The organism is Octadecabacter sp. SW4 (assembly GCF_008065155.1).
Taxonomy (GTDB): domain Bacteria; phylum Pseudomonadota; class Alphaproteobacteria; order Rhodobacterales; family Rhodobacteraceae; genus SW4.
In genome coordinates this window covers 1-108,352 of record NZ_CP042820.1, presented here as the reverse complement: position 1 = coordinate 108,352, position 108,352 = coordinate 1, and the positions used below count along the sequence as shown (strand labels likewise).

General features: G+C 59.8%; 106 protein-coding genes and 8 pseudogenes. 49 read left to right on the top strand and 65 right to left on the bottom strand.

Annotation, left to right across the window (positions count from 1 at the left end; genetic code table 11):
- Window positions 1–120: 120 nt before the first annotated feature.
- The 7 genes and pseudogenes from FTO60_RS17095 to FTO60_RS17065 all read left to right on the top strand — a co-directional run bounded on the left by FTO60_RS17095 (window position 121) and on the right by FTO60_RS17065 (window position 5,287).
- On the top strand, window positions 121–732 hold the full coding sequence (locus FTO60_RS17095) for a recombinase family protein (protein WP_148057251.1): 612 nt from the start codon (window positions 121–123) through the stop codon (window positions 730–732).
- Between the two features lie 33 nt (window positions 733–765).
- Window positions 766–1,248: pseudogene (locus tag FTO60_RS17090) on the top strand (TrbG/VirB9 family P-type conjugative transfer protein); the annotation flags it as partial.
- Entirely contained in the window at window positions 1,245–2,624 is a 1,380-nt protein-coding gene (locus FTO60_RS17085; RefSeq protein ID WP_148057250.1) for a TrbI/VirB10 family protein, read from the top strand. The pseudogene FTO60_RS17090 and the gene FTO60_RS17085, both read left to right, overlap by 4 nt.
- 4 nt (window positions 2,625–2,628) lie before the next feature.
- Window positions 2,629–3,615: an ATPase, T2SS/T4P/T4SS family gene (locus tag FTO60_RS17080; protein WP_148057249.1), complete on the top strand. Its 987-nt coding sequence runs from the start codon at window positions 2,629–2,631 to the stop codon at window positions 3,613–3,615.
- Window positions 3,612–3,800 carry a hypothetical protein gene (locus FTO60_RS17075; RefSeq protein ID WP_065331948.1) on the top strand — a complete coding sequence of 63 codons (189 nt, stop codon included), beginning with the start codon at window positions 3,612–3,614 and terminating at the stop codon, window positions 3,798–3,800. Before FTO60_RS17080 ends, FTO60_RS17075 begins: the two co-directional genes overlap by 4 nt.
- The gene (locus FTO60_RS17070) at window positions 3,797–4,201 is read left to right on the top strand and encodes a hypothetical protein (RefSeq protein WP_065331949.1); all 405 of its coding nucleotides are present in this window, start codon (window positions 3,797–3,799) and stop codon (window positions 4,199–4,201) included. The genes FTO60_RS17075 and FTO60_RS17070 overlap by 4 nt, the downstream gene beginning before the upstream one ends.
- Window positions 4,202–4,207: 6 nt before the next feature.
- The gene (locus tag FTO60_RS17065; protein WP_148057248.1) at window positions 4,208–5,287 is read left to right on the top strand and encodes a type IV secretion system protein; all 1,080 of its coding nucleotides are present in this window, start codon (window positions 4,208–4,210) and stop codon (window positions 5,285–5,287) included.
- A 63-nt stretch (window positions 5,288–5,350) separates the two neighbouring features.
- Here the strand turns inward: FTO60_RS17065 and FTO60_RS17060 are convergent, their stop codons facing one another.
- Together FTO60_RS17060 and FTO60_RS17055 are read right to left on the bottom strand one after the other, a co-directional pair.
- A complete protein-coding gene (locus tag FTO60_RS17060; protein ID WP_148057247.1) occupies window positions 5,351–5,764 on the bottom strand; it encodes a hypothetical protein in 414 nt (137 codons plus the stop codon).
- A 15-nt stretch (window positions 5,765–5,779) separates the two neighbouring features.
- Window positions 5,780–7,705 carry an AAA family ATPase gene (locus tag FTO60_RS17055; protein WP_172623947.1) on the bottom strand — a complete coding sequence of 642 codons (1,926 nt, stop codon included), beginning with the start codon at window positions 7,703–7,705 and terminating at the stop codon, window positions 5,780–5,782.
- Between the two features lie 222 nt (window positions 7,706–7,927).
- Between FTO60_RS17055 and FTO60_RS17050 the strand changes: the two genes are divergently transcribed.
- Genes FTO60_RS17050 through FTO60_RS17040 form a run of 3 tightly spaced genes read left to right on the top strand, consistent with a single transcriptional unit; the run spans window position 7,928 to window position 10,262 of the window.
- On the top strand, window positions 7,928–8,245 hold the full coding sequence (locus tag FTO60_RS17050; RefSeq protein WP_148057245.1) for a transposase: 318 nt from the start codon (window positions 7,928–7,930) through the stop codon (window positions 8,243–8,245).
- 58 nt (window positions 8,246–8,303) lie between these two features.
- Entirely contained in the window at window positions 8,304–8,657 is a 354-nt protein-coding gene (gene tnpB, locus FTO60_RS17045; protein ID WP_148057244.1) for an IS66 family insertion sequence element accessory protein TnpB, read from the top strand.
- Window positions 8,658–8,711: 54 nt separating this feature from the next.
- Window positions 8,712–10,262, top strand: coding sequence for an IS66 family transposase (locus FTO60_RS17040; RefSeq protein ID WP_148057243.1), 1,551 nt, complete (start codon window positions 8,712–8,714; stop codon window positions 10,260–10,262).
- A 243-nt stretch (window positions 10,263–10,505) separates the two neighbouring features.
- Here FTO60_RS17040 and FTO60_RS17035 read toward each other — a convergent pair.
- The 5 genes and pseudogenes from FTO60_RS17035 to FTO60_RS17010 form a co-directional block, all read right to left on the bottom strand.
- Window positions 10,506–12,504: pseudogene (locus tag FTO60_RS17035) on the bottom strand (type IV secretory system conjugative DNA transfer family protein).
- 8 nt (window positions 12,505–12,512) lie between these two features.
- A pseudogene (locus tag FTO60_RS18065) lies at window positions 12,513–14,845 on the bottom strand (relaxase/mobilization nuclease domain-containing protein).
- A pseudogene (locus tag FTO60_RS17025) lies at window positions 14,832–15,424 on the bottom strand (helix-turn-helix domain-containing protein). Before FTO60_RS17025 ends, FTO60_RS18065 begins: the two co-directional pseudogenes overlap by 14 nt.
- Window positions 15,425–15,985: 561 nt before the next feature.
- A complete protein-coding gene (locus FTO60_RS17020) occupies window positions 15,986–16,192 on the bottom strand; it encodes a hypothetical protein (protein WP_007120662.1) in 207 nt (68 codons plus the stop codon).
- A gap of 538 nt (window positions 16,193–16,730) precedes the next feature.
- On the bottom strand, window positions 16,731–17,660 hold the full coding sequence (locus FTO60_RS17010; protein ID WP_148057241.1) for a DUF2493 domain-containing protein: 930 nt from the start codon (window positions 17,658–17,660) through the stop codon (window positions 16,731–16,733).
- A 628-nt stretch (window positions 17,661–18,288) separates the two neighbouring features.
- On the opposite strand from FTO60_RS17010, the gene FTO60_RS17005 reads away from it, so the two are divergent.
- The 12 genes from FTO60_RS17005 to FTO60_RS16960 all read left to right on the top strand — a co-directional run bounded on the left by FTO60_RS17005 (window position 18,289) and on the right by FTO60_RS16960 (window position 25,110).
- The gene (locus tag FTO60_RS17005; RefSeq protein ID WP_009807941.1) at window positions 18,289–18,564 is read left to right on the top strand and encodes a hypothetical protein; all 276 of its coding nucleotides are present in this window, start codon (window positions 18,289–18,291) and stop codon (window positions 18,562–18,564) included.
- Window positions 18,564–18,896 carry a type II toxin-antitoxin system RelE/ParE family toxin gene (locus tag FTO60_RS17000; protein WP_148057240.1) on the top strand — a complete coding sequence of 111 codons (333 nt, stop codon included), beginning with the start codon at window positions 18,564–18,566 and terminating at the stop codon, window positions 18,894–18,896. The genes FTO60_RS17005 and FTO60_RS17000 overlap by 1 nt, the downstream gene beginning before the upstream one ends.
- Before the next feature lie 453 nt (window positions 18,897–19,349).
- Window positions 19,350–19,571: a hypothetical protein gene (locus FTO60_RS16995; protein ID WP_254696965.1), complete on the top strand. Its 222-nt coding sequence runs from the start codon at window positions 19,350–19,352 to the stop codon at window positions 19,569–19,571.
- Window positions 19,572–19,616: 45 nt separating this feature from the next.
- A complete protein-coding gene (locus FTO60_RS17795; protein WP_172623946.1) occupies window positions 19,617–19,790 on the top strand; it encodes a hypothetical protein in 174 nt (57 codons plus the stop codon).
- Between the two features lie 188 nt (window positions 19,791–19,978).
- On the top strand, window positions 19,979–20,965 hold the full coding sequence (locus tag FTO60_RS16990; protein WP_148057238.1) for a calcium/sodium antiporter: 987 nt from the start codon (window positions 19,979–19,981) through the stop codon (window positions 20,963–20,965).
- A gap of 166 nt (window positions 20,966–21,131) precedes the next feature.
- Window positions 21,132–21,380, top strand: a complete 249-nt coding sequence (locus tag FTO60_RS16985; RefSeq protein ID WP_148057237.1) for a hypothetical protein — start codon at window positions 21,132–21,134, stop codon at window positions 21,378–21,380.
- 23 nt (window positions 21,381–21,403) lie between these two features.
- On the top strand, window positions 21,404–21,766 hold the full coding sequence (locus tag FTO60_RS16980) for a hypothetical protein (protein WP_148057236.1): 363 nt from the start codon (window positions 21,404–21,406) through the stop codon (window positions 21,764–21,766).
- 75 nt (window positions 21,767–21,841) lie between these two features.
- Window positions 21,842–22,276: a CBS domain-containing protein gene (locus tag FTO60_RS16975; protein ID WP_148057235.1), complete on the top strand. Its 435-nt coding sequence runs from the start codon at window positions 21,842–21,844 to the stop codon at window positions 22,274–22,276.
- An 87-nt stretch (window positions 22,277–22,363) separates the two neighbouring features.
- Complete coding sequence (locus FTO60_RS17790; protein ID WP_172623945.1) at window positions 22,364–22,501, top strand: hypothetical protein; 138 nt, start codon at window positions 22,364–22,366, stop codon at window positions 22,499–22,501.
- A gap of 171 nt (window positions 22,502–22,672) precedes the next feature.
- A complete protein-coding gene (gene groES, locus FTO60_RS16970) occupies window positions 22,673–22,957 on the top strand; it encodes a co-chaperone GroES (protein ID WP_148057234.1) in 285 nt (94 codons plus the stop codon).
- Between the two features lie 39 nt (window positions 22,958–22,996).
- Entirely contained in the window at window positions 22,997–24,622 is a 1,626-nt protein-coding gene (groL, locus tag FTO60_RS16965) for a chaperonin GroEL (protein WP_148057233.1), read from the top strand.
- 173 nt (window positions 24,623–24,795) lie between these two features.
- The gene (locus FTO60_RS16960) at window positions 24,796–25,110 is read left to right on the top strand and encodes a hypothetical protein (protein ID WP_148057232.1); all 315 of its coding nucleotides are present in this window, start codon (window positions 24,796–24,798) and stop codon (window positions 25,108–25,110) included.
- A 32-nt stretch (window positions 25,111–25,142) separates the two neighbouring features.
- On the opposite strand, the gene FTO60_RS16955 is transcribed toward FTO60_RS16960, so the two are convergent.
- Window positions 25,143–25,583 (bottom strand): phosphate-starvation-inducible PsiE family protein, encoded by a 441-nt coding sequence (locus tag FTO60_RS16955; RefSeq protein ID WP_148057231.1) that lies wholly within the window; start codon window positions 25,581–25,583, stop codon window positions 25,143–25,145.
- Window positions 25,584–25,639: 56 nt separating this feature from the next.
- Here FTO60_RS16955 and FTO60_RS16950 point away from each other — a divergent pair, with 56 nt between their 5' ends.
- Window positions 25,640–26,596 (top strand): zinc transporter ZntB, encoded by a 957-nt coding sequence (locus FTO60_RS16950; RefSeq protein WP_148057230.1) that lies wholly within the window; start codon window positions 25,640–25,642, stop codon window positions 26,594–26,596.
- Window positions 26,597–26,613: 17 nt separating this feature from the next.
- Window positions 26,614–27,915 carry an MFS transporter gene (locus tag FTO60_RS16945; RefSeq protein ID WP_148057229.1) on the top strand — a complete coding sequence of 434 codons (1,302 nt, stop codon included), beginning with the start codon at window positions 26,614–26,616 and terminating at the stop codon, window positions 27,913–27,915.
- Between the two features lie 566 nt (window positions 27,916–28,481).
- On the opposite strand, the gene FTO60_RS16940 is transcribed toward FTO60_RS16945, so the two are convergent.
- The 5 genes and pseudogenes from FTO60_RS16940 to FTO60_RS16920 all read right to left on the bottom strand — a co-directional run bounded on the left by FTO60_RS16940 (window position 28,482) and on the right by FTO60_RS16920 (window position 34,970).
- On the bottom strand, window positions 28,482–29,210 hold the full coding sequence (locus tag FTO60_RS16940; protein ID WP_148057228.1) for a DUF736 family protein: 729 nt from the start codon (window positions 29,208–29,210) through the stop codon (window positions 28,482–28,484).
- A 125-nt stretch (window positions 29,211–29,335) separates the two neighbouring features.
- Window positions 29,336–29,638 carry a hypothetical protein gene (locus tag FTO60_RS16935; RefSeq protein ID WP_089423635.1) on the bottom strand — a complete coding sequence of 101 codons (303 nt, stop codon included), beginning with the start codon at window positions 29,636–29,638 and terminating at the stop codon, window positions 29,336–29,338.
- A gap of 100 nt (window positions 29,639–29,738) precedes the next feature.
- Window positions 29,739–30,200: a hypothetical protein gene (locus tag FTO60_RS16930; protein ID WP_148057227.1), complete on the bottom strand. Its 462-nt coding sequence runs from the start codon at window positions 30,198–30,200 to the stop codon at window positions 29,739–29,741.
- 1 nt (window position 30,201) lies between these two features.
- Window positions 30,202–30,588: a DUF6878 family protein gene (locus FTO60_RS16925; protein WP_148057226.1), complete on the bottom strand. Its 387-nt coding sequence runs from the start codon at window positions 30,586–30,588 to the stop codon at window positions 30,202–30,204.
- A 120-nt stretch (window positions 30,589–30,708) separates the two neighbouring features.
- A pseudogene (locus FTO60_RS16920) lies at window positions 30,709–34,970 on the bottom strand (strawberry notch-like NTP hydrolase domain-containing protein).
- A gap of 241 nt (window positions 34,971–35,211) precedes the next feature.
- Here FTO60_RS16920 and FTO60_RS16915 point away from each other — a divergent pair.
- Window positions 35,212–36,169: pseudogene (locus FTO60_RS16915) on the top strand (IS630 family transposase).
- Between the two features lie 123 nt (window positions 36,170–36,292).
- On the opposite strand, the gene FTO60_RS17785 reads toward FTO60_RS16915, so the two are convergent.
- The 35 genes from FTO60_RS17785 to FTO60_RS16735 all read right to left on the bottom strand — a co-directional run bounded on the left by FTO60_RS17785 (window position 36,293) and on the right by FTO60_RS16735 (window position 69,578).
- Window positions 36,293–36,439, bottom strand: coding sequence for a hypothetical protein (locus FTO60_RS17785; protein WP_156108153.1), 147 nt, complete (start codon window positions 36,437–36,439; stop codon window positions 36,293–36,295).
- A gap of 730 nt (window positions 36,440–37,169) precedes the next feature.
- A complete protein-coding gene (gene hypB / locus FTO60_RS16905; protein ID WP_254696964.1) occupies window positions 37,170–37,946 on the bottom strand; it encodes a hydrogenase nickel incorporation protein HypB in 777 nt (258 codons plus the stop codon).
- 44 nt (window positions 37,947–37,990) lie between these two features.
- Window positions 37,991–38,233 carry a hydrogenase maturation nickel metallochaperone HypA gene (locus FTO60_RS16900; protein WP_037240029.1) on the bottom strand — a complete coding sequence of 81 codons (243 nt, stop codon included), beginning with the start codon at window positions 38,231–38,233 and terminating at the stop codon, window positions 37,991–37,993.
- Window positions 38,233–38,985 (bottom strand): high frequency lysogenization protein HflD, encoded by a 753-nt coding sequence (locus FTO60_RS16895; RefSeq protein ID WP_148057224.1) that lies wholly within the window; start codon window positions 38,983–38,985, stop codon window positions 38,233–38,235. Before FTO60_RS16895 ends, FTO60_RS16900 begins: the two co-directional genes overlap by 1 nt.
- A complete protein-coding gene (hypE, locus tag FTO60_RS16890; protein ID WP_037240026.1) occupies window positions 38,985–40,031 on the bottom strand; it encodes a hydrogenase expression/formation protein HypE in 1,047 nt (348 codons plus the stop codon). The genes FTO60_RS16895 and hypE overlap by 1 nt, the downstream gene beginning before the upstream one ends.
- Window positions 40,028–41,167 (bottom strand): hydrogenase formation protein HypD, encoded by a 1,140-nt coding sequence (gene hypD, locus FTO60_RS16885; protein WP_037240023.1) that lies wholly within the window; start codon window positions 41,165–41,167, stop codon window positions 40,028–40,030. Before hypD ends, hypE begins: the two co-directional genes overlap by 4 nt.
- Entirely contained in the window at window positions 41,164–41,457 is a 294-nt protein-coding gene (locus FTO60_RS16880) for a HypC/HybG/HupF family hydrogenase formation chaperone (RefSeq protein ID WP_037240021.1), read from the bottom strand. The genes hypD and FTO60_RS16880 overlap by 4 nt, the downstream gene beginning before the upstream one ends.
- Complete coding sequence (hypF, locus tag FTO60_RS16875) at window positions 41,448–43,793, bottom strand: carbamoyltransferase HypF (protein WP_037240020.1); 2,346 nt, start codon at window positions 43,791–43,793, stop codon at window positions 41,448–41,450. The genes FTO60_RS16880 and hypF overlap by 10 nt, the downstream gene beginning before the upstream one ends.
- Complete coding sequence (locus FTO60_RS16870) at window positions 43,790–44,968, bottom strand: NHL repeat containing protein (RefSeq protein WP_037240019.1); 1,179 nt, start codon at window positions 44,966–44,968, stop codon at window positions 43,790–43,792. Before FTO60_RS16870 ends, hypF begins: the two co-directional genes overlap by 4 nt.
- A complete protein-coding gene (locus FTO60_RS16865; protein ID WP_037240018.1) occupies window positions 44,965–45,834 on the bottom strand; it encodes a NifU family protein in 870 nt (289 codons plus the stop codon). The genes FTO60_RS16870 and FTO60_RS16865 overlap by 4 nt, the downstream gene beginning before the upstream one ends.
- A gap of 3 nt (window positions 45,835–45,837) precedes the next feature.
- On the bottom strand, window positions 45,838–46,044 hold the full coding sequence (locus tag FTO60_RS16860; RefSeq protein WP_254696963.1) for a hypothetical protein: 207 nt from the start codon (window positions 46,042–46,044) through the stop codon (window positions 45,838–45,840).
- A 24-nt stretch (window positions 46,045–46,068) separates the two neighbouring features.
- Window positions 46,069–46,263, bottom strand: a complete 195-nt coding sequence (locus FTO60_RS16855) for a hypothetical protein (protein WP_211285984.1) — start codon at window positions 46,261–46,263, stop codon at window positions 46,069–46,071.
- Window positions 46,264–46,279: 16 nt separating this feature from the next.
- On the bottom strand, window positions 46,280–47,281 hold the full coding sequence (locus FTO60_RS16850) for a hypothetical protein (RefSeq protein WP_100053154.1): 1,002 nt from the start codon (window positions 47,279–47,281) through the stop codon (window positions 46,280–46,282).
- A gap of 104 nt (window positions 47,282–47,385) precedes the next feature.
- Entirely contained in the window at window positions 47,386–47,706 is a 321-nt protein-coding gene (locus tag FTO60_RS16845; RefSeq protein WP_037240014.1) for a hypothetical protein, read from the bottom strand.
- Complete coding sequence (locus tag FTO60_RS16840; protein WP_199559127.1) at window positions 47,703–48,203, bottom strand: hydrogenase maturation protease; 501 nt, start codon at window positions 48,201–48,203, stop codon at window positions 47,703–47,705. Before FTO60_RS16840 ends, FTO60_RS16845 begins: the two co-directional genes overlap by 4 nt.
- Window positions 48,176–48,487 (bottom strand): hypothetical protein, encoded by a 312-nt coding sequence (locus FTO60_RS16835; protein ID WP_037240012.1) that lies wholly within the window; start codon window positions 48,485–48,487, stop codon window positions 48,176–48,178. The genes FTO60_RS16840 and FTO60_RS16835 overlap by 28 nt, the downstream gene beginning before the upstream one ends.
- 13 nt (window positions 48,488–48,500) lie before the next feature.
- Entirely contained in the window at window positions 48,501–48,887 is a 387-nt protein-coding gene (locus tag FTO60_RS16830) for a hypothetical protein (RefSeq protein ID WP_197060312.1), read from the bottom strand.
- Between the two features lie 68 nt (window positions 48,888–48,955).
- Window positions 48,956–50,557: a nickel-dependent hydrogenase large subunit gene (locus FTO60_RS16825; protein ID WP_037240008.1), complete on the bottom strand. Its 1,602-nt coding sequence runs from the start codon at window positions 50,555–50,557 to the stop codon at window positions 48,956–48,958.
- Window positions 50,558–50,579: 22 nt separating this feature from the next.
- Window positions 50,580–51,542 carry a hydrogenase gene (locus tag FTO60_RS16820; protein ID WP_037240005.1) on the bottom strand — a complete coding sequence of 321 codons (963 nt, stop codon included), beginning with the start codon at window positions 51,540–51,542 and terminating at the stop codon, window positions 50,580–50,582.
- A 460-nt stretch (window positions 51,543–52,002) separates the two neighbouring features.
- Window positions 52,003–53,181: a sigma-54 dependent transcriptional regulator gene (locus FTO60_RS16815; RefSeq protein ID WP_254696962.1), complete on the bottom strand. Its 1,179-nt coding sequence runs from the start codon at window positions 53,179–53,181 to the stop codon at window positions 52,003–52,005.
- A 953-nt stretch (window positions 53,182–54,134) separates the two neighbouring features.
- The gene (locus FTO60_RS16810; protein ID WP_148057223.1) at window positions 54,135–54,653 is read right to left on the bottom strand and encodes a type II toxin-antitoxin system YhaV family toxin; all 519 of its coding nucleotides are present in this window, start codon (window positions 54,651–54,653) and stop codon (window positions 54,135–54,137) included.
- Window positions 54,650–54,976 (bottom strand): type II toxin-antitoxin system PrlF family antitoxin, encoded by a 327-nt coding sequence (locus FTO60_RS16805; RefSeq protein WP_148057222.1) that lies wholly within the window; start codon window positions 54,974–54,976, stop codon window positions 54,650–54,652. The genes FTO60_RS16810 and FTO60_RS16805 overlap by 4 nt, the downstream gene beginning before the upstream one ends.
- A 124-nt stretch (window positions 54,977–55,100) precedes the next feature.
- Window positions 55,101–55,754 carry a hypothetical protein gene (locus FTO60_RS16800; RefSeq protein WP_037239996.1) on the bottom strand — a complete coding sequence of 218 codons (654 nt, stop codon included), beginning with the start codon at window positions 55,752–55,754 and terminating at the stop codon, window positions 55,101–55,103.
- Between the two features lie 102 nt (window positions 55,755–55,856).
- On the bottom strand, window positions 55,857–56,450 hold the full coding sequence (locus FTO60_RS16795; protein WP_025042408.1) for a hypothetical protein: 594 nt from the start codon (window positions 56,448–56,450) through the stop codon (window positions 55,857–55,859).
- A gap of 72 nt (window positions 56,451–56,522) precedes the next feature.
- A complete protein-coding gene (locus tag FTO60_RS16790; RefSeq protein ID WP_148057221.1) occupies window positions 56,523–58,505 on the bottom strand; it encodes a ParB/RepB/Spo0J family partition protein in 1,983 nt (660 codons plus the stop codon).
- Window positions 58,506–58,661: 156 nt separating this feature from the next.
- Window positions 58,662–59,051, bottom strand: coding sequence for a DUF3768 domain-containing protein (locus FTO60_RS16785; RefSeq protein ID WP_008282920.1), 390 nt, complete (start codon window positions 59,049–59,051; stop codon window positions 58,662–58,664).
- A gap of 87 nt (window positions 59,052–59,138) precedes the next feature.
- Window positions 59,139–59,348 (bottom strand): DUF6330 family protein, encoded by a 210-nt coding sequence (locus tag FTO60_RS16780; RefSeq protein WP_081508710.1) that lies wholly within the window; start codon window positions 59,346–59,348, stop codon window positions 59,139–59,141.
- A gap of 23 nt (window positions 59,349–59,371) precedes the next feature.
- Complete coding sequence (locus FTO60_RS16775; RefSeq protein ID WP_148057220.1) at window positions 59,372–60,310, bottom strand: ArdC family protein; 939 nt, start codon at window positions 60,308–60,310, stop codon at window positions 59,372–59,374.
- A gap of 40 nt (window positions 60,311–60,350) precedes the next feature.
- Entirely contained in the window at window positions 60,351–60,821 is a 471-nt protein-coding gene (locus tag FTO60_RS16770) for a hypothetical protein (protein WP_223866062.1), read from the bottom strand.
- A 474-nt stretch (window positions 60,822–61,295) separates the two neighbouring features.
- Window positions 61,296–62,327, bottom strand: a complete 1,032-nt coding sequence (locus FTO60_RS16765) for an IS110 family transposase (protein WP_148057218.1) — start codon at window positions 62,325–62,327, stop codon at window positions 61,296–61,298.
- Between the two features lie 424 nt (window positions 62,328–62,751).
- On the bottom strand, window positions 62,752–64,032 hold the full coding sequence (repC, locus tag FTO60_RS16760) for a plasmid replication protein RepC (protein WP_114284456.1): 1,281 nt from the start codon (window positions 64,030–64,032) through the stop codon (window positions 62,752–62,754).
- Window positions 64,033–64,259: 227 nt separating this feature from the next.
- The gene (locus FTO60_RS16755) at window positions 64,260–65,282 is read right to left on the bottom strand and encodes a ParB N-terminal domain-containing protein (protein WP_092765122.1); all 1,023 of its coding nucleotides are present in this window, start codon (window positions 65,280–65,282) and stop codon (window positions 64,260–64,262) included.
- Window positions 65,279–66,634 (bottom strand): ParA family protein, encoded by a 1,356-nt coding sequence (locus FTO60_RS16750; protein ID WP_012187063.1) that lies wholly within the window; start codon window positions 66,632–66,634, stop codon window positions 65,279–65,281. The genes FTO60_RS16755 and FTO60_RS16750 overlap by 4 nt, the downstream gene beginning before the upstream one ends.
- Before the next feature lie 779 nt (window positions 66,635–67,413).
- On the bottom strand, window positions 67,414–68,577 hold the full coding sequence (locus tag FTO60_RS16740) for an ATP-binding protein (RefSeq protein WP_148057217.1): 1,164 nt from the start codon (window positions 68,575–68,577) through the stop codon (window positions 67,414–67,416).
- 119 nt (window positions 68,578–68,696) lie between these two features.
- Complete coding sequence (locus FTO60_RS16735; RefSeq protein WP_012187060.1) at window positions 68,697–69,578, bottom strand: recombinase family protein; 882 nt, start codon at window positions 69,576–69,578, stop codon at window positions 68,697–68,699.
- 226 nt (window positions 69,579–69,804) lie between these two features.
- Between FTO60_RS16735 and FTO60_RS16730 the strand changes: the two genes are divergently transcribed.
- Window positions 69,805–70,872 carry a hypothetical protein gene (locus FTO60_RS16730; protein ID WP_148057216.1) on the top strand — a complete coding sequence of 356 codons (1,068 nt, stop codon included), beginning with the start codon at window positions 69,805–69,807 and terminating at the stop codon, window positions 70,870–70,872.
- Between the two features lie 201 nt (window positions 70,873–71,073).
- On the opposite strand, the gene FTO60_RS17780 is transcribed toward FTO60_RS16730, so the two are convergent.
- Window positions 71,074–71,244: a hypothetical protein gene (locus tag FTO60_RS17780; RefSeq protein WP_172623944.1), complete on the bottom strand. Its 171-nt coding sequence runs from the start codon at window positions 71,242–71,244 to the stop codon at window positions 71,074–71,076.
- A gap of 357 nt (window positions 71,245–71,601) precedes the next feature.
- On the opposite strand from FTO60_RS17780, the gene FTO60_RS16725 reads away from it, so the two are divergent.
- The 3 genes from FTO60_RS16725 (at window position 71,602) to FTO60_RS16715 (ending at window position 75,296) form a co-directional block, all read left to right on the top strand.
- On the top strand, window positions 71,602–73,788 hold the full coding sequence (locus FTO60_RS16725; RefSeq protein ID WP_148057256.1) for a cation-translocating P-type ATPase: 2,187 nt from the start codon (window positions 71,602–71,604) through the stop codon (window positions 73,786–73,788).
- A 34-nt stretch (window positions 73,789–73,822) separates the two neighbouring features.
- Window positions 73,823–74,137 (top strand): zf-TFIIB domain-containing protein, encoded by a 315-nt coding sequence (locus FTO60_RS16720; protein ID WP_148057255.1) that lies wholly within the window; start codon window positions 73,823–73,825, stop codon window positions 74,135–74,137.
- 238 nt (window positions 74,138–74,375) lie between these two features.
- Window positions 74,376–75,296, top strand: coding sequence for a cation diffusion facilitator family transporter (locus FTO60_RS16715; RefSeq protein WP_148057215.1), 921 nt, complete (start codon window positions 74,376–74,378; stop codon window positions 75,294–75,296).
- 6 nt (window positions 75,297–75,302) lie between these two features.
- On the opposite strand, the gene lspA is transcribed toward FTO60_RS16715, so the two are convergent.
- Both lspA and FTO60_RS16705 read right to left on the bottom strand, forming a co-directional pair.
- On the bottom strand, window positions 75,303–75,782 hold the full coding sequence (gene lspA / locus FTO60_RS16710) for a signal peptidase II (RefSeq protein ID WP_204157086.1): 480 nt from the start codon (window positions 75,780–75,782) through the stop codon (window positions 75,303–75,305).
- A 79-nt stretch (window positions 75,783–75,861) separates the two neighbouring features.
- The gene (locus FTO60_RS16705; protein ID WP_172623943.1) at window positions 75,862–76,134 is read right to left on the bottom strand and encodes a copper chaperone PCu(A)C; all 273 of its coding nucleotides are present in this window, start codon (window positions 76,132–76,134) and stop codon (window positions 75,862–75,864) included.
- Window positions 76,135–76,253: 119 nt separating this feature from the next.
- On the opposite strand from FTO60_RS16705, the gene FTO60_RS16700 reads away from it, so the two are divergent.
- The 5 genes and pseudogenes from FTO60_RS16700 to FTO60_RS16680 form a co-directional block, all read left to right on the top strand.
- Window positions 76,254–79,142, top strand: coding sequence for a Tn3 family transposase (locus tag FTO60_RS16700; RefSeq protein ID WP_148057213.1), 2,889 nt, complete (start codon window positions 76,254–76,256; stop codon window positions 79,140–79,142).
- Between the two features lie 8 nt (window positions 79,143–79,150).
- Window positions 79,151–79,768 (top strand): plasmid pRiA4b ORF-3 family protein, encoded by a 618-nt coding sequence (locus tag FTO60_RS16695; protein WP_148057212.1) that lies wholly within the window; start codon window positions 79,151–79,153, stop codon window positions 79,766–79,768.
- 121 nt (window positions 79,769–79,889) lie between these two features.
- Entirely contained in the window at window positions 79,890–80,483 is a 594-nt protein-coding gene (locus FTO60_RS16690; protein WP_148057211.1) for a recombinase family protein, read from the top strand.
- Window positions 80,480–80,959, top strand: a complete 480-nt coding sequence (locus FTO60_RS16685; protein ID WP_232237270.1) for a hypothetical protein — start codon at window positions 80,480–80,482, stop codon at window positions 80,957–80,959. Before FTO60_RS16690 ends, FTO60_RS16685 begins: the two co-directional genes overlap by 4 nt.
- Before the next feature lie 156 nt (window positions 80,960–81,115).
- Window positions 81,116–81,306: pseudogene (locus tag FTO60_RS16680) on the top strand (IS66 family transposase); the annotation flags it as partial.
- A 26-nt stretch (window positions 81,307–81,332) separates the two neighbouring features.
- Here FTO60_RS16680 and FTO60_RS16675 read toward each other — a convergent pair.
- From FTO60_RS16675 to FTO60_RS16655, 6 genes are read right to left on the bottom strand one after another with little or no spacing between them, the layout of a single operon-like run.
- A complete protein-coding gene (locus FTO60_RS16675; protein WP_108693633.1) occupies window positions 81,333–82,436 on the bottom strand; it encodes an ABC transporter permease in 1,104 nt (367 codons plus the stop codon).
- Window positions 82,436–83,134, bottom strand: a complete 699-nt coding sequence (locus tag FTO60_RS16670; RefSeq protein WP_368074274.1) for an ABC transporter permease — start codon at window positions 83,132–83,134, stop codon at window positions 82,436–82,438. Before FTO60_RS16670 ends, FTO60_RS16675 begins: the two co-directional genes overlap by 1 nt.
- Window positions 83,029–83,529, bottom strand: a complete 501-nt coding sequence (locus FTO60_RS18060; protein WP_368074273.1) for an ABC transporter permease — start codon at window positions 83,527–83,529, stop codon at window positions 83,029–83,031. The genes FTO60_RS16670 and FTO60_RS18060 overlap by 106 nt, the downstream gene beginning before the upstream one ends.
- Window positions 83,526–83,738 (bottom strand): hypothetical protein, encoded by a 213-nt coding sequence (locus FTO60_RS16665; protein ID WP_148057210.1) that lies wholly within the window; start codon window positions 83,736–83,738, stop codon window positions 83,526–83,528. Before FTO60_RS16665 ends, FTO60_RS18060 begins: the two co-directional genes overlap by 4 nt.
- The gene (locus FTO60_RS16660; protein WP_172623942.1) at window positions 83,735–85,270 is read right to left on the bottom strand and encodes an ATP-binding cassette domain-containing protein; all 1,536 of its coding nucleotides are present in this window, start codon (window positions 85,268–85,270) and stop codon (window positions 83,735–83,737) included. Before FTO60_RS16660 ends, FTO60_RS16665 begins: the two co-directional genes overlap by 4 nt.
- Window positions 85,271–85,283: 13 nt before the next feature.
- On the bottom strand, window positions 85,284–86,243 hold the full coding sequence (locus FTO60_RS16655) for an HlyD family secretion protein (RefSeq protein ID WP_148057208.1): 960 nt from the start codon (window positions 86,241–86,243) through the stop codon (window positions 85,284–85,286).
- Window positions 86,244–86,562: 319 nt separating this feature from the next.
- Between FTO60_RS16655 and FTO60_RS16650 the strand changes: the two genes are divergently transcribed.
- The 5 genes from FTO60_RS16650 (at window position 86,563) to FTO60_RS16630 (ending at window position 88,689) form a co-directional block, all read left to right on the top strand.
- Entirely contained in the window at window positions 86,563–87,102 is a 540-nt protein-coding gene (locus FTO60_RS16650) for a recombinase family protein (protein ID WP_148057207.1), read from the top strand.
- Between the two features lie 56 nt (window positions 87,103–87,158).
- The gene (locus FTO60_RS16645; RefSeq protein WP_148057206.1) at window positions 87,159–87,407 is read left to right on the top strand and encodes a BrnT family toxin; all 249 of its coding nucleotides are present in this window, start codon (window positions 87,159–87,161) and stop codon (window positions 87,405–87,407) included.
- Window positions 87,404–87,712 carry a BrnA antitoxin family protein gene (locus FTO60_RS16640; RefSeq protein ID WP_148057205.1) on the top strand — a complete coding sequence of 103 codons (309 nt, stop codon included), beginning with the start codon at window positions 87,404–87,406 and terminating at the stop codon, window positions 87,710–87,712. The genes FTO60_RS16645 and FTO60_RS16640 overlap by 4 nt, the downstream gene beginning before the upstream one ends.
- A 126-nt stretch (window positions 87,713–87,838) precedes the next feature.
- Window positions 87,839–88,480: a ParA family partition ATPase gene (gene parA / locus FTO60_RS16635; RefSeq protein WP_148057204.1), complete on the top strand. Its 642-nt coding sequence runs from the start codon at window positions 87,839–87,841 to the stop codon at window positions 88,478–88,480.
- Window positions 88,480–88,689 carry a hypothetical protein gene (locus tag FTO60_RS16630; protein WP_148057203.1) on the top strand — a complete coding sequence of 70 codons (210 nt, stop codon included), beginning with the start codon at window positions 88,480–88,482 and terminating at the stop codon, window positions 88,687–88,689. The genes parA and FTO60_RS16630 overlap by 1 nt, the downstream gene beginning before the upstream one ends.
- A gap of 261 nt (window positions 88,690–88,950) precedes the next feature.
- Here FTO60_RS16630 and FTO60_RS16620 read toward each other — a convergent pair whose 3' ends face one another.
- The 4 genes and pseudogenes from FTO60_RS16620 to FTO60_RS16605 all read right to left on the bottom strand — a co-directional run bounded on the left by FTO60_RS16620 (window position 88,951) and on the right by FTO60_RS16605 (window position 92,860).
- Window positions 88,951–90,384: an ISKra4 family transposase gene (locus FTO60_RS16620; RefSeq protein ID WP_148057202.1), complete on the bottom strand. Its 1,434-nt coding sequence runs from the start codon at window positions 90,382–90,384 to the stop codon at window positions 88,951–88,953.
- Window positions 90,385–90,614: 230 nt separating this feature from the next.
- Window positions 90,615–91,103: a luciferase family protein gene (locus FTO60_RS16615; RefSeq protein ID WP_065334266.1), complete on the bottom strand. Its 489-nt coding sequence runs from the start codon at window positions 91,101–91,103 to the stop codon at window positions 90,615–90,617.
- A 23-nt stretch (window positions 91,104–91,126) separates the two neighbouring features.
- A complete protein-coding gene (locus tag FTO60_RS16610; protein WP_065334271.1) occupies window positions 91,127–92,020 on the bottom strand; it encodes an NAD(P)H-binding protein in 894 nt (297 codons plus the stop codon).
- A 28-nt stretch (window positions 92,021–92,048) separates the two neighbouring features.
- Window positions 92,049–92,860 (bottom strand): annotated as a pseudogene (locus FTO60_RS16605) (class III extradiol ring-cleavage dioxygenase).
- 155 nt (window positions 92,861–93,015) lie between these two features.
- Here FTO60_RS16605 and FTO60_RS16600 point away from each other — a divergent pair.
- The 5 genes from FTO60_RS16600 to FTO60_RS16580 all read left to right on the top strand — a co-directional run bounded on the left by FTO60_RS16600 (window position 93,016) and on the right by FTO60_RS16580 (window position 99,078).
- Window positions 93,016–93,339: a helix-turn-helix domain-containing protein gene (locus tag FTO60_RS16600; RefSeq protein ID WP_008282859.1), complete on the top strand. Its 324-nt coding sequence runs from the start codon at window positions 93,016–93,018 to the stop codon at window positions 93,337–93,339.
- Window positions 93,340–93,532: 193 nt separating this feature from the next.
- Window positions 93,533–94,129 (top strand): TetR/AcrR family transcriptional regulator, encoded by a 597-nt coding sequence (locus FTO60_RS16595; protein ID WP_227513888.1) that lies wholly within the window; start codon window positions 93,533–93,535, stop codon window positions 94,127–94,129.
- Window positions 94,130–94,284: 155 nt separating this feature from the next.
- Window positions 94,285–94,827, top strand: a complete 543-nt coding sequence (locus tag FTO60_RS16590; protein WP_064790333.1) for a TetR/AcrR family transcriptional regulator — start codon at window positions 94,285–94,287, stop codon at window positions 94,825–94,827.
- The gene (locus tag FTO60_RS16585) at window positions 94,814–95,962 is read left to right on the top strand and encodes an efflux RND transporter periplasmic adaptor subunit (protein ID WP_254696970.1); all 1,149 of its coding nucleotides are present in this window, start codon (window positions 94,814–94,816) and stop codon (window positions 95,960–95,962) included. Before FTO60_RS16590 ends, FTO60_RS16585 begins: the two co-directional genes overlap by 14 nt.
- A 32-nt stretch (window positions 95,963–95,994) precedes the next feature.
- Entirely contained in the window at window positions 95,995–99,078 is a 3,084-nt protein-coding gene (locus FTO60_RS16580; RefSeq protein WP_148057201.1) for an efflux RND transporter permease subunit, read from the top strand.
- A gap of 51 nt (window positions 99,079–99,129) precedes the next feature.
- Here FTO60_RS16580 and FTO60_RS16575 read toward each other — a convergent pair.
- The 3 genes from FTO60_RS16575 to FTO60_RS16570 form a co-directional block, all read right to left on the bottom strand.
- Window positions 99,130–100,289 (bottom strand): IS3 family transposase gene (locus FTO60_RS16575; protein WP_148057200.1). Its coding sequence is split into 2 segments (ribosomal slippage): window positions 99,130–100,040 and window positions 100,040–100,289, totalling 1,161 coding nucleotides; the frame shifts between segments, so codons are not numbered across the junction.
- A 65-nt stretch (window positions 100,290–100,354) separates the two neighbouring features.
- A complete protein-coding gene (locus tag FTO60_RS17930) occupies window positions 100,355–100,468 on the bottom strand; it encodes a helix-turn-helix domain-containing protein (RefSeq protein ID WP_254696969.1) in 114 nt (37 codons plus the stop codon).
- Window positions 100,469–100,858: 390 nt separating this feature from the next.
- On the bottom strand, window positions 100,859–101,182 hold the full coding sequence (locus FTO60_RS16570) for a helix-turn-helix domain-containing protein (protein ID WP_148057252.1): 324 nt from the start codon (window positions 101,180–101,182) through the stop codon (window positions 100,859–100,861).
- Window positions 101,183–101,365: 183 nt separating this feature from the next.
- Between FTO60_RS16570 and FTO60_RS16565 the strand changes: the two genes are divergently transcribed.
- The 5 genes from FTO60_RS16565 (at window position 101,366) to FTO60_RS16545 (ending at window position 105,349) form a co-directional block, all read left to right on the top strand.
- Window positions 101,366–101,770 (top strand): DoxX family protein, encoded by a 405-nt coding sequence (locus FTO60_RS16565; RefSeq protein ID WP_148057199.1) that lies wholly within the window; start codon window positions 101,366–101,368, stop codon window positions 101,768–101,770.
- A 73-nt stretch (window positions 101,771–101,843) separates the two neighbouring features.
- Window positions 101,844–102,656 (top strand): class III extradiol ring-cleavage dioxygenase, encoded by an 813-nt coding sequence (locus tag FTO60_RS16560; RefSeq protein ID WP_148057198.1) that lies wholly within the window; start codon window positions 101,844–101,846, stop codon window positions 102,654–102,656.
- A gap of 55 nt (window positions 102,657–102,711) precedes the next feature.
- Window positions 102,712–103,611, top strand: coding sequence for an NAD(P)H-binding protein (locus tag FTO60_RS16555; protein WP_148057197.1), 900 nt, complete (start codon window positions 102,712–102,714; stop codon window positions 103,609–103,611).
- A 7-nt stretch (window positions 103,612–103,618) separates the two neighbouring features.
- The gene (locus tag FTO60_RS16550) at window positions 103,619–104,257 is read left to right on the top strand and encodes a glutathione S-transferase family protein (protein WP_148057196.1); all 639 of its coding nucleotides are present in this window, start codon (window positions 103,619–103,621) and stop codon (window positions 104,255–104,257) included.
- Window positions 104,258–104,317: 60 nt separating this feature from the next.
- Window positions 104,318–105,349, top strand: a complete 1,032-nt coding sequence (locus FTO60_RS16545) for an Atu2307/SP_0267 family LLM class monooxygenase (protein WP_138925280.1) — start codon at window positions 104,318–104,320, stop codon at window positions 105,347–105,349.
- A 114-nt stretch (window positions 105,350–105,463) separates the two neighbouring features.
- On the opposite strand, the gene FTO60_RS16540 is transcribed toward FTO60_RS16545, so the two are convergent.
- A complete protein-coding gene (locus FTO60_RS16540) occupies window positions 105,464–108,352 on the bottom strand; it encodes a Tn3 family transposase (RefSeq protein ID WP_148057195.1) in 2,889 nt (962 codons plus the stop codon).

Genomic DNA, 108,352 nt, shown 5'->3' with positions numbered 1-108,352 from the left:
GTTTCTTTTGCTTTCTCTTTGGGGATTGCTTATCGATGATTGTGTAATGGATTAAGGAATAAATGCCATGCCCGAAAGCTGGGGTTTCCTCCGCACATCTCAAACGTTCGTTTGTGAAACATGCTGATCGGATATGCACGCGTCTCCAAGGCCGATGGCAGCCAGTCCCTTGATTTGCAAAGGGACGCTTTGATCGCTGCGGGTGTAGATGAAGAGCAGATCTATTCCGATCAGGCCTCAGGCAAGAAAAACGACCGCCCGGGTCTCGAAGCGTGCCTGAAGGCTCTACGCGAAGGCGATGTCCTGGTGATCTGGAAACTGGACAGAATGGGCCGCAGTCTGAATCATCTGGTGAAAACGACGACCTTACTGTCAGAGCGGGGTGTCGGCCTGAAGGTGCTCACAGGCCAAGGAGCACAGATCGACACAACCACCGCAGCCGGTCGGCTGTCATTTGGAATCTTTGCCGCGCTCGCCGAATTTGAAAGCGAGTTGATCCGGGAACGCACCATGGCAGGGTTGCAGGCTGCCCGCGCGCGTGGTCGCAAAGGTGGTCGAAAGTTCGCACTCACCAAAGCCCAGGTCCGGATGGCGCAGGCAGCTATGGCGAATAGGGACACGTCCGTTTCTGAGCTGTGCCGTGAGCTGGGCGTGAAGCCTGTAACTCTGTACCGATACGTCGATCCCAAAGGCAACCTGCGCGACTACGGGAAACGCGTGCTGGGCGCTTAGGGTGTCATTCTGCACTCAGCCGGAGCAGACCCCACCGAGGGCTTCGAGATCGATGGCGTGCCGGGCGGTCAGGCATTTGCCATCAAGCCCGTCGCGCGCGGGGTGCATACCAATGTGACAGTTTATACGAACCGCCGGAGCTACTACTTCAACGTCGAGGAGGTCCGCAGCCCGACCTTCTACGTGGTGCAGTTCCGCTATCCGGACGACGCTGCGCGCCCGACCCGGGCCATCGCCGCCCAAGCGCCAAACTACAATTACGGTGCCAGCGCGCGGACCGAGTTTACGCCAACCCGCATCTGGGATGACGGGACGTTCACGTATTTCGAATTCCCTCGGAACGCACCGGTGCCGGCGATCTTCCGTTACGCCAATGGGCGTGAACGGACGGTCAACACCCAAGCCACCGAAGAAGGCGTAATCCGGGTCTCGGGTGTGAACCGACAATGGGTTCTGCGGATCGATGACGAGGTGGTCTGCATTGAAGCAACAGCGCCTGCGGGGGTGGGCTCATGAGCGACACCGGAAACGCAGACCTCGAGAAACGCCTCGCCGCTCTCGAACAAGGCAAGGGCGCAAGTTCGCCCCCTGCCCCACGGCGCTCACCGCTGCTCGCTTTGGTTGTCGTCCTCGTGATCGGCGCGGGCGGTGCATTGCTCTATCTCATGTCTCAGCCCGAGGAAGAACAAGCCCTGCCCACGGCCACGCCGGACGTGTTCCAGAACGAAGGCGACGGCTTTGGCGCCATCGAAACCCTGCCGCCGCCTGAGCCCGAAGTGGTTTTGGTCGCACCCGAGCCGGTGGAACCCAACGCCGAGCTTCTCGCACAACTCGCAGCCCTTCAGGCCCAGATCGAAGAATTGCGCAACGCGCCCGAACCCGTCGTCGAGGAAGACACGGCTGCCGCCGAAGCCATCGATGCGCTGACTGCGCAAATCGCGGCGCTGCAAGCGGCCTCAGAATCCGCGCAACAGCAGTTTCGCGATGAACTCACGGCGCGCGATCGCGAGCTGGAACAACTCCGCATGGACCTCGAACTTGCACAGCTCGAGGCCAACCGCCCCCTCCCCGCACCAATTGGTCCCTCGGAGGACGAGTTGCGCGCGCGGGAAGAAGAACGGCTGCGCCGCGAGGAAGAAGCACGACGGCTCGCGGAACTTGAACGCCGCGCTGCTGAGGAACGTGCGTTTCAGGAGCGCCGCATCACCTCGCCCACCATCGCTTTTGGTGGCACCTCTGGTGCGAATGAAACGGCTCTCACCGAACGCACCTTTGGCGAGGTGACAGATTTCGTGCTGAACGGTGCGCTGCCCTCGACGGTGACGCAAGCCGAGGTGATCGCCAATCCCTCCAACACCATCATCCAGGGCACTATGATCCAGGCCGTCATGGAAACCGCCCTCGACAGCTCGCTGCCCGGCCAGACCCGTGCCGTGGTCTCCGAGGATGTCTACAGCGTCGATGGCGCGCGCCTCTTGATCCCCCGCGGATCCCGTCTCGTCGGGCGCTACCGCGCTGGCGTCGATATCGCGCAGCGCCGCGTCACGATCGCCTGGGACCGGATCATCCTGCCCGCGGGCCAGACCGTCCAGATCAGCTCTTTCGGGGGCGATGAACTGGGCCGTTCTGGCGTCACGGGGCTCATAGACACGCGTTTTGCCGAGCGTTTCGGGTCGGCCGCCCTGATCTCGCTGATTTCCGCCGCACCAAGTGCCGCCGCATCCGAGGTCCAGGATGAGACTGCCGCCGAAGTTCTCGAAGACGTGGGCGATGATCTGGCAGATGCGACGGACAGCGTCATCGGCGACTATCTCTCCATCGGTCCTGTCATCTATGTCGACCAGGGTGCCCGCGTCACCGTGATGGTCGATCGCGATCTGGAGATATTCTGAGCCCATGTCGCTGAGCTATCTCCAGACCTCGCTTGATCGGATCGACGCCGCCGCCCGCGACGATATCATCGAGATCTGCATCAATCCCGACGGGACCTGCTGGGGAGAATTCCAGGGCGATCACTTCATGCGAAAGCTGGACCAAGAGCTGACGGCAACCGAAGTGAAGGACCTCGGCAACCAAATCGCCTCTTCCGCCAACACCACAATGAGCAAGGACCGCCCGATCGTCTCGGTCTCGATCACCTACAAGGGCCGCCCGATCCGGGCTCAGGTCATCACGCCACCCGCCGTGCTCTCTGCCATGTCGATCAGCCTGCGGTTTTTCTCAAGCCTGCCGCTCGACGGGATCGCGCTTGATTTCCTCTATGGCAAGGAACGCAAGCTCGAAGAACTCCGCCTGGAGAAAACCCGCGAACTGCGCGAGGTCGTGGCTGCGGGCGTGATCGACGATGCGCTTGCCTTCTGCGTCGAGAACAAGCTTAACATGATCGTCTCGGGTGGCACTTCCACCGGCAAGACCGTCGCCGCGCGCAAGATCCTCTCTCATGTGCCTGCCAATGAACGAATTGTCACCATCGAGGAAGCGGCCGAGCTTCTGCCGACCCAGCCGAATGCCGTGACCCTCATCGCCAATCGCGATGCGGAGTTTCAGACCGCCGATGTGCTTCTGACCGCAACGCTGCGCATGCGCCCTGACCGGATCATCCTTGGCGAGGTGCGCGGCAAGGAGGCCATGACCTTCCTCGAGGCGATCAACACTGGCCATGGCGGGTCCATGACCACGCTACACGCCGAAACACCGCAGCTCGCCGTGCAGCGCCTGACTATCGCGGCGCTCAAGACCGAGATCCCGATGACCTATGCCGACATGATCCAGTACATCGAAAGTTCCATCGACGTGATCATCCAGGCCGGTCGCCACGACGGCAAACGCGGCATCACTGAATTCTACCTCCCCGGCGCAACCGAGATCGGAGCTTTCCAATGAAGACCTTTGAATATGACATCCTGTTTTTCCAGGTGAAGAAGCAAAAGGACTACGACGCGATGCGAAGCGCCTTGAATGAGCGCGGCGCGGAGGGGTGGGAAGTCATTACAGCTGAAGCCGGTGACTACGGCTATATCACGTTCTTGAAGCGTGAATCTTTGGCGACGAACGTGGCTTCAGAATGATGCGGGTCATTGCGACGGCAGGCCTGCTGGTTGTTCTTGGCGCAACCGCTGGCGTCGCTGAACGGAACCTGATCCCAACGCTCGATAACCAGCCAGATGTCTGTCCCGACCAGCCTCCAGAGCCACAGTGGATGCAAGACATCGATGTACGCGAGTCCCACAAACGGCTGCTGATTCAGCAAATCTATCGTGCGCAGAGCCTGCAACGCATCGTTGAAGCCCAAAGCTGTGAATGTCCGACGCGGTATCCGTCTTGGGACTCAGCTGAAGGCATCTTCGTCAAGCATTTCGCCGCATCTGAATACTGGGACATCGTGGAAGCGACCTCAGAATACCGACGGCAGGCAAATGAGCTTCGGCGCGAAGCCATGCCAATCTGCGAAGCTGCTGGAAACTGGTAGGGTTCCATGAGCGTCGTCACCTACTTCGTGGAAACAGCTGAGGGCTATCTCAATACCGCTGCCGAGACGCAATTTGGCGCGGTCGCCGCAACAGTCGGAACGATGCTCGTACTCGGCACCACACTGGTTGTCATTCTGGTTTTCATCAACGCGATCTACCAATACCGCGCCATGGACGGGCGCACGGCCTTTTGGCTCGCCGTGAAGATCGGACTGATAGGCGCATTTGCAACCAACTGGGTGCAGTTCAACATCCTTGCTGCGGCGATCCTGAATGGGATCGACAGCATTGCCGGATCGCTCGTGGCCTCAGTCGGCGGCGGATCACCCGGCCCATCCGGCACCTTTGCAGAGGAGTTCGATGACCTGATCGCGGCGCTCGGAGAGTATTTGAATGCTGCGGGCTCTGAACTGAATTGGATGGCCGGAGCCCTGTTGGACACCCTTGGGGTTTTGTTACTCTCGATCCTCGGCGGCTTAGCCGCGTTCATCGTGGTCGCGTCGCGGCTCATGATCGCTCTTCTGATCGGGATTGCGCCGGTCATGATCTTCCTGACACTGTTTGAAGTGACCAAGGATTATTTCGCGCGCTGGCTTTCGGCGCTGATTTCCTTTGCGATGTACCCGATTGTCGTTGCCGGTGTGTTCGCAACGATCACGGGTGTCTCGCGCGCCCTACTTGCCGAGCTGGGCGACCCGGAAGGCGCCTCCAACATCGGCGCGCTCATCCCGTTCTTCATGATGGTGCTGATGGCAAAGGGGTTCATCATAGCAACGCCCTTCCTGGTTCGAGCAATTTCTGGAAACATCATGATGCCGGCACTCTCGGCCGGCTTCGGCGGTAGCTATGCCTTTGCCCGAGGGCTCGCAGGCAGCCAACAAGTCTACAACCGGTACGCCATCGGAGGTGCGACTGGCGCGGAGTATGCAGCTCTGCGCGCGCGACAATTCTTTGGTGTGCAAGCGTTGCCAAGCCGACCCAATACTGCGGGAGGGCCTACGGCAGCTCCTCCCGGCGACGGGACCGGGACTGGCGCTCGGATGCTTGCGCAGCTTTCAAGGTTGGGTCGTCTAGGAAGACGGTGACGGCCCTTTGCGGGCCTGCACCGCCCAGCCTGATGCTGCAATGCAGCAGCTCGAAAACGGACATCAAACCTGCTTTGAGTTGCTACAGCTTTCGACCCAAGCAGTAATTGCGTCATGGAGCATCCATGGGGACGGGGCGCTGCAGGTGATTTCCGAAGCATCATTTGCAGTGAAGTGACACCACTCTTCGTCATCTGACACCCATTCGCCAATGATTTCGCCATCGACCAGCAACACGTCTCCTTTGAATGCATTATTGTGGTAACCGAGCATTACGATGCCATGACGCACCATGCCTCCACTGTCGATCAAGTCGCATATTGCTGCAAACTGAGCACGCAAATCGTCTCGCGAGCGCCCTGCAATTCGTCCAACGTCGAAGGCGCGGTATTTTAATTTCCCAGCGAGTTGCGCGCAGCTATTGTCTTGTTCAACCTCACAAGACAAGTCGCCATGGCTCAACGTCTCTATGTGCATAATTCCGACGCCCGTCTATGCCAACGTTTCGTTGATACGCTTGAACAGCGCCTCGAACGCATTCAACGTCTCGTCCGACAATGTGGCAACCCGCTTGGCGCGTTCACGCAGCAAAACCTCCGCTGGGGCATTGTGGTCGTATCGGTCCACGCCTTCATTGCGGGCGATCTGCCGCACAATGGGGTCAGTACCTTTGAGGTCCACTGCCTTCATCTTTTTGCCGAACGCAGCGTTGTAGAGCGCTACATAGTCGTCTTTGGCGAACAGGTCTTCAATGTCGGCCATCTTCCGGTCGGCAACCTCACCGATGGTGATGATCCGCTTCTCCCCGAGGAAACCAGCCTTGGCGAGGGCTGTCAGCTTCTGGTGGCCCTCTTTTCGTGAATCCACCACGACCGTAACATCAAGGTGGTTGCCCAAGAGCGCGACAAAGGCAGGGATCACGTCAGCGCCTCCCAGAGGCATGATCGACCAGCGCTTGTCGAGCCCCTCGCGCCCGTCCTCAATCAGCCGCTCCGAAATGGTCTGCATGAACAGGAAGTCTGACGGCCCCTCAACCACGAGGTTATCCTTGGCGATGAAGAGGTGTTGGGCTATGTCGTATCCGAGCGCGGCCTGTAGCGGGAACAGTGTGTCGCTGTCGGTGGTCAACACGTCTGAGGTAGTCACAGAGCCACGGTCACGTCCCTTATCCTCAACAAGCCGCGCCCGCTCAAGGTGGTCTGGCTGGATCATGAAGGGCGAGTGCGTCGTGTAGATCACCTGACAGCGTTTCGACAACCGCTCCTCTATGAAGCGCAGGAAGTCGCGTTGAGCGGTTGCATGGAGCCCCAAGCCGGGTTCATCAAGGAGGATAATGATGGGGGTATCATCAAACTCATAACGAGAGAAGGCAGTCAGGAAGGAAAAGAACCAGCGAAACCCGGAGGAGCGTTCATCAAAGCGCAGGGAAAGTTTGTGTTGATCGTCCCACATTCTGATGTGCAGTTCATCAATGACAGTTGTTTGCCCGTTGTTTGCGGGCTGCTTCGTCAGCGTAAGGTCCATCTCCACGCGGAGGTGTTGATTGGTCGTCCAATAGTCTAGGACCTGTTCGCCCAACTCATTCGCTACATTCTGAAGTTCCCTTTTCCGGGTCTCATAGTCGGCATCAAGAAGGTGGTCCTTCTCAAACTCGGCCAATTGGAGCAAGGCAAGCGCCGTTTGCTCATCGTCCTCAAGTTTGTCTTCATCGGCTTCCAGCAGTTCGCGGATTGGAACGGTGCTCGGGAGGCTACTGTATTCCGAGAAGTAGAAGAATTGGGGCACCCGAGCGAACAACACACGCCAAACTGACTGCCAAAGTGTCGTGTCATCCGGCAGCAATTCGTTGATGGCCTTCGTGACCTCCGTCAATGCGAGGGTGGTTGCGCTCTCCTCGCTACCATCTGGCGAGAGGCTTGAGACTTTGGCGCGGAGGGTACTAAATTTCTCACACGAATTGAGTGGTTCTAGGACCGTGGGAAGTTCAATATCTGCGAGCAGATTGGCAACGGCTTTGGTCTCATCGACCTCAAACACACCTGCGTATTGATTGGTGTATTTCCGACTGATCGTAAACGTATCTGACAGCAATACATCTTCGCCAAACCGAGCTTCGACTGCCGCAACGTCCTCCGGCTCTATGGTGAAGGTCGCATTGATGGGGGACTTTTCGTCAAGGTCGCGTCCCTTCGCCTTCGCCTCCCGGCGATGCCTCTTCTCTAGCCAGGCGGGGTAATGTGTCGGTGAGGAAAAACTTGCCGCGCCGTGAGCAGGCTTGAGCCGTCGTAGCGCTTCTAGAAAGGCGCTCTTGCCACTTTCGTTCTTGCCGACAAGGCAGGTGATGTCCGGCTGGATGGCAACCTCAGTCGAATCCAGTACGTGCTTGAAATGATCTATCCGAACTGTCTTGAGCTTCATGCCACTATCCCTCGAACCTATTGCGCCCATCAATACGACATCTTGTGCCTGCCTATCTTTAGGTTCAAGCTAAAATGGTGAAAATAGCGTGGCGCATACAACTGAAGCGGTCGGTGTAGTTCTGCTTAATTGTTGTTTACTGTAAGCGGTGCTTTGCCCCCACCTTCCTGACGGCTGCCTGATCTGCGAGTCCGTTCCTCATGGATTTGAGGGAGTTTCTCCATGGATGGTACGATTGAGTTTCTCACGGATAAGGGCAAAGGTGGTCGTAGATGTCCTCGTTGGCCGGAGGATGTGAAGGCGCGGATAGTGGCCGAGACGCTGGTTGAAGGCTCAACTGTGAACTCCGTTGCGCGACGCTATGGGATGCGACCCAATCACTTATCGGAATGGCGTCGCATGGCGCGGGAAGGCAAGTTGGTTCTGCCGAACCTGGAAGGTGTTACGTTTGTCCCTGTTGCCATTGATGAGCCCGCTGCCACTTTGCCGGACATGCCGGAGACGGAGACAGGCGTGATCGATGTGTTGAAGGGGATGTGACGATCCGTTTGGCAGCGAACACTTCCGCCGCGCGGGTCGCCGAGATCGCGGCTGCGCTGTGATCCACCCGTCGTACGGGGTTCAGATCTTTGTGGCGACCAAGCCCGTGGACTTCCGCAAGGGCCACGACGGCCTGGCGGCATTGGTGCAGAGCCATTTGCAAAAGAAGCCCTTTGACGGGGCGGTCTATGTGTTCCGTGCCAAACGCGCTGACCGGCTCAAAATGATCTGGTGGGACGGGACCGGTCTGGTGATGGCTTACAAGCGGCTTGAGCAGAATGCGTTCAAATGGCCTGCGATCAGGGACGGCGTTTTGCGGCTGGACGCTGCGCAGTTTGAAGCGCTGTTTGCGGGTCTCGACTGGCGTCGTGTGACATCTCTGGAAACCCGCCCACCCGCTGCGGCAGAGTGACTCGGATGATGTTTTGCACGGGCGAACCACCCCTGATCTTGATAGATCACAGGCATGACTCCTGCCGCTGATCTTCCTGACGATATCGATGCGCTCAAGGCCATTATCCTGGCCTCGCAGGCGAAGATATCGGAGCAAGACGGGATCATCGAGCGCAAGGAAGACCGGATCGTCCGGCTTGAGAAGCTGCTGGTTGACTTCAGACGTGCCCTTTATGGCGCGAAGTCCGAGAAGAGCCATCCTGACCAATATCACCTCGCGCTGGAAGACATTGAGACGGCCATGGCCATTGTCCATGCAGAGGATGAAGCCGTCGACCCACCGAAGACAACTGGCACACCAACGCCTCGCGCGGGCCGCGGCGTCTTGCCCAAACATCTGCCGCGTATCGAAGAGGTGATCGCCCCTGACGATGTAACCTGTGGGTGCGGTTCCGCGCGACACATCATCGGTGAAGATGTCAGCGAACGGCTGGATATCGTGCCTGCCCAGTTCCGGGTCATCGTCACACGTCGCCCTAAGTATGCCTGTCGATCATGTGAGGCCGGGGTGCTGCAAGCACCCACCAAACCACGGCTGATCGAAGGCGGCATGCCGACAGAAGCGACCGTAGCCAGCGTGATCGTTTCCAAATATGCCGACCACATTCCGCTTTATCGCCAGGCTCAAATCTATGCGCGGCAGGGCGTTGATATTGACCGCTCCACCTTGGCGTTTTGGGTGGGTAAAGCCGCCCATGAACTGAAGCCTGTTCATGACGCGCTGCTCGGTCACCTCAAACGATCATCAAAGCTGTTCATGGACGAGACGCCCGCACCAGTCCTTGATCCAGGGCGTGGGAAGGCAAAGAAGGGTTACTTCTGGGCGCTCGCCCGCGATGACCGCAGTTGGAACGGACCAGAGCCACCGGGTGTGGCCTTCACCTACGCGCCGGGGCGATCTGGCAAACATGCGGTCGAGATATTGCAGGGATTTGAAGGCATCCTGCAGGTGGACGGCTATGCCGGATACAACCGCGCGCTTGACCTGCGCGACAATCAACCGATCCAACTGGCCTATTGTTGGGCGCACGCGCGTCGCAAGCTTTATGAGCTGACCCACAACAATGCGGCCCCTATCGCAGAGGAAGGGCTTAAGCAGATCGCAGCTCTCTACCGGATCGAGACGCAGGCACGTGGAGCATCAGCCGACGAACGCATGGCCATCCGTCAGCAGAAATCCGAACCGAAGATCAAGGCGTTCAGAACCTGGCTGGATCAAGCCAGATCACAGGTATCCACCAAATCCCCAACAGGCGAAGCCCTCAAATACATCGCCAAATATTGGGACGGGTTGATCTTGTTCCTCGGCGATGGCCGCATCGAGATGGACAGCAATCCCGTCGAGCGCACAATCCGTCCCATCGCCCTGCAAAGAAAAAACGCGCTCTTCGCAGGTCACGAGGCTGGCGCGCAAAACTGGGCAATGCTCGCGTCCCTCATTGAAACCTGCAAATTGAACAAGATCGAGCCAAACGGCTATCTGACCGGCGCCCTCACGGCCATCGTCAACGGCCATAAACAGAAAGACATCGACCAGCTGCTACCCTGGAACTTTGTCAGGTAGGTGGGGCCAAAGCACCGCTTACTGTTTACTTGCGTGCCGCTCAGGTGATTCACGGCTCATTGTACAAACGTTTAGCTCGTGCACTCGCAGCGAACGACACCGTCCTTGAAGATCTGTCTCAAAACAAGATTAACCAGAACTCTCGGTATCGAAGGTCCGTTTTCTCGGTTTCTTCACGTCCTCGCTGCGGCGCGGCGAATTCACACTTCCCGCCCGCTCGACCGACATACCACCCTCGCCACCCTAACGAGCAACCAGCTTTTGACCATCATCCTCCCGCAACATCGCTTCCATGTCGTCCAAGCCATCGACGGCGGAGCGTAGCTGCACCTCATCGCCTTCGCCCACTGTCTCGGCATCCGCAACCTGGCCCCCAAAATCCATCACAACCTGACGCTGTTCCTCGGCGATAGCGGCTTGAACGACGGGCGCAGTCTTCTTTGGGCCGACATCGGTTTGCTCTGACGATTGGCCATCAGCAGCCTGGCGTGCGGCCACCACATCGGCTTCGGATCCGCCTGACCCGTCCGGCGGCGGTGTCATCGGCATGGCGCGCATACTCAACGGGAGGTTTCCTTGCGCCCCCCTCCCCCGGCTCCGGAAACGGCAATTCGCCTGATTGCGCCGCGTGGATCGCCTTGAACAGCCGGTCGTCAAAATATTGGATCCGCTTCGCCCGGACCGGCATCTGGGCATCGATCACCATGACAATTTCATCGAGCGGCAGGCGGCGCGCTTCATCTTCTGGCAACAAAGAGCTTTCTTCGGTCCGTGTGGATTGGCTGCGGCCCTCGAAGGGGTTCTTGCCGATGGACTGAGAGCGCGTGATGACGGTCTTCGTGGTCTTGCCAACCGCCTTGCTCAGCTCTTCGACGGTTTTTTCATCCGAGGGCGTGAGATAGAGTTTCACGCCCGCATTGCCCTGCAGCGCACGGCGGGTGTTCTCGCCGTAGATTTCATCGAGGGCGGGGATAGTTTGGGTGACCACGGCCAGGTGACCGCGATAGGTCCGCAGGGTCTCGATGCTCTCGACCACGATGGGCATCTTGCCCAAGCGATTGAACTCGTCGAGCATGATCATCACGGGCCAGGGCTCATCCGGCCCTGGGTCCTTTTCCTGCATGGCGGAGAGGAGATCGGAGAAGAAGAGCCGGATCAGCGGTGCCAGCGGCTTCACCATCAGCGGCTGGACGACAAGATAGACCGAAAAGGGCTTCTTGCGGATCGTCCGGAAATCAAAATCCGAGACCGCAGTCGCCTCATCAATCGCCGGGTTCTGCCACTGGTCCAGCCCCGAGGTCATCAGGAGCGAGACGTATGAGGTCAGCGTATCGTTGTTGGTCGAAGCGAGCCTTGTGAAAATCAGCTTGGCCGCCCTGTTGTCGACCTCATGGCCCCGCGCGAAATACTCCTTCTGCTTGTTTCCGCCCGAGGCGGCGATGCGATAGATCTCGCCCAAGGTCGGGCGCTTGCGCTGGAAGGCCAACAGGCCTGCCGCCACGAAGAGATCGATCCCGCCTTTGAGCAGGCCCTGCACCCGGTCGTTGTCACTCTGCAGGAAGAGCGTCGCCAGGAGCTGCAATTCCATCTGCTGGCGCGCGGGGTCTTTCAGTTCGAAGATACGCAGGAGCGGGTTGTAGCGATGCGTGCGCTTGCCCTCCCAATCGGTGGGGGCAAAGCGATAGACCTTGTCGCCTTGGGCTGCGCGGTGCCGGGCCGTGGCCTCGAAACACTCGCCCTTCACATCGAGCGTCACGGCGGAGCCTTGCCAGGTCAGCAGGTTCGGAATGACAAAGCCCGTGGTCTTGCCGCGGCCCGTGGGGGCCACGATCAGCGCGTGTGGGAAGACCTTCGAGCAGATGTATTTCGCGCGGGACTTTGGAGAGCCAAGTTTGCCGAGGATGAACCCGGTGCCCGGCGCCCCGAAGAAGCCATTGGCCTTCATCTCGCGCGCGGTCTGCCAATGGGTCTGGCCAAACCGTGTCAGGGCGGACCCCGAGAGGGCGAGGCTCAGCATCAGCCCGGCGGCGGCGAAGCTGCCGATGATCAAGTGAATAAGTTGCGCATCCTCCGGGCGGCGGTCCAGGATCGCCAGATAGTTCTGCGCGATATAGGCAAAGTCGATCTCGGCCCCGAAGCCGAGATCCTGGTAGGTCAGCACCGCCGAGGCGATGGTATAGCCCATGGCCCCGGTCACCAGCGTCACAAGCAGGACGCCCGTTGCGATCCGCGCTTTTCCCATGGAGGCGCTCAATGGACCTGACCCCGCTCGGTCTCGCCATCCACGTCTGTGGTGCGGTGTTTTTCGTATTCGGTGTCGGCAAGATCATCGACCACCTGGCGCAAGGCCTCCGTGTTGGCCGTTGCTGCATCCGATTGCAGGTAGACCTTGGCGACATAAAGCCGGTCGAGGCGGTCCTCGAGTACCTTGTCCAGCGCATCGGCATCGCCGGATGTGAGGCGGCCCAATTGGCGGTCATCCAGCACCCGCGCGATCTCCTCGCGGAAGGCGTCCCGCTCCGCCTCGGTCTCGAAGGGCGCGGACAACTCTCCCGCCCGCTCATGGTCCAGGACGCGCGCAATCTCGCCTGCGAGGCGGTCGGACCGGTCAAACTGCGGTGCAGTTTCATCCCCTGTCGCGAGGGTCTCCTCGCGCGTGCCAACCCCAATCCCGTCGCGCATCTCGTTTTCGCGGCGGACCTGATTGATGGCCTCCGTGTCGCGTATCTCCACAACGGCCGCATAGGTCGCGCCGAGCCCGCGGGCGAGGTGGGACGGCATGTCCGGATAGCGCTCCGAGACGTCATCCGCGACCGCATCTGCAACAGGCGTGCGGAGGTCGCGTGCCTCCATGATCCGGTCGACCTCGCGGGTGATCTCGCTGGCGCGGGCCGCGTCGGTGATGGTCTCCCTGTAGGGCTCGGACCGGTCGATCACATCGCCAGGACGTGCGAGCAGCTCCGGATGTACCTCGAGATACGCGCGCTGCTCTGTTTCGATCCGGCGCTCCGCCTTTGAGGCCACCTCCCAGTCCCGGTCCTCGATCTCCTGCGTTGTCAAACCCTCGGCGCGCATCTCATGACGGATTGTCCCTTCCATCTCCCGCACCGCGTCCTCGTGATAGTGGAACCGCTCGCTGACCGCGTCCTCCTCCACGACACCGTCCCGGCGCAGCACGTTATCCCGTTCCAGCAGCGTGCCAAGCTCGACATGGACATCGTTGAGAATGTCGCGCGCCTGTTCCAGATCAGCGCGACGCTCGAGGTTCAGGTCCCGCGCCTCGGCCACCTTGGAGAGATCATCGGCGATCCATTGATGTTCAAGCGCGGCATTCGAGGCCCCGGTCTCGATCCGGGCGACCACTTCCGCTGTGCTGATCCCGGTGCCGCGCAGGGCAGTGTCTATGCGCGACCGCAAGTCCGTCTCGGCCAGACGGTCCAGCTGACTGGTGTCGATGTTCGCCTCGGAATAGATCCCACCCTCCGAGGGGCGTCTGACAGCGTGGATGATCGCAATCCGAGAGGCTGCATGTGCTGGACCCGCGTCTGGATCTCGATGAGGCGTTTTTCCAGCAGGGGGCGTTCCGCGTCCGCCTTCTCGGCGATCATGCCCTGCACCCGCGCGAGCTTTTCCGCATAGAGGCTTCTCAGTTCCTCGAAACTTTGATCCTCGGCCATATACACATCTCCTGTTCGATCCACCTGCCCGCCCCGCGCCAGCACCTCGCCCGCGCGGAAGAGGGCTGCGGCAATATCCTCGCGGGCCTCGCGCGAAGCTTCCGCGGCAAGCGAGTGGTAGACAGTTCTGGTGTTGGCGATCTCCGCCAGCGTCCGCGTCAGGTCCTGCCCAACACGTTCGCGCTCGCGGGGCGCGCGACCCTCTTCTTTCGCGGCATAGACCTCGCTGGTGCGGGCTGGGTAATGCACAACCCCGCGATCCACCCGGCGCGTGGCCTCCAGGCGCACACCGTACTTCTCCGCCTCCTCGACCATGGCGAGGCGGAAATCGTCATAGTTGAAGCGATGGTTGCGCCCGAGGAAAAAGAACTCGCCTTCCTGCGAGCGGCGGTTCAGCACCAAATGCGCATGGGGGTGATCGCGGTCCTCATGCACCGCGATGATGTAGTCGAAATGCCCCTCATCAGTCTGGAAGAACCGCTCGGCCACATCCGTCGCAATGTCGCGCACATCCTCTCCCCGCGTGCCGATGGGGAAGGACATGAGCATATGGGTCGTCTGGCCCAGCTTCGGCTTGAAGCCCGCATCCCACCGCTTGGCAAAGCGTTCGGTCAGATCCTTGATGTCGCCCGCCTCAAGTTTCGCCTTGCCATCCAGAAACCCGCTCGAGTCGACGATATGGGTCGACTTCGTGGTGAGGTAATCGAGCTGGTTTGCGAGTTGCGATTTGGTATGCGTGCCCCCGCCCCGGATCGCCTTGAAGACCGCTGGCCGATGCCCCGCAGCCGCGCGCACAAGCTGGCTCTGCTTGGCCACGTGCAGCCCCTGCATCGAGCCCCGGACGCGGCTCCAGCCATCCCGAAAGACCTCGCCCGTGACGGCATGGACAGCATCATTCAGCCGCATGGGCAAACTCCCTTAGCGCGGCCGTGGCCTGCAGCTGCATCGCGTCTCGACGGCGGCGCAGAAGCAGATCGATCTCGTCAGCGGAATCCAGAATGAACCGCGCCAGCCCGCGCATCTGCGCGAGGCGCAATTCGGTGAACTCGGCACGCGTGCCCCCGCGGCCCCCTGCCCCATCCGGTTGGCCCGCGTCATCTGCTTGGCGATCTGCGCGACCCCATTGCCGACCTCGTGCAGTGAAGCGCGGTAGCGCGCCATCTCTGCCGCCATCTGCGCGTCCGGAACGAACACCCCGCCTGCCGCCTGAATGAGCCGCCGCAGCCCCTCGGCCCGGCTCTCGATCCCGGCCTCGGCCAGCACCGCGTCGAGCGCCGCAAGCTCCGCAGCCGTGACCTTCACACTGATCGCTGAGACCGGAATTGCGGCATCCGTCTGGCGCTCGGCATCAGCTTTGAGCGTGTACTGGATCGCCCGCACCGACACGCCAAACCGTTCCGCCAGCACTGAAGTGGAAACGCCTTCCGCAGCTTCGCGAACGATCTCCATGCGGTTTGCATCGGTGAGACGTTTTGAGCGAGACATGCGAAGAAAGACCCCCTATTTCCTGCCACCTTCCACCAAGGCTGCCCCTACCTTACGATAATATACCTATCTGTCAATTATATACTTACGTCGCATTCAGGCTCAGGCAGCCTTGGTGTCCGCTTCACGCCGCGGCCCGCAGGGACGCGGCTCTGCCGCCCTCACCACCGGGCGACACTTGTCCTAGGGGTCCCGTCCACCAGCCCCGCCCGAGGCTCTGGCCGAACACCCATGTGTTCGGACGGAACCGCGGGCGGGCGCAAACCCCACCGACAGGGCGGACAGGCAGGGTCAAGGAGGGCCAGATTTGGGCCCCCAAATCTCTGCCGCAAAAACCGGGAGGCCCTGGCCGATAGGTTTTTGTGGATGGCCCCCTTGAGGCTGACTGGCCGGTCTGTCGCGGCCTGATCATTCCGGGCGGCGATCGTCCTTTGAGCGCGAGGATACCGACACCAAGAGGAAGTCGCTGTGGGCGTTCACACGCGCCGGTGACGGCATCCCTGGAACAGGGATCGGGCCACCCCAAGATCGTCCTGGGGCGGCCCATCCTCTTGAGAGGATTCAGTCCTGGGGATCCTTCGCGCTCGGCGGGAACATCACCAGCTCCGAGACCGCGACCGGGAAGTCGAGCTTGAGGCTGAAGAACTCCGAGCCATCCCCATTGCGGGTGTTGCGGAACATCGCACCCACGCGCTGAAAACGGGTGCGCTCCTGGCCATCGGTGTCGGTGAACTTGACGGGGACGGTGGCGACGTAGTGGTTGGTCATTTGGGTTACTCCTTGTTGCGATGGGGATCACCCGGCACGGGGGCAAAAGGCCCGGTCGCAAGCGCAAATGCGGAGGGTCCGCGGCTCCGCCGTGGAAGCCGTATTTGTGCTTGCCGAAGCTTAAGCTGAGGGCACGAACGGGCCGACCCTGTGCGATCCACATGCATAGCAAAAAGGAGAGACCCGGATGACCCTTGCCATCACGCAGCCGCCACCATCCGCGTCCGCGTCCCGCCGAGCCTGGCCGGGGTGCTGACGGAGCCCGCCCGCGTGGATGCGATGTTCCGCAACACCACCCGAGGGACGCGCAAGTCTTCAGCCTCAAGTGCGACGTCTCGACCCCTCGCGTCTTGCCCCGCTGACGATGTGCGTGAGGTGCGCACCATCCCGAGCCCATAGCGATGCGGATGGGCCGCACTCTGACGGACCGGGTAGAGGGATAACGGAGCTGGACGCCGCAGCCTGTCGATCTCGCGTGACCGACCGCACGCGCCATGAGACATGACGAAAGGGCCGCGCCAAGCGCGACCCCCTCTCTTCAATCCTGCGCAGTCTTCTTAGCCGGGTCCGCAACCCGCATGACCGTCAGGCCTTTCGCTTCCGCCTTCTGCCCGAGGTTCAGCGCGACCCCATTGCCGCCGAAGAGAACAACCCCCGTCGCCGCGAACTTGTCGTCCAGCATTTCGTCGTTGCACTTGAACGGTGCCGCCCTTCCGTGTGCGGACCAGCGCGGATCGAAGCGCGCCTGCGCGACCCCGCGGGCGCGCGCCCACCGGGCCGCGATCATCTCCGCCCCGTGCTTGCCACCCTTGTGGCAGAGGAAGATCTCCTGGTTGCGGTTCTGCTTGATCCGTTCGCGAACCTTGTCGAGCGTGTTGAAGATCACATCGACATCGGTCCAGTCGGTGGCTCCTGAGACGATCAGGGGCACCCCCTCGACTTTCGACTTCTCGGCGGTTTCACGGTCGTGCTGCTCCAGCAGTTGCCGCGCCTCGAAAACCGCGCCGGTCTCTTGCGCCCGGACGCTTGCGCGCGACCCGGCTGCCGGGATGAAGGCGTGGCCCGTCTCGATCTCGTAGCATTCCGCCGCCGCCTCGCTCATCACCTCGATGGCGGCGACAATCTCGCGCAGCTGCAGAAAGCGCGCCTGCGCCTCTTCGAGCGCGGTCTCGGCGATTTCCGATCCGTCGTGGGATTTTGCCAGCGCGCCGATCTTGTCGGCGGTGCGGTCGACCTCCTTGCCAAGTGCCACCTTGCGGCGCTGCAGGATCGTCGCGAGCCCATGGGCCAGCGGTTCGATTTCTGCTTCAAGCCCGGTCCCGCGCAGTTGGCCGAGCAAAGCCTCGAAGCTCTCGCGGATGATGTGGTCGGTCAGAACGTGATCCTCCGGGATCGGCAGCTGCGTGTCCTTTTCGGTCAGTCCGAAAAGCTCGATGGTCTCGTAGGTGTTTGCGGTGTCGTAAGCCATGTCTGGTCTCCAGTGTTCAGTTCCAAGGCCACCACGTGAGTGTGGGGGCATGGCCGAATGCCTGGTTTCCGAATCTGCCCGGGTCAGGGACGGCGCAGCCGCCGGCTTGCCGGGCGCAAAAGTTTTCCGGGCGCAACACCCGGCACATGCGCGCGCTCACGCACGGGGCCGCCCCCCGCCACAGGCCCCGCCCTCGCCGAAAAGTTTTGCGATCCTTGACGCGGGCTGATTTGGGGGCCATCCGGAGGATATGCTTCCGCGCTCATGTGTGTGTGTTTTGCTGGTAGGTTTGCCCGACCCGAGCAGGCAAACGGCCCGACCGGACGCGGGAGACGGATGGAGCGGCGGGATCGTTTTGCGCTCAAGCAAAACAGACCAGAGCGCAATCCGGCGGAGCGGCCGGGGAGGGACGTGCTCGCGAGGCGGGCAAACCGGGGGCCTGGGTGCGACGCCGCGGTGAGGCCGCATGGCCGAATGCGCGACGGACCGAAGGGCCGTTCTCACCTGCGACTTGGCGTACCGAGCTGGGGAGGCCGACAGGCTGTTGACGCATTTCGCTCGGTCGGCCTGACCTGCTTGCCAGAAGCGGCAAAATTCGGTAGTCTATTGGAGCACCAAGGAGTCCGCAATGAGCGTTCAAAAGCAATCCGTCAGTTTCACCGACACGGCCTACACATTTGCCAAGGAACTGGTCGAAGCTGGCGAGTACCCAAATATGAGCGCGGCGGTCTCGGGTGAGTTGGCGAAGGCCAAGGCAGAGCGGGATCGTGAACGGTCTTTGTTTGAGGCTGAATTGGAACGCCGCCTGTCTCTGCCACTCGACCAATGGGAACCCGTCGGCGAAGCGTCCGACGTCACGGCCAGCGCACGGGCCCATCTTGCCGCGATGGCCAAAAAGACCTGATGCGATTTATCAGGCATCCGTTCTTCGAACGGGACCTTATCGGTATCGTTGATCATATTGTTGAGGTGACCGATAGTGACGTTGCAGCCGCGAGCCGTCGCCTGGATGAAGTAGACGCGCTCTTAGAAGCGATTGCCTCAAATCCAAATTCAGGCGTCCGGCTGAACGGAAAACTGGATGGATGGCTCGTGCGCCATGGCGGCGCCGGTCAGCGACTGACCATCGTATTCAAACCGGATGCAGACGCCGGGCAGATTTATCTCGCTCTTGTCGCGTTCGGCGGCCGGGATTCGATGCGACTGGCGTCAGCGAGACAGGTGTTCGCTGGCTAGCCTTAGAGCCATGGAGTGGCGGAGAAGTTGTAGACCGGACCTTCGCTGCGCCGTGCGCGAACTGGTAGGATGCGGGACTTTCCCGCCTTTTGCGCCCGCGGCTGTTGCTGACGCAGCATGTCATTTCTTCAGCGGCATCCCTATCGCTGCCGTGCGGCAGATTTCTCAATACCGGACATTCCGATGGACTTGTGAACATGTCCGCCAAACTGCACCTAAAATGCAAGTCCGGCTTGAAAGCACATGTTGATCATCCCTGCGACAAACCCCTGCAAAACAATGGTTGAGCGGACTTTAGCCTAACGATCGCGCCAAGGGCGGGATAATTCACCAGCCGCCCCGTGGCGGACTTGAATACTGATCCGGGAGTGCTGATTTCAAGTGTATTCGAGGGAACTGGTCCTTCGAAGTTTTCTGGAGAAAACGAACATGCGTCGTGCAGCAGTTGGTACTATGATGGCCGCTCTGATCGCGGCTCCGGCCTTCGCCCTCACGGTTTCGGACGTCGATACCGATGGCGACAGCCTGATTTCCTTCACCGAAATGGCGGTGATGTATCCCGAGCTGACCGAAGAAGCCTTCGGCGCAGTCGACACCAGCGGTGACACTTTGGTGGACGAAGCGGAACTCGCGGCCGCACTCGAATCCGGGATGATCGAGGAGCCGGCCGAGTAACCCTTCTCGGTCAGGTTTTTCGCACTCAATCAAAGGATTGAAGAGATGGCTGTGAACATGCATGCGCCCAAGATGACCAACTGGTGGGTCTGGGGCGGAGCCGCAGTGGCCGCGATCGTCGTGATTGCCGCTCTGGGCTACGGGTATGATTGGTTCGGCGGCGGGGCCACCGATGAGGTGATCCCTGCGATCGAACAGACCGCGCCCGTGACTGAATAAGCTTCAAAAGCTTAAAAACAATACCCCGGCGGACGAAATTCGCCGGGGGTATTTGTCTCAGTTGTGTCGCTATTTTGGAGCCTATCGTTTCAATGGCCCGTGACCCCGGGACCTACTAGAGTAATCAAATGAACGCGGAATAGTAGCCCGCGTCAGGCATTCGAAATTCATCAAGACAAGGAAACTAAGTGTTCGATATATGGTTGCCGCTGGTCGGTGGTTTTGTCCTTTTGGTCGTGGGTGGCGATCTGCTCGTGCGCGGCGCTGTCCAGGTTGCCAGCCGGTTTGGCGTCTCTCCCCTTGTTATCGGGCTCACACTCGTTGGGTTCGGCACTTCAACCCCGGAACTCGTGACCTCGGTTCAAGCTGCGCTCATCGGCGCGCCCGGAATTGCCTATGGCAACATTGTCGGCTCGAACATCGCCAATATTCTGTTGATCCTCGGCGTTTCTGCAATCCTGTACCCGATGGCCATAGCCTCCACCGCCTTGCGACGGGACGGAGCGGTGATGGTTGCGGTTGCGGTGCTGTTTGCGACAGTTGCAGCCACGATGCCCATGGAACGCTGGTTGGGTGTGGTTTTCGTTCTTGCGCTTGTCACATATGTCTACATCGCCTTTCGGCAGGAAAGTCTGGCAAACACCAAGCTCGACCACGGGGCAATCTACGAAAAGAGCGTGGCACTTCAGTCGGTGGATCCCGGTACCGTACCGCCGATGGAACCATCCGGCTCGATCATGACACCGCTACTGATAACCGTGGGTGGTCTTGCGCTTGTCGTTTTGGGCGGAACCTTCCTTGTCGACGGGGCAGTCGCCCTGGCGCGGTCATACGGGATATCGGAGACCGTGACCGGCTTGACCATCGTCGCTGTCGGTACATCCTTGCCAGAACTCATAACATCCGTTTTCGCAGCAATTCGTAAGCAAGCCGATGTAGCGTTCGGCAACGTCGTGGGCTCGAACATCTACAACATCTTGTTCATCGGCGGCGCAACGGCGGTGATCGCGCCAGGCGAAGTTCCCGCTGAAATTGCAAGTTTCGACAACCTTGTCATGGTCGGCGTCTCTGTCGTGATCGTAATCTTCGCATGGACCGGTCTGAGGATCGCGCGATGGGAGGGCGCGGCGCTTTTCTCGGGATATTTGGGGTATCTTTATGTGCTCTGGCCGTGAATGGGCATCGCATCGGCGGACACGGTCCTCCAAATATTTTTCGCTTCAGTGATCTGAATTCACTACTTTCTATATTTCCTACTCGCTCTTGTTTTTGGCATTGAACGTGTCCATTTCTGCTATAGGCGAAACACTTTGGATCGCCACATCTCTGATGGAGAGAAAAATGAGTAGAGTCGCCATTGGTGCTCTTCTCGCGACCTTCGTAGCCTTCTCGGCTCATGCCATGAGTGCGCAGATCGATACTGACGGGGACGGAAAAGCATCCCTCGTTGAGCTTCAAACGGTCTTTCCCGATCTCACCGAAGATCTGTTTCTCGAAATCGACGCCAATGCCGATGGCCTGGTGGACGATGAAGAAATGATGATCGCGGTCGAAACCGAGCTGATCCCGGATATCGAAACGGACGTGTAATGCCTGGCCTTGGAGGTTGTGCAATGCACAAGCATGACAAGTTCAGATGGGTCTACGCATCTCTGGGCCTCTGGCTGGTCGTCTCTCCCTTCCTGCTGCTCGGCGGTCAAGCATCGCTGATGGACGCGCGGATTGGTGAGACAGCGGTTCTGATGCTTGGCGGTCTGGCCGCACTTTGGGTGGCGTGTTTGAACCACCCGCGGCAAGACCTGATGCAAGCGGTCGCCGGTCTGACATTGGGTTCGTCGTTGATCGCAGCGCCGCTGGCGCTTGGTCTCAACGAAAGCTCCGTGACTGTTTGGAACGCTCAAGTAATTGGTTCTGTGTTCGTGCTGAGCGCTCTTTTCGAGTTCTACGACCACTGGGCAGGCCACAACGTTCAGTGAACTATTTGGAGTGGGGCGATTGTCGCCCCACCCGCTTCCAACTCGGGGCCTATTGCGCCTCGTCAGGATCACACCTTGACAATCAAGAAGCTCCTAAAGGACCCAAAGGTCAGCCTGCGGACAATTGCGCCAACCGCACCGATCGCGCAGGCCATCACCATGCTGGCCGCCGACGACACCTCGGCCCTCCTGGTGACACATGACAACCAGACGATCGATGGCATTCTGTCGAGCAGCGATATCGTCAAGTACCTCGACGATCACAAGCAGGTCTCCGACGAAATTCTCGTGCTGGACGTGATGACAAAGGAGGTCATCGCCTGCGACGTGAAGGATCCCGTCCAGCGCCTTGAGCTGCTGATGACCCAGAACAATGTGCGCCACATTCCGATCACGGATGCCGGGTCGCCTGTTGCCCTGATCAGCATCATCGATGTGACCCGCCACCGGCTTTCAATGGCCGAAGGCGAGATGTCTCAGATGCGCGATTTTGTTAGCGGCGCCAGCTAGTGCCTTCGGCCCTCATGGCCAAGGTTCTCGAAATTTAACGTGTCGATTGTTTCGGCATGAAACCAACCAACTCTGAAAGGAACGACAATGACCAAGGGTAAAGGCGGCAAACGCGGCAACAAGGAAGCCAAGAAACCGAAGCAGGAGAAGCCAAAGGTCTCCGCCACAGCCAATTCTCTCGCAGGCAAGCCTGCACTGGAGATTGGCGGAAAGAAGCTGAAGTAAATCCGGCTTGCCGCTGCGGTGATCAACCTACCGCAACGAGGTTCGTCGCAAGACTGAATGGAGCACGCGCAAGTTTCGCGTGCTCCGGCAATGGCACTGAACCGTGGCAAGCGCCATTGCACCCGAATTTTGGCCATACCCATCGGAACACTCCAGAAGGAGCAATTCCAAATGTTTACGCCTCTACACGACCGCGTTCTGGTCCGTCGCATCGAAGGCGACGAAAAGACGAAAGGTGGCCTGATCATCCCCGATAGCGCCAAGGAAAAGCCCGCAGAGGGCGAAATCGTGGCCGTGGGCGCAGGCGCGCGGGACGACGACGGTGATCGGATCGCCATGGACGTTAAAACCGGAGACAGGATCCTGTTCGGCAAATGGTCCGGCAGTGAGATCAAGATCGACGGCGAAGACCTCATGATCATGAAGGAGAGCGACATCCTCGGCATCATCGCTTGACACCCTCTGTCCTCCCCTCATTTTTTTAGGAATACCGACATGTCTGCAAAAGACGTCAAATTTGGCACGGACTCCCGTGACCGCATGCTTAAGGGCATCAATACACTCGCCAACGCCGTCAAGGTCACGCTGGGCCCCAAGGGCCGCAACGTTGTCCTAGACAAATCCTGGGGCGCGCCGCGCATCACCAAGGACGGTGTGACCGTCGCCAAGGAGATCGAACTCTCCGACGCGTTCGAGAACATGGGCGCACAGATGGTCAAGGATGTCGCATCGCGCACCAACGACGAAGCCGGTGACGGCACCACGACCGCTACGGTACTCGCTCAGGCCATCATCAGGGAAGGCATGAAGTCGGTCGCGGCAGGCATGAACCCGATGGACCTCAAACGCGGCATCGACAAGGCCGTGGATGCCGTTGTGGCCGAAGTCAAGGCGATGTCGCGCCCGGTGGGCGACACCGATGAAATCGCCAAGGTCGGCACGATATCGGCCAATGGCGAGACCGCGATTGGCCAGCAGATCGCCGATGCGATGGCCAAGGTCGGCAACGAGGGCGTCATCACCGTCGAGGAAAACAAAGGGCTCGAGACCGAAACCGAAGTCGTCGAGGGCATGCAGTTCGACCGTGGCTATCTCAGCCCGTATTTCGTGACCGAGGCCGAAAAAATGACCGCGAGTCTCGAAGACTGTGTGATCCTGCTTCACGAGAAAAAGCTAACCTCGCTGGCACCGATGGTGCCTCTGCTCGAAGCGGTTATGCAAGCGGACAAGCAGCTCTTAGTTGTCGCCGAAGATATCGATGGCGAAGCGCTCGCCATGCTCGTGGTGAACAAGCTCCGCGGCGGCTTGAAGGTCGCGGGCGTCAAGGCACCTGGCTTCGGGGATCGTCGTAAGGCGATGCTGGAAGACCTCGCCATCCTGACGGGCGGTCAGGTGATTTCTGAAGAACTCGGTATCAAGCTCGAGAACGTCACTCTGGAGATGCTGGGTGTCGCCAAGAAGATCACCATCACGAAGGACGCAACGACCGTGATCGACGGGGCGGGCGACAAAGCGGCCATCGCCGCGCGCGTGTCTCAAATCCGCGCGCAGATCGAAGATACCACGTCGGATTACGACAAGGAAAAGCTGCAGGAACGTCTTGCGAAACTCTCAGGCGGAGTGGCAGTGATTAAGGTCGGCGGGGCGACCGAAATCGAAGTGAAAGAGCGCAAGGATCGCGTCGATGACTCCCTGAACGCAACCCGTGCGGCTGTCCAGGAAGGTGTTGTACCCGGAGGCGGCGTCGCGCTGGTCCACGCTGGAAAGGTTCTTGCGGGTCTCACGGGCGACAATGCAGACCAGACGGCGGGCATCGCGATCATTCGCAAGGCCCTCCAGGCACCGCTGCGGCAAATCGCCGAGAATGCCGGTGTCGATGGATCGGTCGTTGCCGGAAAGATCGCCGAGAACGCCAGCAAGACGTTCGGCTACGACGCGCAATTGGACCAATATGGCGACATGCTGAAGGCGGGCGTCATTGATCCCACGAAGGTCGTGCGCATTGCCCTTCAATACGCAGCCTCTGTGGCTGGCTTGCTTGTCACAACCGAGGCAATGGTTGCCGACCGGCCAACGAAGTTGGCAAGGACCGAAATGGCTGACATGGAAAGCATGATGTAGATGGTAACCCCGGACAGAAGGCGCTTCATTTGGCGGAGAAAGCTTAAATGTGACGGCACTCGGGGAGTGTTTTCACATCATGGCGAATTGCACCCACCTGAGACGGCCTGAATTCCGGGGGCCACATCCAACGGCTGTGGACGGCGGCTTTGCCGATACAGAGGAGCACCCACATGAATACACGATCAACCAAAACGAGTGTGACGTTTGCGAACCCGTTTTCCTTGCCCGGATATGTGGGTGAGTTGCCCGCAGGTGAGTACGAAGTCCTTGTCGAAGAGGAGCTTCTTCAAGGACTTAGCTTCGAGGCATGGCGGCGCACCTCGACCTTGTTGACGGTGCGCGGCAGTGGCAACCGTGCAGGGCGCACGGAACTGCGGGCTATCTCAGACAGTGACTTGAAAGCTGCGCTCAACCGAGATGCGGTGGTGGCGGACATCAGGCATCAGGGCGGCGCGGCGGTTACACCGCAAGAAAGAGATCAGTAAAACACGAACTTGGCGCGCGTGTTTCTTTCCTCTTAGTCGTCGCGCATCACCCAATAGGCGCCTGCAAGGGATAGCGCAATCACACCAAGCGCGGCGATCAGCCAGGGTGACGTCGTTGAGAGGTCAATGATCATGACTTTGCGGACCACGGCCATCATACCAATCAGAATGACTTCGCGCGCCTGAATGATTGTCGAATGCTCTCTTATATGCCGCAGGATCGAATTGCCGAACTCCAACGCAATTAGCACGGTCATGACCATGCCAAACAGCACCTGAACGGCGTGCAAGTTCTTCACATCCCAACTGACAAACACCGTGTCATAGATGCCGACGAACAATCGCGCCATGGCCAACAGCGTGATCAGGCCAACCGTCAAGACCAAGACGAGAATGACATAATACTCAAACGCATGGGCGGCTTTCAGAAGGGGATCCGAAGCATGCTCGTCGTGTTTCGTCTCATCCGCCATGCGTCCACGTCCATAACTATTTGGATAATATTAGATTTTTACCGTAGGCTAACGGAATGGAAACAATCAAGCCACTTGCAGCCTTCGACATCAACGAGGGGATCGCAGAACCAGTTGGACCCGCGCTAAGTGTTTTGGGCCCAGCCAGCGGGTATCGATGGCTACATTTTGACTTGCAAGACCAAGCCCTGCGCGCTTGGGTCGCAGAGCATCTTCCCGAGATCGCAGGGCGCGCGCTCCTGCAGAGTGAGACCCGACCACGTTGTGAGCGCTTCGAAGATGGGTTGATCCTGAACCTGCGTGGCGTGAACCTGAATCCGGAATCCGATCCCGAGGACATGGTGTCCTTGCGCATGTGGATCACGGGTACGGTAATCGTGTCTGCCCGGAAGCGCAAAGTCTGGGCCATGGATGCCATCCGCCAAGCCGCAGAAGCCGGAGCGGCACCTGCATCCGTAGGGCGTTTCCTCGCAGAGCTGACATATGGATTGACCAGCCGGATCGAAACCGTCTCTCTCGGGCTCGAAGAACAGACCGATGAATTGGAAGAAGCCATCTCGGAAGGTCGGTCTTTGCCTCCGGGAAAACTCGCGCGCATTCGGCAGGCGGTCATCAAAATGCGGCGATTCATCAATCCCCAACGAGAAGCCATTGCCGCGCTCTCAACACTCGACAACTGGATCATCGCACCAGAGGAATTGGCTCTGCTGCGTGAAACCGCCAACCGCACCCGTCGGATCGTCGAAGAACTCGACGCTACCCGGGACCGATTATCAGCCCTGCAAGACCACATCGACGCAGAGCGCGCCCATGCGCTCAGTCGCAACAGCTATGTGTTGTCCCTGGTTGCAGCGATCTTCCTGCCATTGGGGTTTCTCACGGGACTTTTCGGTGTGAATATCGCTGGGATGCCTGGAACGGAAGCACCTTTGGCGTTTTGGCTCCTGACAGCGGTGTCACTCGTGGGAGGCATCGCACTGTTCTTGATCTTCAAATTTTCGAAATGGCTCTAAGGGAGTAGACCGGACATATGGTGAAAAGTCTGCTGCCCCTCGCGGCCCTTTTGTTGGGGTCCGCCTTTTTGCTGTTCGCAGGCGGCGTGAACAGTCTGATTTTGCCCATTCGTGGGGAGACTGAAGGGTTCACAGCCGCCTCGCTTGGCTTGCTCGGGACTGGCTGGGCCATCGGATATGTCGCAGGTTGCCTGCGCACACCTGCGCTGGTGGCGCGTGTGGGCCATATTCGCGCTTTTGGGGCCATGTGTGCCATTGCAGCGATCGCGGTGCTTTTCTCTCTGGTGCTGATCACGCCCTGGGTTTGGATCCCGGTGCGCGCCCTGTCCGGGTTTTGCTTTGCCGGCGCGGCGATGATCGTTGAGAGCTGGTTGAACGAGCGGGCGGACGCATCCTCTCGCGGTCGTATTTTCGGCATCTATACGATGGTCAATCTCGCCGCGACTACGGCCGGTCAAATGGTCCTGACTTTGGGAGACGCCAACGGGTATTTTTTCTTTGTTTTGGCGGCCATGGTTTACTGTCTGGCCCTGCTCCCGACGGCAATTAGCGCGACGACGACGCCGCGCCCCTTGACCCAAGTCTCACTCAACTTGCGGGGTCTCTGGAAAAACTCGCCAATAGCCTTCTTTGCGGTTTTGATGGTGGGCATTTCCAACGCGTCCTTCGGGACCCTGGCCGCTGTCTACGCGGCACGCATCGGATTGAGCCTCAACCAGATCGCGCTATTCGCCAGCATTCCCATTCTGGCCGGTGCCGCCCTGCAAATTCCTGTCGGCATCGCGTCTGACACACTTGATCGCCGCAAAGTCCTCATCGGCATCACGCTTTTCGCGTTGCTGGCAGATGCGCTGTTCATTTTCCTGGCAGGCGCCAACCCCCAATTGGTGCTTGCTTTTTCCGCCCTCTTTGGTGCGACGGTGTTCGCGATGTACCCGGTGATTGTGGCCCACGCCAACGATCACGCCGAGCCTGGCTCCTACATCCAAGTCAGTGGCGGCTTGCTCCTGGTTTTTGGGATCGGCTCCATCGTCGGGCCTACGGTCGCAGGTTTTGCAATGACGAGTTTTGGGGCCTGGAGCCTCTTTGCGGTCACGGGGGCGGCACATGTGCTTCTGATCGCTTTTGCCCTCTATCGTTTGCGGACGGCGGCAGCTGTTACATCGGACAACAAAGTGACCTTTCAGATCAATCCCATGGCTCGTGCCTCGACGCCGGAAACCGCCGCCTTGGCCGCCAACCAATCTGAACTTGATGCAGACCAGCCTGACATGGCGATGCCGCAGACAGACGATGAAAACTTTAGAGGCAAGGAATGAAACGACCGTCCCGCGCTGAGTTGGGGGTTTCTGCCAAAACGAGCTAGTCGTTGGCCAAAGCTAACCAACCATGGCGCAACACAACCCCAACTCAGAATTCAACTGACGGATTCATGGCAAAACACGACACAACGGCTTGTACCGACAAAAGCTTTTGGTCCATGAGCTCCAACTCACACAAAAAACTGGGTACAAGCAAATGCGTTTGTCCGAATCTGAATGCCGAATGAGGCAAAACCGGCGGTTGGAGCGACCGCTACCAAATTCGAGTTCGTCCGCGATCTGTCAATTCGCCGCTAATTTCATGCTGTAGGCTGCACCAATGACCGTTTCTCTCGCCGCGCGATGGCATGACGGTTTTCGCTGACGCCGCATTTTTTACGCTGCGAGCGCACGCAGTATAAAAACACAATGGCCGGGTCGGGCTCTTCGGTTGCATTAGCTGCGGGCGACACGAACGTCAGCAATGTACGCCGGGTTCATTCAACCACACCAGCACAGCAAAAGGGGAGCCGTGGTCCCACGGCTCCCCTTTGGGTTCAGATTATCTCCCCCTCGCGCGCCGATTAGGCGACCAACGACAGCCCCGTGCCTGCATCCTGCGGCTGCTCACCGCTGTCGATGAACGGGATGATCGAGAAGGTCTGGCCACCGCGCTGTTCTTCGTTCTGGACGGCGTTGACACGCAGGTCGCCATCAGGCGTGTTGATCAGCAGCGACAGGTAGTCATTGCCCGTGCGGCTGCTCTTGGCCATCCAGGCCGAGCCGACGCGGATCGGCGTGCCCCGGGGCGAGCTGACTTCGATGCGGTAATCGGGGTGGGTCTCCTCGGTCTTGTAGCTGTTCTCGATCAGCATGAACTCCAGATCGAACATCATGTTGGCGATGTAGCCGGTGAAGGCGTTGTCGGCGTCCATGGCGGTGAGCTCGCCCGAGATCGAGCCGGATTTCATCAGGCCGTTCGAGACCAGCGGGATGATCTCGAATTCGCCGCTCTGGGCCGCGCGCGCCTCTTTCGTCTGCACCGCGTTGACCCGGAAGGGGCCCAAGCCGACATCGATCTGCATCGAGATGTAGGGGTTGCCGCTGGTGTTGCCGGTCTCGTTCCAGGCCGTGCCGATGCGCACCTTGCGGCCCGACCTGTTGATTGCCGTCACGTCAAAATCCGGGCTGCGTTCGGACATCTTGGCCCGTGCCTCCAACTGGATGGCGATGTCAAAGCGCGTCGAATGGATCATGCCGGTGTATTCGGCGGCTGCGGTTTCGGTGTTGCGGGTCAGGGTTCCTGCGAACATGGGATAGTTCCTTCTTGGATTGGCCGGTGCCTGACGTTCTTGCCAGCGCATCCGGGATTGCTTTCTCGACCCCTTGAGGGATCACAAACCAGAAAGCTCGCTTTCCTTTCAGCCCCGCCCACGGGTCAAAGCTGCCGTCCGAGTGGGAATGCCCCCGCGCCTCCGGGTGCTACGCCCCTCCCCTGCCCGTCTGGTCTTGATTGGTTGCCCGGATTTTCTGCGGCGTCCTTCGATTGCGCGACGAAGAACTCCGTTTCTTTTCCGTTCAACCGGTGCCCGCCCCGGTCGGTCAGACCGATGCAGCTACCATTCGGCACATAGGTGATGAGGTACTGACCGAGCCGGTCCTTGTGGACAACGTAGCCGGTATTGGCCCAATGCACGGTCTGGCCGGCATCAACGGCCGCCTTGATGTCTTCGAGTGTCATGCGAACCTCCTTACGAAGAATGGTGGGGAAACGACGCAAGAAGTCCGATCTTCCGACCGGGCTTCCATGCAAGATTTGTTTGGCAAACGGCCGAGAGCTGTCAGGCGCTTTGCGTGGCTTGCGTCGCGCGCGCCGCCATCCAATCCTTCAGGCCAAGAACCGTTCTTCCGGCGGCGACCTCGGAGGCCCAGGCAACCCTTGGGTCGCCGCAGGGCTCGGAGCCGGAATGCCGGTCGATTTGGCCATTGGCCATCCATGGCTCAGGCTGTATCCGTCGCAGCCAGTCCGCCATGCTCGGGATGCGGCCCTGGCAGTCTTCACGGATATGCTGCTCGCCGATCCAGCGCACGGGGATGTCGCGGCCTGCACTATTGGTCAGGGTCAGACCGAAGACACGTTCGGCCTCGAACATGCCTTGGGCGTGATGGCGCAAAGCTCTGTGCGTGAAGAGCGCGAGGTGCTCTTTCGAGGCGTCAAACCAATCGTGCACAGACTGATAGTCAGACGGCACCCCGCCGAATTTCCGGGCAGAGCTTTCAGCATGATGAAGCGGATGGGCCATCTCAAAGCCCCTCGTCATAGCTGTGCGAGCATTCGACATAGCGGTCCGCGTGATCGAGGATGATGCTGTCTAGTGCTATGTCCCAGGTCAGCGTGCCGTAGCCGCCCTCGTTGTTTTCGAACCCCGGGTGATGGTGATAGGCGAGCGACCAGGCGAAGTCGCCAACATCTGTGGCAAGCGCCTCCGGCAGTTGGACCTCTGCAGGCTGCACCGTCACATCCTCGACATTGCCGGAGTCGCCATAGCCTTCGTATTCGGCAGTGACCTCGCTGATGCCAAGCGCACGTAGTTGCGCGAGCAGCTCCGTTCGGGATGCCTTCAATGTGGTTTCGCGCTCTGCACGCCACTGAGCCGCCATTGCGGCATAATCGATCTGGGGATTGGTCATGGGTCTGTCCTCTCGTCTGAACTTGGGGAGTGGGCCTGGCATTGGTCTGCCCGCGCCCGGAAAGCGCAGCCCGGGCAAACCCCGATCCGCGACGCCCGACCGAAAGCCCGCTTTGACTTTTCAGGCGGCTTGTTCTGACGTCATGGCGGCTTCCTGCCCCACGATCCGGGCCAGAATGCTTCCCGTGTCGATCCCGTCCCCATGCGGCAGGAACACCCGTAGCTGGAAGGCGATGATCTCGGTGAAGCAGCCGAGGGCCTTGAGGCCATCAATCATGCCCCTGTCAACGCCGCACAACTCAAGGCGCATCTCGCCTGCGACACGGCGACGGGTCAGGGTGAGACCCCGGCCCAGATCGACCGGCGCCGTGGTGCCGAGCGCAGCGGTCAACATCTCCTGCGGTGTTTGCGGGTTGGACACGAGGAAGCGGGCGCGCAGCGCGGCCGCCCCTTCTTCGCTCAGCGTGCGCCCGATCATGGCGGTCGCCCCATCGGGCGTGACCCGGTAGATGCGCTCATTGGTGGTCGGAATATCCTTCCAGATCGGCAACAAGAGCCCGGTCAGCAGGTAGAGCTTGGTTGTGGTGGTTTTTGGCAGGGACGCTGCCTCGGCATCCCAAAGCTTTGCAAACTCGGGCCTTTCGATGTCTTCCCAGGCCGAAGACGTGAACCGCGCCTCCTCCAGGTAGCTCGACCCGTTTGGCCGCACAACCTTGCGCATCAGCGTGACGATGTCTTCGTCATACATCTGCATGGACCGCGCCGAGATGAGCGCCGCGCGACCGGAGGCGCGATTGACCATGGGCAGCTTGTCCGGATTGCGCGATATGGCCTCTTCGGCGTCAAGGACATGGACCAGGTCGGTCACCTTGAGCCCGATGATCCGCGTCACCGCGCCGGATTTCGGGCAGGTCCAGAGATCCTCTGTGGAGACCTGCTCGATCTTTTCGCCGCGCAGGGTTTCCACGCCGAGATCGAGCGCGCCCGCCGCGCGCGCCCGTTCCGTCTGATCGGCAATCCGGCGCATGAACTCGGCAAAGAGTGCGTTCTGCATGTGGATGGGAAGGGCAAGCACCCGGTTGAGAAACCGCTGGATCGGGGGAAGCTCCTCAAGGAGCACCCCGTCCTTGTCGATCAGCCGCAGGGCTGTCCAGTCGGTGAAGCTCTCGTAGCTCATCGCCTCAGCGCGCCCGGCGGCAAGATCGGCGAAATACCCACGCAGAGCCGCCCGTGCGATCGGGCTTTCGAGATTGTCCTCCTCGCGGAACATGCCCTGCGAGCCGGTCTCGCGCTGACCCTTGGTCAAGGCCCCCAGCTGGTCGAGGCGCTTGGCTATCGTCGAGGTGAAACGCTTTTCGCCATGCACATCTGAGGTGCAGACCCGGAAGAAGGGCGCGCTTACCTGGGCCGAGCGATGCGTACGGCCCAGCCCCTGGATGGCCGCATCGGCGCGCCAGCCGGGCTCCAGCAGGTAGTGCCGCCGCCGTTTCTGGTTCTTCGCCGTTTGCGCCGCGTGATAGGACCGGCCCGTACCGCCCGCGTCGGAGAAGATCAGGATATCCTTTTCGCCGTCCATGAAGGCTTGGGTCTCGGACGAATTGCTGCTGGCGGCGCGCTTCTCGATGAAGAGGTGGCCATCGTCCGCCTTCAGAGGTCGAATCGACCTTCCGGTCACTTCGGCTACGGCCTCGTCGCCAAAAGCCCAGAGGATCTGATCGAGCGCCGAGGGGATCGGGGCCAGCGTCATCAACTCCATCATGGCCGCATCGCGCAGAGCGAGCGCCTCGCGCGAGACGACCAGCGCGCCAGTTTCATCGCGGAGCGGCTCGGCCACCATATTGCCATCGATCTCCACGAGCTTTTGAGCATGGATTGGGAAGGCCTGTTCGAGGTAGCCGAGAACATAGTCGCGCGGCGTCAAGGCACCCTCGACGAGTTCATCCTCGGGATCCATCGTCTCAAGTCGACGTTTCAGCAGGCTCTCACCCGTCGAGACCACCTGGATGACGCAAGCCTTGCCCGCCGCCAGATCGTCCTCGATGGCGCGGATAATGCTTGGAGCCTTCATGCCCATCAGGAGATGGTTGAAGAAGCGCTGTTTCGTGCTTTCGAAGCGGGACTTGGCCGAGGCGCGTGCGGCCGACGCATTGGTCTCGCCCGAGGCGTCGTTGACGCCGGTCGCCGTCAGCGCGGCTTCGAGATTGTGGTGGATGGTGCGAAACGCTCCAGCGTAGGCGTCATAGACCTCGATCTGGGCCGGGGTGAGCGCGTGCTCGAGCACGTCATACTCCACGCCATCAAAGCTGAGGGCGCGGGCCATGTAGAGGCCGAGCGTCTTGAGATCGCGGGCAACCACCTCCATGGCGGCGACACCGCCGGCTTCCATCGCAGAAACGAAGCTCTCGCGGCTTGGGAAGGGGTATTCGGGGCCCTGCCCCAGAGCCCCAGCCGCGCGGCATAGGCGAGATTGTGCACGCTCGTGGCACCCGTGGCCGAGATGTAGAAGACGCGGGCGCGGGGTGCTGCCAGTTGCAGCCGCAGGCCCGCAAGGCCCTGCTGCGAGGGTTTGACCCCCCTGCCCTGCTCGGACCCGGCCGCGTTTTGCATGGCATGGGCCTCATCAAAAGCGAGGACGCCTTCGAAGTCTTCACCCATCCAGTCGAGAACCTGGCTCAGTCGCGTGGTACCGCATTTGCCCGCGGACCGCAGCGTGGCGTAGGTGACAAAGAGGATACCGTCGCCCATCGGGATCGGCTGGTCCGGTTTCCATTTGGAGAGCGGCTGAATGTCGGCAGGCGAGCCGCCGAGATCGGTCCAGTCGCGGATCGCGTCCTCGATAAGCGTGGCGGATTTGGAGACCCAGATCGCCTTCCTGCGCCCGGAAAGCCAGTTCACGAGAATGAGCCCCGCGCATTCGCGGCCCTTGCCGCAACCGGTGCCGTCGCCGAGGAAATAGCCAAGGCGATAGGCACGTGCATCCGGGTCATCATCGGCGCGCGTCAGCTTGGTCTGGTCGTCATCGATGGTAAACCGACCGGGCAGATCACGCCCATGGGCATCATGCGCCATGATGATGGTCTCGAGCTGCGCCTCGGAGAGATCTCCCTCCTCGATCAACCGTGTGGGCAGGCGCAAGTCATCACTGCCCGTGTTTGAGGGCATGGGCGGGGCAACCGAGGCCATGGCGATGCTTTCGACGAGCGGGGTGGGATGTTCCTGCGCACCCGCGATCTCGATCCGCTGCGGACGGTAGCGCGCATAGATGTCCGAGATGGGCATGTTGTTGCGCGGGGTCTGAAGGCTCGTGAAGCTGAGCGGACGGACGGCATTGGCCCTGGCTGTGGGGGCGGTGATAACACCGGCAGCGGTCTTGCGCGGGACAGATGATCGAACGGTCGGCCGAGCATGAGGGATCGCTTCAACCCGTTGGGCCGGGCTCATCTCGGTCCGTGTTGCGGCCACGGCATCGACAAACGGAAGGGCTTCATCCAGATCGCACAAAGTGGCGCGGATCATCTCGCCGCCCTCCTGCACCTTGTCGAAGACCATCAGCTGGGTTTCGACAGAGGTGCCGAGCTTGCGGTAGACCTGCCTCGGCATCGTCAGCGCCAATCGTGGCGTCAGGAGACCGCAGGCGCGTGACCAATGCGCGGCATCGCATTCGGGCGCGAATCCCGGCGGCATGATCGCCACCAGGCGCCCACCTGGTGCCAGACGCTTTGCAGCCGCGACGAGATGTTTGGCGGCGATGTGCTTGTCTCGGGAGCGATCGACCGAGGAGGCGAAGGGCGGGTTCATCACCACGACGTCGGGTAGAACCGGCGACTGCAGCAGATCGTCGATATGCTCGCCGTCATGGCCCGTCACCTCGCCGCCGAAAACCGCGCGCAGGAGGTGCTGGCGAAAGGGGTCGATCTCATTGAGCACAACCGTGGCACCGGTTTGGGCAGCGAAAGCAGCCAGGGCACCGGTGCCAGCCGAGGGCTCCAGAACGGTCTCGCCCTTGCGGATCGCCGCAGCCCGCAAGACCAGCGCCGCAAATGGCAGCGGCGTGGAAAACTGCTGCAGCCGGATCTGCTGCTCTGACCGGCGGGTTTCCGTCAGGAGCCGCGAGGCAAGCAGCCTTGCAGCGGCGATGTCACCTGCCGCGCCGTCCCCACGCAGCAGCACCTGAACAGCCGCGGCCTGCATCAGGTCATATGCCATGCGCCAGTCCCAGGCACCGCCGGCATCGCTGCCATGAAACGTCTCGCGCATGATGCGCGCAAGCGCTGAGCTACGCAGAGGTATATGGTCAATCTCCGCGCCGATCTGCGCGATGGCATGTGCGAGATCAGTGTCGGAGATTGGGAATGCCGGGTTTGCCGGATTAGGCTTGGTCATGGGGATTTTCCTTTGGATCAGGGTCTGAGTTCCAAAGGACAAAAAGCCCGCTCTACACTTTTTGGGGTTTCCGCCGAAAGCTATGACGGAGGTTGGGCAACGAGAGTGAGTGCAGAATTTCAGATTACGAGCGCGACCCGCCCTTGTCCGAATCAAAGGCTAAAGCGTCCCGCCAAAAACCTGAATCGGGGGATTCCCTTGAGGTTTGATCTGTGATTCATCTTGTTTGGGAGGATGTATCATGTCAGCACCTTTGCCGGATGCGCTTCGTGCGCGGTTTCAGAGATTGATTGAGGAAGGGTCAAGCGGGCGAGCGGCGGCGTTGCGCTTGAAGCTTTCGCCTGCCACCGGGGCGCGGTGGGGCTTGCGATCCGCCGCACCGGACAGGCCCGCGCGGCCCCTCAAGGTCGCCCCAGGGGTAAGGGAAAGCTCGATCCGCATCGCAGCTTCTTCGCAGAAGTCATTGCGCAGGATGGCGACATCACGATGCCGGAACTGGCCTCTGCCCTACATGACGCGACCGGTGTGCGTGCGCACCCGAACGCGATTGGCAAGTTCCTTCGCAAGCTCGGCTATACACACAAAAAAAGTCTCTGGTGGCCGCCGAACGCCGTCGAACCAAGGTAAGGCGGCAGCGCGACGACTGGTTCAAGCATCGCCTTCCAGCCGTGTCAGCCCAACCCGAACGCGTTGTCTTCATTGACGAAACCTCTGTGAAAACCAACCTGACCCGGTTGAGGGGATGGGCACCGCGCGGGAATCGCCTGGTCATGGACGCCCCGTTCGGGTCATGGGGTACGCAGACGTTCATCGCGGGCCTCACCGCCGATGCCATGATCGCGCCCTGGGTGATCAAGGGCGCGATGGACGGCCCGGCATTCGCGGCTTATGTCGCGAGGGTGCTGGTTCCGGAACTGGCCCCCGGCACCGTCGTCATTCTCGACAATCTCGCCACCCACAAGAACGCCTCGGCGGCCAAGGCGATGCGGGATGCCGGGTGCTGGTTCCTCTTCCTCCCGCCTTACAGTCCGGACCTCAATCCCATTGAAATGGCTTTCTCCAAACTCAAGGCCCACCTCAGGCGGATCGGCGCGAGGACATTCACCGACATGTTTGAGGCCATCGCCGAAGTCTGCAATCTCTACTCGCCTCAAGAGTGCTGGAACTACTTTAAGGCTGCCGGATATGTCTCAGGTTAAAGGCGGAATGCTTTAAGTCACGCAGCCGATCGGCAAACACTTTTTTTGACAGAAGAAGCGGCGGCAACCCACCAAAACACCCCGAAACGCACGAAGGTACCAGGTAAGACCAGAACGCACTGTTCAAGACTGTTGGCGGCGCTTCTCATCAATCACCGCCTGCACAAGATTCATTACGTTGGAATGAGGTGTCGCGGCCTGCTGGTCATTCAGCGCCTCCTCCACCTTGGACCGAAACCAGGCATAATGAGATTTCATGTCAGCGGTCACGGAAATGGTCCTCAAGGCCCCTATCCAGCAGCTCGCCTAGGTCTCTAGGCATATCGGCAACACTCAGAGCGACCCGAGATCGGCTGTCGGAGGAATGGACCTTGGACAGATCGACTTTGTCGCAGGCCTGTTTACGATCTGAAGGTTGTTTCAACTCAGAGTCCCCGTTCACGCGACGATCGAACGTTACAGCAAAACTTCCCGGACGATAAGACTCTTGAGATCTCTACATTATGGGGATGACCAAAACATCTGCGCACAGACGCCCTTTCACGCCATTGCCGACGTTAAGGCGGGATGCCGCGAAGGTCTCAAACGAGCCCATTGCAGAAGTCTTTAGTTTTCGCTGCGCGCGCTCGCAGCGTGAAAAATGTTGCACGAGCAAAAATGCTTGTGCCGCAGTGCAGCGGGAGAACCGGTCACTCATTCTGGTCGCTGCAAGAAGCCGGGGGCGAATTCATGGCTCGCCGTACCAAAGACCGTTCAGACCGCTGCAAAATTGGAGCAGCTAAATGCTTTCAACAGCGCGCAGGTACACACCCTAAATTGGCGCTCTAGGCACGCAAATAATCCGGCAGGTGGAGGGGTCGCAATTCGATAGTCCATCTGCGGCTGGGTGGTGATCTTTTTTTTACACGGATTGGTGCGCTGCACTCACGATATGGATGAGGGTCTCACAGCAGTGACTTGACAGGAGAGGTAACTCACCAATCCGTTCAATTTCAGGCTTTCAATTCGGCCAGGCTCGAACACCATGCATCCATGCCATCCCCGTTCGGGCCGACAGGCAGAAGATTTTCACTCCCGGATTGACCTCCAATATGTTTTGCCGACAGGCTTCTTCATCGAAATCCACATGCGGAGCCAGATCCATTTTGTTGATGACGACCCATTCCACGGCGCGGAACATATGTGGGTATTTGGTCGGCTTGTCTTCGCCTTCCGTCGTTGAAATCACAGCGATTTTCATCTTTTCGCCCAGATCGAACATGGCCGGACACACCAGATTTCCCACATTCTCGATCATCAGGATTGACCCGGTTTGGGGATCCAAAGATTGTACGGCGAAGGCAATCATATCCGCTTCGAGATGGCACCCGGCACCGGTGTTGATCTGGACGGCACGGGCGCCTGCATCGCGGATACGATCGGCGTCATTCGACGTCATCTGATCACCTTCGATGACCGCGATATCGGCTTTGTCCTTCATGCGCTTGATCGTCTCTTCAAGCAGCGTAGTCTTACCGGATCCGGGCGAGGAGACGATATTCAGGGCGATGACGCCGCGCCCTTCGAACCAGCCGCGGTTGCGGGTCGCGATTTCGTTGTTTTTGCCGAGAATTGCAGTTTCCAGGGAAATGATCTCGCCGCCCGGGCCATGGACATGCGGCTCATCATGACCGTGGTGATGGTCGTCATGAGAATGCGCGTGATCATGATCATGTCCGTGGTCATGCGCATGATCGTCCCGCAACAGGACTTTGACGCCGGTTTGAGAATCGGTCATCGAAACCTCGTTTGCAGGGTCGGCGCAGCCGCATACTCCACACATTATGCTTCCTCCATAAATTCTATTTCGCGTACGACGAATGTGTCGTTGTCCGCATCGATAAATCCCAAGGACACCCCGGAAATAGCGGTACTTTCGGTCACCAGATCCCAGCAAAAGGTCAGTGCGCCGCGTTCCACACAGGCCTGTGGGCCGATCGCCACGCGGACTTCCTTGAGCCTTCGCCCTTTGGCGTTTTCTTCTGCGATACCCGCAATGCTGCGGGCCAGTCCAAGCTCGTGCATCAACCAGTCCCCCAGGCCACTGGTCCGGTTTCCCACATGATTGACAGGCCGATGGCGACAACGACCGCAGCAATGGACATCTGCACGGCGGTATGAAGGCCTTTTGCGATTTTCGGCGCCTGGAGCACCGGCCAACCGACAACAACGGACATGGCCGCCATGCCAAGAACGGACCCAAGGCCGACCAGACCGACATATCCGACAGCCAGCCAGGGGTCGCCAGTTTTGGAGACCGCCAGCACGATGAGCCCGGACGATCCGGCCGCGCCGTGCAGCAGACCAATGAAAAAGGCTTTCAGGGGAAATCGCTCGGCGTGTACGTGGGCATGCGAGCTTTTGGAATGGTCGGCCACATCGGACGCGTGACTGTGCACGTGCATGTGATACCCCTGTCCCTCATGTTGATGGACGTGATAGTGCAGCCTGTCCTTGCGAAACCTGTGCACGACCTGTGCTCCGAGAAAAACCAGCATGACGCCAACAGCAAATTCGAACGTTGCCGCGCGCTGCTCATTGAGAACGAGGCTGAACACAATCACGCCAATGGACATGATCAGCAACGTCGCCGTGTGACCCAGGCCCCAGAAGGCGCCTCGCAGCAGGAGCTTGTTTTTTCCGCCCCTGCTAAGCGTAATGATCGCAGCCAAATGATCTGCTTCGAGGGCGTGAACCATGCCAAACAGAAGACCCAAAACCAGGAACCCAGACGATGACGACGCATCAAGAAATGTAAGATTTTCCAGTAAGGCCATTAGCAAATCCTCGGAAGTTGTTCACCGACCAGCATGTCGACAATGCGCAGACCGCCAAAGACAGTTTTCATCACCACCGTTCGGGGATGCTGGGTGGTGGCCTTGCCGATGATCACGGCCTCGCGGCCCGCATCGGTGGCGTGCATCGCGGACAACGCCGCGTCGGCCTGATCCTCGGGAACGAAGATCACCAATGTACCTTCATTGGCCAGATAGAGTGGATCCAGCCCCAAAATCTCGCAAACGCCTTTGACTTCGGTGCGCAAAGGCAGAACGTCTTCGCCGATTTCAACGCCGACACCGGCAGCATCGGCGATTTCATTCAGGGCCGAGGCCAGCCCGCCGCGTGTCGCATCTCTTGCAACCCGCGTGCCGGGGGCAGCAGACAATATTGCCTCCATCAGATGATTGAGCGGTTGGCAGTCCGACGGGATTTCGGTGCTCAGCGCCATATCGCCGCGCGCGGCAAGGATGGCCGCACCGTGATCACCAAGCACGCCGTTGACGATGGCAACATCACCGGGCTGCACGGTTTCGGCCAACAGGTCGCGGCCCGGCGCGATCACGCCGATGCCGGATGTGGTGATAAAAACTCCATCGCCTGATCCTTTGCCGACGACCTTTGTGTCACCCGTCACAATGGCAACGCCCGCATCATCGGCGGCATTTTGCATCGACGCCGCGATCCGGCGCAGCGTCGAAATCTCGACACCTTCTTCGATGACAAAGGCCGCTGACAGCCACAGCGGTTTCGCCCCGCCAACAGCCAGATCGTTCACAGTGCCGCAGACAGCGATCTTACCGATATCGCCACCGGGAAATTCCATCGGGGACACCACGAACCCGTCCGTCGTAAAGGCCAGCCGCGCTCCGGGTACGGTGAGCGCATCATCCATCAGCCGCGCTTGATCTTCCATGCCGGGCGGACAGAAGACCGATGTGAACACATCCTCGATCAGGTCGCGCATCGCCTTGCCGCCCCCGCCATGGGCCATCGTCACCTTGTCGGCAACGACGCGTCTGGGCTGGCGGTCCATCGCGTTCATTCTACCGGCTCCAGATCAAGGCCGCCATATTGGTAATAGGCCGCGCAGGCCCCTTCCGAGCTGACCATCAGGGCCCCCAGCGGCATCTCGGGCGTGCAGCCCTTGCCGAATTGCGGACACGCGTGGGGCTTGATCCGCCCGGTCATGACGTCGCCGCAGGCGCAACCTTCCTGTTCTTCTGTGAACGATGTGTTGCGGCCGTAGCCGATGTTGAATTTCACCTCGGCATCGTATGCCTTGTACCGGTCGCGAATGCGCAATCCGCTTTCATCAATCTCACCCAGACCGCGCCATTCAAAGGTTGGGCGCGGCTCATAGACCTGCTCGCAGGCGGCGATGGATACCGGGTTGCCCTCGTTGGGCACGATCCGCGCATATTGGTTTTCCACCTCGGCACGGCCATCGCGGATTTGTTCCAGCACCATCAGCACCGATTGCAACAGATCAAGCGGTTCAAACCCCGCCACCACGATGGGTTTGCCATAGTCGCGCGCGATGAACTGGTAAGGTTCGGTGCCGATCACCATCGACACATGGCCCGGGCCCACGAAACCATCCAAGACCATATAAGGGTCATCCAGCAACGCCTTGATCGGCGGCGGCACGGTGATGTGGTTGCAGAAGATAGTGAAATTCGTCAGCCCATCGGTATCGGCCTGAAGGATCGACAGGGCCGTCGAAGGCGTGGTCGTCTCGAACCCAAGGCCAAAGAACACCACCTCGCGGTCGGGGTTGCGGCGCGCCAGTTCCAACGCGTCCAGCGGCGAATAGACCATGCGGATATCGGCGCCGTCGGCTTTGGCCTGCATGAGGGATTTCTTGGTGCCCGGCACGCGCATCGCATCGCCAAAGGTTGTAAAGATCACATTCGGATCTTCGGCGATCTGTACGCATTCATCCACGCGGCTCATCGGAAGGACGCAAACCGGGCAGCCGGGGCCGTGAATGAACTCCAGCCCCGGCGGGGTCAGCTTGTCCAGACCATAGCGAAAGATCGCGTGCGTATGCCCGCCGCAAATCTCCATGATATGAACCGGCTTTTCCTTGGTCGCTCCGATCTCGTTGGTCACGCGTTCGATGGCAGCCAGCACGCCTTTGGCGGCCACCGGATCGCGGAATTCATCAGCGTATTTCATGACGCTTCCGACAGCATGGCCGCACTGGCCCGCATCGCCTCTATCTCTTCCTGCGCTTCGCCAAGTTCGCGCAGGACCTCCAGTGTCAGGGCCGCTTCCTTTTCGTTGATCTTGCTCATGGCAAAACCGACATGGATCAAGGTCCACGTGCCAATCAAGTCCTCCAACGGGTCATCACCCGCGATGCAGGCCACGTTGACCTCACGTTTCACGCCCGAGATGTCGACCATGGCGAGCTTGCGGGTCGCATCCGAGATCTCGGTAATTTGTCCTGGAATTCCTAGGCACATTTTGCGTCCTCCCCTTGTGTGTTTGCCAGGGCAATCACGGCTTGCCCCAGTGAAATACCGCCGTCATTCGCCGGATAGTCGGAATGGCTCAGAACCGTCAGCTCTGCTCCTTCCAAGCCTTGATGAACCAGCGCGAACAGCGTCGCGTTTTGAAAACAGCCACCCGACAGGGCGACGGTGTCGATGGCCGTGTCTTTGGTCAGCCGCACCGCCATTTCGACAATGGCGCGGGCCAATCCCCGGTGAAACCTTGCCGAAATCGTGCCAATGGGTGTCTGCAGAACCAGATCGCCCAGCATGGCGCGCCAGACGGCCAGCGGCTCGATATAGGGCATGCCCTTGCCGCCCATCAGCGGTATTGAAAACGGATAGGCCAGATCATCTGGCTCGTTCAGCGCGTCAGGATCAAGGGCGGCCTCGAACAGGATCGCGGCTTCGCCCTCGTAATTCTGCCGGTCCCAAGCGATGCCTGCAATCGCGGCAGCGGCATCGAACAGCCGGCCACAGGACGACGCCAAGGGCGAATTCGTTCCAGACTTGATCATCGCATCCAAAGTGTCGCGAGGCAGGTCCCGCATACGGCTGAAGACCTCCAGATCGGGAAAGTTGATTGCAAACTCGCCCCAGCCCATCTCGGCCATCAGATGCGCATAGGCATTGCGCCATGGCTCACGCACGGCGGCCACACCGCCGGGCAGTGCAACTGGTTTCAGACAGCCGACCCGGCGATACCCGTGGTAGTCGCAGATCAGGAATTCACCGCCCCAGATCGTGCCGTCATCCCCCAGGCCTGTGCCGTCCAGCGCGATGCCTAGCACGTGTTCTGCGCTCAGGGGCCGGTTGTTCTCGACCAGGCACGCGGCGATATGCGCGTGGTGATGCTGTACCTGGATCACAGGCCGGTCGCCTGCCATCTGGAACCCGCGCTGCGTGGACAGGTATTGCGGATGCTGATCGACAGCGATTATATCTGGAGCATGATCAAAGAGGTTTTCGTATAGACCCAGATTGCGCGTCACATCCGCGTTTGTGGCCACATCCTCCAGATCGCCCATGTGCTGGGACATGATGGCGCGGGCGTCCTTGACGAGGCAGAATGTGTTCTTCTGTTCCGCACCGAGCGCCAGAACCTCAAGCGCGTCGGAAAACCCGGCTGGCAGTTCAAGCCCCTGCGGCGCATATCCACGCGCCCGGCGCAGCACGCGCGGACGGCCCAGATCGACGCGCACAACACTGTCATCGATCCGGTTGGCGATGTCGCGGTTATGAAGACAGGCGAAATCTGCGATATCGGCAAGACGGTCGCGGGTTTCCTGATTGTCGATGCATTGCGGCTGACCCGAAGGATTGCCGCTGGTCATGATCACCGGGCGCCCGATGCGCCGCAGGATCATGTGATAGAACGGCGTATAGGGCAGCATTACGCCAAGACGATCCAGACCCGGCGCGATCTCGCTTGGCAGACCGTTGGGCTTGGCCTTCAGCAGAACGATAGGTGCTTGCGGGCTCGACAGAAGATCGGCCTCGATCTTCGACACCTCGCAATACGCGCGCACCACATCCAGATCGCGGGCCATCAGGGCAAAGGCCTTGCCCGTGCGCGATTTGCGCCTGCGCAATTCGGCCACGGCCGCGGCGTTGGTGGCGTCACAAGCTAGATGCACACCGCCCAGACCCCGGATTGCGACGATGTGACCATTCATGATCATCCCGCCGGTGGCATCCACGTCATCCAGCATTGAAAACGCTTCGAGATTCACCGCGCCCTTGCCAAGTTTCTCGATCCAGATGTTCGGTCCGCACCGGCCACAGGCCACCGGCTGCGCGTGAAAGCGGCGGTCGACCGGGTTGGAATATTCCGCCTCGCAAGGTGGACAGAAATCAAACGGCGCCATGGTTGTTTTAGCGCGGTCATAGGGAGCGGCCTGCACAATCGAAAAGCGCGGCCCGCAATTGGTGCAATTGGCAAACGGATAGCGATAGCGCCGCTCAAACGGATTGCGGATTTCCTCCAGGCAATCGGCGCAGGTTGCGGCATCTGGCGTCACATTGCCTCGCATCTCGCCCTCTTGCGATGCGGTGATTTCAAATCCGCAAGGGGCTGGGTCGGTCAGGGGTGTGACATCGAGCCGTTCGATGCGCGCCAGCGGCGGCAGTGCGCTGTGCAGCCTGTCTGGAAAGGTTGCGACATGGTCCCCCCAAAGCTGGATCACTACGCCTTCGCCGGTGTTTTTCACATCGCCCGTCAGGCCCATTTCATGCGCCAGCCGCCAGACCGTCGGGCGAAAGCCTACGCCCTGAACCTGACCAGAAACGGTGAAGCGGGCACCGGTCATGTCGCCGCGTCCCAGATCAGAATGCGGTTGTTGCCGCTGTCGGCCACCGCCACCGTCGAGCCCAGAGCAGACAGCCCATAGGGCCAGCACACCGTATCGCGCTCGGCAATGCCCCAGCGGTTGTCGCCTTTGGCCGCAAAATCCGGCTGCGCCGTCAGCCGGTCGGCGTGGGCCGCCATACCGGTATCCTCAAATCCCAGAAGTCGTGAATTGGCCGTGTCAGCCACCACCAGCGTCGACCCAAGTGTTGCCAGCGCATAGGGCATATTCATCGCTTGTGACGTGGGATAATACGACGCCATATTGTGGTCGCAGGCGGTCATATCCGCCTGTCCCAGCACCGTGTCGCATTGGGTGCCGTTCTGGCCGGGAAACGCATCCCATATCATCACCCGGTTGTTGCCGGCATCTGCCACCGCCAGACCGCCTTGCCAGACGATGGCCATGTGCGGCCAGCGCATCGATACGTCCGAAACCGCCCCGCCCGCATTTTCATCCCGGCAGGTGAAATCGTGCTGTCCCAGAACCAGATCCGCCGGTTGACCCGTGGTTTGCGGATCGTCCCAGATCAGCACACGGCGGTTTCCGGTGTCGCATACGATCAACCGATTGCCATCCGCCGAGACCCCGTAAGGCCAGTGCATCGTATCAGCGCGCGCATGCGACAGACCCAAATTTGCCAGTGCGCTGTGGGCGTCAGGCTGACCAAGAATGATATCAGCCTCGTGGTCGGGACCGGTGGGCGTTTCGCGCCAGATCAGCACGCGGTGGTTCCACGGGTCGGCCACGGCCAGCCCACCCCGAAATGCAACGATCCCGGTCGGCACATTCACGGTGTTCGCAGCCACCGGGCCCTTGGCGTTTCGGCCCTCGCGGCCAAAGTCGGGCTGACCCAAAAGAATATCGGCAGGTGTGTCGTCATTTGTCGGGACGGTTTTCCATCCCAGCACCCGGTGATGCCCCGTGTCTGACACCCAAAGCGAGCCGTCCGGATGCAGGCACACGCCGCGCGGCCCGAACATCAGGTGCGGCGCGGGCGTGATCGCCTGTACAAGTGAACCGCCGTCGCTGCCCAAAATGACGCGGGCGCCCTGCCCACCCAACAACGGCGCACCGGGGGTTATGGTGCCGGGCGCCTTTTGCGGGCTGAACGAGCGGGACAGCGAGACTTTCACGCGATAATCCTCACTTCGATATTGGGGCCTTTGACCCGCACCGCGTGCGGCTGCAATTGCACCTCGGGAGCAGTCAAACACTCGCCACTCTCAAGCGCATATCGAAACCCGTGATGCGGGCAGGACAGGATCGTCTCGATGATATCGCCTTGGGTCATCTCAAGGCCCATATGGGCGCATGCATTCTTGAAGCAGCTTACCTTGTCGGCAAAGCGGGTGATGATCACTGAATGAGTGTCGATGTCGATAAAGCGCGTTTCGCCATCGGCCAGATCATCCAGCGGCAGCGCCGTTGTCCACTCGTTGTCGCCGTAATTTGCAAAGGGCGACGTGAACTGAACGCCGTCCGACCCGCCACCGCCCAGACCCTTGGCCTGTTTCACTTCGGTGATCTCGGGAACCTGATCCTGAATGGCCTTTTTGACACCCGCATAGAACGTCAGTTGTGACGCCGGGCACCCATCACAGGCACCCAGAAACCGAATTTCTGCGCGCTTGCCTTCGACCGCAGCGACCTCGGCATCGCCGCCATGGCTGACCAGGCTCGGGCGCACCGTTTCCAGCGCCGCCTCGACCCGTTCGTAGAGCGATGGCCGCAATATCCCGTGGCGGCGCAACACGGCGTAGACCACTTCATCCCGGGCCGCCTCTTTCAGGGCGTTGCCAAACTCTGGGTTGTCCTTAAGCGCTCCGATCAACCGTCGGAACGCCTCCTTGTTCAATGCATCTACGGCTTCAGCCCTTGCATGGGCTCCGTTGCGGGCCGCCTCATCCCAGCCGTCTGCCAGCATTTCAAGCGCCTTCAGATCGCCGATCAGGCGATCCAGAGTCGGCTCTTCGCCTTCAAGAGATGCGGCATCCGGCATTGCTTATGCGTATTTCAGATCTTTGAACAACACAGGCTGCACAGCGCCGCTTACAGCGCCTGCGGCGATGGCTGCCACCCAGATCGGTGCAAACAACCCGATGACGATACCGGCGATCACGCCGGCGCCAGCCCCCATCATCAACTGTCGGACCACGGTTTTGTTGTCTTTGAAAAGCTTGCCTGCAAAAAACAGTTTTGCAGAATTCATGGCCATTCCCAGCATGGCGACCTCCTAGATCAGCAAAAGAACAAGCGTGGTCACGACAACTGCGCCGCCACCTGCAAGCCCGCCGTAAAGCGCGCCCATATAGGCGGCCAGCTCTGCGCCCAGTGCATCTTTACCGATGCGCAGACCCGACAAGGCCCCTGCACCCAAGGCGGCGGCCAGGCCGGCGACCAGGGCCAAAATTACGACTATAGCGCTCAACTGTATTCTCCATTCATCATTGTAATCCGCTCCGTTCCAGAATTGTTGATGGGCCAAGGGCCGCGTTCAGTTCGGCAATGGCTTCGCTTACTGCTTGTGCCTTTTCGCCGGCCCCGCGCTTGGCGAATACGCCGCGCGCTTCTTCCAGCAGACGCACCGCTTCGGTCAGGTTGCCAAAGTTGCCGCCGTCGGGATTTTGCGGATCGTCCGGCAGGTTCGACAGGCAATTGGCTTTGTTCGCGATGGTGTTGGCATATTCTTCGGGCATGTCGCGGATGGTGCGCACCTTGAGCGCCTCATCATAAGCCTCTAGAGCGCGATATCCGTTTTCCACCCGGTGAGACGAGGACACGTACTGCAGCGCGTTGCCAAGGTTGTTTTGCAGCATCGCGTATTCGTTGGGATGGTCTATCAGGTTGACGACCGTCAACGCCTCTTCAAAGGCCTGCACTGCCAGCGCCTCGCGCATCTTCCCGGACTGGTCGGTGAACGGCATGGACAGGAACGCCGTGGCCAGGTTGCTTTGCAGGACCGCGAATTCCTTGGGGTAGTTGGTCTTGTCGAAGGTCCTGAGCGACCGCTGATAGGCGCTGATGGCAGGTTGGATCGGCAAGAGATGCATGCCCGCAAGTGTCTGGCAGATCAGACCAAGGTTCATTTCGGCTTCGGCCACTTCGGCGTCCGACCCTTCCGCAGTCAGGGTTGCAAGCGCGATCTCTATTTCGGATTTCGCTTCCTTTAGCTGCGTCGCATCTTCGGCGGGCACGGCCATCAGCGCTGTGGCCATACGCGCACGAATGCGGGCGACCCCCAGAACTTCGCCTTCCGGCGCAAGATCCATGGCAAGTTTGTAGAGATCCACGGCAGCAAAGATGTCTTCGGCACGTTCGGGTTTCTGCTGAAGCCCCATCGCGATTTCCATCAGCATCTCGGCCTTTTCGGCCTGCGTCGCCGCAGCCGTTTCGACCGCGGTCATGGCCGCCTGCACCTGCTGCTGAGCACGACTGATATTCGTCAAACCGGTTTCTCCCTCGAATCGAATCTGGTTCGATTTCTGTGTTCGACCGAGAAAAGCACTCAAAGCGGGCGCTGTCAACTTACTTGGTTTATAGAAAACTTAGTTTACACATCCTCGCCGCGCTGATCCGGCTTCAATTCTGCACAAAGCGCCCCTTTGCTGGCCTGCCACGCGACGGTCAGGCTGTCGGTTGCAAAGTCCAGAAGGTCTTGATCCTGGAAAACATCACGGGCCTGAACCACCCGATCACCTGCAGCATTCCGGACCTTCAAAAGGCACCCTCCGGCGGTTGCCTGATGCACGGGCATCACCAATAATTCATCCTGTTGGATCAGTACGATGACCGCATCAATGCCGCGGAAATAGGTGTCCACCACGGCGCAAGGCAGATAGATCGCACCATCCCTGATCGCGATCGTGCTCATGCCTCCGACCACGTATCGATCAGGTCCCGAATGCGGCACTCAACCGTCCGCGCCGCGCGAGAAACCTCGTCGCTCAGGCCTAACCCAAGCTCCAGCGTCGCGGCCTCGATCAACAGCACCGATGTCGTCTTGGGAAACGCATCACCATAGATACGGCGTCCTGCGTAAAGCGCATGATCCCACCTGAAATCATGCAGGTTCAGGCTGTTGTTGGGCGGTGCTTCCAGAACCTCTCCAGGAACCTCATAAATGGTGCCCGGCGACCCTTCGGGGACCCGGGCATCGACAATGATCAGATGCGTGGCGCCGCGTGCGCTGTACATGACCGACATCCCGTCGGTTCCGCCGTCGAATATGCGAGTGTGCTCCGGCACGCCGTTTTCGCGCATTTGAGCGATGAGATGCGGACCGACGCCGTCGTCGCTTCGGTTTGGGTTGCCGCATCCGATGACGACAACATCAAGCGGCATCAGATCCGCCACAGGCGGCAGGACCATTCCGGTTCGACCGGCACCATCAGTTCCGGCAATTCGCAGAATTTCGCATGGACCTTGTAGTACATGCAGGTCTCGCAGGGTTGCTCAATCTCGTCAGCCTCGATCGTGTGATCGGTGAAACCGGCGATGACGAGTTTCTTTTCCAGATCCTGACCTGCCTCGACCTGCAGGCGCGCCACGATTTCATTGACCTCTTCGCTGGTTCCGGCCCGTGGCCAGACCTCGGTTTCCAGACCCGAAGCCAGCATCTCGGCGATTGTTGCGCGAGTCTCGTCATCATCCATGTCAGCGCTCCTTTCAGATCCGCCACAGACGGCACCACCATTCCGGCTTTGCCGGGAGATCAAGTTCTGGCAGGTCGCACCAGCGCTTGTGCACCAGGTAGTACATACATTCCTGGCACCGCATCTCGTCTTCGCCGTAGGGCTGCAAAAGCCAGCCTGAGATCACCAGTTTTTCGCGCAGCTGATCCGCGCTCAGAGGCCGCAATTCGTCAAGCAGCGCACCGAATTCACGATCCGTTTCCGGAAAAGGCTCGACCTTGGTTTCCAGTCCTTCCGCGAAATGGTCCTCTATCATCTGGAGGAGCATTTCATGCCCCGCTTCGGCGGGTGTCAGGCCATATCTGTCCAAGTAGGCCTGGCGCTGCGCTTGGGTTATTGATGCTTCCGGATTTTCTGACATTCAGCTTCCTCCCTAATTGCCGGATGTCGTTTGGCCGGCAGATTTGATCCGCCGGCCAAACATAAACATCAGGCTGTTCGGAAGCGTGCCAGTTCATCACCGGATTTGGCATCATGCGCATGAACAGTACACACAAGGCAACTGTCATAGGATCGACAAACGTGACCGACCTCGACCGGATCCGCGCTGTTCTTGATCGGCGTGCCGATCAACGCTTCTTCGATTGGCCCCCGGGCGCCGTCAGATGTACGCGGCCCAACATTCCATGTCGTCGGCGCGATGATCTGGTAATTGGCGATCTTGCCGTCGCGTACATCGATCCAATGGCACAGCGCACCGCGAATCGCCTCGGTCGCACCCCAGCCCTGTCCGTCTTTTTCAGTTGGCTTTATATACCATTCGTCGTTCAACTGGAACTCGCGCAAATTGCGTTCGGCTTCGCGATAGAGAATGCAAAGCTCGTGCATCCGCGCAAAGTGGCGCAGCATCGTCGAAGCACCGCCCATCTTGCGGTACATATCCAGCACCAACCCGTCGCTGTGCTGGAAGTCATGGCCCGTGTCATTGCCCGCCACCAGACGCCGCGCCAGCGGGCCGGCCTCGAGGCGACCGCTTTCGGCATGCGACACGGCCGTCGACCAGGAATACTTGCCCTCCGGGTCGATGGGGTTCTTGCTCACTGGGTTCGTGGTGCGGTCGAACGGGTGGACCGCACCCGCCGCCTCGTCGTACCAGGCGTGCTGCGTGTCTTCGCGGACAAAGGACTGGTCCATCGGGCTGAATGTGTCGGATGCACCGTCGTAGATGCCCGATTTCATGATCACCGCATCTGAGCGACCATCAATCGTGGGGTTCTGATACTTGTCCTCGTGGGGCAGATACCCCCATGTGGTGAACCGGCCGTGGCCTTTACCGTACTGGTCAAGGCCAATGTCCTTGGACATGCGCCAGAACAGGCCCAGATCAGAATTGGCGTGCTCGGGCTTTTCGTCCAGCCATGCCTCGAATTGCTCCAAGGTCTGGATTTCTTCGTAACGCTCCATTGAGCAGCCGAGCCACAGTGGCTCGATCCAGTTCTGACGGAAATGCTCCAGAATAGACCAGGCGCGGGTGATATCCGTAAGTGTCGGAGAACACATGACGCCGCCAGGCACCATGAAGGACGAATGCGGCCACTGACCGCCCAACAGCGCGTAAATCTCGACCGGACGGCCGGAGATTGTCACGCCTGCTTCATAGGATGTGCCGGTAAACGGGGAATAGCGTTTGACGGCTTCCTCGTAAAACGGGCTCATCGCGTAGTTTTCGTTGGTATAGTCGATCATCCACAACCCATAATGGTGGCGCGGCAGGGACTGCAGAGATTCCACGATCTGGCCGAGGTTGCGCGCCAGAATGGCGTTGCGCGGCACGGTGGTGCCCCAGGCAGTATCGAGTGCCCAGGCTGCGCAGGTCAGGTGTGACGCACCGCAGATCCCGCAGGCGCGCGGCGTGACGACCAGACCGGCTTGGGGGTCCTTGTCTTTCAGGATGACTTCGAACCCGCGAAACATCTCCGCGTGGGTCCAGGCGTTGGTGACAACGCCGTTTTCAATATCGACCCGGACATCCAGATCGCCTTCGACGCGGCCAACCGGCGAAATGTCGAGTGTTTCTACTGCTGCAGACATAATTCTCTCTCCCAATTCGCAGTTAGACTACGAAGATATCTTCCTCTGCCCACGCAGGTGCCGCGCCTTTGGCGGCGGAGGTGAGCTTGATGTAACCCTTCTTGTCCACGCCCTCGGGCATGTCCTTGGGTACACCCATGACGGTTTGTGTCTTGAAGACCGTTCCCGGCGCCAGATCAAAGAACGGGAACTCCGGTTCGGTACAGCCCAGGCAGGGCATACCCGCACGGGTTTTTGACGAATGGCGGTTCCACAGGATGCGATTGCAGGGGCTGTGAGTCATAGGACCACGACACCCCAGATCGTAGAACAGGCACCCCTTGCGCTGGCCGAACGCCGTGGTCGACACCTTGTAGGCAAAATGCATGTTGCGCGTGCACCCGGTCTGCGTGAAAGAGGAAAAGAACGTTTTGGGGCGATGGAATTCATCCAGCGTCAGATCACCGGCCCGACCCGTGGCAACCGCCACCAGAATCTGCGTTACCCAGTCAGGGTGTGCCGGACAACCCGGAATATTGATGACAGGCAATCCGGATTTAGCGGCAAAACCTTCACCCAGTGCGCCGCCCTTGTCGCGCTTGAGAAACTGCAGGCCGACGCTGTCGGACGGGTTCGGCGCCGTCGCCGGAATGCCGCCATAGGTCGCGCAATCGCCGATCGCCACGACAAAATCAGCAACCGCTGACAGCTCTTTCACCCACTCCTTCATCGGGCGCCCGCAGAACCGGTTCCATTCGCCGGTGCCGTCCGGCGCATTGATGACGGTGCCTTCGAAGACAAAGATGTCCAGCTTGATCTCGCCAGAAATACACTTCTCGACGATCGCTTTGACCTGATCGCCCAGTTCAAGCCCGAGGGAGGGTTGCCAAAGGACGTTGATCCCAAAGTCAGTGACCAGATCACATGCGCTTGGTTCCTCTGCATTCAGGAAAGACATCGTGTTGCCGGAACACGCGCCCCCCTGAAGCCACAACAGGTTTGCCATTTTTCTTCCTCCCAAAGACTATCATTCCTGCCGCGACATCCTCGCCTCAGAGCCAGGCTTGTTGCTTGTCGACCCTGCGAAAGTCGCGGCATTTATGGTGGAAGTGTGTACCGTTGCGCACAGTCGAGCAAATCAACACTAGCGGTCAGCGCGGCGATTTCTGGTAACAAAGTGTAAACTGAAAACTAAGTTGCCATGGGGGAATGTAAACTTGGCTGACAGCTGACAGGGCTTAGCCCCGTCGCCCGCAAGCCGGGCATTCGGCCTCTCCGAAGTAGCTGTACCAGATCCCCTTGCAGCTCTTGCACCAATGGCCCCTGGCGCCCGTGCCCGAAGGAGCAACGGCCTTTGACATGGCGGTCAGGCCCAGATTGCGCGGCTTGGACCGGGTCTTGGCCAGTCCGGATCGGGCATAGGGGAAACCAATGACTTTCGTGGCAGGCGCGTCATCGTCCATGTCTTACCCTTTGCGCAGACCGTATCTCTTGATCTTGTTTGCCAGCCCGACTCGTGACAAGCCCAATTCTTCCGCGACCTTACTTTGATTCCAATGAAACGCCTCCAGCGCCTTGGTCAAAACGACCTGCTCCAAATGTTCGACCTTGTCTTTAAGCGTTACACCGGATGGCACGAAAGCTGCGTCCTCGCCGTTTTCGATTGGCGTGCGCGCGATCTTTTCCGATAAATGTCGTAGAGCAACATATCCACCTTGTTCCGCAACCGCGACCATGCGCTGAACTTCGCTTTCCAGCTCGCGGACATTGCCCGGAAATGGGTAATACTCCAACCGCTTCAGAACGTCAGATGTGACACCCAATACCCGGCGACCAACCACACCGGCATATTTCTCAACAAAGAACTGTGTCAGCACCGGGATGTCGTCGGTCCGGTCGCGAAGCGGTGGCAATTCCAGTTGAAACCCGCGTAAACGATAATACAGATCGCGGCGGAAACTGCCTTTTTCCACCATCTCCTCAATTGAACGGTTGGATGCCGCGATGATCCGCACGTTGCTGTACAGTGTCTTGTCTGAACCAAGTGGTTTGACTTCGCCCTCTTGCAGGAAGCGTAAAAGGGCCACCTGAAAATGCGGTGATACTTCTGACACCTCGTCCAGAAACACCGTGCCCCCATCAGCCGCCCGAAAAAGGCCCAGCCGATCCGCAATCGCCCCCGGAAAGGCGCCACGCATGTGGCCAAACAGCTCGGAATACAAGGCATCGTCAGACACACCGCCGCAATTCTGGCTGTGCATGGGTGAATTCACGCGATCCGAGTTAAAGTGAATGGCGCGCGCCAAAAGCTCCTTGCCGGTGCCCGTCTCGCCTCGGATCAGGACCGGCATGCCCGTGGAGGCCGCGACTTTCGCCTCGGCGACAACTTCGGCCATCTTGGGGCTTGCATAGACCAGTCTTTCAAAGCGTGAAACGCCACCCTGAACCGATCCGCCTTCCTCGTCGTTGAAAATCTCGTCATCCAGCGACAGCTTGAGCTCTCTGCTCAGTATCCGGTGCCGGCGCGACAGCTCGGCGTGTTCCAGGGCGCGCTTGACGACGATGCGGATCTGCTGCTCTTGCACCGGTTTGGCAAGATACAAATAGGACGCCGTATCTTCGCAGAGTTGCGCGCCGCAGCTCATTTCATTTTTTTCGCAAATAACAATGCGCCAACACGCGGTATGAGACAAGCGAGACCGCGCCAACGCGTTGTCCGGTCCAAAATCATCCTCATCGACGTCATAGAGAATGAGGTCCACGTTCACTTCGTCAAGGCGGCTCTTTGCGGAGTTATCATCCTCGCAAAAGATCAGCCGATACCCATCCAATTCGCTCAGAGCGCTGGAAGCGGACAGGGTCAAAGCCTTGTCCTTGGACTTGATAAGAACCGTAGATATATTCGACAAGGTGCTTGGACCTCCGTTGCCACTGATGATTGCCGGATCAGTATCAGCAAACATTCTTTGCATAAAGAGAACTATTTATGCAAGTTCTGCTTGCAATCTAGCTTCAGAGTGCAAATCCAGCGCCACTTCGCCTGTTGTGAACATCCAGTGCTACGTCCTGTCACTTCATTCCAATTCAATCGCCCCTCCGGCTCATACCCCGCTGTCATAGCGGCCACGGAGCGAAGGGTTACATCCGACCAAGAAATCCACGAAGCTATTGGTCAACCGCGACGAGGACTTTATCGGACCAGCAAGACCAGGCCGACCGCTCCCCTCAGGTTCCCGCTTGGTGTAGCGAATGCTCGGTTCGGATGATGACCGTATGGGCCAAGCTCAATGACGGGTTTGGCGACATGATCAACAACGCGACGAAGCATGTTCGGCAATTGCGAACGGATGCTGCGTCAGCAAAAGCCGCATCTGCGTAAGTCCGAAATGTCCGCATCTTACCAGTTCGTACACGATGCAGCGAACGGCTGGTGTACGGATAGGGAGGGACTTCTGAGAATTTCATCGTACCAGCCATATGACACACCAATGTCGCTTATTTCACTCGGCTCAAGGGTGACGGGAGATTGTAGGGCAGAACGACCTCTTTACGGACAGCCTCAGCGTAGGATTCTGCCCCTTCCAGCATTCGACCCCACTTACCGATCGGGCACCGCTTCAAGGGAAGTTTCGAACCGCTTGCCCGCCGCTGCAGCTTCTTTCAAGAGCGCGTCGAAATTGTCAGGTGGATTGCCATCTTCCAACATCCCTTTGAACGTCGCATAGGCATCCGTCTTGCTGCCATAGGCGCGCAGGGTCTTGTCGTCGTTCACCCAGGCCAACACGATGACCTTCGCATCGCTGTTGAAGCGATAGAACAACCGATACTGCTGGAAGAATTTCGCCCGGAACCAGTGCTTGCGGTGATCGCCGAGTGTGCCGCCTTGCCGGAAGGCGGCGGCACCCGGATCTGCCGGTATGGCCTCGGTGACCAGCTTGAAGATGGCGGCCAGCCGTTTCGTGGAATTTTTCTTGCGCCAGGTCTTAGGATCGCGTGCCTTACGCGCCTCGACCTCTTCAATCAGCCCTTCGAGCTGATCCAGAAAGAGCGGATGCGCATAAATCGACCATCCGTTTACGACAAGGGGCGCTTGGGCGGGCACGCTATCGCCGCTCATTCATCCTCGAGCGATAGCGGCGCATCGAGATCGACGTCAACGGCTCCGACCAGTGCTGCAAGACGGTCATGCAAAGCCCCATCGAACGCCCGAATGCGGTCCGGATGCGCCTTGATATCGGCCTCGACAAAATCGAGAAAGGCTCCGAGCACGGGATCTTCCTCGTCGCTGCGCACGGGCTCGATATAGACCCTGCCACTCGGCTCGGTGCAGTAACGAATCTGGTCGCCCTTGCCCAGCTTGAGCTGTTTGCGCACACCCGCCGGCACGGTCGTCTGATACCGATCCGTGAGTTTCGAGACATCTTGTGCGAGGGCTGTCATGGCAGTCTCCTGAAGAAAAGGGTCTTTGCTGCCCGCGATAGGTAATGCATTTGCATTGCCTTGTCAAGACAAGCCGCAGCATCTGCTGTCGCCGGGCAGGTCGATGAACCGTCCGGCGCAGGACCTAATTTCGCCCCGCCAGGAACTCCGCCAGCACCGGGCTAGCCGCACCTTTCGCGGAGCTGAGCAGCTCCGAACCCGCAAGCGAGGCCTTCGACAGGCGTACGAGCCCACCAGTTTCCTCGATGCGGTAGCAGCGGCGCTTTTGCCGCCCGCGCCTGTAGTGGGTCGCGGTGACAATCTGGCAGGTACTGCCATCGGTGAGCGTCACAGGTGCTGCGAGCCTGATCTTGTCGCCTTCCTCGTAGTCCGGGATCGCAGCCCAGTCCTGGCAGCGCTGGCGCCAGGCATGGGCATAGCTGTCCGGGTCTTTCAGGTCGGAGAGGAGCTCGATCAGCCCAAGGGGAGCACGAGACTCGTTCGGGCCAGCACTTTCCTCCATGTCCTTGTAGCCCCAGCAGCCGTCATCGTATCGGGTGAGGAAGACAGCACCGAACGTGATGGAGCCATCCGCATCGGTCACATAGGTCGTGTCCTCGACCGGCGAGCCATCGATACTTGTGACCTTTGCCGCCGCGTACCAAGTCGAACCCACCTTGCAGGCTTTGACCAGTTCCGTCTTGCGCCTGTCGCTCTCGAAGGTGCAGAGCCGGGCAATCTCCGCTTTCTCATCCGCGTAGGTCTGGACGCGGCGATCGGTATAGAAGAGCCATCCCATCTCAGAGTCCTTTCTCTCATTGGGGAAATTGTTGTCGTCAATGTCCCGAGAGGGCCGCAGGCCTGGCAGGGTATTGGCGATGCTTGTTTGAGAAAGGGCGCGTTACGCCGCCCTCCGGTCATCGATTTCCATCAGCGCATCGAGCGGCACGCGGTAGGGCTGCATGGCGTCGAAATCCTCGCAATTGCCGCAGTTCTGCACGATCGCGAAGGTATCGCAGGCATCCTTGAGGATGACCCGGAAGGTGCCGCCGAGGCCCGAGGGCACCTCGTAGGTCCCGCCGATGAGATAATCCGAGGCCCGGCGTACGAAGACGCGGATGCTGTGGCCATCGGTGGCGAGCCGGATCGCCCCCCGCCCCCGGTCGATGAGCACCTGCACGTCATCCAGGATGTCGGTGTAGAACTGGCCGGTCAGATCGCGAAACGCCATGCGGCGCTGCGCCATCCAGTCGGTATCCCGAAACGGGTTCATGCCGTCGGCGAAGGCGAAGGAGGGATCTGCCTGTTCGGTGGTGACGATACGGGTGGTCGTGCCATCGATGCCGTTTGAGCGCAGATGCACACCATTGCCGACGATCAGGATCAGGGCGGGCCTGTCCACGGGCCCGTTCCAGTTGGGCAGGAAGGTCTTGCAGGCGCGCGCATGGGCGATCTGTGCCGCAACAGCGGACGCAGAGAACTTGAGAATAGCCATGGGGATGTCTTTCGGTTGGGTGTGGGAGGGTCGACCCGCGCGGGAAATGCCTCGCGCGGGTCGCGTGAGGACTCAGGCCGCTTGCGCGACCTCGCTGTCAGGCTCGGGAGATTCCGAGGCGGGCTCCGCCTCATCACAGACGACACCGGCGGTCTGCATCATCGGCGGGCACCAGGCGGCTACGGCAGCGCGCTGCGCGTCCGTGAGTGTGGCGAACGGCTCTGCAAAGAGCTTGTCGCAGAAGGCCACGATCTCCTTCTTGCTCGACGAGGCCAGCGTCACCGCCTCCTGGGCCAGACCCAGATCCTCGCCGAGGATCTTCAGGAGCCATGCCTTTTTGAAGCGATTGAAGAGCGCCGCGTTCGGCGTCCAATGCGCGCGGATATCGGGCATGATCTCGATCTCGAACGCATGCATCAGGCTGTCGCGCTGGCGGTCCCGCGCGAAGCAGGACTGCGTGGTGCTGGCCGTGGCATAGGCCACGAGCTTGGCCTTCTCGCCGGCCTCCAGCGCGCGAAACGCCGCGAACTGATCGGCGGGCGGGCGGGTATCATCGAGCCACGAGAGGTCCAGCACATCATGCGCCGCGGCCACCTGCGCGAGGGAGGTCTCGTCAATCTCGTCCATCTTGGCGTGGTTGCGGTATTCCTTGCGGGCATCGATCTTGATCGCCTGCGTGACACTCATGCCGCTGGCCAGAACGTCGCTCACCAGCTTGAAGAGCGTCAGATCGAGCGTGGCTTCCGGATGCAGCGCCATCGCGGCGCCAAGGGCCATGGCCCGCTCGGTCTTGAGGTCCTCGGCCAGTGAGGCTGGATAGGTGATTTCGCCGGCGTCCGGGGCCTCTTCCCCGGTCGGGCTAGCCGAAGAGCCGCGCGCGCCCTCCTCTTTCACGGTGTCTTCCGGGCGGACGAGACCAACATGGAGCGTGATCTGCCCACCCTGCCACGACGCGATCACCCCGGACCGCGCGAGGTCCTCGGTGCTGTAAGCCTCCTGCAGATCGCGGGCTTCCTCTTCCAGAGCGTCCACGCGCTCGTAAAGGGCATTGTAGGCACCGTCCTCGAGCCCCTCATCCTCCATCTGGAGCTGCAGTTTATCAAGCTCGGCAGTGATCTCATCGATGCGCTTCTGGGCGGATGCATCCGGCACGATCGGGCCGGGATAGACGCGGCCATAGTCGGCCATGGTCGCGTAATCATAGCGCACCATCGCATCGGCCCAGGCGAAGCCCAGCCTCATACGGGCCTCTTCGGCAGCGGCACCGAGCTTCTCGAGCAAGATGGTCTCGACCAGTGCTGCATCCTCGAGCACGGAATGCTCTTCCAGAAGGTCAGCCGCGACAGCACCGCCGAGGGCCTCGTAGTCCGCGCGCACGAAGGCTCCGATATCGTCGCTGACCTGCACGCCGCGGGATTTGAGCGCTTGCCGGACGGTATAGGCCTGCAGATAGCTGTCTTCCTTGGTGAGCGCCTCGTAGACCTCGCGCTGCACCTCCTGGCTCGGGTGCTCGGCGAAGGCCTTCATCGTGTCGAGCGTGATCACCTTGGAACGGGCCGCGGCGCGGATATCGGGGTGGATCAGCCCGTAGCGCAACCGGCCCTTCACGGCGGTCACGGTGGTGCCGAAGGTTTTGGCGATCGTCTCAGGCGTCTGGCCGTCGACCTCCATCATCCGGGCGAAGGCCTCGAACTCGTCGATTGCGTTCATCGGCGCCTGGGTGATGTTCTCGGCGAGCGACAGTGCCGTGGTGACGTCGCAGTCTTCCGGCACGAGGCGGCAGTCCACCTTGGTCTTCGCCGTGAACCCCTTGGCGACCTTGTCGGCGACCAGCTCCTTCAGCGCGGCACGACGTCGGCCACCGGCCAGGACGGCGTATTTGCCGTCGATCTTCTGGACGAGGAGCGGCTGGAGCAGGCCCAGCACAGCGATGCTGGCCTTTAGATGGGCGATGTTCTCAGGATCATAGGTTTCCGGGGATTTGCTGCGCACATTGGCGGGATGCGGGACCAGATCGCCAATCACGACGGTGAGGGGGGCAAAGCTTGTGGTCATGGGATATCCTTCTCGGTGGGTAAGATGCGGCCCGCGCAGGTGCGCGTGACCAATCCCCGGCTTCGGGGATCACCACGACAAAAGGCCCACTCTCCCTTTAAAGGGCCAGCGGGCCTTCATTTGTTGGGGTGTTAGGGGGAGGAGTCCCCTGCCCTTCTACCAGTCGCGCGCCAGCATGATGGTCAGCACGCGCATGGTGGTGGCGGGATTGTCCGGGGTCTCAGCCCCGTAGCGGAAATCCGAGTCTGCTTCATAGAGGTCGATTTTCCAGAACACGGTCTCGCCCCGGATCTCGACCGCCCCGAAATCATGCCATCCCTCGGGATCATTCTCAGGCTCGAATGTGGCAAACTCACCGGTCGCCTTCACCGCCTCGGCCATGAAGCCGTCACCAGCCTCCATAAGCGCGCGAGTGACATGCATTCGGCCCTGGATGGGCTGCGCGGGCGGCACTCCAAGGCACGCGAGCTTGCGAAACGCGTCGTTCTGCGCCGCGATCACGGTCGAGTCGGGACGATCTGGCTGGGGTTGAACGGTCATGGCCATGGGGATCTCCTTTGAGAAGTTGAAACACCCTTCCCAAAGCCTGCTTTCACTTTTCCGCCTGGCGGATGAATTGAGGCCGAAGGCGCCTTATCCGAACAGCCCTCTGACTCTGTAGTTCGGGTTAGGGATGGTTTCGATCCAGCCGCCTTGTTCTTTGATGCTCTCGAGCGCTGCCGAGAACGGATAAGCGCCATCAGACTGGCTCCACCAATAGGCACCGCGCTTGAAGGTGATTATCTTGCGGCGGCCGTCTTCGAAGCAGGCCACCCGCAGCGTCTTGGGTTCCTTGCGTGACATGCGAGTCTTCGTTCTCTGTGTGGTCAGGCGGCCTCGGCGCTGTCCCCTGCCCTGCCCGCCTCCGATCTGGCGATCAGGTAGTCGCAGGCGCGCTGCGCATCAGCCGCGTGCCGGAAGATCGCGCCCTTGTCCGACCGAAGGACGCGCAACCAGTTATGGAGGTAGGCGGCATTCATCTCGAGCGTATGCGCCGTGAAGCCGAGCGTTTGTCCCAGGAACACCGAGGTCAACTCCGCGACGATCTCCTCGCGCGCGTAAGAGGTGTTGCCAAACTTCGAGAGACCGAAATCACGGTTCAGTCGATGGGGGGCTTTTGTCGCATGGGCCAGCTCATGGGCCCAGACCCCGTAAAAATTGCGCGGGTCCTGGAACCGCGTGATGGACGGCATGTAAACCTTGTCCACGGGCGGCAGGTAGTACGCTTCCGTTCCTGTGAAGACAGTCGTGATGTCGATAGCATCGAAAAACGCCTGCATGTGCGGGATGGGCTCGGACGGCGGATGCTCGGGCACGGGCTCCGGGTCAGGGTAGAAACTGTCGGGCAAGCCCTCGATCTGGCAGGCATTGAACACCCGGTAGGATTTCTGGAAGCGGAAGATGCGGGCTTCCTCGGAGTGATCATCCCCGCTGCTACGGTCGTCCTCGCCGCCCGCGTCTCTCCGGCTTTGACCGTAATAAACGACGACAGAGGACTTTTCGCCCTTGCGGACCTTTGCGTCCAACGCATTGGCTTGCGGCAGCGTCATCCAGAAAGGTGAGCTGTGGCCCGCCATCACGGTCCGCATCGTCAGCAGGAAGTTGTTCACTCCCTGGTAGGGTTCACCGCCCACGCGCAGGGGGCGAGAGCTGCCGCCTGCGGTCCAGGGCTTTCGCCACGGCAGCACGCCGCGCTCGATGATGCGGATGATTTCGTTTGTGATGACCTCAGAGGCATCGAATTTGGGCGTGCGGGATCGGGCCATGGCTGGCGTCCTTTCGTGTGTTGGTGAGAGGGAATGGTGATCAGATTGACTGACGGGGCCGCGGATCGTTGATGATCCTGGCACCGAGCTTTTCGACCATATCGATGTAGTCGGTCAGCGACACGGACCTGCCGGGCCCCCAGGGTTCAGAGTCGTCCGATCCGTCCCGCGTCACCCGCGGCAAGTTCGCGAAGGCGATGACATCGGTGACGGGTCGGATATCGATGAACGGGGTCCCTCGTGCGACCGCAAGAGTGGCCAAGGGAAAGCGCTCGATCGGTGCGAAACTCGACACGGTGGTCCAACCAAGATAGATGAATGTCCCGCCCTCTCCGCAGATCACATGCGCGTTTGGCAATGACGCCGCCTGCTTCAGATAGCCGAGATCACGCAGGACAGTCTCGCGCTCGAGCTGCTGTGCCTGGCCCGTCTGGCCGGTTCGGCGTAGTTCCTTGTGTCGCCACCACGAGGCAGCGGTCGCGCGCAACACGCGCAAGACACCTGTTTGCATCGGAATGCCCCTCATCAGGAACGGCAGACCGGAATCCGGCCCGGACCCATCTGAGGGACCCCAAAGGCCCTCATCCGTCAGTCACAAAACCCGAAGGACACTTCCGTAATGGGGCGGATCATTGTCAAGGGTTTCCGGCAAGCCAAGAATTCCGGCGAACATTTCTTTCTTCACCGGGTTTAAAACACAAAATCAAAAGCTTACTTTTTCTTTTTCACTGCAACGGCACTTCAGGACCGAGGGCTCCCCCTGCCCGGGCTTCGCTCTTCCGTCCGTAGTCAGCCTCAAAGCTGCCACTCTATGCCTGGTTCAAATCTGGTCCTGGGTGCCCATCTTTCACGCGCATTCAACAGGTGTTGATAGCCAGTGTCCTTACGGCATCTCCAGGAACCTCGTCCCGAAAAGGGACCTCTGCGTACCTGTTGTCAGTTGCAGTTCATGCCTCCGTTACGAAAAATCCTTGATGCGTGTCGCTTAGGCCGTCGGGCCCGGGTTCAGCGTGAAGCGAAACGGCGAACCGTCCATCCACATGCGATGCAAAATGACGCCAATTCGGCGCGCGAGCGCAATCAGGGCCCGTTTCGATCCACGCCTGTGCGCCACTCTGAGTGCCCAGGCCTGCAACCAGTTCGGTGCTGCGCGGTGCATCAAGATCGTCGCGGCCTGATACAACGCCGATCGCAATCCTCGATCACCCGCTCGTGTAATCTGCCCGACAATGTCCATCTCTCCGGATTGAGTGCGCCTCGGCGTCAGCCCGACCCAAGGACCGATATCCCTTGATTTCGCGAAGCGGGCCGGGTCATCAATCGCGGATCTTACGGTCAAAGCAACAATTGGGCCAACACCGGGCATTGTCATCATGAGACGGCAAACATCGTCATGTTCCGCCAACCCCACGACCTTTTCATCCAGGCTGGCCAGCTCTGTCCTCAGCTGCCCCCGAGCCCGCAGAAGGGCCAACGCCGAGGCGGACAAGATGTCATTGTCGGCAACCAGCTCCCTCACCCGGGCCTCGTACCTTACCCGGGTGACATGCCCAAGCTTCAGGCCGAAGTTCCTGAGCACTCCCCTCATCGAGAGTTCGATGTTGATGATCGCCTGCTGAATAGACTTGCGCGCCGACAGCAACGCGCGAATTTCCTGGGAGGACACGGATTTGCGGTGCACGGGCCTGTACCAACCCATTTGCAACAATCGAGCAATTCCCTGGGCATCGCGCCTATCGGTCTTGATAGGCATGGCTTTCAAGGCGGCCTTCACCAATCGCGTTTCCATCAAGACCACGTCAAATCCGGCCTCTTCGATGCCCTTGCTCAGCCATTGGGACAGTGGTCCGGCTTCGAGCCCGATCGCGTCGACCGCGTACGGCAATGACGCCATCGCACGCACCAGCGCTTCAGGCTCGCTGGCTGCCTCCAACTCCTCAACAACCTTCCCCTGCGGCCCCAGCACACAAATCGCCGTGCTTGCCAGAGATACATCCAATCCGATAAATACATTCATGTCGTTGCCCTTCTATTCTTAGGAATTGAGGCGCATGGAAACATACGACCTCGTAGACGCGCTGCAGGCGCATCAAGGGCAACGGCACTTCAGATCATGCTGACAAACAAGCGAAACGTGCTCGATTCGCCGAAAGCCCCATTACGGCATCTTTCACTTTTTTCGGGCATTGACCCTGTCCTGGCCAATTTCAGCGGATCCTCACCACACCGCGCCATGTCTGCGTTTTTGTCGAAGCCATTGATTTGGAACAGCAGAGGCATCTGGGGACGCAAAATCGGCAACGGGGATCGGCAAAATTTTGCACAAGTTGCTAAATTATCGTTACTTGGCAGATAGTTAGCAGATTCAGCAGATCGGCAAGATATTTTTCTACAGCCCTGCCTACATCTGCGGATGCGTAACATCTTTTAATCTTACCCTCTTACGCCGCTTGCCCGCTGAGCCTGCCATAAAAGCTACGCTCAAGATGCAGCTCCCCTGCCCCGGCTTTCTCGACCATGCCGCGCAGATATCCGCCTGGTGAAGCAACCTCGCCCGCGCTGTGCTTCTCGAACACAAGTGCAAACGCAGCCGTGGCCACCTGAGTGCCCATTCGGTCCTGAGCCACGTTCCAAGCATGCTCCGAAATCCCGATCATCGGCCTGAGTTGCCCGGCAACCCGATGCAGATCGCCCCAATCCTTCAGGAATCCGCCCATATTACGCGCCCAGGACGCGAACTCTGGACAGGCCTGCATGATTGTTGGCAGGTCAAGCGCGGTTCGCTTCTTGCGCACCTCTGCAACCCAGTCTTCCAGTTCCCCATCAACCCGCTCCTCGGGTCGTGCATTGGGCACGACATCCGCCGCTTCCTCTTTTTCAGAGGAATTACTTATTACAGGAATAAGTTGATTTGTAATTAGTATATGGGGTTCAGAAATGACCTCCCTGGGGTTCATTTCTTGGGTCTTCTTCATAACTTGGGCGTCATTTTTGTCGGTGTTTTCCACAGGGTTTATCGCACCAGTCGCCTTGAGATAGGCCGCCTCGACTCGTTCCTGAAGTTCCTTGAACCACGCCAGTAGTCGCTCCAGTTGTTCAGAGGCTTGATGGCGGCGCGGAAGTCGGTCCAGAAGCTCCTCGAAGAGACCCGTGAATTGCGTCCAGGGCCCGCGCAACGCGCCGCTTACCGCCGCCTCGATCCGCGCGCGGATTATCCGGCGCGCAACCGTGATCTGACGCTTCAAGCGCTGGCAGAGCTCGCGCTCGGCCTGCAACTCGGCCTGCAGCTCTTCAAACTCCTCGACTCGAGCCGAAAGCGGCGACAGATCGAAGCCGTAGGCCTCGACGATACGCCCCTCAGCGTCTCTGCGGCCCCACCGTTTGCCATTCGGGCTATCCTGGAAAGAGATCACACCGTTCTCTGCCAGACGCCGCGCATGACGCTTCAGTGCCGACAGAGAGAAGCCGGTCTGTTCCATCAGATAGGCGTTAGAGGCCCAGACGATCGGGCGCTGCCCCTCCTCCCAGTCCTGGGCCTGCGTGAAGGCCCCCAGTGTATCGAGGAGCATCATGTCGCCGGCCTTCAGACCGATATGCGCTCCAACGCGCTTGAGCGCGACAAATGCCCGCGTCTTGGGTACTGCTACCCGTTCACCGGCTTGGGCAAGCTGCTCAGCAATCCCAAGACCCGGTGTCGGCTTGCGCCAACCTGTATGTTTCATGCCTGTATCTCACCTCCGGTTGTGTGGAGGCAAAAGAAAGCCGTTCGCTCAGAAGCGTTCGTCGTTGACAGTGAATCCTGTGAGACTTATCTTGAAGGTGACCAAACCATTAAGATCAGCTCTCAGGCCACACCGCTTGGGGGCTTTTCTTTTGCCGTTAATTCACTTGTCGTTCCTTTTTTGCTCCTTGCCTCATCGTTCCGAAGAACATCTCACCAACGCTGTCTTCAGTCGGTATCCTTCTCCGCGTCTTCGACGTTCAAATAGCTTGCGACTAAGTCTCCAAGCTTTTCGAGACGCTCTTGGTCAATCGGCACTCCTGCAACCTTGATTGATAGGTTTCCATCGACGGAAGTGACCGAAAGATTTCGGTTGCCCACCTTGCGCTTTACGGTGAGTTTTTGGGGCTTTGTCTTTGGTTTTGGCTTGGCTTTGTTCGTTCTCTCCAAGCTCGCTAAGGCACCCTGTAAATCGCGAAAGCTCATGTCGTAGACGTTCTTGAACGTGTTCAAGATTTGATCCTGCGCAGCGAAAACGGACCGTGCTCGCGAGACTAGGCTCTCATGCACACCAATTTTCTTGGCGAAGGCCACAGCTGTCAGTTTCTCTTCGCCAGAAGCCAGCGTCTCATACATTTCACCAATCGAAACCAATCGCTCAAAAGGGCTGAGATTCTCGCGCTCCTCATTCTCGCGAAACCGCAGAAACAACATTTCAAACTTGCTGTTCTCAGCGTTTCGCGCGTCAGGCGGAGCAAGTATTGCACGAAGGGGTACACCGAGCTCTGACGCGGCAGCCAGTCGGCGGCGTCCTGTCAGCATCACGAATGGAACCCCCGCGATATTCGACGGGTCCAACGGATCCGGCTGCCAATCCGGATCCTCCGGCCACACTAGAATGGGCGTGTCCTGCCCGTTCGAAGCGATGCTGTTTACCAAAGACCTGAAGGCTTCCTGGGACATCCAGTCTTGTCGGCGGTCGGTTCCCATTGGATCGGAGATTTGATCTGGCGACAGGCTTATCTCATGGCGACCGTTGAGGATATCCAAACAAAGCTCGGCTCTGCTTCGCTCTACTGCAGCTTGCGACTGCGCAAGCGCTCCTGATTTCCAGGCACTGCCGGCCCCCTTGAAAGGAGTCGAAACAGCATCACTCGATTCTGTCCTGCCTTCGGAGCCGCTCGCACGTTCCTTGTTTGTATCGAGATTGGTAGCCTTGCTGACCAGCGACCTTGGAATACTGCGTTTCATGCTTCACCCTCGCCGTCATCTTCATAGAATTCGTCCATCCAAGTATTGGCGTAGCCACGTTCGAGTCCTGGCCAGAGTCGCGATATTATGGCGTCGTTCACGGCGTCGGCATTCGTGATGAACCGGTTGATCCCCTTGCGCTTTCCCGGCGTGTCTGGCTCGTATTCGTATACGGACTGATAGACGTCCGAAGCGTTCGAGATCGCGTCGGAACGCAAATAAAACACGGGCAGAATCTCCGTGGGGCAATGTTCTAGCAGGTTTCCGATGTGGTTAAGATCCTGCGCATTGGACCGTTGAACGATCGTTGGCAACAGCATGTTCGCACCGGTTCCGATCTCGATCCTTTCATGGGCCAGGATGTGCTGAAGCATCCCAAGCAGGCCAGTCACAAAGGTCGACAACGTCGCAATGTCGAACCCCTTCATGGTTTGCGGTATGACCAGCGAAGTAGACGCAATCACGTTATTCAACTGGAACAGTGTGAGCGCGGGTTGATAGTCGATGATGATGACATCCAGCGTCTCCGCTAGTGCGGTGTCGAGCCGCTCCTGGTCGACCTTGCCGTCGACTACCAATTCGTTGGGTAGCGTTTTCGGTGGGTGGCCCGCTTTCCAGCGGTCGATGGCATCGCGTAGGTAGCGGTAAAAGCTCTTTCCGGCGGGGGCTTCGCGGACAAGCCGCGCAATCTGGATCTCACCCTCGGATGTTTCGCCGTGAGCTGGAAGCAGACGCAGGCCTGGCCAGGAGGTCTTGAGAAGGAAGCTATCGAGCGTTTGCGCATCGTGGTCGGTATATGGCGCGTCTTCCGACTGAAAGAGTCCAGCAAAGTCCACCATGGAGGCGGTGTTTTCGTCGGGCATTTGGGGAAGGCCCTCTCCCCCGACGAAGTAGAGCGTTATTGTACTTTGCGGGTCAGCATCCATAACACCGACACGCATGCCGTAGTGCAAGCTGAGATACTGGGCAAAATGCGCGGCGCTCAGACTTTTGGCGGTCCCGCCTTTCTGGCTTGCAAACGAGATGACGGGCAAAGGTGCGTCAGGCTTCCGCCAGGCCAGGTAGTCGTACGGCCGCTTTGCCGAGGCTGCCAGAAGGGCCCGCATGTGCATCAATTCTGAAAGCGTGAAAACACGCTCTCTTCCAACATATTCTCCTGCGGGAAAGTCATCGCTCGAATTGGCGAACTTGGTCAGATACTGAATACTCACATTGAGAAACCTAGCGCACTGGCGCATGGACCAGGTTCGCTTGATGCGCTGACGCAAGGTGAGTTCCTTGTTCACTGCCACCATCGTGCGCTCAAGCCCACGTGACAGATCCGTCAAAAACTGTTCTAAACTACCGCTCATTTATAAGCCCTGACTTCGGTTGGGTCCGAGTTCGACTCGATTCTGCTTCAATGGTAGCACGGTTCTGAGTAAAAGATAAAGATACCACGCGCCTATAGGTTTCAGGCGCTTATTTTGAGGCTCAGTGGCTCCAGAAACTCCAATCTTGAACGCGTTCAAGATTGGAGTTTAAGTCGGCTGGCCAGAGCGAAGCCGATCAACCATGCATGTTTCACGCCGCGTCTTTCGGACCCCAGGAGATGACCGTCCTAGTTGGTGGCTTTGCCCATGTTTGCGTTGAAGCCGTGATCACAGATGCTCACCGTGAAGTAGCCAGCGCCGGTCTCCCCTTTCTGAATCTTCTAGATGCCGCCGCACTCGGTCAGCTTGCCTCACGGGGAGCGTCCGGCGACGCGTTGCGCGAAGGCCGTGCTGTTCGACCTCGCGACGGGTTCGATGGTAATTTCCAGGTCGGAGGTCAAGATGGAGATTGAGCCGAAGCTTTTGGCGGTTTCATTGTCGGCGCTTGTGAAACTGATGCAGCCCGAAGGGTAGCCGCGCGGTTGACCAAGGCCTGACCACGCTGGATGCGAAGCGCCGCATAGAAGGGTAGGGGAGGAAGATGGGCCACAGCCGTTGTAGACGGGGCGGCCGCTGCGATGTGCATTCCATGCAACCGGTACGCACCGGGAGACCTGCGGGGACCGGAAAAAATGCCACAGGGAAATGCGCGGCGTACTTAAAACTGAACAAAACAAGTAGACCCCTTACTCTCGTGCACGCGCGCAACAAGCGTTGCGCTATAGTGCTCTCAACAGCCCGATCCCTTGCTCAAGAGGCATTGCACGAACGCCTTCGGCCACGGGGACGTCATGCTCTCCGGCGTAGATCAACAGCTTCCGGCTGGCCTTGATGTCTTCCGCGCCCACATAGAACCCGCGCGAGACCTTTGGCGCAGTCGTGCGCTTGATCTCAACGGCCCAGATGTCGCCCCCAGGCAGGCGAAGGACCAAGTCAAGTTCAGCTCCGGCAGAAGTGCGATAGAAGAAGGGTTCGGTGCCGGTTGGTGCAGCGGCAAGAAGGGCCTCGATACAGAACCCCTCCCAACTGCCGCCAACGACAGGGTGCCCGAGCAAGCCCTCGATTGTCCCAATGCCTAACAGGGCATGCACGACCCCGCTGTCGCGGACATAAACCTTTGGCGATTTCACCAAACGCTTGCCGACATTCTCATGCCAGGGCTGCAGTCGCCGCACCAGCATGAGATCAACGAGCAGATCGAGGTAGCGTCCAATCGTTTGGCCGGAGACGCCCAGCCCCTCGGCGAGGGCTGCAGCGTTCAATAGACCACCTTGCACATGCGCAAGCATTGTCCAGAAGCGCCGCAAGGTTGCGGCTGGAATACGCGGTCCGAGGGCAGGGATGTCACGTTCCAAATATGTACGCAGAAAATCCAGACGCCAATCCATGCTGGCTTGATCGCTTGAAGCCATGAAGCTGTCAGGAAAGCCACCACGCAGCCAGAGCGCATTCAACTGATCAGCCCCCACCTCGGTAAGCTGTAGAGGGGGCATTTCGATATACCTGACACGTCCAGCAAGGGATTCTGCCGACTGTTGGAGTAGGACGTTGGAGGCTGATCCCAAGAGCAGAAACTGGCCCGCTCGAAAACCGGCCCGCCTGCGCTGGTCGATCTGACCACGCAGGCTCTTGAACAGGCCAGGCATCTGCTGCACCTCATCGAGGATGACGAGTTTTCCCGCCTGTTCATCCAGATATAGATCCGGTTCGGTCAGGATCTGCCTGTCCGCATCTCGTTCTAGATCAAGGTATACCGATGGTTGCTCCGAAGCGATGTCTAGAGCGAGCGTGGTTTTCCCAACCTGCCGGGGGCCGAGGAGGACAACAGCAGCTTGGCTCTCGAGCGCGGATTGCACAAAGTGATGAGTTTGGCGCTTATACATACCTTGCAATTACTCCACTCGATGGAAGATTTGCAAGGATAAACTGCTTAGCGGATAAAGTTGCCACTCAATTGGAGATGTCGCCTGATGTGACGAACAGGCTTAGCGTCAAAACTCACTCATAGTATCCCAAGCCGCTTCGCCCGCTCCAGCAACATCTTCACTGATGATGGCTGCCAGCTTGTCCGGCCGCGGGGTGTGCGCTCACGCATGTTCTCCAAGCGGGCGCAGATGGCCTGAAGCGTAATGTCGGGATCGGCGCCCTTGATACCCGCGACGATGGCGGGCAGGCGATCATCTCGCGCACGCGGGCCCGCGCGATCAAGCACGGTCGCGGGGAGGAACCCATCGCGGACGTAGGCGTTCACAGCGCGCAGCAGACGGCTTTGCGTCCAGCGCCGGGCCTCGGGTAGGGGGCCGTTGATGATGCGCACCACATCTTCCCAAGCCAGATCGGGGCGCAGCCGACGCACATGGGGCACCCAGTCCTGCGCAGTTTCATTCAGGCGTTCCATATATCCGTCCTGTCGCGCCAGTCGGACCTTGCGTAGCGCAGCCGGATCCCGGGCGCGCAGGCCAGGGTTTCCGCCGACCCGCCCCTTTGTTCGTGCGCTGGCAAGCCCAGCCTTGGTCCGTTCACGGATCAGGGCGCGCTCGAACTCGGCTGCTGCACCCAGAACCTGCAGCGTGAACTTGCCCTGCGGGGATCCGGTGTCGATCGGGTCCTGAATCGAGCGGAAGAAGGCGCCCTTTGCTTCCAGCCGTTCGATCACCTCCAGCAAATGCGACAGCGACCGCGCCAGCCGGTCGATGCGCACCACCACCAGCGTATCGCCCTTGCCGATCCGTTCCAGCACCCGCGCCAGCACAGGCCGCGCACGATCACCGCCAGAAGCCTGTTCCTCATGGATTTCGACACAGCCCGCTGATTTCAGCGCCTGCGACTGGGGCAGGGGGGTCTGATCCTCGGTCGATACTCGCGCATAGCCTATCAACGGCATCAAATCCTGCCTTTTGCAGTTAAGGATACGGCTAATAAACGACCGTTTGTAAACGAACGCAAGCAAGTGTTTTCTCGTCGTGCTGGTGCACAATCCCTTGGTTTACTTGCGCTGAGCGCGATCTGAGAGGTTCCGCCGGCGGTCGCGCGCGCATACTATATAAAGAGCATGGGCAATGGCCACAAAATCGCTTGGGTAATGTGCATAATACTAATATTATGCACATATGAAGCCGCAAGCATCTACTTTTCTTGATGATTTCGACGACCCCCTCATCACTACCGAGGGGGATGAGGAGGCTCACGAAGACGATCTCTGGTTCCTGCCGGGGCCGCTCGAAGAAGGACCGGATGATTTGCCTCCCGGGCCACGGGCGGAACCGCCTGATACCTCGGTCATCGACGATTGGACAAAGGCAGAGGGGACTCACGCTGCGCGGCTGGCAAAGGTGGCTGGACGCTTGGGTGCGCTGGATGACCGGTTGCTGCGTGGCCCGAATGGCTGGCGACACAGACTGGCACTGATCGAGACGGCAGACCTCAGCTGGCTTGCAGGGGATCGGGTGAGTTCTGACCGCCTCGCTCTTTGGATATCAATGCGATTGTCTGGCGCGCAGGATGATCCGGAAGCGCTGGCCCGAATTGGGTGGGCTGTTCGTCGCCTGACAGGTGGTCCCGGCCCGAAGGTCGATCTTGCAGCGTTTCTTGACCGCCGCGATCCCGAGAACATCGAGGACAGCGCCGAGCGTTTCGAAGATCGCGCGGGCGGATGGCAAGCTGTGATGACGGCAGCTTCCGATCTGCACCCAATTACACGCGCCTGTATGGGATATCACCTTTGGAGCATGGCGGGTCTCGGGCAACACGGCGACCAGATCGAAGCGGCCGTCACAGCTGCCAGGATCGCGGCCAGCGACGGAAGCGGTGCCGTCTTCGCACCGCTGGCCATGGGTGGGGCAGGGGGGCTGCGTGCCTCCGGCTTGCCGTTAGAGCGGTTGGACCGCTGGCTGGATGGCATGGACAGCGCCATTTTGACTGCGATGCGTCATCTGGATGGCATTGAAGAATGGGGCGTTCGCGCGAAGAGTGCGATGGCGCAACTGTCGGGTCGTACACCTGTAGCGTTGCGCAAAGTCCTCACGGAATGGCCTTTGACCTCGGCTCCTATGGCCGAGGCCTTGACCGGTGCGAGCCGTGCTGCTGTGCAACGCAATCTGATCAGGCTGGAAGAAAGGGGCTTGATCCGTGAGATGACAGGGCAGGGGCGCTTTAGGATGTGGCGGATCGACATCTAGGTGCTTTGACAAACCCTGCGCCAACCCGGCCTTGCGGGAATGCAGCCATTCGTTCTGCGCGCAGAGAACGACGGCAGAGAGTCTGACCCGGTCCTTACAATTTCGTGCTGCGCGCACAGCGTGGAAAATGCGGCAAGAGCGAAAAAACCGATGCCGCCACGCAGCGGAAGAAACAGCCCTTCATGCGGCTCGCAGCGTGGATCAAACGTAGAATTTACAGGTCGCGGGACCCTGCTGCCGTTTGAGCCGGATGGCTGGACGGCCGGTGTCGGCGCTTCGCGACGTGATTTTGAAAAATGTTGAGCAATCCTCGAGATTGCGAATGGCATCGTTGATCAGCCGCGACTGCTCCGGGCGAATGCCGTGCCACATGACACTGACCACCCGACGCAGGCGTCGTCTGCAAATTGGTGTTGGCGCTCTGGATCGAGGAGCAGAGCGAAAAAAGTTCCCGAGACCTCCCTCCGGCTCTTGAAGCTCTAGTAGCTGTAGCTCCTATCTTGCGGATCAAGGGATGATTCGCTCCGGGAGAGACCGATGCCGCATGACGGGCACAAACACGACCAGGCCAATGGCCACGATCACAAGCACGAGGGCGAGGGCGAGGGCGAGGGCGGTGCCTGCTGCGGCTCGGGCGAGGGTGCAATGTGCGGCGACATCGGCCCGGTCGGCGATGTTGACGCCAAGGGCCGCAGCTTTCGGGTGAACGGGCTCGATTGCGCCGAGGAGGTGGCGATCCTGAACCGGGTGCTGGGGCCTGAGGTCGGCGGCGAAGAGCATCTGGCCTTTGATGTGATCAACGGCCGTATGACGGTGCTTGATACCGGCAAGGCGATGAGCGACGAAAAGGTTATCAAGCTGATCGGTTCCACCGGCATGAGCGCCAGCCTCTGGGATGCCGAGAGCGCCGCGGCCAGCCAGGTCGCGCATCTGAAACGGCAACAGCTTTTCACCGCGTTGTCCGGCGGGTTCTGGGCGGTGGGTTTCGGCTATCACATCGTCGAAACCGGATTTCAGGGCGCAATCGGGATTTTTGCCGGGCATGGCGAAGCGGCGATGCCGCTGGTCGAGAGCCTGCTGTTTCTGGCCGCGATCATCTTCGGGGCCTGGCTGGTGGCGCCCAAGGCGTGGTCGTCGGCGCGCAGGCTGTCGCCGGACATGAACCTGCTGATGGTCGTCGCGGTGACCGGCGCCATCTTCCTTGGCGAATATTTCGAGGCCGCGACGGTGGCGTTTTTCTTCTCGCTGTCGCTCTATCTGGAAAGCTGGAGCGTCGGGCGCGCGCGCAATGCGGTGGCCGCCCTGCTCGATCTCGCGCCGCCCACGGCGCGGGTGATCCGCGAGGACGGCACCGAAGAGGACGTGCTGGCCGCGCAGGTGGCCGTGGGCGACCGGTTCGTGGTGCGCGGTGGCGACCGCATTCCGCTCGATGGCGAGGTGCTGGACGGGATCAGCGGCGTCAATCAGGCGCCGATCACCGGCGAAAGCGCGGACGTGACGAAAGAGCCGGGCGACGAGATCTATGCCGGCACCATCAACGGCGTGGGCACGCTGACGGTGCGCGCCACCAAACCGGCCTCGGACACGGTACTGTCGCGGATCATCCGCATGGTGGGCGAGGCGCATTCGCGGCGCGCCAATGTCGAACAATGGGTGGCCAAATTCGCCCGCGTCTACACGCCGATCGTGATGGTTCTGGCGATCGCCATTGCATTGCTGCCGCCGCTTCTGGCTGGCGGCGCCTGGGACTACTGGTTCTACAACGCGCTGGTGCTGCTGGTGATCGCCTGCCCCTGCGCGCTGGTCATCTCGACCCCGGTGTCCATTGTCGCGGCGCTGGCGTCATCGGCGCGCAACGGCGTGCTGATCAAGGGCGGCGCCTATGTCGAGGCACCGGGACGGACAACTGCGCTGGCGCTGGACAAGACCGGCACCATTACCGAGGGCGAGCCCGAGGTCGCCTCGGTGCATCCTCTGGGCGGCACCTCGAAGGGCGAGTTGCTGAAGGTGGCTGCGGCGCTGGAGGCACGGTCCTCGCACCCGCTGGCACGCGCCATACTGGCGCAGGCTCAGGTCGCCGGAGTTAATAGCGATGCGGCCGAGGACACTAGCACGGTGCCGGGCCGCGGGGTCGAGGGAAGCTTTGGCGGCCGCAAGGTCTGGCTCGGCTCTGACCGGTTCGCCGCCGAGAAAGGCGTCGGCAGCACACTGCCCGACGAATTGCGCGAGCGGATCGAGGGCGCGGGCAGCACATTGGTGGCCGTTGGTGACGGCGAGACACTTCTGGGCGTGCTGGAATTGCGCGACCGGATCCGCGAAGACGCCAAAGGTATCGTGGCGCGCCTGCACGCACAGGGTGTGAAGACCATTGTCATGCTCACGGGCGACAATGAGCGCACGGCGCGCGCCGTGGCCGCAGAGGTCGGCATCGACGAAGTGCGCGCCGAGCTACTGCCCGAACAGAAGGTGGACGCCATCGAGGAACTGGTCGCAACCCACGACATGGTGGCGATGATCGGCGACGGGGTGAACGACGCGCCGGCCATGGCGCGGGCGCATTTCGGCATCGCCATGGGGGCCATCGGCTCGGATGCGGCGGTCGAGACCGCCGACATCGCGCTGATGACCGACGACATCGGCAAGGTGCCGTGGCTGATCGGCCATTCGCGCCGGACGATGTGGATCATCCGCCAGAATATCGGGATGTCGCTGGCGACCAAGGCGGTGTTCGTGGGGCTGACGGCCTTTGGCATGGCCTCGATGTGGGGCGCGATTGCGGCCGATGTCGGCGTGTCGCTGCTGGTGGTGATGAACGCGCTGCGGCTCCTGAACGGCAAGGCCGACAGCGGCGCGCCGAAAGGCGGTGAGCGAGTTGGCGAAACCGCGGCAAAGGGGGCGCTGGCGCATGGTCATTGAACTGAAGGAAACGGGAAAGGAGCCCGATAAAAACATGAATGCAAAAGGCAGGATGATGTGCCCGGTCTGCGAGGTGCCCTTGAGCATGGCGGACCGGCAGGGGGTGGAAATTGATTTCTGCCCTGAGTGCCGCGGGGTCTGGCTGGACCGGGGCGAGCTGGACAAGATTATCGAGCGCAGCGCGACCGAAATGGCACCGCCGCCGCGCGAACGGGAACGCGACCGGCGCGGCTATGACAATGATCCGGGCGACTATGGAGGCCGTGGTCACGGCAAGCATGGCAAACACGGCGGATACGGCAAGCATGGATCCCGCCGAAAGTCCTGGCTGATGGAAATCTTCGACTAGATACGGCTATTAAAGCGTTTCGGGATTAAGTTGGATCACAACTTGATTTCGAAACGCTCGCGACATCAACATGTTATGCGCGTTTTGCGTTAAACCTGTGATTCAACTTTAACGCAAAACGCTTTAGATGCGGCTATACGTGTGCAACAAAGCGACGGGCGGGCTCCGGAAACCGGTGTCCGCCCTCAACAATGGTAAGGGCCGGAGATGGGCGCAGGACGCAGCGAAGAGATAACCGATGCCGCATGATCACGGCTCTGGCCACACCCATATAGACCCGGCATCCGGTGACCGGCGCGTTGCAATCGCGATCTGGGCGAACGGTATTCTGACCGTGGCGCAGATCGTTGGCGGGATTTTCGCAGGCTCGCTGGCGCTGATCGCCGATGCGATCCACAATTTCTCGGATATGGCCGCGTTGGTCATCGCCTTCGGTGCCCGAAAAATCTCGCGCCGCCCCGCCGACGACAAGATGACCTTCGGCTACCAGCGGATCGAGATCGTCGCCGCACTGATCAACTATACCACGCTGATCGTGATCGGTCTCTATCTGGTCTACGAGGGCGTGATGCGGATGGTCGACCCGCCCGAGGTTCTGGGCTGGTGGGTGGTGATCCTGGGCGGCGTGGCGCTGGTCGTCGATACGCTCACGGCCATGCTGACATATTCGATGCAGAAGGGCAGCGTGAACATCCGCGCCCTGTTTCTGCACAATCTCTCGGACGCGCTGTCCTCGGTCGCGGTCATCATCGGTGGCACGCTGATCCTGCTCTATGACATGCGCTGGATCGATCCGGCGATCACCATCGGTATCGCCGTCTACATCCTCTATCTTGCCTTCACCGAGATCGGCGGCACCATCCGCCTGCTGATGCTGGCCAGCCCGCCCCAGATCGACAACGAGGCGCTGATTGCCGCGGTTCTTGGCGTTCAGGGCGTTCAGGACATGCACCGGGTGCATTTCTGGCAAGTCGACGAACAACGAATTTCCGTGGACGCGCATATTGTCGTCGCCCGCGACCACTGGGACCGGCTGGAAGCGATCAAGAGCGATATCAAGGCAATGCTGGCAAGTGAGTTCGGCATTCGCCACTCCACGCTGGAGTTCGAGCACCCCGATCACCCGCATCCGGGCGCGGCAATCTATGGCCACGACTGACCGCGGTCAGCCTTCGCGCCGGTGCGGTCTTCTTGATGCGCGATATTCGGACACAAGCAGCAGAGCGACCCCGCTGACCACCGCGACGTCCGAGAGATTAAATGCAGGCCAGTGCCAGCCGCCTGCGTAGAAATCCAGAAAATCCGTCACTGCACCGAAACGCAGGCGATCGGCCACATTCCCAAGTGCGCCACCGATGATCAGCCCACAGGAAACCGCTTCCAGCCGGCTTTGCGCCCGCATAAGCAGGACTGTTAGCCAGACAACAATGCCGAGGGCAAGCGCCGAAAGCGCCCACCACGGTACGCCGCCCAGCAGGCCGAAGGTGACGCCGTCGTTGCGCAGATAGACCAGGTTGAAGCCGGGAAACACCGGAATTCCGTCCGCCAGGATGCTTCTGTTGGCGACGACGATTGCCTTGCTGATCTGATCGGCGGCAAGGGCTGCAATTACGCCGGACAGCCCCAGGGTGCGGGGTGACATCATCCGCATCGTGGGTCAAAGCCCGCATGATGGGTTCGCGGAGGAGCGGGGCTTGCCGATGTGAGTGTCAACGAACCTGCCATCATTCTTGCGGCCCTCTGGCGTCGGCGGCAAGGATCGGAACATCGACGATAATGTCGTCGCCGTCGTAGAATTTCAGCCGCAGCGGCAGTGTTTCGCCCTCGACCAGCGGTGATTCGACATCAATCAGCATCACATGCATGCCGCCGGGCTCAAGTTTAAAAGTCTCGCCCGGGGCGACTCTCAGCTCTGGTGCGGCGCTCATCCGGGCCGTGCCCGTCGTGTCGAATTCGGTCTTGTGCAACACTTCGATCGACGCGCGGTCGGCGCGCACACCGATCGGCCCAAGGGGCCCGAAGCTGCATATTTGGGCTTTTTAAGGACCATTTGGAGAACAAAAGGCTGATTGACGGCCTGACCTGATGCTGGATGATGCTTGCGTCTGGAGGGGTCATGACAGAGCAAGCATTTGCCTCGGTGTGGGGGCTTTCGTATTCAGATTTTGGGTTTCTTAACCGGTTTGGGGCGAAGTCGCGGGTCGCGATTGCATGCCAACTCCTCTTTTTTCGCCAGCATGGCCGGTTTCCTGCCGACCGCGACGATCTTGATCCTGATGTGATCGCTTACGTTGCGGACCAGATTGGGGTGGCTGACGATCTTTCCTACTCGTATTCCAGTGATACCGCGCGGCGGCAACGTGCGGGTATTCTCGATTTTCTTGGGTTTCGCCGGGCATCTGATCGTGATCGCGGCAAACTCCAGGAATGGATGATTGAACAGCTTGGTGGGCGAGACCTGAACTTAGCAGACTGGATCGAACGCGGTTTCGGTCAGGCGCGACAAATGGGCGTGTTTGTTCCTTCAGAGAAGATCATGGAGCGCCTTGCCCGCGCTGCCCGCCGGGATTTTCGCGAGAACTTCTTGACGTTGGTGGCATCCCAGCTGTCGATCGAGACGGCGGAGCAATTGGAGCGGGCACTCGCTGAGCCGTTAGAGGATACGGGTTTTCAACGGCTGAAGGATGATGTCGGAGCCGCGACACTCGACAGCGTGCTACTGGCCGCGCAAAAAGCGTCCTTTGTCGAGGAGCTTGGGCTTCCGTTGGAATTTCTGACCAGTGTTGAGCGCGGTTGGGTAACGCGCCTTGCGCGTCAGGTGGAAGGTGAAACCGCCTCGGAAATGCGCCGCCACGCCCCAGAGCGGCGGCTCGGGCTGTTGGCTGTCTACCTGATGTACCGTCGATCGCAGCTGATCGATGGGCTCATTGACCAGCTCCTGGAGGTGGTCCATCGTCTGGGAACACGGTCTCGTCGCAAGGTTATTCAAGGCATTGCGGCAGATATAGGTGCGGTTCACGGCAAGGAGCGTTTGCTTGTTGATATAGCTACAGTGGCATTGGAGCATCCTGAGGGTCGGATCGAAGATGTCATCTTCCCTATCGCCGGAGCGGCCAAACTCCGGGCAGTCATCGACGAACATCGCGCCAAGGGCACCTTGGATGCGCGCATCCAACAGACCATGCGCAACTCGTATGCCAGCCACTACCGCCGTATGCTGCCACCCCTGCTCAAGGCATTGCGGTTTTGCTCGAACAACGCGGTGTGGCACCCGATACTGACAGCCTTGGACCAGATTGCCAGGTTTGCAGCTTCTGGTCGCCGTGTTGTTACAGAAGATGACATCCCGTCTGGGATCATCCCGGGAAAGTGGCGTCAAGCCGTCATAGATGAGCATGGCCGGGTTAACGTCGTGTCCTTCGAGCTCTGTGTGCTGACGCAGCTGCGAGACCGTGTCCGCGCGAAGGAAATCTGGATTGAGGGCGCTGACCGCTACCGCAATCCGGATGATGATCTGCCGGGAGATTTTTCTGAACGGCGTGACGCCTACTACGCCGATCTGGGGCTGTCACGTGACGCGCAGAGCTTTGTGGCTGGCGTGAAGGCTGAGTTGGAACAGGAGCTTCACCTTCTGAGTGCGACTTTGCCGGACAATGACAAGGTGCGTTTGAGGTGGGGTGGGGAGAACCGGATTTCCATTACGCCCTTTGCACCGGTTCCGGAGCCGCCTGGTCTGGCGGCTCTGAAAGCCGAGGTTGCCCGGGCGTGGCCAATGACAGGCTTGCTTGATGTCCTCAAAGAAACTGCCCTCGACACCGGGTTTTTGAACAGCTTTCAGACCTCGGCCAGCCGGGAGGCTCTGCCACCTCCCGTGCGGGATCAGCGCTTGTTGCTCTGCCTTTACGGCTTGGGAACCAACGCGGGCCTGAAACGCGTGGCCGCCGGTTCGCCCGATGTTAGCTATGACGAGCTCAAGCATGTTCGGAGGCGTTATATCGATCCGGCTTCCTTGAAGGCCGCTTGCGCGCAGGTTGCCAATGCTACGCTTGCAATCCGCGAGACGGAAGTCTGGGGCACGCCCGGTACGACCTGTGCCGGCGATTCCACCAAGTTCGGGGCTTGGGATCGTAACCTTATGACGGAATGGCATGCACGCTATGGCGGGCGTGGCGTCATGATCTATTGGCATGTCGAGCGGCAGGCGACGTGCATCTATTCGCAACTGAAGCGGTGCTCGTCTTCCGAAGTAGCGGCCATGATCGAGGGCGTCTTGCGGCACTGTACGGACATGGAAATCCAAAGACAGTATGTCGATAGCCACGGTCAGAGCGCGGTTGGCTTTGCCTTTTGCCATCTTCTGGGCTTTGAGCTTGCACCCCGCCTCAAGGCCATCGCACGCCAGAAACTTGCCCTCCCAAACGCAGGCATGCGCGGTCAACTACCCAACCTTTTGCCGATCCTGTCGGGTGTTGTCGACTGGGGTGAAATCGAGCGCCAATACGATGAGATGGTCAAATATGCAGCGGCTATGCGCCACGGAACAGCCGACCCAGAAGCCATCCTGCGCCGGTTTGCCCGGTCCGATGTAATGCATCCGACCTACAAAGCGCTGGCGGAGCTGGGACGTGCCATCAAAACAATTTTCCTATGCCGCTATCTGCGTTCGGAGACCTTCCGGCGGGAAATCCACGAAGGGTTGAACGTCGTGGAAAACTGGAACAGCGCCAACAGCTTCGTATTCTTCGGCAAGGGCGGCGAAATCGCAACCAACCGTGTGCGGGACCAGGAAACCGCAGCGCATGCGCTGCACCTGTTACAGTCGTCATTGGTCTACGTGAACACGCGAATGGTGCAATCCGTCCTGCGTAACCCCAATGTGGTCGCACGCTTGTCCCCTGAGGACTATCGCGGCCTGTCACCGCTCATCTATCTACACATCAACCCTTATGGCCGCTTCGAGGTCGATCTGGATAAGCGGATCGATTTCGGGCCCTTGGCCGCATAGAGGCGCTCATGGCGAAGAAAGAACCCCAGGTCCTACGACTGAAAATCACCCTTGAAGATGTCGATCCCGCACCGTGGCGGGAGATCGAGATCAGGTCGGACAAGACCCTCCCACACTTGCACGATGCCATTCAGGCGGCTTTCCTGTGGTACGATATGCACCTGTGGGATGTCGAGATTGGTGACCGGAAATACCAGATGAAAAGCGAGGACTTCTGGAGCGAGCCGATGTTCGGCCCGCCGGTGATGGAGGTCACCACGAAGAAGCTGGAGCTCTTTTTGAACAAGAAGGTCCCGCCCGTGATCTACACCTACGATTTCGGGGATGACTGGGCGCATCGCGTTGAACTGGTCTCAAAGCGTCCAGTCGTGCCGAATGAACCTTTGCCGCGTTTTGTGGGCGGTCAGTGGGCAACCCCGCCGGAAGATATCGGAGGCCCGCCCATGTACGAAGTCTTCAAGGAAGCGCGTGGGGATGCGAAGCACCCAGAACACGATTGGGCGAAGGAAGCTGGATACGTTGACTGGGCTCATGATGAAATCCACGCCGATGCTGTCAGTGAGCAGTTCGCGAAACTGCAGAGGCAAAAGACACGGCGGACATCACGTTGGGTTATGGAGGGCTAGAAGCGTCACTTAGAGTATACCCATAATGACGGCGCGCATAAACACCGGAACATGCGATTTGCGTGTTCACTTTGGGTCTGTTTCGAGGTAGTGAACACATCATGTCAGAGGCACACCCAAAATGAACAGATCGAGCCCCAAAATCGGCTATGCCCGAACATCGACCGTCGATCAGAACCTCGATGCCCAAATTGAGGCGCTGACAGCCGCAGGATGTGGGATGGTGCGCCAAGAACAGCGCAGTGGCGCGACGCTTGAAGGCCGCCCTGAATTGAAAACCATCCTCGACTTTATTCACCCAGGCGAAACCCTGGTGGTGACGCGGATCGACCGGCTTGCCCGCTCAATGCAGGATCTTCAGACCATCGTTGCGCGGCTGAAAGAAAAGGGCGCGCATCTGGCGGCCACCGAACAGCCCGTGGATACCTCTACGGCGACGGGCAAAGCGTTCTTCGACATGCTTGGCGTCTTTGCGGAGTTTGAAACCAATCTCCGCCGCGAGCGGCAGGCTGAAGGGATCAAGGCCGCGAAACGCAAAGGGGTCTATCGCGGTCGCCCACCCAAGATCGACATGGCCACCATTCAGGCCAAGCTTGGTGCAGGCCTCTCTCCAACGGAAATTGCCCGCGAAATGGGGATCTCGCGCGGTACTGTCTATAAAGCAAAGGCTGAAATGCTGACGGGCAACGATATCGTAGAGGGGCGGACTGCATGAAAAAGCCCCCACGCAAGCGACAGCCTTCAGCGCCCAAGGTGCCTGTGCAAACAGGGGCCAAGGTCCCACCACCACGCAACCTGACCCCTGAGCTTTGCGACCGGCTGCGCCGGGACATGATGAAGGCCTGCCTCGCCGTGGCAGAAACCCACGGGCTGACGGTCGAAGGCGGGGATCTCTCGGATATCGATCTGCGCCATAGCTTCGAGATCAGCTTCCGCGTCGGCATCCCGCAAGAGAGCGGCGAGATCTACTCACCAGAGAAGGCCCTGTTCGAGGTGCTCGCGCCTCATTTTGGCCTGGAGCCCGAGGATCACGGCCGCACCTTCCGATCGAAGGATGAACTCTTCCGCATCGTCGCCATCAATCCAAACAGGCCAAAATATCCGATCAGCGCAGAGCGCGTCTCCGATGGCCGAAGCTTCAAGTTCCCCGCCGAAAACGTCGTCATGTACCTGCAGCGCTCAGGCGCATAGCTTGTACGCCTTTTGTCCCATCAAACGATCAAATATGCACGCTCGGGCCTGTTACGCCAATTCCGTCAGAAGCGCTGCCAGGCTGTAGGCTTTCGCAATGGTCTGTGTTGTTGCGCGGACGTAGCGCGTGGCTTTCGCGCACCCGACGGCATCAGTTCAGTCTGGCTGTCAGATAGGTATTCCGCGCAACAGGGCCATGGGCACCGTCATCAGACCTGCCTTGCACATATCTGGCCCGCGATGTGGCCTATGCGCTGGAGACGAGTGATGACATGCTCCCCTTCCGCCTCAAGCTGTGGCTCGGCAAAGTGTTCGCTCTTTCAGAGGGGATTCGTGACGTCGTTGCCTGCATCCTGATGCCGCGCCGCAACTCTCAGGTTCCTCGCTGCCGGAAGATGCGGAAGGCGACGAGGAAAAGCGGCGCGCCGATGGCGATCAGTGACAGCGCGCTCGGCCAGAGCTCGCGGATCCCTACGCCTTTGAGGAAAATCCCCAGAGTCACGTCCATGTAGTGGCGCAATGGGCTTGCCAGGGAGGCGATCTGAAGCACTTTCGACATGCTTTCGATCGGCGCCAGCGTGCCAGACAGGAACATCAACGGAAAGAGCCCGAAGAACGCCAGCAGCAGCGCCTGCTGAAGCGACCGGCTGACGCTGGCGATCAGAACACCGATGGCGATGGCGCTGAGCAGGAACACTGCGGTGAGGCCGAGGAAAAGAAGCAGACTGCCGCGCAGCGGGATGCCGAACCACCAGACGATCAACAGGCTGGGAAAAACCGACAGAAGTCCCATCACCAGCGTCGGCAGGGTCTTGGCGACGAACAACTCAAACGTCCGGATCGGCGTGACGCGCAATTGCTCGATCGTTCCCGCTTCCTTCTCGCGCACAATGGACGCGGCGGGATGGATCACGCCGACCATCAGCGCGGCCAGCGCCACCATCGACAGCACGATAAAGGCGGTAAAGGTCTGGTCGGGGTTATACCAGACCCGCACCATCGGCACCGGTCCGACCGCAACCCCACCGCTGTTGCCGCCATTGATTGAGAAGCGCCCGACGATCTCGAGGGCGTAGCCCCGCGCCTGGGCCGCCATGTTGGAGTTCGCCCCGTCCAGCAGCAGTTGCAGTTCAGGCGTCCGATCATTCTGAAGTTCGCGCTGGAACCCCGGCGGCACCACCAACGCCACCCGGGCACGTCCGTCCTGCAGCCAGGCACCGGCCTCGGTCGCGCTGGCGGGCCGGCCAGCATCGGCGAAGACGTCCGTTGCGAGAAACTCCTGCACCAGGGTGCGGCTTTGCGGGCTGCGGTCCAGATCGACGACTGCCAGCGGCATGTTCTCGACCTCGAAGGACAGCGCATAGGCGCAGATCACGACCTCGATCGTGTAAAGCCAGAGGATCAGGATCAGGATCAGCGGATCGCGCAGGAGCTGGATCAGCTCCTTCACCAGCAGACCTGCGAGACGTGCGCCCATCACGCCACCTTCTTTTTAAAACGCCAGACCGCGAGCGCAAAGATCACCAGCGTATAGGTCAGCAGCAGCAGCACCGACGGCCACAGCTCGGCCAGGCCCGCCCCTTTCAGAACCACACCGCGCGAGAAATCCACGAAATATTGCGCAGGGAAGAGCCGCGTGTAGAGTTGCAGCACGTAGGGCATGGTGAAGATCGGAAACAGGAAGCCGGAAAACAGGAAAGACGGCATCAGCGAGAGGATCAGTGTCAGCAGCATGGCGACAAGCAGACTGCTGGTGATCGTCGAGACGAGAAGGCCAATCCCGACCGTGGTGAAGACATAGATCATGCCGACCCCGAACAGCAGACCGAGACTGCCCTTCAGCGGAACCGCGAACCAGAGGAAACCCACCGCGATCACCATGACGATCTGCAGGAACGCGATCAGCCCGTAAGGGATCAGCTTGCCGGACAGGAACTCCACCGGCGTCACCGGCGAGGCGAATATCTGCTGGATCGAACCGGTCTCCTTTTCGCGGGTGATCGCGAGAGCGGTCAGAAGCGGCGGGAAGGCCATGAGGATAACGCCGAACAGGCCGGGCACAACAAAGTTCACACTACGCAGCGCGGGATTGTACCAGACGCGCGCCGCCACTTCGATCGGCGGTGCCGTCTGGACACCGAAACCGGTGATGATCGCGTTGGCATAGGCCGCCACCAGATTGGCGGTTGCCGAGAATGTCCCATCCACCAGCGCCTGAACCGGAGCGGGTTCCCCCCCGCGAGTTGGTCCGCGAAACCTGGCGGAATGATCAGCGCAAGCGTGACGGCACCGCGCTGCAACGCGGTCTCGGCCTCGATTGCGCTTTGGTAACTCTCGGCCATGGCGAAATACCCGCTGGCCAGAAAGCGATCGACAAGCGCCCGGCTTTCCGCCGACCGGTCATGGTCGAGCACTCCCATCGCGACGTTGTCCACATCGAACGAGATCGCGTACCCGAACAGGAACAACATCACCAGCGGTATGAGCAACGCCACCGCGACGGTAACTGGATCCCGGACGATCTCCTTCGTTTCATTCTCGACGATGGCGAAGATCCGCGACAGCTTCATGAGGCGGCTCTCTCCGACTGCGGCCTGGCCCGCTCGCGTTCCATGAAGGCCAGAAAGACATCCTCCGCCGTTGCCAACTCCCGCCCGGGAAAATGCGCGCGCAGTGCCGACAGGTCACCGATGGCGATCATGCGACCCATGTCCATCAGGCCAAGACGGTGACAATAGGCCGCTTCCTCCAGATTATGGGTGGTCACGAGAACCGTCATTCCCCTTCGGCGAGGATCCGGATCAGGCGCCAGAACCGGAACCGCGCCAGCGGATCGACGCCCGAGGTCGGCTCATCGAGGAACAGCGCCGCCGGGCGGTGCAGGATGCTGCAGCCAAGCGCCACGCGCTGGCGCACCGCACCGGAAAGACGTGCCACCATCTCACCATGCTGGCCACCGAGTCCGGTCATCTCCACCGCCCAGCCGATCGCCTCGCGCGCATCGCGCCGCGACAGTCCGTATGCGCTGGCGAAGAATGACAGGTTTTCGCCAACGGTCAGATCGGGATAGAGCGAAAACCGTTGCGACATGTAGCCGATGCGCTGCCGCAGTTGACCTTGGTCCGACGTGACCTCCACGCCCGCCACCGTCGCGCTGCCTGACGAGGGCGGTAACAGCCCGCAAAGCATGCGGATCAGCGTCGTCTTGCCCGCGCCGTTCGCTCCGAGCAGACCGAAAATCTCGCCCGGTGCGATGGTGAGGGTGACATCTCCCACCGCGACGAAATCGCCGAAGCGGCGGGTCAGCCCCTTGGTTGCGATCTCTCCGGTCTTGCCTGTTGCGGCACGGGCGGCGGGCCGGGTCGCCACAGCGGTCTCGGCTTCTCCCGGTACGGACTCATCCCCGCGCAGGATCGTGAACACGTCCTCCATCCCCGGCTCCGCCAATGCGAGCTGTCCAAGGGCGTCCATACGCGCCTTCTCATCCTGCGAAATATCTGCGCCCGGCTTCATCACGAAACGCACGCTGTCGGCGCGCCACTGGATGCCCAAGACCCCGGCCATTCCGTGCAGTGCCGCCTCGGCTTCCGCTGGCCGGTCCGAGACGATGGAATGGACCAGCCCCTTCGCCTGCGCGCGCAGTTCGTCGGGTCGCCCGAGCGCCATCAGCCGGCCGCGGTCCAGAAACGCCACGCGGTCGCAGCGGTCGGCCTCGTCCATGTAGGATGTCGAAAGCACGATCGTCGCTCCCTCGCTGCGGAAGTCGTCGAGGATTTGCCAAAGCTCCCGGCGCGAGAGCGGATCGACCCCGAGCCCGGGCTCGTCGAGAAGCAGTAGCGGCGGCTCGTGGATCAGGTTGGCGCAGAGTGCGAGCTTCTTGCGCATCCCCCCCGACAGCGCCCCCTCGCGCCGGTCGAGAAAGGGCGTCAGCCCAGTCATGTCGAGCAGTCGGCGGCGTCGGGCCATGTAGTCCCCGCCCGGCACACCGCGGATCTTGGCGGCGAAGGACAGGTTCTCGGCCACGGTCAGCCGGTCGTAGAGTGTGAAACCCTGGGCCATGTAGCCGATCTTCGACGTGATCTGCGCAGCCTCGTTCACCGTGTCGTGACCCAAGACCTGGCACCGACCTTCGCTGGGATCGAGGATCGCCGCGAAAAGTTGCAGGAGCGTCGTCTTTCCGGCACCGTCCGGCCCGACCAGGCCGACGATCTCGCCAACACCGATCTCGATGTCGATGTCGCTCAACGCCAGGACTGACCGATACCGGCGCCCGAGCCCCTCTGCTTCAATGACCATGTCGTTCGTTGCCATGGCGGACCCTTTGCTATGTCGGCACGAACAGCCGGTCGGGCCATCCGGCATCGGGTTGCCACAGGATCCAGACATCGGCCGGCATCCCCGGTTTCAGCACGCCGTCGGGATTGTCGATCACGAGCACCACGCCGAAGACCAGACGCACCCTTTCGTCCGGCATGTGGATGTCACGCGGCGTGAATTGCGCGGTCTGATCGACCCTCGCGACCCGTGCCTCGAACAGCCGGTCGGGGAAGGCATCCACGCGCAGGCGCGCGGGCGCGCCGAGCTCCACCTGTCCGATCCGGCTTTCGGGAATGAACACACGGACCTCCGCGCTGGTAAGATCGAGCATCGTGACCAAGGGCTGTCCCGGTTGAACGAATTCGCCCGGTTCGACCGCCCGGATCAGCACGGTGGCGGTCAGCGGCGCGGTGATGCGGGTCTTGGACATCTGATTGTCGAGAAGGTCGATCTCGCGCCGCACGGCGATGATGCGCTTGCCCATCGCGGTTGTTCCAGCCTCAAGCGCTGTCACATTACCTTGCGCGGCGTGAAACGCATTCTGGGCGATGTCCAACGTCTGGGCCGGGACCGTACCGCGTTCCTCGAGTTTCCGCACCCGGTCCAGCTCGATCTCGGCTGTTCCGAGATGATGCTGGGCTACTTCCAGTTCGCTTTCCGCGCGCCTGAGTTCCGCCGCAAGCGCTTCAATCTCCGCTTCCGCGCGGGCTTTGTTCAGCCTGGCATCGGTGTCGTCGAGCCTCACCAGCAAGTCGCCCTCGGCAACCAACGCGCCTTCGACGAGATTGTTTTCCACGACGCGGCCGGCCACTTCGGCGGAAACCCGGATTTCCGTGCCCTCCACGACGCCATTTGCGTAAAGAACCTGCTCGGGAAGCGGTGCGGGTCGGAGAAAGGCATAAATGCCGTAGGAGCCCCCGGCGATCACGAGAAGTACGAGCGCGGTCCAAATCCAAGTATTGCGCATCGGGAACTCCTTTCAGAATAAAGACACCGGATTCCGAAGACGGCGCAAGGCGGCACCAACGGCACCTCGATCATTGAGATCGATACGTCATAAAGGCACTCGGGACAAGTTACGGGAGTATATCCGAGTAGTTAGCACGGTCAACCATCCCGCGTTGTGCAGTGTGCCATCAAACACAACATGTAGTGTGTCGAGTTTTTCACCAATATCGGCCGTTTTGGCCGCCCTGCCCTGCCCCACGCAGGATCAACCGCTTAGACGTGACAAAATCCCCCGGCAAAACCTTTGCAGTTTTGGCAGGTTTTTGTCACAGTGAACCATGATTATCGGATATGCCCGCGTCAGCACGGACGACCAAAACCTTGATACCCAGACCGATGCGCTGACAGCAGCCGGAGCTGGCAAACTTTTCGCAGACAAGATCAGCGGATCGAAGCGCCAGCGGCCAGAGCTGGACAGGATGCTGGACCAACTCCGCGACGGCGATGTTGTGACCGTCACCAAATATGACCGCCTGGCTCGGTCCCTCAAAGACCTTCTGGAGATCGTGGAGACCATCGGCGAGCGCGGTGTCGGCTTCCGGTCCCTGGCCGAGGACATCGACACGACGACACCGGCCGGCCGTCTTGTGTTCCACGTCTTTGCATCCATCGCGCAGTTCGAGCGAGAACGGATTTCCGAGCGGACGAAAGAGGGTTTGGCGTCAGCTCGCAAGCGCGGACGGATCGGTGGCAGACCCCCTGCCCTGTCAGCCGCCCAAAAAGTCGAAGTGCGGCGTATGAGGGACCAGGACCACCGCGCTGTTCCTGAAATCGCGCGGCTGTTTAAGGTCAGTGAACGGACGGTGCGGCGGGCTTGAGCGGTTGCCGAAGCAGTGCCTTGACGTTTCGTTTGGTTTTCGTATATACAAAAACTATGATAATGATTGTCTGGGATGAGCCGAAACGGCAGGCCAACCTTGCACGGCATGGGTTGGATTTTGCTGACCTTGATGAATGGTTTTTCCTCGACGCCGTGACGGTCCCTGCAAAGGAAAACCGTTACATGGCTATAGGGCGCATGAACGATGGCACCATCGCCGTGGTCTTTGCTGTTCTGGGAACGGAAGGCGTGTCGGTTATCTCCATGCGCCCTGCAAGCCGCAAGGAAAGGAGCCTGCTATGAATGCCAAGAAGCACACACCTATCTCTGACGCGGAGGAAGCCCGCATTCAGAAGATGATTGCCAGCGATCCTGACGCAGCTGAGGTGACAGACGACCAAATCGCCAAGGCAAAGCCATTCACGGAGGCTTTCCCGGCCCTAGCCGAGAACATGCGCAAAAATGTCGGCGGACGTCCACGGTCCAAGAATCCCAAAGTGCCGGTGTCGATCCGGCTGGATCAGGATGTGGTCGCAAAGTTCAAAGCGACAGGTCCAGGCTGGCAAAGCCGGATCAACGATGTGCTGCGTAAGTCGGCGGTTCAGTAAGCCAAGCACTGGCGCGGTCAGATTTGTTTTGCTGGACGCCAAGCCTCTATAGATTACACCACTGTGTCGTGATAGGATGAGTATATACTCATTTGAGTAAAAACTCATTTACACAAGGTGGCTGACTTGCCGATTATCTCGATACTGAATCCCAAGGGTGGCAGCGGTAAAACGACTATCACCACGAACCTTGCCCGTTCGCTGCACGAGCGCGGCCACAAGGTTCTGATAGTCGATTCCGATCCGCAGGGCAGCGCCCGAGACTGGCACGCGGCCAACGAAGAGAACCCCCTGCCCCTTGTCGCGCTGGACCGGGCAAACAACGTCAAAAGTCTGCCGAATGTCGCCGCCGCCTACGATTTTGTCATGGTGGATGGCGCGGCCAAGCTGGAGGACATGATCGCCGCGAGCATCAAGATCACCGATTTCGTGTTTATCCCGGTGACACCCAGCCCCTACGACCTGTGGGCCGCATCGGACCTGGTGGAGTTCATCAAGGCCCGTCAGGAAGTGACGGACGGCAAGCCTGCGGCGCGCTTCATCATCAGCCGTGCAATCGCCGGAACACGTCTTGGCGACGAGATCGTCACGGCACTCGCGGAACAGGGGCTGGGTGTGTTCACCACACATATCACGCAGCGGCAGGTCTATCCCCAGACCGCGAGCGAAGGAGGCACGGTATTTGACAGCAAGAACGCCGATGCCTTGGCGGAGGTAAACGCCCTGACAGACGAAATTCTCGCCTTCATAGACGGGGAGGGTGCGTGATGGCACTTTCGAGCAAACGACCGAGCCAGCGCGACGAGATCAAGTCGAAGCTACTGAGCGACGTGACCGAAACGAACGAGAAGAAGCGTCGTCTGAACGCGGAGATCGAGGACTCGCTCTATCGCCGCATCAAGGGGCGGGCAGCGGAAGAAGGCCGGACTATATCCAGCATCACCCGCGATCTATGGGTTGAGTATTTGAGTAAATGATCTTTTGAGTAATTACTCTACCAGCCATTACGGCCTCTCTTTTTATACCAACTCTTGCAGAACCCAAGAAACGCGGCATCCGGGTTCTTCGGAGGCTCTTTCTGTCTTGCAGCGTAGGTTCGCCATTCCCCGACAAGGACATTGATGTCCCATGTCGGCGCAAGCTCCCGCGCCCGTTCGAGTGTATCCGGTGATAGAGGCAGAATGTAGCCGCCGGTCAGCCGATCCTGTTGGGGCTTGGGACCGTTCAAAATGTTGGGGTCATGCCGCTTTAAGGAGTGGCGGTTTTGGGTTCAGCAGGCTTGCCACATAGGGCGATCCTTCGGTTTCAGGCGGGACGTATCGGGTTCGATCCGGGAGATCACCGTTCAGCATTGCAGCGCGCACTTTCAGCAGATAATGTGCGCCGGTTCGTGACCATCGCATCTGCTGTTTCTTGACGAACCGTTTGGCTACGAGCGCGTTCACGCTTGCTTCTGCCGGTGATGTTGCAATGCGTCGTCCTGCGCGATGGCGTTCAGCGTAGTTGATAACTGATTGACTGTTTCGGCTAATATAGGTGCTAAGTTTCTCCAGGAGCTTGTCTGCGCGTTGGGCCCAGAAACAGTGACCTGTCTCTGAGGAAAGCGCCTTTCTGACGAGAGCTATCAGATCCAGAGCACGCTTTGGTTGGCCGTTCCAAAGTCTCCATTTGATACGGTCGATGTCTTGCTCGAACAGACCATAGCCCTCGGGTACAGTCAGTGCTATCTGGGCCAGCGGCTGAAGTTTCATTGAAATATGAAACCAGTCGAGAATGTGAGTGGCCGGCTGCGGCAACATGCCAGTCAGGCGCTTGAGGCATTCTTCGCCGTCCGAGATCACAGTAATCTCCCCTCGACCAATATATCCCTGGTCGTTCAAAGCCAGTGAGGCGGTCGCATCCAACTCAGCCAACTGTGTCCCCTCGAACACAAAGAGCGGTCCAGGGCTGTCGCCTCGACCGCCACGTCCGCAATGACCGACAACCGCCTCAAATGTGCGCCCGCCCCAATTCTTCACCAAGGGGATATGCGCGGTGTCGACGGTGAAGATGAATTCGCGCGCGGGATCGTCCTCCATCTGCAACTCCAGTTGGGTGCGGTCTTCTTTAGCCAAGAATTCGTTCCAGCGCCGACTGCGTTCAGCGTCTTCGATGCGCTTTCCAACCGAAAGCGTGCGATGGCGAAGGGTGGTAAACTTGCGCGACATTTGATCGGGGAGGAATGTCGACAGTATGTCCGATGCCTCGCGGTAGGGCAGCTTGGCACCAAGCCTCGCCGACAGCTCCATCAGTTCGGGCGTGGCGCGATCAGGACAAAGATCCGCGGCTGGAGAGAACGTGAAACAGGCCCATGGGGTGCATCTTTGGCAGATCATCAGGCGAGGAGAGGTCAACGGAACTGCGCCAAAAACCGTCAGTATCTTCCGTGTCCGGTAGTCTTTGATTGGCAGCTGACCACCACAGCACTGACAGATGCGCCGGTAGCGTACCCAGAGATCAAGCTCGCGCTGCACGACAGCCTTCTGGATTTCACGCATGATCTCTTTGCCGTCCTCGATCGAACAGCCGATGCGACCGTCAGTCAAGCCATCAAGATCCTTCTCAAACAGGAACTCCTGCCGATACTCCTCACCGGTCAGATCGACCGCTTCTACCGTGATGCGCCAATGCATGATTCCCTCCGCCTTGAGTAAAAAATGGAAGCTTTCCACGGCCGGTCAGAAATTGCACCCCAGACAATTGAACGGTCTCGATGACGATCGCGGCCATGATAACGGGTCTGTTTTTTGCCACTGGATACTCGCTTGTTGTGATGATTCGGGCGTGTTTTTTATTCTTGCGACGCGCCTGAACCCTAAATCATCCGCATGCGGTTTCACAACCGGATTGAACGGCGCATCCGTTACAGAACGATGTTGTCCACCCGTCCGAGCCGACCCCGGGCAAAGTCATAGGAAAGGCCCAGCAGGCCCAGAACTGAATCGATTTCGGGCTCATTTCTGGGCGCATAGACCATGACAGCCGTGGGCGGGATCATGCCCGCCGCAGCCATCGGATGTGGCTCTGCCCAGCCAAGATCGACGATCTTCGGCACCGCATCCTCTGGCAGCATCATGTGCAGGCTACCGTCCTGCGGCGGATGGACATGGGCGAACTCGGTGCCGATCATGAACGCCTCGCGGCAGCCGCAGCCGCGCCCGTGTTCGAGGCAAAGTGCCTCGGCCCCCGGCACCGAGATCATCGAGGGCTGGCGGATGACAAAGGGGAAATCGAAGGCCCTGTCCCTGAATGCCTGAGCTGTCGCGGCATCTGGGTTCTGACTGATCTGGGTATGCGGGGCACAAGGCGTGGTGACGGGCCTTGGCCCCTCGCGCGGCGGGATATTCAGCATGACGGGGCCTCCTTGGGTGTCGTTTACGCCTGCCCGCTCAGTGCGGGCGTGTTGGCCAGCAGGAAATCGCGGACCGATTGTGGCTTTTGCCCGGTCAGCTTTTTCACGTCATCCGAGGCCACGTCGAGATTCCCCTTGGCAACGGCGACATCGAAGGAGGAGAAGACATTCGCCATGAACTCCGGCAGGCCGTGTTCCTTCATCGCCTCAACCAAGGCGTCGCGCGTGATCGGGACGTAGGGGATCTCCTTGCCGGCAACTTGGGACAGTATCGCGGCGATCTCGGCATGGCCGACGGCCTCGGGTCCGGTGATGTCGCGCAGGGTCGATCCGATCTCGGACAACAGGGCCGCTGCGGCGGCGCGGGCGCAATCGGCGCGCGTGACATAGCCCGCCTTGCCGTCACCCGCCGCCGCGTAAAGCGCCCCCGCGCCAATCGCCTGCGCCCCGCTCATCAGCAAGAGATCGGCGTAAAGACAGTTGCGCAGGATCGTGTGCGGGAGGCCGGTCTGCTTGATCAGCGCCTCGCTCTCGCGGTGATCGGCGGCAAAGGTGATCGGGCTGCTTTCATCTGGATTGGTGAGCGACGTATAGACGATATGCGTTACACCGGCCTCCTGCGCGGCGGCGATTGCATTGCGATGCGCGGCAAGCCGCTTGCCCGGCTCAAGGTCGTCCGTCGAGATGATCAGCAGCCGCCCGCCACCGGCAAAGGCCGCGCCAAGCGTGGCCGGATCATTGAAATCGCCCGCCCTGACCTCAACCCCGCGCGCGCGCAAATCGGCGAGCTTGTCGGGCGTGCGGGTGATGGCGACAACGGGATTCGCGCCCTTCGCAAGCAGGTTCTCGACGACCTGACGGCCAAGCTGACCGGAGGCGCCGGTGACGATGAAGGGGCCTTGGATGCTATCGGACATCTTGTGGTTCTCCTTTTGCGTTTTCTGTTCAACCGAAGCGGAAGGCGCTTTCGACAGCGCCAAGAACGTGATCCTCCAGCGTCTTGCGACCGATATCGTTGCCCGCCGCGCCCACCACGATATGCAGTGGGATCAGATGCTCTTCGCGCGGATGGGCATCGCGACCGCCCGGTGCGTCTGACCAGTGCACGAGCCTGCGGTTGCGTTCCTCGGGATCGGGACAGGTCATCACCTCGGTCAGCCAGGCGTCGAACGCGCCGCCAACGACGGGGCCGCGCGGCCCGCCACGCAGGCTTTGCATCAGCACGCCCATGTTGTGATAGGTGTTGCCGCTGCCGAGGATCAGCACGCCATCATCGCGCAGGGGGCCAGGGCCTGACCGAGCGCAATGTGGCGCGCGGGGTCCAGATCGCTGGCAACCGACAGCTGGACGCAGGGAATGTCAGCCTCTGGAAAGGCGACCTTGAGTGGCACAAAGACGCCGTGGTCAAAACCCCGTGCGGCATCCTTCGCGGCGGCAAGACCGGCGGCGCGGATCAGGTCATGCACGCGATCGGCCAGCGCCGGATCGCCGGGGGCGGGCCAGGTCAACTCGTAGGTATGCGGCGGAAAACCGCCATAGTCGAACAGAAGCGGCGGGGTGGGACTTGTCTGCACGGTAAACGCGGGTTCCTCCCAGTGACCCGAGATCACCAGAAGCGCCCTGGGGCGCTCAGGCAGTGTGCCCGGAAGATTCTCCAGAAACTGCCGGTGTCGGTCCCATTCATCGGGCGGAGTCCAGTCCATGAAGAAGCAGGGGCCGCCCCCGTGGGGAATGAAGAGCGTGGGCTGGCGGGCCATGTCCGATTGTCCCTCCCGGTTGCCAAGGTAACCCTCGAGTGCCTGTATCAGGAGGTGTAATAGTTGAGTTATGGAAAAAATTAAAGTAGGGACGATAAAGTAACCATCTGGGAAGGAAGCGCACAGCGATGTCCAAAACGCCGCCACAGTGCCCGATGGATGCGATCCTGCGGCTGCTCATGGGGCCGTGGACCACCTACATCATCTGGGTCCTGAACGATCAGGGGCCGCAAAGGTTCGGGGTGCTGAAGCGCTCTGTGCCGGGGATATCGACCCGAATGCTGACCGAGCGTCTGCGGATGCTGCAAGGTGCCGGGGTCATCTGGCGCGAACAGGCCGAGACGATCCCGCCTGCGGTCACCTATGGCTTGACGCCACGCGGGAACGACCTGCGAAGCGTTCTGGACGCACTGGGAACTATCGCGGAACGCTGGAAAGCTGAGGGGGTGTTTCAGGACGATGACTTGGGCGCTGTTTGACTGCGCCAGCCCGAAAAACGCGTGCGTTTACCAGCTTTGGGCGGTGCCGATTCATGACGGTTGTGTTTGTGAGCTACGCAGCGCCGCTCGGCTTTTGCGAATGACAGTTGATGGACCTGTTGGACGCCTTTGAGCGCGGCCAGTCATGTTGCACTGTGCGTTCGTTATCACGTTTTGGAACCAGGTGATCGCCATGAGAGAAAGTAAAGTTGCCGATGTGCTTAGAGGGGCGAGGGAGGTCTTCTTGAAGTGCGGCTTCGAAGGCGCCAGTGTCGATGCCATTGCCGAACAAGCCAAGGTTTCGAAGGCGACCCTTTATGCGCATTTCCCAAGCAAAGACAGGCTTTTCTTAAGCGTTTTACAAGCTGAATGCGACAAACTTTCAGAAGAAATCTGTCGTCCGCTTTCAAGCTTGGGCGATGCACGAGGTGCCCTTGAAGAACTCTCGCGGCGCATGATCGGGCTGGTCATGGATGAGGGTTACATTCGTCTCCTTCGCGTTTGCATCGGCGCGGTTCCGGTTCTGCCGGAGGCAGGCGAAATATACATGGATGCAGGCCCGACGCGCGCCATCACACACGTCGCGCAAATACTCAAAGACTTGCACGAAACGAAATCACTGAACGTTGAAAACGTTCAAAACGCCGCCAGTCAGTTCATTCACCTGTCCATCTCCGGCGTCATCATGCCGCGATTGCTGGCCGTCGACCAGCCCGTCGATGCATCTGAGCATTCAAAGAGGGCGGTTGACGCTTTTCTGGGGGTATATGGCCGACGCAATGACTTATAGCGTGGGAGGCCCAACAGCTTGCCTTCTGGTGCTTCGACAGGTGCCATGCCGCGCCTCAAGGTGACGGATCCGGTTGAACACTTGACCCGGATGGTGCCGGACACTAGCTACCCACGCAGATGCACCGACCGGACGGTACAGTTTTGAGTGAACACATGACCCCAGCAGAAACCAGAAGCGCGTCTCGCAGGATACTGTCTGCTGCGCGCGTGATCGCCGCGCGTGCAGGTGCGGGAAAGATAACGATCGACGCGGTTGCAAAGGAGGCGGGCCTCAGCAAGGGGGGCGTGCTTTACAATTACCCGACAAAGAAGGCCCTGCTCTCGGGGCTGCTCGATGCGATGTTGGCCGAACACCGGGAGCTGCTGGAGAGCGTGCCGGAGCGGCACCCCGCGCGAACCCTGCGTGGTCATCTCGAAACGGTTCTGCAATCGCAAGAGGTGGATGATGACCTGTCGATGGCGATCCTCGCGACAGCGGCGTCAGATCCGCAACTGCTCGATCCGCTGCGGGGAGAATTGAGCGACGACATCGGGCGTATCCTGTCCGACACACAAGACCCGCAGGGTGCCATGGTGGTTTTTTGGGCGATTCAGGGGGTGCGCTTCCAGAAACTTCTCAAGCTGCCAGACGGCGGGGCGGATCTCCGTGGTCGCGTCATCGAAAGATTAAGGACCCTGATCGATGAACTCGAATAGAATGAAGCAGAGCTGGAAACGGATCGCATCGGTTACCGTGATCGCGGCTGCGGCGCTGCTGGTTTTGTCGGTGTTTCCGGCGCTCCGGACCGATGTCCGGGCCCAGACAACGACTGACGCGACAAAGCCTGCGGCCGAAACCAGCGAGGGGGCTGAACACGACCGGAAGGTCACAGTAGAAGTGACCCGAGCAACAAGTCGCACCGTCACGCGTGGCCGCACCGTTGCCGGGCGGGTCGCGCCAGCCCGCACCGTAGACATCGCTTTCCAGGTTTCTGGACAGGTCCTGCGCCTCGAGGTGGATCCGGGCGACAAGATCAGCGAAGGCGATCTGATCGCGGAACTCGATCCGGTCGATTTCGAACTTGCGGTGGATCGGGCGCGGGCCGCCTTTGACCTGGCGAAATCCGAGCTCGAGCGCGCGAAAAGCCTTGCCGAACGGGGGGTTGCGGCCGAAGCGCGCTTCGAAACGGCCAGCGCCGAATACGCGCAGGCCGAAGTTGCGCTGCGCGAGGCCGAGCGGCGCCTCTCACAGACGCAGATCATCGCGCCTTTCGATGCAATCGTGGCGCGCACCTTCATCGAGGAATATGTCAACGTCACCTCCGCGGCGCCGGTTGCGCGTCTTCAGGATGTCAGCGAGATGCGGATCATGATCTCTCTGCCGGAAGAATTGGCGGCGGTCGCACGCAGCGCACCCGAGGCCTTCGATCTCGTGGCAAGTTTTCCAGCCGTGCCCGGCTACACGGCTCCGCTCATGCTTCGGTCTTTTGCAACCGATGCCGACCGCACGGCGCAGACCTACGATGTGGAATTTGCCATCCGGGGTGATGTCGACTCGCGTCTTCTGCCGGGGATGACGGCCAGGGTGCGTCTTTCAAATGCGGCGGCCGAAGCCAGTGCACAATCCGCCATGGTCCCCGTGTCGGCGATCGATACCTCTAGCCGAACCGAGCCTTCGGTCTGGATTTACGACGAAGAGTCGGGGCAGGTCACGCGCCGGACCGTGCGTCTGGGCCTTCCCGTCGATAACGAGATCGTGGTTCTGGAAGGTCTCCAAGGCGATGAACTGGTCGTCTCCGGCGGGTGGTGGCGGCTTCGCGACAATCAGACCGTGACGGTTGCGGGGCTCTGATCCCGCCCCCTTGACAGGACACGAACAGATCCATGGCATTCAGCATTTCCGGCGCAAGCATCCAGAGGCCCGTGGCGGTCTGGCTCCTCATCCTTTTTTGCCTTCTTGGCGGGTATTGGGGGCTGAACACCGTGGGCCGCCTTGAAGACCCGAGTTTCACGCTCAAGACCGCGCTAGTCTTCGTGCCGTATCCCGGCGCGACAGCAGTCGAGGTCGAGGAAGAGGTCTCTGACGTCATCGAAAACGCGCTGCAGCAGATGAAGCAGCTTGACCGGGTCGAATCCAAGTCGATGCCGGGCATGGCGCAAATCACCGTGGAGATCGAGGGCACATATGGCCCGGATGAGATTCCGCAGGTCTGGGACGAGATGCGCCTGCGCATCCGCGACGTGGAGGGTGACCTTCCGAAAGGCGCACGCGCGCCCATCGTCAACGATGATTTCGGCGATGTTTACGGCATGTTCTACGCGGTGAAAACCGAAGGTCTGACCCCGCGCGAAGAGCGGGATCTGGCTACGCGATTGCGGCTGGGGCTGGTGACCGTCGACGGTGTCGCCAAGGTCGAGGTTCAGGGCCTCACCGAAGAGGTGATCACGATCTCGATTCCATCCGCGCGCCTGACAGAGCTGGGCCTTCCGCCCAACCAGGTTCTGGGCGTGCTGAACGATGAAAACCTCGTTTTCAACAATGGCGAGATCACCGAGGGCCCCGCCCGCATCGGCCTGTCCGTTCCGCCGGGTTACGTGACCCCCGAGGGGATCGAACAATTACGGCTTGGCGCGGCCGGAGAGGTCGGACAGGTTGCGATCCGTGACATCGCCCGCGTCTCCCGCGACGAGGCGGAACAGCCGAGCCAGGTGATCCGCCACAATGGCACGGCAGCCTTCACCCTCGGGGTTTCGGCGTTGACGAACCGCAACGTGGTCGAAGTTGGTTCGGCGGTCGCGGCCCGGCTTGAGACGTTGAAGGCCGACTTGCCGGACAGCGTCGAGATCACGCCGATCTACGAACAGCACGTCGTCGTTGACGAGGCCGTCTCCAGCTTTCTCCTGAGCCTTGCGATGTCGGTCGCCATCGTTGTCGGGGCGCTGATGATCACAATGGGCTGGCGCGCCGGCCTGGTGGTCGGCGCGACGCTCGGGCTCACTGTGTTCGTCACGCTGTTCTTCATGTCGGTCTTCGGGATCGCGATGGAACGGATCAGCCTTGGTGCCCTGATCATCGCGATGGGGATGCTGGTCGACAACGCCATCGTGATCACCGAAGGAATGGTGATTGGCATGGCGCGCGGAAAGAGCGCGATAAAAGCTGCGGCCGAGACCGAAAGTTCCACGTCCATTCCGCTGCTTGGAGCCACCGTGATCGGGATCATGGCCTTTTCCGGGATCGGACTTTCGCCGGACTCGACCGGCGAGTTTCTGTTCTCGCTCTTCGCGGTGATCACCATCTCGCTGCTGATGAGCTGGATTCTGGCTGTTACGGTCACGCCCTATCTCGGCAAGTTGCTGCTCAAGACCCCAAAAAATACCTCGGACGATCCCTACAAGGGCGCGTTCTACGGGATCTATCGCGGGTTGCTCTGGCTCGTGCTGCGCGCGCGTGTGCTGGTTGTGCTAACAATCGTGGGAATCACGGTCTTGTCGGTGATGGCCTTCGGGCAGGTCAAGCAGGCCTTTTTCCCGGCGTCAAATACCCCGCTTTTCTATGTCGAATTCCAGATGCCGCAGGGAACCGACATCAACGTCACCGACCGTGAAATGAAACGGCTCGAGCAGTTGATCCTGTCTGAAGACAAGGTGACGGACGTGACGACCTTGGTAGGGCGCGGCGCGAGCCGATTCATGTTGACATACAACCCGGAGCAGGCAGATGCCAGCTATGGCCAGCTTATCGTTCGTGTGGCCGACGCCGAGGCGATCCCGGCTATGGCCAATCGATTGAATCGTGATCTGCCGGCCGAATTTCCCAACGCGCTCGTCCGGGTCGAAGAGCTCGTCTTTGGCCCACCCTCAGGTGCCGATGTGGCGGTCCGGTTCTCTGGTCCCGATCCGGTCGTTCTGCGCCAACTCGCCGACGATGCATTACGGATATACGAGGCCGCAGGCACAATTACCAACCCGCGCACCAATTGGCGCCAGCGCGAAATCCTTGTTGAGCCGATCGTCGATGAGTCGCGCATGCGGCTGGCCGGGGCCACGCGCAGCGCGATTGCCGATACCGTCCGCTACGGAACGTCGGGCTTGCGGGTCGGTGAATTGCGCGAAGGCGACGAGGTCATCCCGATCCACCTGCGGCTGCCCGCGACCGAACGGGACGGGGTTGACCGCGTTCGGGATCTGTCGGCCTGGTCCGATGGTGCTGGCACCTACGTTCCCATGGCCAACCTTGTGGAACGGTTCGAGCCGCGCCTCGTCGAGGCGCTGATTCACCGGCGCAACCGCGAACGCACCATTACTGCCCTTGGCGGTGCACGGGCGGATCTCACCGCCGATGAGGCCTTCAAAAGCGTGCGGGCCGAGATCGAGGCACTCCCGCGTCCCGACGGCTACAGCATGGAGTGGGGTGGCCAGTATGAAAGTTCAACCGACGCCCAGACCAGCCTTGGCAAACAGCTTCCCCTAGGCTTCCTTGTCATGCTGACAATCTCCATTCTCATGTTCAACAAGGTGCGCCAACCCCTCATCCTTTGGCTTGTCGTGCCAATGTCCGTGACGGGCATGGTGCTCGGGCTGCTTTTCACCGGCCTGCCTTTCACCTTCACTGCTCTGCTCGGCTTCCTTTCGCTGTCGGGAATGCTGATGAAGAACGCGATCGTTCTGGTCGAAGAGATCGACGTTCAGCGCGCAGAGGGTGTGGCGGATTACAAGGCAGTGATTGACGGTTCGGTCAGTCGTCTACGCCCTGTGGTGCTCGCCGCAGGCACGACGATCTTCGGCATGATACCCCTGCTGCCGGATGCGTTTTTCGCGTCTATGGCGGTGACGATAATGGGTGGCCTCGCGTTTGCCTCGGTGCTGACCCTTGTCGCCGTGCCGGTACTTTACGCACTTCTTTTCCGTATCCGTCCACCAAAAGAAGAAAGCACCGACTCGAAAACCGGAACAGCCTCTGGTTGAAGTGGTTCATGCTTCAAGTAGGTAGTGACCTGCCCCCTGATGGTCCCTCATTCATAACGAGAGTCTGCGGGTCTGGTTTTCATATTCCTCGGTTTCGGTTTGGGCAAGCGCGTCGGGCGCGGAGCCCTCAAATTGCTCAAGCGTCCGGCGCGCTTCTGCGGGCGTTTGATTGCCGAGCGATGAGTGCGGTCTGACATTGTTGTAGTCGTAGCGCCAAAGCGCCAGCTTTCGGCGTGCATCGTCCAGGCTGTCGAACATCTCCTCGTTCAGAAGCTCATCACGCAGGCTGCCATTGAAGCTCTCGATGAAAGCATTCTGCTGCGGTTTACCCGGGTCGATGTAATGCCAGTCCACGCCGTTGTCGTTGGCCCATTTCAGGATCGCCCGGCTGGTGAACTCGGTGCCGTTGTCAGAGACAATGCTGGCAGGCTTGCCGTACAAGCGGACAAGCGCATCAAGTTCCCGCGCCACCCGTGCTCCTGAGATGCTGGTGTCAGCCATAAGACAGAGGTTCTCACGACAGCAATCGTCATTCACTGCCAAGATGCGGAACTTGCGAGACGCGCCAAACGTATCGGACAGGAAGTCCAGCGACCAGCGTTCACCGGGCCGCAGCGCCACTGGCATGGGTGTTCGTGATCCTCGCGCCCGCTTGCGGCCCCGCCTTCGACGTACGCCCAGTTTTTCATCTGTGTAGAGGCGATACAGTTTCTTGTGGTTCATGATCATTCCCTTGCGCTCCAGCATCACGCCGATCCGCCGATAGCCAAACCGTCGCCGCTTGGCTGCGACCGCCTTCATCTCTGCTCTGATCTCAGGATTGTCCGCCGGGCGTTCACGCCGGACCGTCTTCGGATCGACACCGACAAGTCGGCAGGCCCGGCGCTGCGAGATGTCATGATCCCGCAGCGCCCTGAGCGCTGCCTCTCGCCGCTCATTCGGCGTCGTCAGCTCTTTCCCAGCAAGTCCTTCAGCACAACGTTGTCCAGCATCGTGTCGGCCAGCAGCCGCTTGAGCTTGGCATTCTCGTCTTCCAGCGCCCTAAGCTTGGCAGCGTCAGAAACCTCCATGCCGCCATACTTCGATTTGAACTTGTAGAACGTGCCTTGGCTGAGACCGTGCTTGCGGCACACCTCCGCCGTCGGCATCCCGGCTTCCTGTTCTTTGATCATTCCGATGATCTGCGCTTCCGTGAAACGGCTCTTTCGCATTCGTTTGCTCCTTCAAAAGGTTGAGCAAACTCTACATCAGAACGAGGGAAGTTTCGGGGGGCAGGTCAGAACGCCAACATCTTGCGAACGCTGTCGCGCGATATGTTGAAATGGCGCGCCAGATCCCGCTGGCTCATCCCCTCGCTGCGCGCCAGCCTGACCTTCAGATAAAGTTCCACGGTGTAAATCTCCTCGCCCTCCCTGCTGCCGCAAGAAGGGAAAAAGTGGACGACTTTTACGCCGCCCGCACCGCCAATACGACGGCGCTACCGTGGTCTAATTTTGCACCGCCGTTCTCAGTGGCCCTATGCCAGGGGCAAGAAGCTGACGCGCAGTGCGGTTCAGGACCTGATGGGGTCAGACACGTTTAACCGATCCAGTCGCAAAATAGGAGTCTCAGTTTTAAGGCAACTGTACAAGCTTTGCGTTACACAAATTGGATGCCGGTAATATATCTTATGTTAAATATAGCGTGGCAAGCCGGATACTAAGCAATTAATATTGGCTCAAATTGGCAGATTTTGCGGTAGCAGATCAAAATTATGTGGACCACTACATCGTCGTATTGATCATTCTGCAGCAACATCACCCGTTTCAAACGCCCCTTCGGATTGCCAGCGCTGCGCGACTTCACCCAAGGATTCGAGCACTTGGCGCAGATCGTCACCTCGTTCAGTCAGACCATAGGTAACGGCGGGCGGGATCGTTTGGGTCTGATCGCGCCAGATCACCCCGGCCGCCTGCAACATTCGCAACCGTTCGGTCAGAACACGAGTCGAAATTCCCGGCACTGCCCGTTTTAGCACCCCAAAACGTTGTGGCCCGCCGTCACTAAGGACCCAGAGAATATAAGTTGTCCACGGCCCCATCAGCAAGCGCAGAATGGAGTCCATGGGACACGCGGGCGGTGTTGTTTGTTTCATTTTGAGGTTCTCCAAGGGCAGTTACTTTTCAGTGCCTACTTTTCTTTCAAAACTAAGACGCTTTATAATACTAGAGCGAATAGCAAAACCTAGCAAGGGTGAGCCATTCGGAAGAATGCCCAGGCAAATATTACAAAAAAAGGGGACGTCGAAATGAGCGAAAAATCTGTGAAAATTACATACTGGGCGGCAACCGGGTTGGTTGCGTTGGTCTATCTGGGCGGGGCGACATTTTACATCACCGCGCATGACATGGTTGCGGGAATGTATGAGGGCTTGTTGAAGTACCCAACCTACATAATATGGCCGTTGGCCATCCTAAAGATCGTGGCGGCCGTAGTCATCCTTTGGCGCCCGTCGACGTTCCTGTCCGATTTCGCCTATGCGGCGATGTTCTGGCACCTGTTGCTGGCCGCTTCAGCGCATATAGCTGCGGGCGATCCGGGCTGGCCGCCGGCGATCATCGCATGGGCGGCACTGATCATATCGTTCCTGACGCAAAACCGGGTTCGCGAAAAGAAATCGCCCTACGGTGATTTGCTGAATAGCGCGGCGTAACCGGAATCTTAGCAACCATAGGCGGGCTGGATCGTCAGGCTTCGCTCGCAATAAAGACGAAAGGATGCAGTACATGACCCGAATGCCAACGATGTTCATTCCACACGGTGGAGGCCCCTGTTTCTTCATGGACTGGGACCCGCCAGAAACCTGGAACCGGCAGCGCGAGTTCCTTGCCGATGTGTCCGCGTCATTGCCGGAAGCCCCCAAGGCGTTGCTGGTGATTTCAGGCCATTGGGAAGAGCCGCAATTTACGGTGCAGAAAAACCCGGCCCCGTCGCTGTTGTTCGATTATAACGGGTTTCCACCTCACACCTACGAACTGACTTGGCCCGCGCCCGGCGATGTCGCGCTGTCCGACAGGGTGCAGACGCTGGTCGAGGCGGCCGGGTTCCCCTGCCCCGTTGATGAGGCGCGCGGTTACGATCACGGCGTGTTCATCCCGCTCAAGGTGGCCTTTCCGCAGGCAGACATTCCCTGTGTGCAGCTTAGCTTGCGAAGTGATCTTGACCCAACTGCGCATATTGCGGTCGGGCGGGCACTGGCACCGTTGCGAGATGAAGGTGTTCTGATCATCGGTTCGGGCAACACCTATCACAACATGCAAAAAATGATGCATGCGATGCGGGGTGGTGCAACCGATTCCGTGAACGGGCAGGAATTTGACCGCTGGCTAAGCGATGCGGCCACCCGCACCGATCCAGCAGAGCGTGATCAAATGCTGGCTCGGTGGGACGCCGCCCCTGGTGCCCGCGATGCCAACCCGCGCGAAGAACATCTGATTCCGCTGCATGTTGTCGCGGGGGCCGCCCTTGCCGACAAAGGCGTGAAAACGCTGGAGGATCACGTGCTCGGAGCAGTCGAAAGCGCGTTTACCTTTGGCTGAATCCCATCAGACGCTTGAACATCCAAATCCAACCCGAAAAATCGAGGAATACCCAATGACAAACATTCAAAACGGCCCTTTCATCGTGACCGGTGCATCCGGCCAACTTGGCCGACAGGTCATCGACAATCTGATTGCGGCCGGTGCCGGTCCGATCATCGCCGTCTCCCGTTCGCCGGAAAAGCTGGCCGATCTGGCTGACAAGGGAGTTGAGGCCCGCAAGGGTGATTTCAACGACCCCGCATCGTTGAGCGCGGCTTTTGCGGGTGGCAAGCGTTTGCTGATCATTTCGACCGACGATCTGGAACCAGGCAAGCGACTGGCAGCGCATAAAAACGCCGTTGCAGCCGCGACGAAGGAAGGGATCACACATATCGTTTATACGTCATTGACAAACCCGGTTGAGGAAAGCCCGATCACGTTCGCCAAAGATCACAGCGACACCGAAGCGCTAATCAAGGACACCGGTGTCGACTATACCATCCTGCGCAACAACCTTTACACCGATCTGGTGCTGATGGGTGGTGGGCAAAGCATTGGAATGGGGCAACACTTCGCCGCTGCCGCTGAGGGGAAAACCGGCTATGTTACTCGCGCCGATTGCGCCCGCGCCGCTGCAGCGGCCCTGATGCAGGAAACCGGTTCAAGCGTTTTGGACATCACCGGCCCCGCGGCGCTTTCCCAAAGCGACATCGCGGCCTTCCTGTCGGAAATCTCGGGCAAGGATATCCCCTATATCCCGATCTCAACCGACGATCTGGTCCAGGCAATGATCGGCGCTGGCTTGCCAGAGTTCATGGCAAAGGTTTTTGCGTCCTTCGACGAGGCGATGGCCAAGGACTATCTGAGTGTTGCAACGGGTGATCTGGAAAAACTGACCGGACAGGCCGGCCAGTCGGCGCGTGATTTCTTGATTGCCAACAAGGCGGCCCTGCTCACCCCACCGGCGCAATAAGGAAACCATGATGAAGCTTTACAACGCCAATTTCTCGCCCAACGCCCTTCGGGTGCGGGCGGTTGCCCTGGAACTGGGGATCGATCTTGAGATCATCGAGGTCGACATACGCGGCGGCGACAACCGCAGCGTGGAATTCCTGTCGATGAATCCCAATGCCAAGGTGCCGGTGCTGGCAGACGGCGATTTCGTGATATGGGAATCCCGCGCCATCAATTCCTATCTGGCAAGCAAGAAACCCGAGCGCGGTCTTTATCCTGACGACCCAAAGGCCCGGGCAACGGTGGATCAGTGGCTTTACTGGCAGACAATTCACCTTGGTCCGGCAATGCAAAAGTTGTCGTTCGAGCGGTTCCTGAAAGCGAAGTTCGGCATGGGAGAGGCGGATCAAAGCGTCATAGACGCCGAGTTGAAGAACGTAGATCAGTTCCTAGCAGTGCTGGAATTCGGCCTTGCGGGCAAGGATTGGATCGCGGGCGATCTTAGCGTTGCGGATTTCGCGCTGGCCTCGACATTCATGTACCGTGTGCAGTCTGATATCTCGCTTGACGATCTCCCGAACGTCGCGGCCTGGATCGAACGGCTTGAGGCGCGCGCTTCGTGGAAGGAGGCGTTTGCACCTGTTCGGGCCCTATTTGGCGTTTAGAATCCACGGAAATATCTGCGGGGGCGAGGTATTCGCCCCCGCCCCAAAGAAGGCCATATCGTGCAAATAGGCATATACACATTCGCAGAGTCGGGCGCCGATCAAGCTGGCAGCGTCAGCCCTTCCCAAAGGCTGCGCAATCTGGTTGAGGAAATCGTGCTGGCCGATCAGGTCGGGCTGGATTGGTTCGGCGTTGGCGAACATCACCGCCCCGACTATGCAGTTTCAAATCCTGCTGTAGCGCTGGCAGCGGCGGCTACACAAACCAAAAACATCCGCCTTTCCAGCGCCGTCACTGTGCTTAGTTCCGATGATCCGATTCGCGTCTTCCAACAGTTTTCGACGCTGGACAACCTGACCCAGGGGCGCGCCGAGATCATGGTCGGGCGCGGTGCCTTTGTTGAATCCTTTCCGCTGTTTGGTCATGCGCTGGATGACTACGACGGCCTTTTTGCTGAAAAACTCCAGCTTTTGATGATGGTGAACGAAGCCGAACACATAAGTTGGCCTGGCACAAAACATTTGCCTGCGGTCGATCATCAGGGCGTCTATCCACGTCCCTATCAGGACAAGCTGCCGATCTGGCTGGGTATCGGGGGAACCCCACAATCGGCGGTGCGGGCCGGCACACTTGGCCTGCCTCTTGCGCTTGGTATAATTGGCGGGGAACCTGTGCGGTTTGCGCCTTTGTTCGATCTTTACCGCTCTGCCGCCACCAAGGCCGGGCACGACCCGGCCATCTTTGAAACCTCACTGAATGTGCATGGGTTTGTGGCCGAAACCAGTCAAGCCGCCCGCGACATTTACAGTGGCCCGCATAACGAGGTCATGACCCGACTTGGCGCAGAACGCGGATGGCCCCCGGCAACCCGTGAACAGTTTGATACCATGAGCGGCCCCAGCGGCGCGTTGTTCGTGGGCGGCCCCGCAGAACTGACCGACAAGATCCTCGCCCATCATGAAATCTTCGGCTTTACACGGATTACCATTCAGATGGCGATCGGGCGGCTCGATCAAAAATCCCTGATGAACGCGATCGAGATCCTGGGAACCCGCGTTGCACCGGATGTCCGCAAGGCTCTGGGGTCCTAACCATATAAACCACAAAGGCTGGAAATGTTTGAACTGACGCCCCGCATCGGCCCGCGACCAGAGACTACGGGGTCTGCTCCGGCTGAGTGCAGAATGACACCCTAAAGCCGGACGTCACCTGCTTTTCCACCTGTATTCGCCTGTGAGCAGGATATGAGCCCATCCGAGCGGCGAGATATGCGCCAGAAGGTCTGGCGAACATTCGAGACCGGCTCGCTTTCTGGCCGCAACTGCGTGGCCAAGATGCTTGGTGTTCCAATAGATGATGATCGCTGCCAGCAGGTTCAGCCCGGCCATACGGTAGTGCTGTCCTTCAGAGGTTCGGTCTCGGATTTCGCCCTGGCGCCCGATGCGTAGAGCGTTTTTCAACGCGTGGTGGGCCTCACCTTTGTTCAAACCGATCTGAGCCCGTCGCTGCATATCGGCGTCAAGCAGCCAGTTAACTATGAACAGGGTGCGCTCGATGCGACCGATCTCTCGCAGAGCAAGAGCCAACTCGTGCTGACGTGGATATGATGCAAACTTCCTCAACAACTGACTGGGCGGCATGACACCCGCCGCCATGGTAGCGACGGCGCGCAAGATGTCCGGCCAGTTTTCAGTAATCAGCTTTTCTCTGATCTTTCCGCCGACCAGTCGGCGGACTTCCTTCGGCGCAGCTGCGGGATCGAAGAGATAGAGCCGTTTTGACGGCAAATCGCGTATGCGGGGAACAAATCGATAAGACAGGAGCGCTGTCGCGGCAAAGACATGATCCGTGAAGCCGCCGGTGTCGGCATATTGCTCTTTGATTTTTCGCCCCGCCTCATTCATCAGCAACCCGTCCAGAATGTACGGAGCCTCGTTGACTGTTGCCGGGATGTTCTGAGTTGCGAACGGCCCGAACTGGTCGGAGACGTGGGTGTAGGCCTTCAAGCCGGGCTCCTGCCCATATTTCGCGTTGATAAGATTCATCGCCTCGCCATGCCGCGTTGTCGGAAAGAACTGACCGTCGCTTGATGCGCTTATGCCGCCGCCCCAGAACTGCGCCATCGGCAATTTGGCCTGTGCCTCGATCACCGTGGCGAGCGCCTGATTGATGGCATCGCTTTCAACATGCCAACGGGACAGACGCGAAAGTTGGAAATAATCGTGGGAACTGGTCGCCTCAGCCATTTTGCTGAGGCCGAGGTTCAATCCCTCGGCCAGCAGCACGTTCAGAAGCCCGATGCGATCCTTACAGGGCGCGCCGGTACGCAGGTGTGTGAAGGTTTCGGTGAACGCGATATCATCATCGATTTCCTGCAGAAGATCGGTAATCCGAACTGAAGGCAGACGGCCATAGAGATCAAGCACCATGCCGTCAGCATCCGCCGGGGTCTCCGCAGACAAACGATCAACCTTGAGAATACCGTTCTCGATGGAACCGCCTGGGATAGCTCCGCTCCGGGCGGCCTTGGCCAAACGCTCCATGGATTCTGTCAATCTGACCTTGCGATCATCGAGCCAGACCTCAGGTTCGAATGGCATCGTCAGGCGTGGCGACGCCTTTGCCGCTTCTATTGGCACAAGCGCTTGTTTCAGATCGGCGTAACGTCGGGAATGGGAGAGCCAGATATCGCCAGATCGGAAGGCTTCACGCACCTGGAACAGAACGGCGACCTCCCATAGCCGATTGTCTTTTGGGTCTTGGACATTGAGGTGGCGATGCCATTTTGAGGTTCGGCGCAGGAAGCCAACCTGACGGGGCGCATTGGTTTGATCATCGGCGATGACCTTTGTAGCTTGTATCAAAGGGGCCGCCACCGGCGCCGCACCGATATCGAGCGCCCGCAGCATTCTAGGGCCATACCGCCGGAACCGATGGTACCCGTGAACGACATGAGTCAGGGCATCAGCCGCCATCGTGTCAGTCAACTCTGCAGCTGTTGTCACCATGCGTTCGAGGTGAGACCAACCACACGTAACGTCAATGGCCGCTTCAAGAGATGCGCCATCCGCCTTTGCCGCCAGCAAGGCAGCGCCCAAATCCTTGAAGGAGCGCAAGGTCTCGCGCAGTGAAGATCGGGCGTCCGCGATACGTGCATCGGACAGCCTTTTCGCATCCCGCCAGGTCTTGCCAACAATCCGGTCGTGGGTCTCGATTACGGCGTCGGCAATGGCCGCCGTCCATTCCACCGCGCAGACGGCGAGGATTGCCAGACGCCGATCGCTGGTGATGTCTCGCAAACCGTCGGCAAAGTAGCGCTCGCCTTGGCGGCGAAGGCGGGTGACACGGTGTGGTGGAACGTCGACCAAAATGTCCGGTGAGAGGCTTATGCCCTGCAGAAACTCCAACCGATCCAGAAGCCGCGATGCTCCCGCCGAGTTGCTGCCCACCTCGAAACGGCGAAGCCAGATAAACCGGGTGACATTGCCATCTGCAATCTCGGTCAACAGCGCGTCCAGACGCTCTTTCGTTTCAACGCTTATCCTGTTGGCGATCCGGCTTTCAATCCGGCGTTCCGCCGATACCAGCGCATCTGCACAAAGCCGTTCGATAACCGAGACACCGGGCAGGATCGTATGCGTCCGGCGGCACTCTTCAACAAAGCGCCGAGCTAGATCTTCGCTGGAACGGGAGGATTCGGCTTCGCATTCAAGCCACGCTTTGAGACTGCGGGCGCCCTGGCCTGAGAACATCTTGAAGCCGTAAACCTCACGAAGGTTGTGCAAATGCTGCTGGCGGGTTTGGCGGCGTGCGGCATATGGCAGGACATCGCCTGCACTCAACCCCAACTGAGCGGCGATGAAGCGCAGTATCTTTTCTGGAATAACCTCGTCGGATGACAATAGCCGCCCAGGATACCGCAACGCGCAGAGCTGCAATGCAAAGCCGATTTTGTTCTCTGGCCGCCGCCGTTCGTTGATGTGTTCGATATCGTCGTCTGCCAGCGTGTAATGCCGCAACATATCCGCTTCGTCAGTCGGCAGGTCAAAAAGCGCCACACGCTGGCGCTCGGTCAGTATGGTGCGATGCGCCAT

What these genes read in the sequence shown, in the direction of transcription:
- FTO60_RS17095 (WP_148057251.1), top strand. Translation starts at nt 121, where the DNA reads ATGCTGATCGGATATGCACGCGTCTCCAAGGCCGATGGCAGCCAGTCC.
- FTO60_RS17085 (WP_148057250.1), top strand. Translation starts at nt 1,245, where the DNA reads ATGAGCGACACCGGAAACGCAGACCTCGAGAAACGCCTCGCCGCTCTC.
- FTO60_RS17080 (WP_148057249.1), top strand. Translation starts at nt 2,629, where the DNA reads ATGTCGCTGAGCTATCTCCAGACCTCGCTTGATCGGATCGACGCCGCC.
- FTO60_RS17075 (WP_065331948.1), top strand. Translation starts at nt 3,612, where the DNA reads ATGAAGACCTTTGAATATGACATCCTGTTTTTCCAGGTGAAGAAGCAA.
- FTO60_RS17070 (WP_065331949.1), top strand. Translation starts at nt 3,797, where the DNA reads ATGATGCGGGTCATTGCGACGGCAGGCCTGCTGGTTGTTCTTGGCGCA.
- FTO60_RS17065 (WP_148057248.1), top strand. Translation starts at nt 4,208, where the DNA reads ATGAGCGTCGTCACCTACTTCGTGGAAACAGCTGAGGGCTATCTCAAT.
- FTO60_RS17060 (WP_148057247.1), bottom strand. Translation starts at nt 5,764, where the DNA reads ATGCACATAGAGACGTTGAGCCATGGCGACTTGTCTTGTGAGGTTGAA.
- FTO60_RS17055 (WP_172623947.1), bottom strand. Translation starts at nt 7,705, where the DNA reads ATGAAGCTCAAGACAGTTCGGATAGATCATTTCAAGCACGTACTGGAT.
- FTO60_RS17050 (WP_148057245.1), top strand. Translation starts at nt 7,928, where the DNA reads ATGGATGGTACGATTGAGTTTCTCACGGATAAGGGCAAAGGTGGTCGT.
- FTO60_RS17040 (WP_148057243.1), top strand. Translation starts at nt 8,712, where the DNA reads ATGACTCCTGCCGCTGATCTTCCTGACGATATCGATGCGCTCAAGGCC.
- FTO60_RS17020 (WP_007120662.1), bottom strand. Translation starts at nt 16,192, where the DNA reads ATGACCAACCACTACGTCGCCACCGTCCCCGTCAAGTTCACCGACACC.
- FTO60_RS17010 (WP_148057241.1), bottom strand. Translation starts at nt 17,660, where the DNA reads ATGGCTTACGACACCGCAAACACCTACGAGACCATCGAGCTTTTCGGA.
- FTO60_RS17005 (WP_009807941.1), top strand. Translation starts at nt 18,289, where the DNA reads ATGAGCGTTCAAAAGCAATCCGTCAGTTTCACCGACACGGCCTACACA.
- FTO60_RS17000 (WP_148057240.1), top strand. Translation starts at nt 18,564, where the DNA reads ATGCGATTTATCAGGCATCCGTTCTTCGAACGGGACCTTATCGGTATC.
- FTO60_RS16995 (WP_254696965.1), top strand. Translation starts at nt 19,350, where the DNA reads ATGATGGCCGCTCTGATCGCGGCTCCGGCCTTCGCCCTCACGGTTTCG.
- FTO60_RS17795 (WP_172623946.1), top strand. Translation starts at nt 19,617, where the DNA reads ATGGCTGTGAACATGCATGCGCCCAAGATGACCAACTGGTGGGTCTGG.
- FTO60_RS16985 (WP_148057237.1), top strand. Translation starts at nt 21,132, where the DNA reads ATGAGTAGAGTCGCCATTGGTGCTCTTCTCGCGACCTTCGTAGCCTTC.
- FTO60_RS16980 (WP_148057236.1), top strand. Translation starts at nt 21,404, where the DNA reads ATGCACAAGCATGACAAGTTCAGATGGGTCTACGCATCTCTGGGCCTC.
- FTO60_RS17790 (WP_172623945.1), top strand. Translation starts at nt 22,364, where the DNA reads ATGACCAAGGGTAAAGGCGGCAAACGCGGCAACAAGGAAGCCAAGAAA.
- groES (WP_148057234.1), top strand. Translation starts at nt 22,673, where the DNA reads ATGTTTACGCCTCTACACGACCGCGTTCTGGTCCGTCGCATCGAAGGC.
- groL (WP_148057233.1), top strand. Translation starts at nt 22,997, where the DNA reads ATGTCTGCAAAAGACGTCAAATTTGGCACGGACTCCCGTGACCGCATG.
- FTO60_RS16960 (WP_148057232.1), top strand. Translation starts at nt 24,796, where the DNA reads ATGAATACACGATCAACCAAAACGAGTGTGACGTTTGCGAACCCGTTT.
- FTO60_RS16955 (WP_148057231.1), bottom strand. Translation starts at nt 25,583, where the DNA reads ATGGCGGATGAGACGAAACACGACGAGCATGCTTCGGATCCCCTTCTG.
- FTO60_RS16950 (WP_148057230.1), top strand. Translation starts at nt 25,640, where the DNA reads ATGGAAACAATCAAGCCACTTGCAGCCTTCGACATCAACGAGGGGATC.
- FTO60_RS16945 (WP_148057229.1), top strand. Translation starts at nt 26,614, where the DNA reads ATGGTGAAAAGTCTGCTGCCCCTCGCGGCCCTTTTGTTGGGGTCCGCC.
- FTO60_RS16940 (WP_148057228.1), bottom strand. Translation starts at nt 29,210, where the DNA reads ATGTTCGCAGGAACCCTGACCCGCAACACCGAAACCGCAGCCGCCGAA.
- FTO60_RS16935 (WP_089423635.1), bottom strand. Translation starts at nt 29,638, where the DNA reads ATGACACTCGAAGACATCAAGGCGGCCGTTGATGCCGGCCAGACCGTG.
- FTO60_RS16930 (WP_148057227.1), bottom strand. Translation starts at nt 30,200, where the DNA reads ATGGCCCATCCGCTTCATCATGCTGAAAGCTCTGCCCGGAAATTCGGC.
- FTO60_RS16925 (WP_148057226.1), bottom strand. Translation starts at nt 30,588, where the DNA reads ATGACCAATCCCCAGATCGATTATGCCGCAATGGCGGCTCAGTGGCGT.
- hypB (WP_254696964.1), bottom strand. Translation starts at nt 37,946, where the DNA reads ATGACCGATTCTCAAACCGGCGTCAAAGTCCTGTTGCGGGACGATCAT.
- FTO60_RS16900 (WP_037240029.1), bottom strand. Translation starts at nt 38,233, where the DNA reads ATGCACGAGCTTGGACTGGCCCGCAGCATTGCGGGTATCGCAGAAGAA.
- FTO60_RS16895 (WP_148057224.1), bottom strand. Translation starts at nt 38,985, where the DNA reads ATGGCCTTACTGGAAAATCTTACATTTCTTGATGCGTCGTCATCGTCT.
- hypE (WP_037240026.1), bottom strand. Translation starts at nt 40,031, where the DNA reads ATGAACGCGATGGACCGCCAGCCCAGACGCGTCGTTGCCGACAAGGTG.
- hypD (WP_037240023.1), bottom strand. Translation starts at nt 41,167, where the DNA reads ATGAAATACGCTGATGAATTCCGCGATCCGGTGGCCGCCAAAGGCGTG.
- FTO60_RS16880 (WP_037240021.1), bottom strand. Translation starts at nt 41,457, where the DNA reads ATGTGCCTAGGAATTCCAGGACAAATTACCGAGATCTCGGATGCGACC.
- hypF (WP_037240020.1), bottom strand. Translation starts at nt 43,793, where the DNA reads ATGACCGGTGCCCGCTTCACCGTTTCTGGTCAGGTTCAGGGCGTAGGC.
- FTO60_RS16865 (WP_037240018.1), bottom strand. Translation starts at nt 45,834, where the DNA reads ATGCCGGATGCCGCATCTCTTGAAGGCGAAGAGCCGACTCTGGATCGC.
- FTO60_RS16860 (WP_254696963.1), bottom strand. Translation starts at nt 46,044, where the DNA reads ATGAATTCTGCAAAACTGTTTTTTGCAGGCAAGCTTTTCAAAGACAAC.
- FTO60_RS16845 (WP_037240014.1), bottom strand. Translation starts at nt 47,706, where the DNA reads ATGAGCACGATCGCGATCAGGGATGGTGCGATCTATCTGCCTTGCGCC.
- FTO60_RS16840 (WP_199559127.1), bottom strand. Translation starts at nt 48,203, where the DNA reads ATGGTCCTGCCGCCTGTGGCGGATCTGATGCCGCTTGATGTTGTCGTC.
- FTO60_RS16835 (WP_037240012.1), bottom strand. Translation starts at nt 48,487, where the DNA reads ATGGATGATGACGAGACTCGCGCAACAATCGCCGAGATGCTGGCTTCG.
- FTO60_RS16830 (WP_197060312.1), bottom strand. Translation starts at nt 48,887, where the DNA reads ATGTCAGAAAATCCGGAAGCATCAATAACCCAAGCGCAGCGCCAGGCC.
- FTO60_RS16825 (WP_037240008.1), bottom strand. Translation starts at nt 50,557, where the DNA reads ATGTCTGCAGCAGTAGAAACACTCGACATTTCGCCGGTTGGCCGCGTC.
- FTO60_RS16820 (WP_037240005.1), bottom strand. Translation starts at nt 51,542, where the DNA reads ATGGCAAACCTGTTGTGGCTTCAGGGGGGCGCGTGTTCCGGCAACACG.
- FTO60_RS16815 (WP_254696962.1), bottom strand. Translation starts at nt 53,181, where the DNA reads ATGAGCTGCGGCGCGCAACTCTGCGAAGATACGGCGTCCTATTTGTAT.
- FTO60_RS16810 (WP_148057223.1), bottom strand. Translation starts at nt 54,653, where the DNA reads ATGAGCGGCGATAGCGTGCCCGCCCAAGCGCCCCTTGTCGTAAACGGA.
- FTO60_RS16805 (WP_148057222.1), bottom strand. Translation starts at nt 54,976, where the DNA reads ATGACAGCCCTCGCACAAGATGTCTCGAAACTCACGGATCGGTATCAG.
- FTO60_RS16800 (WP_037239996.1), bottom strand. Translation starts at nt 55,754, where the DNA reads ATGGGATGGCTCTTCTATACCGATCGCCGCGTCCAGACCTACGCGGAT.
- FTO60_RS16795 (WP_025042408.1), bottom strand. Translation starts at nt 56,450, where the DNA reads ATGGCTATTCTCAAGTTCTCTGCGTCCGCTGTTGCGGCACAGATCGCC.
- FTO60_RS16790 (WP_148057221.1), bottom strand. Translation starts at nt 58,505, where the DNA reads ATGACCACAAGCTTTGCCCCCCTCACCGTCGTGATTGGCGATCTGGTC.
- FTO60_RS16785 (WP_008282920.1), bottom strand. Translation starts at nt 59,051, where the DNA reads ATGGCCATGACCGTTCAACCCCAGCCAGATCGTCCCGACTCGACCGTG.
- FTO60_RS16780 (WP_081508710.1), bottom strand. Translation starts at nt 59,348, where the DNA reads ATGTCACGCAAGGAACCCAAGACGCTGCGGGTGGCCTGCTTCGAAGAC.
- FTO60_RS16775 (WP_148057220.1), bottom strand. Translation starts at nt 60,310, where the DNA reads ATGGCCCGATCCCGCACGCCCAAATTCGATGCCTCTGAGGTCATCACA.
- FTO60_RS16770 (WP_223866062.1), bottom strand. Translation starts at nt 60,821, where the DNA reads ATGCAAACAGGTGTCTTGCGCGTGTTGCGCGCGACCGCTGCCTCGTGG.
- FTO60_RS16765 (WP_148057218.1), bottom strand. Translation starts at nt 62,327, where the DNA reads ATGAATGTATTTATCGGATTGGATGTATCTCTGGCAAGCACGGCGATT.
- repC (WP_114284456.1), bottom strand. Translation starts at nt 64,032, where the DNA reads ATGAAACATACAGGTTGGCGCAAGCCGACACCGGGTCTTGGGATTGCT.
- FTO60_RS16755 (WP_092765122.1), bottom strand. Translation starts at nt 65,282, where the DNA reads ATGAAACGCAGTATTCCAAGGTCGCTGGTCAGCAAGGCTACCAATCTC.
- FTO60_RS16750 (WP_012187063.1), bottom strand. Translation starts at nt 66,634, where the DNA reads ATGAGCGGTAGTTTAGAACAGTTTTTGACGGATCTGTCACGTGGGCTT.
- FTO60_RS16740 (WP_148057217.1), bottom strand. Translation starts at nt 68,577, where the DNA reads ATGTATAAGCGCCAAACTCATCACTTTGTGCAATCCGCGCTCGAGAGC.
- FTO60_RS16735 (WP_012187060.1), bottom strand. Translation starts at nt 69,578, where the DNA reads ATGCCGTTGATAGGCTATGCGCGAGTATCGACCGAGGATCAGACCCCC.
- FTO60_RS16730 (WP_148057216.1), top strand. Translation starts at nt 69,805, where the DNA reads ATGAAGCCGCAAGCATCTACTTTTCTTGATGATTTCGACGACCCCCTC.
- FTO60_RS17780 (WP_172623944.1), bottom strand. Translation starts at nt 71,244, where the DNA reads ATGTGGCACGGCATTCGCCCGGAGCAGTCGCGGCTGATCAACGATGCC.
- FTO60_RS16720 (WP_148057255.1), top strand. Translation starts at nt 73,823, where the DNA reads ATGAATGCAAAAGGCAGGATGATGTGCCCGGTCTGCGAGGTGCCCTTG.
- FTO60_RS16715 (WP_148057215.1), top strand. Translation starts at nt 74,376, where the DNA reads ATGCCGCATGATCACGGCTCTGGCCACACCCATATAGACCCGGCATCC.
- lspA (WP_204157086.1), bottom strand. Translation starts at nt 75,782, where the DNA reads ATGATGTCACCCCGCACCCTGGGGCTGTCCGGCGTAATTGCAGCCCTT.
- FTO60_RS16700 (WP_148057213.1), top strand. Translation starts at nt 76,254, where the DNA reads ATGACAGAGCAAGCATTTGCCTCGGTGTGGGGGCTTTCGTATTCAGAT.
- FTO60_RS16695 (WP_148057212.1), top strand. Translation starts at nt 79,151, where the DNA reads ATGGCGAAGAAAGAACCCCAGGTCCTACGACTGAAAATCACCCTTGAA.
- FTO60_RS16690 (WP_148057211.1), top strand. Translation starts at nt 79,890, where the DNA reads ATGAACAGATCGAGCCCCAAAATCGGCTATGCCCGAACATCGACCGTC.
- FTO60_RS16685 (WP_232237270.1), top strand. Translation starts at nt 80,480, where the DNA reads ATGAAAAAGCCCCCACGCAAGCGACAGCCTTCAGCGCCCAAGGTGCCT.
- FTO60_RS16675 (WP_108693633.1), bottom strand. Translation starts at nt 82,436, where the DNA reads ATGGGCGCACGTCTCGCAGGTCTGCTGGTGAAGGAGCTGATCCAGCTC.
- FTO60_RS18060 (WP_368074273.1), bottom strand. Translation starts at nt 83,529, where the DNA reads ATGAAGCTGTCGCGGATCTTCGCCATCGTCGAGAATGAAACGAAGGAG.
- FTO60_RS16665 (WP_148057210.1), bottom strand. Translation starts at nt 83,738, where the DNA reads ATGACGGTTCTCGTGACCACCCATAATCTGGAGGAAGCGGCCTATTGT.
- FTO60_RS16660 (WP_172623942.1), bottom strand. Translation starts at nt 85,270, where the DNA reads ATGGCAACGAACGACATGGTCATTGAAGCAGAGGGGCTCGGGCGCCGG.
- FTO60_RS16655 (WP_148057208.1), bottom strand. Translation starts at nt 86,243, where the DNA reads ATGCGCAATACTTGGATTTGGACCGCGCTCGTACTTCTCGTGATCGCC.
- FTO60_RS16650 (WP_148057207.1), top strand. Translation starts at nt 86,563, where the DNA reads ATGATTATCGGATATGCCCGCGTCAGCACGGACGACCAAAACCTTGAT.
- FTO60_RS16645 (WP_148057206.1), top strand. Translation starts at nt 87,159, where the DNA reads ATGATAATGATTGTCTGGGATGAGCCGAAACGGCAGGCCAACCTTGCA.
- FTO60_RS16640 (WP_148057205.1), top strand. Translation starts at nt 87,404, where the DNA reads ATGAATGCCAAGAAGCACACACCTATCTCTGACGCGGAGGAAGCCCGC.
- FTO60_RS16630 (WP_148057203.1), top strand. Translation starts at nt 88,480, where the DNA reads ATGGCACTTTCGAGCAAACGACCGAGCCAGCGCGACGAGATCAAGTCG.
- FTO60_RS16620 (WP_148057202.1), bottom strand. Translation starts at nt 90,384, where the DNA reads ATGCATTGGCGCATCACGGTAGAAGCGGTCGATCTGACCGGTGAGGAG.
- FTO60_RS16615 (WP_065334266.1), bottom strand. Translation starts at nt 91,103, where the DNA reads ATGCTGAATATCCCGCCGCGCGAGGGGCCAAGGCCCGTCACCACGCCT.
- FTO60_RS16610 (WP_065334271.1), bottom strand. Translation starts at nt 92,020, where the DNA reads ATGTCCGATAGCATCCAAGGCCCCTTCATCGTCACCGGCGCCTCCGGT.
- FTO60_RS16600 (WP_008282859.1), top strand. Translation starts at nt 93,016, where the DNA reads ATGGATGCGATCCTGCGGCTGCTCATGGGGCCGTGGACCACCTACATC.
- FTO60_RS16595 (WP_227513888.1), top strand. Translation starts at nt 93,533, where the DNA reads ATGAGAGAAAGTAAAGTTGCCGATGTGCTTAGAGGGGCGAGGGAGGTC.
- FTO60_RS16590 (WP_064790333.1), top strand. Translation starts at nt 94,285, where the DNA reads ATGACCCCAGCAGAAACCAGAAGCGCGTCTCGCAGGATACTGTCTGCT.
- FTO60_RS16585 (WP_254696970.1), top strand. Translation starts at nt 94,814, where the DNA reads ATGAACTCGAATAGAATGAAGCAGAGCTGGAAACGGATCGCATCGGTT.
- FTO60_RS16580 (WP_148057201.1), top strand. Translation starts at nt 95,995, where the DNA reads ATGGCATTCAGCATTTCCGGCGCAAGCATCCAGAGGCCCGTGGCGGTC.
- FTO60_RS16570 (WP_148057252.1), bottom strand. Translation starts at nt 101,182, where the DNA reads ATGGACTCCATTCTGCGCTTGCTGATGGGGCCGTGGACAACTTATATT.
- FTO60_RS16565 (WP_148057199.1), top strand. Translation starts at nt 101,366, where the DNA reads ATGAGCGAAAAATCTGTGAAAATTACATACTGGGCGGCAACCGGGTTG.
- FTO60_RS16560 (WP_148057198.1), top strand. Translation starts at nt 101,844, where the DNA reads ATGACCCGAATGCCAACGATGTTCATTCCACACGGTGGAGGCCCCTGT.
- FTO60_RS16555 (WP_148057197.1), top strand. Translation starts at nt 102,712, where the DNA reads ATGACAAACATTCAAAACGGCCCTTTCATCGTGACCGGTGCATCCGGC.
- FTO60_RS16550 (WP_148057196.1), top strand. Translation starts at nt 103,619, where the DNA reads ATGATGAAGCTTTACAACGCCAATTTCTCGCCCAACGCCCTTCGGGTG.
- FTO60_RS16540 (WP_148057195.1), bottom strand. Translation starts at nt 108,352, where the DNA reads ATGGCGCATCGCACCATACTGACCGAGCGCCAGCGTGTGGCGCTTTTT.